The organism is Rathayibacter sp. AY1F8 (assembly GCF_002932165.1).
GTDB lineage: Bacteria > Actinomycetota > Actinomycetes > Actinomycetales > Microbacteriaceae > Rathayibacter.
Genome location: NZ_PSVB01000003.1, coordinates 167,677 through 269,095, shown reverse-complemented (window position 1 = coordinate 269,095; position 101,419 = coordinate 167,677). Strand labels below are relative to the sequence as shown.

Below are 101,419 nucleotides of genomic sequence, written 5' to 3'. Positions count from 1 at the left end.
CGTTCGACTTGCATGTGTTAAGCACGCCGCCAGCGTTCGTCCTGAGCCAGGATCAAACTCTCCGTAAAAAAATTACGACCCCCAACCCCGAAGAGAAGGAGAGTCAAGTTTGACCTCTAGCAAATAAGACATCTTTCCGACCCGAAAGCCGGAAGCTGACATCAATTTCCAAAGGAATCCCAACCCGATCCGAAGATCAAGGCCGGGGTATAAAATTGGCATTGAACATAGTGCACGCTGTTGAGTTCTCAAGAATCGGACACATCCCGCCTCCACACCAGAACGGTGCTTCACAACGGAAGTGATCGAAGATGTTGTTGCTTGCGTCATACGCGTCTTCTCGGTAGACTGGGAGAAGTTTCTTTCTCACTGTCGCCGTGGCAACTTGTATAACTTAGCACATCCGCAGGCCGTGTCAAATCCGGCTTCTTCGCGATGCCGTCACGCTCATAGGCGCTCCGACGTTGCTCGGTTCAGGACCTGAGTCCTGCGCCGGGCGGCGAAGTTGCTGGATCCGAGGAATCCTGCGAAGGCTTTACATCCGTGCGGCAGACCTGCTCCGAAAAGCTGTCTTGCCGAGTGGATGGTCCCGATTGAGGCCGGGACGTAGGAGCTGCTGCTCTTTCCGTTTCCCTGCGGCCTTTGTGGCGACTCGGAATAAGTTACGCAGCGATCGCGGTGCTGTCAAACGACGGGCCGAAATCGCGCATCCCGGGCGTGTCGGGATCAGGGGTCCTCCCCGTCGGCGCCCGGTTCCGCGGGCGGATCCGGGGTCCGAGCCGGCTGCATCGGACCGAGGCGGGCACCCGCGCGGGGATCCGACTCCACCGAGTGGAAGGACCCTCCCCGGAAACGACGAGGAGCGCGCGGCCCGGATCGCTCCGGTACCGCGCGCTCCTCGAGGGGATGCCGGGACTACGCCCCGATGCCGACCGCCTCGGGGGAGACGTCCGCACCGGGAGCCGAGGGCTCGAGCGCCTCGGCGACGCGCTGCGAGAGCGACGAGTCGACGTTCGCCCAGTACTGGAGCACGCGCTGCCGCAGCTCCGGACGGGTGACCTTCGACACGTGGCCGGCGATGTTCGCGACCAGGCGGGCGCGCGCGTCGTCGTCGAGGACCTCGCGGTAGAGCGTCCCCGCCTGACCGAAGTCGTCGTCCTCCGGGTGGAGGGTCGCCGCGGCGCGCGTCAGCTCGCCGTCGGTCTCCCAGCCGGCCGACTCCGCCGCCCGGGCGGGATCGGCGTGGGCGCCGCCCATCGTGTTCGGCGCGTAGACGGGCACCTCGGACTTCTGGAAGTCGAACCGCATGGGGCCGTCCTTCGAGTACGAGTGCACCGGCGACTTCGGCGCATTCACCGGCAGCTGCGCGTGGTTGGTCCCCACGCGGTAGCGGTGCGCGTCGGCGTAGCTGAAGATGCGCGCGAGGAGCATCTTGTCGGGGCTGGCCGCGATCCCGGGCACGAAGTTCGAGGGGGCGAACGCCGCCTGCTCGATCTGCGCGAAGTAGTTCTCGGGGTTCCTGTCGAGCGTCATGGTGCCGACCTGGATCAGCGGGTAGTCCGCGTGGGGCCAGACCTTGGTGAGGTCGAACGGGTTGAACCGATAGCTCTTCGCGTCCTCGTAAGGCATGACCTGCACGGACAGCGTCCACGAGGGGAAGTCGCCGCGGTCGATGGCGGAGGACAGGTCGCGGATGTGGAAGTCCGCGTCCTCACCGGCGATCTGGTCGGCCTGCTCCTGGCTCAGGATCTCGACGCCCTGATCGGTCTTGAAGTGGTACTTGACCCAGAAGCGCTCGCCGGCGGCGTTGATCCACTGGTAGGTGTGCGAGCCGAAGCCGTCCATGTGCCGCCACGAGGAGGGGAGGCCGCGGTCGCCCATGAGCCATGTGACCTGGTGGGCCGACTCGGGCGAGAGGGTCCAGAAGTCCCACTGCATGTCGTGGTCGCGCAGGTGGCTGCCGGGCAGGCGCTTCTGCGAGCGGATGAAGTCGGGGAACTTGATGCCGTCGCGGATGAAGAAGACGGGGGTGTTGTTGCCGACGAGGTCGTAGTTGCCCTCGCTCGTGTAGAACTTCAGCGCGAAGCCGCGGGGGTCGCGCCAGGTGTCGGGCGAGCCCTGCTCGCCGGCGACAGTGGAGAACCGCGCGAGCATCTCGGTCTCGACTCCGGGCTGGAAGAGCGCGGCACGCGTGTAGGCGCTGACGTCGGCGGTGGTGGTGAAGCGTCCGAAGGCTCCGCCGCCCTTGGCGTGGACGACCCGCTCCGGGATGCGCTCGCGGTTGAACTGGGCCAGCTTCTCGACGAGGTAGTGGTCGTGGAGCGCGAGGGGTCCGTCGGCTCCGACGCTCAGCGAGTGGTCGTCACTCGCGACCGGTGCTCCGGAGTTCGTGGTGGTGAATCGTTCCTCGGTCATGTTCCTCCTGTCGGCGAGGGGCACGGGGCCCGCCGCTGCGGTGTAGCGGATGTCGGTCAGTGGGCGAGGGCCAGGCAGTCGGGGCAGGTGCCCCAGAACGTGACGTCGGCGGTGTCCACGGCGAAGCCGCTCGCGGTCTGCGGATGCAGGCACGGCGCCTCCCCGACGACGCAGTCGACGTCGGCCACGGCCCCGCAGCGCCGGCACACCACGTGGTGGTGGTTGTCGCCGACCCGCAGCTCGAACCGGCGGGGGTGGCCCTCCGGCTCGATGCGGCGGACGATCCCGGCGTCGGTGAACGCCGAGAGCACTCCGTAGACGGCCTGCGCCGAGGCCTCGGGGAGGCCCTCGCGCACTCGGGCCAGGACCGCGTCGACCCCGGAGTGCGGGTGCTCCTCGAGAGCGAGGAGCACCGCGCGCCGGGTGGCGGTGACCTTGAGCCCGGAGGCTCGGAGCCGCTCGTCCACTGTCGTCATGCCGAGGACACTACCCGAGTTGTCTTGAGCGGATCAAAACAACGGGCGGCGTGGCGCGCTCGCCCGGGTGAACGGCCGGGAACGCTCCGGCGGCCACGCGGAGGCTCCGATCAGGCGACCGGACCCTCGACCAGCACGACCTGGGCGGAGCGGGCGGCGCCCGCGGAGTCGGTCCACGAGATCGTCACCGACTCCCCGGGCTCGCGCTGCGCGAGCGAGGCGGACAGCTGATCGGCCGAGGCGACGGCGACCCCGTCGACCGCGGTGACGACGTCCCCCGCCTCGAGGCCCGCCTGCGCGGCCGGCCCGCCCTCGACGACTCCGCCGATCACGGCGCCGGACGCGGTGGTCGCGAGCGCGCGCGAAGTCGGCGACGCGGTGCCGGAGGAGAGGGAGACGCCGAGGAAGGCCGGATAGCCGATCTCGACGGTGGCCGTGTCGGCGCCCGCCTCGATGGTGGCCACGATGTCCAGGGCCTTCGAGATCGGGATCGCGAAGCCGGTGATGTCGGCCGTCCCGCTGGAGGCGGCGGTGTCCATCCCCACGACGCGGCCGGCGGAGTCGACGAGCGGGCCGCCGGAGTCGCCGGAGACGATGTCGGCGTCGGTCTGGATCAGCCCGGTCAGCGTCTCGGCGGAGATCCCCGACTCGGAGCGGGTGGTGATCTGCTGATCGAGACCCGTGACCGTGCCGGTGGCGGCGACCAGGTCGCCCGTCCCTCCCGCGTTGCCGACGGCGGTCACGGTGTCGCCCACAGCGACCCCGTCCGTGTCGAGCGAGGCGGGGGTGAGGCCGGAGGCGTCCTCCAGCTGCAGGACGGCGACGTCGTTCGTCGCGTCGGTGCCGACGACGCGGGCGGTGTAGCTGCGGCCCGTCGACTCCACCGTGACCGAGATCGCGGTGGCGCCCTCGACGACGTGGTTGTTGGTGAGGATCATGCCGTCGGAGGTGAGGATCATGCCGGTGCCGGCCGAGCGGGCGCCCTGGTAGGTGAGCTCGGAGGTGATCGTGACGACGCCGGCGGTCTGCGCGGTGCTCGCGGCCACGGCGTCGGTCGCGCCGGTGGCCGGCTCGGAGGCGGAGGAGCCGCCCTGCGTCGAGCCGTACGGGGAGGAGCCGCCCTGCGTCGATCCGCCCCAGGAGGGGACGATCACGTACCCGCCGCCGAAGGATCCGCGCGAGCCGCCGGGGTAGACGATCGTGGTGGCGCCGGCCGAGGCCGAGGAGGCCGCCTCGGTGCGGCCGGCGGTGGCGACTCCGCCTGCTGTCACTCCGATCAGCACGGCGAGGCCGAGGCCGCCGGCGATCAGCGCCCGACGACGACGACGGCGGTCGTCCGCGCGCAGCGCGCGCACCTCGTCGGCGCCCGTCGCCTCGGTGGTGGCGGGCTGGTCGGTGAGCTCTCGCTCGTCGGATTCGTGTCGCTCGTTCATGGTGTCGTCCTCGTGCCGGGGCCGCCCCTGACGGCGACCGGTTCCCATTCCACGCCCGGCCTCCCGGCGCCGCCTGGATGCCGCTTATGCGGTTCCTATGAGCGCCCACCTCCCCGAATGGTTGTAGCGTCAACCAAAAGCGGGTAGCGTCTCCGCGTGACCACCTCCTCCCCCGACCTGCTCGCTCCCGACACCGCGATGGGCGCGGTGACCCTCCGCGTCGCCGACCTCGACGGGATGATCGCCTACTACCGCGACGCCGTGACGCTCGAGCTGCTCTCGCACGACGGACCGGTCGCGGTGCTCGGCCGCGGCGGAGTGCCGGCCGTGATCCTCCAGCACGCGCCCGAGCTGGTGCACGCCTCGCCGCGCAGCGCCGGCCTCTTCCACACGGCGATCCTCTTCGAATCGGAGGCGGCGCTCGCCGCGGCCGTGTACAGCGTCGCGACCCGGCACCCCGGCTCCTTCACCGGCAGCTCCGACCACCTGGTCAGCAAGGCCTTCTACTTCGACGACCCCGAGCACAACGGCGTCGAGCTCTACTGGGACCGCGACCGCACGCAGTGGTCGTGGACGCACGGGCGGATCGAGATGAGCACGCTCTTCCTCGACCCGAACGCGTTCCTGCAGGAGCACCTCACCGAGGAGTCGATCGCGCAGCCGCGCCTCGGCGGCGCCTCCGTCGGCCACGTGCACCTGAGCGTGGGCGACGTCGCCACGGCGAAGGAGTTCTACGTCGACCGGCTCGGCTTCGAGACGACGATCGCGTACGGCGGGCAGGCGCTCTTCGTCTCGGCGGGCGGCTACCACCACCACATGGCGATGAACACCTGGAACTCGGCGGGCGCCGGACGCCGGCAGCAGGCCCTCGGCCTCGGACAGGTGGAGATCGTGGTGCCCGGCGCCGACGATCTCGGCGCGCTCGGCGAGCGGCTGGCCCGCTCCGGAGTCGCCACCCGCGACGACGGCCGCACCCTCGCCTTCGAGGACCCCTGGGCGAACGCGATCCGCGTGACGACCTCCTGAGCGCCGCCGATCGAGGGGACCCCCGCGGGTACGATGGTCGCGCGGAAGACCGCACTCCCCCGAGACTCCGGAGAACACGGTGCCCACGATCGTCGTTGAAGTCATGCCCAAGGCCGAGCTGCTCGACCCGCAGGGGAAGGCCGTCGCCGGCGCGCTCGCGCGACTGGGCCACTCCGCCCTCCACGGCGTGCGGGTGGGCAAGCGCTTCGAGATCACCGTCGACGAGGTGACCGACGAGGTGCGCGCCTCGGTGCAGCGCATCGCCGACGAGATGCTCTCGAACTCGGTGATCGAGGACGTCGTCGGGATCCACTACCCGGCGGAGGCCGCCCGATGAGGATCGGCGTCATCACCTTCCCCGGCTCGCTCGACGACCGCGACGCCCAGCGCGCCGTCCGGTTCGCGGGTGCGGAGCCGGTCGCGCTGTGGCACGGCGACCACGACCTCGACGGCGTCGACGCGATCGTCCTGCCGGGGGGCTTCTCCTACGGCGACTACCTGCGCTGCGGCGCCATCGCCTCCCACTCCCCGATCATGCGCGAGGTCGTCGACGCGGCGAACGCCGGGACCCCGGTCCTCGGCATCTGCAACGGCTTCCAGATGCTCACCGAGGCGCACCTGCTGCCCGGCGGCCTGATCGCGAACGACATCGGATCCTTCGTCTGCCGCGACCAGCGCCTGATGGTCGCGAGCACCGAGACCGCCTGGACGAACGGCTTCGAGCCCGGCCAGGAGATCACGATCCCGCTGAAGAACGGCGAGGGCGGCTACATCGCCTCGGCCGACACGCTGCTCGAGCTCGAGGCGGAGGGACGCGTCGTCGTCCGCTACCTCGGCCACAACCCGAACGGCTCCATGAACGACATCGCCGGCATCAGCAACCGCCGCGGCAATGTGGTGGGGCTCATGCCGCACCCGGAGCACGCCGTCGAGGAGGGCTTCGGGCCCGACACGGCCGCCGCGATGCGCTCGGGTGTGGACGGGCTGACCTTCTTCACGTCGGCGCTGAAGTCGCTGCTCGCCTCCGCCTGACGCATCCGGTCCGGCCGGCTCCGCCCGCCCGCGACGCACGAGACCCCCGGTTCCGGCCGGGGGTCTCGTGCGTGATGGGCGATGTTCGCGGGGCCGCTCAGGGACCGGTCAGGACCTCGGGCTCGGGGGTCATCGAGATGGTGGGGATCGAGGCGGTGATCACGGTGCCGTCGGAGCGGCGGGTGCCCTCGATGTCGGACGTGGTCGGCGCGCCGTGCAGGCGGCGGCCCTGGTGCGTGAGCGGGACGCGCACGGGGCTGCCGGCAGCGACGTGCACGCGCTCGTCGCGGACGGTGATCGCGGCGGAGTCGCCGGTCTCGACCGTCAACAGGACCTCGGTCTGCGTCACCTCGACGCGCACGCGCGTGCCGTGGAGGGTGATGCGGAAGGCGAGGCGGTCCCAGTCGTCGGGCAGGCGCGGGTCGAGCGTGATCCGCCCACCGTGGTCGCGCATCCCGCCGAAGCCGTAGACGAGGGCGCTCCAGACGCCGCCCGTGGAGGCGACGTGGATGCCGTCCGCGGTGTTGCGGTGCAGGTCGGCGAGGTCGACGAACAGCGCGGACAGGAAGTAGTGGCGGGCCAGGTCGCTGTAGCCGACCTCGGCGGCGATGATCGACTGCACGACGGCCGAGAGGGTCGAGTCGCCGGTGGTCAGCGCGTCGTAGTACTCGAAGTCGGCACGCTTCTGCTCGGCGGTGAACTCGTTGCCCTGCAGCAGCAGCGCGAGCACGACGTCGGCCTGCTTGAGCACCTGGAAGCGGTAGATCACCAGCGGGTGGAAGTGCAGCAGCAGCGGGCGCTTGCTCGCGGGGGTGTTCTCGAGGTCCCACAGCTCCTTCTCGAGGAAGGCCGCGTCCTGCGGGTGGATGCCCGCCCGCGCGTCGAAGGGGATGTGCATCTTCTCGGCGGCGCGCGCCCACTCGAGCACCTCGCCCTCGTCGAGAGCGAGGCGGTCGGCCATCCGCTCGTACGCGGCGGGCTCGACGGCCTTCAGCAGCTCGACGGCGCGGGCGGCCGAGCGGAGGTTCGCCCGGGCCATGACGTTCGTGTACAGGTTGTCGTTGACGACGGTCGTGTACTCGTCCGGCCCCGTCACTCCGTGGATGTGGAAGTGGTCGTCGCCGTTGCTGCGCCAGAAGCCCAGATCGGCCCACATCCGCGCGGTCTCGACGAGGATGTCGATCGCTCCGCGGGCGAGGAAGTCGTCGTCGCCCGTGGCACCCACGTACTGCATGAGCGCGTAGGAGATGTCGGCGTCGATGTGGTACTGAGCGGTGCCGGCGGCGTAGTACGCCGACGACTCCTGACCGTTGATGGTGCGCCAGGGGAAGAGCGCGCCGCGCTGGTTGAGCTCGGAGGCGCGCGCCCGGGCGGCCTCGAGCATGTTCTGCCGGAAGCGCAGGGCGTTCCGGGCGACGAGGGGCGCCGTGTAGCTGAGGAACGGGAGGACGTAGACCTCGGTGTCCCAGAAGTAGTGGCCGCCGTAGCCGGAGCCCGAGACGCCCTTGGCCGCGACTCCGCCGCCGTCGGTGCGGGCGGTGGACTGGGCGAGCTGGAAGAGGTTCCAGCGGGTGGCCTGCTGGATCGCGGGCTGGCCGTCCAGCTGCACGTCGGAGCGGGTCCAGAAGTCGTCCAGCCACTCGCGCTGCTTGACGAACTGCTCCTCGACCGGCGTCTCGCGGGCGCGGTCGAGCGTGCGGTCGCAGCGGTCGGCGAGCTCGCGCACGGGCACGCCGCGGGAGGTGTGGTAGGTCAGCGTCTTGACCAGGCGGACCGGCCGGCCGGCCTTGGCCTTCACGCGGTAGACGTGCTTGGCGAGGTCGTCGTCGATCTGGGAGGTCTGGTCCCACTCGTTCTCGGTCTCGAGCTGGTGCTCGGCGCCGCAGGCGACGGTCATCTGGGAGTTGGTGGTCCGGTAGCCGAGGAGGTAGCGGGTGCCGCTGACGCGCTTGAGGCGCGGCTGGAGCACGCGGTCCTCGAACGACTCCGCCTTGCGCGGGTCGAAGCCGGCGCCCTCGCTGCCGGAGGGGGCGTGGTACTCGTCCACGCCGTCCTGGCGGTTGAGGATCTGGCTCGAGATCAGCACGGACGCGTCGTGGTCGAGCATCTCGACCTCGTAGTCGAGGATCGCGAGGTGCCGGTCGGTGAACGAGACCAGGCGGCGCGAGCGGATCAGGACGCGCTTGCCGGAGGGGGTGCGCCACTCCAGCTCGCGGGTGAGCACGCCGTTCGCGAAGTCGAGGCGGCGCGAGTAGGCGAGGACGTCGGCCTCGCTCAGCACGAAGGGCTCGTCGTCGACGTAGAGACGGATGATCTTGGCATCCGGCACGTTGACGATGGTCTGGCCGACGCGGGCGAAGCCGAACGCCTCCTCCGCGTGGCGGATGGGCCAGGTCTCGTGGAACCCGTTGATGAAGGTGCCGTAGGCGTAGCCGTCGCGCCCCTCCTCCACGTTGCCGCGGAGGCCGAGGTAGCCGTTGCCGGTGGCGAAGAGCGTCTCGGTGCGGCCCTGCAGCTCGGAGGCGAACTCGGTCTCGACGAGGGCCCACTCGTCGATCGGGAAGCGGTTCCGGTCGAGCGGGTCGGAGGTGATGGGGTTCATGCGGCGTCCTCGGGGGCGGGAGCGGTGGGGAGGAAGGGGAGCAGCTCGGCCAGGTCGTCCACGACCAGGTCGGCGCCGTGCTCGAGCAGGGTGTCGGCCCCGACTCCGCGGTCGACGCCGACGACGAGGCCGAAGCCGCCCGCGCGGCCTGCCGCGACTCCGGAGTGCGCGTCCTCGAGGACGGCGCACTCGGCGGCCGGGAGGCCGAGGAGCTCGGCCGCGTAGAGGTAGGTGTCGGGCGCGGGCTTGCCGGCGATCGAGCGCTCGGCGGCGAGGAGCCCGTCCACGACGACCTCGAAGCGGTCGCGGAGGCCGGCCGCCTCGAGCACCGGCACGCCGTTGCGGGAGGAGGTGACGACGGCGACCTGCACGCCCGCGGCGATCGCGGCGTCGACGAAGCGGAGCGAGCCCGGGTAGGGAGCGACGCCGGTCTCGGCGAGGGTGCGGTTGAAGGCGTCGTTCTTGCGGTTGCCGAGCCCGCAGACGGTCTCGAGCGACGGGTCGTCCTCGGGCGCGCCCTCGGGGAGGGTGATGCCGCGCGAGGCGAGGAGCGCCCGGACGCCGTCGTACCGCGGGCGTCCGTCGATGTACCGGAAGTAGTCGGCGTCGGTGTAGCCCTCGGCGATCCCGCGCGAGGAGAGGTACTCCGTGAACAGCCGCGACCAGGCCTGCATGTGGACGTCGGCGGTCGGCGTGAGCACGCCGTCGAGGTCGAACAGGAGCGCGCGGACGCCGCGGAGGGCGGAGGCGTCGGGGCGCGTCGGGGATGCAGTCACGGCGGGGAGGACCTCTGATCGGGGGCAGGCGTTCGGCGGTTCCGCCGATGACGGTCGTCCGCCGCGGACTGCAGGTATCGTATACGCCCCCCGGCCGCCGTGTGGAACCGTTTACACGTCCGTCATCTGCGCGCCGCCGGGGGCGTCGATCCGCTCGGGGGCGAGGCGGTGCCGCCCGAGGGGGAGCATCAGCGGGGTGCCCGAGGTCGGGTCGGTGATGATGCGGCTGTCGAGGCCGAACACGGCGAGCACCGTCTCCTCGGTGAGCACCGCGGCCGGGGTGCCGGAGGCGTGCACCGCGCCGTGCGCGATGGCCACGAGGTGGTCGGCGTAGCGGGCGGCCAAGTTGAGGTCGTGCAGCACCATCACCACCGTCGTCCCGCGGGTGCGGTTGAGGTCGACGAGCAGGTCGAGCACCTCGATCTGGTGGCTGACGTCGAGGAAGGTGGTCGGCTCGTCCAGCAGCAGCACGTCGGTCTCCTGCGCGAGTGCCATCGCGATCCAGACGCGCTGGCGCTGCCCGCCGCTGAGCTCGTCGACGGAGCGATCGGCCAGGGCGGCGGTGTCGGTCGCGTCGAGCGCGGTCGCGACGGCCTCGTCGTCGTGCGCGCTCCAGCGGCTCAGCATCCCCTGGTGCGGATGGCGGCCTCGGCCGACGAGATCCGCGACGGTGATGCCCTCCGGGGCGATCGGCGACTGCGGGAGGAGGCCGAGCGTGCGGGCGAGCTGCTTCGCCGGCGTCCGGTGCACGGCCCTGCCGTCGAGCAGCACGGCGCCGGAGCGAGGCGCGAGCAGGCGCGACATCGAGCGCAGGAGCGTCGACTTGCCGCAGGCGTTCGCTCCGACGATCGCGGTGATGCGGCCGGGCGGGACGACGAGGTCGAGGCCGTCGACGACCGTCCGGCCGCCGTAGCCGAGGGTGACCCCCTCGGCCGTCAGGGTGTGCGCGGTGGTCACAGTGAGCCTCCCGCTCTGTTGCTGCGGACGATGAGGTAGACGAGGTACGGCGCCCCGAGGACGCCGGTGACCACTCCGACCGGGTAGCGCAGGCCCAGCCCGAACTGCCCGACGAAGTCGGCGACGAGCACGAGCAGCGCGCCGACGAGGGCCGAGGGGATGAGGAGCGACGCGCCGGGCCCGATCAGGCGGGCGGCGATCGGGCCCGAGAGGAAGGCCACGAACGCGATCGGGCCGGCGGCGGCGGTCGCGAAGGCGATCAGCCCGACCGCCGCGACGATCACGACGAGGCGGGTGGCGTTCACGCGGATGCCGAGCGCGGAGGCGGTGTCGTCGCCGAGCTGCGTGGCGGAGAGGTCGCGCGAGCGCGAGAGCAGGACGGGGGTGAGGACGACGACCGCGGCGAGGACCGGCACGACCTCGCTCCAGCTCGCGCCGTTGAGGCTCCCGGTGAGCCAGCGGGACGCCTCCTGCAGGTCCCACGCCGCGGCCTGCGAGAGCACGTAGGCGGTGAGGGAGTCGAGCATCGCGGCGACCCCGATGCCGATCAGGATCAGCCGGGTGCCGGCGACTCCGCTGCGGTAGGACAGGGCGTAGACGAGCAGGGCGACCACGAGTCCCGCGACGATCGCGAGGGCCGAGACCTGCGCGGCTCCGAGCGAGAGCGTCACGATCGCGAAGGCCGCGGCGGCGCTCGCCCCGGCGCTGATCCCGATGATGTCGGGGCTGGCGAGCGGGTTGCGGAGCATGGTCTGGAAGCTCACTCCGCCGAGCCCGAAGCACAGGCCCACCAGCAGGGCGAGGACGGCGCGCGGGAGGCGGAGGCGCCCGACGGTGAAGCTCGCGCCCGGCACCTGCTCGCCGAGGATCACGCGCAGCACCTCGTCGGGCGAGTAGACGGTCTGGCCGACCAGCAGGGAGACGGCGAGGACGGCCGCGATCAGGACAGCGAGCACGGCGACGACGACCCGGCGGCGGGCCCCGCGGCGGCGGCGGCCGGCCGCGACGGCGCGGGCGGTGGCGGAGGGCGCCTCGAGCAGCGCGGTCACAGCTCGCGCACCTTCTGGCGGCGGACGATCGCGATGAACACCGGGGCGCCGACCAGCGCGGTGACGATGCCCACGTCGATCTCGCTCGGGCGCGCGACGACGCGGCCGACGATGTCCGCCGCGATCAGGAGCACGGCGCCGGTCACCGCCGAGAACGGCAGCAGCCAGCGGTGGTCCACGCCGACGAGGAGGCGGCAGGCGTGCGGGACGACCAGGCCGACGAAGCCGATGGGCCCGGTGACCGCGGTCGTCGCTCCGCAGAGCACGACCGCGCCCAGGGCGGCCCCGCCGCGCGCGAGGGCGACCCGCTCCCCCAGGCCCGCGGCGAGCTCGTCGCCGAGCGCGAGGGTGTTGAGGCTCTTGGCCGAGAGAACGCAGAGGACGAGGCCGGCCAGGAGGAAGGGGAGCACCTGCGCGATGCTCGCGGACGTGGCGCCGCCCACTCCGCCGATCTGCCAGGAGCGGATGCCGCCCGCGATGTCGGCGCGCGGCAGGACGATCGCGCTGATGACCGAGACGAGCGCGGCCGAGGTGGCGGCGCCGGCCAGGGCGAGCTTGAGCGGAGTCGCGCCGCCGCGCCCGAGCGAACCGACCGTGTAGACGAAGACCGCGGCGACCGCGGCCCCGCCGATCGCGACCCAGACGTAGGCGGCGGAGCTCGTCAGCCCGAAGAAGACGATGCCCGTCACGACCGCGAGCGAGGCTCCGGTGTTCACCCCGAGGATGCCGGGGTCGGCCAGCGGATTGCGGGTCACCCCCTGCATCAGCACGCCGGCGACGCCGAGGGCCGCGCCCGCGATCGCGGCGAGCACGGTGCGCGGGATGCGCTTGGCGACCGCGGCCTGCGCGAATCCGTCCGTGGACCCGCCGAACGCGGCGACCACGTCGCTCCACGCCACCTCCCGCGACCCCACCAGCACCGAGACCACGGCGGCGGCGAGCAGCACGGCCACGGCCGCGACCAGCCAGAGGGCGCGCAGCCGCCTCGGGCGGCGCACGGCGGCGACGCCCGAGGCGGCGGGAGGAGCGGCGAGGGTCACGCGGGTCGGGTCCCGGCTCAGGCGGCCGGAGTGCTCTGCGCGGCCTTGGCGGCGGCCTCGTCGAGCAGGTCCAGGTAGTCGTCGAGGACCCACGAGATCGAGAGCGGCGTCGGGTTGGCGGCGGTGCCGAGCGGGGTGGAGGGCAGGCGCACGATGGCGTCGTCGGCGACCGCGGGGATCTGCGAGAGCAGCGGGTCGGCCTTGAGGGTGCTCACGAGCTCGTCGTCGCCGTAGGTGACGATCACGTCGACGTCGCTGAAGGCGTCGGCCTGCTCGGCGCTCTGCGTGAGCGAGAACTTGTCGGTCGCGGCGGAGGCGGTGGCGATGCTGCCCGGGGTGGCCATGCCGAGATCCTCGAAGAACGCGGGGCGGGTGTCGTGCGAGGTGTAGAAGCTGACCTGGCTGAGGTCCGTCGGGTCGACGTGGGTGAGGAACATCGCCGAGGTGCCGGCCAGCTGCGGGTGCGCGGCGACCTTCTCCTCGATCTCGCCCTCGAGCTCGGTGATCAGGGCGGCGCCCTCGTCGGCCCTGCCCATCGCCTCGCTGTTCAGCGTGATCATGTCGCGCCAGGAGGTGCCCCAGGCGGTCTCGGGGTAGGCGACGACGGGGGCGATCTCGCTCAGGGTGTCGTAGTCCTCCTGCGTGAGGCCGGAGTAGGCGGCGAGGATGACGTCCGGGTCGGTGTCCGAGACGGCCTCGAAGTCGATGCCGTCGGTCTCATCGAAGAGGACGGGGGTCTCGGCGCCGAGCTCGTCGAGCTTCTCGCTCACCCAGGGGAGGAGCCCGTCGCCGTCGTCGTCGCCGAAGTTGGCGGCGGCCATGCCCACGGGGACCACGCCCAGCGCGAGCGGGACCTCGTGGTTGGCCCAGTTGACGGTCGCCACGCGCTCGGGCGCCGACTCGATGGTGGTGGTGCCGAGAGCGTGCTCGATCGTGATCGGCGTGAAGCCGCTGTCTGCGGCGGCGTCGTCTCCGGCGGCCGAGCCGCTGCAGCCGGCGAGGCCGATCGTCAGCGCGGTGGCGGCGAGCAGGGCGAGGGGCGTGGTGGCGCGGAGCATGGGTCCCTTTCGAGAGGCTGTGCGGGAGGCGGCGCAGGGTCCGAGTGGACCGGCACTAAGGACAGCCTAACCAAAGAATGTGCGTGCTCTCAGCCCCGATTCCTCGCCTCCCGAGGTCGGAGGCGCCCCGAGGTGCCGCTCGCGGAGCCCGGAGGCGGCCCCGCCACGGCCGCGGACGTCACGCCGTCGCGAGCCTCTCGACGGTGCGCAGGTTCCGGGTCGTCGTGGTGGAGCGGTAGGCGGATCGGGCGAGGATCCGTGCGACCGGCGTGTCCGTCGAGGAGCCGCGCGGGCAGCGCCAGTAGAGGACACCGGCGCCCCGGGCGACGAGCTCGACCGCCGGATCCGGCTCGCCGATCGCGGCCTGCGCGGCGTCGAGCGCCTCCTCGTCCGAGCCGAAGACGACGTACGGATGCGCCTCCTCGTCGATCCGCGGGAACGGGTAGGCGGCGAGCACCGCGGCGAGCGCCTCCTGCGTCACGAGCACGATCCAGGCGTCGTAGCCGAACCGCTCGGCGAGCGCCGCCTCGAGCGCGGGCATCAGCTCGGCGGCCGGGCGGTCGGAGTCGAAGGCCGCGTTGCCGCTCGCGAGGACCGTCCGCACCCGGTCCACGCCGATCCCGGCGACCGTCTCGGCGAGCTCGGCGCTGCGGACGGTGCGGCCGTTGACGTTCACTCCGCGGAGGAGGGCGAGGAACCGGGTCATGCGGCCGACGGTAGCGTGACGGCATGGCGCGCGGAAGCGGACGACGACGACCCCGGCGGACCCTCGAGGAGGAGATCCTGCGGGCGAGCGGGCGCGGACCCGGGGCGAGGACGCGGGCGGAGACCGTCCCTCCCTCCGGACGCCGGCTGGTGGCGCCGCCCGCCTCGGGCACCCTTCTCCACGTCGACGTGGACGCGCTGGTGGCGCTCGCCGCGCGGGAGGACCTGCTGATCGCGCTGGAGCGGCGGATCGGCGAGCACGCGGTGGCCGCGACTCCGGTGCTCTCGTGGTGGTCGGCGACTCCGTCGGTCCCGGGCGAGGAGGAGGAGCGCCGGCTCGACGCGCTCGTGCTGCGGACGGTGGAGCTCGGGGCGGGGCCGGCCGAGGACGTGGACTCGCGGCTGCGGGAGCTGGCGCACGAGGGCGGTCTGGACGAGCTGGGCGCCGCGCTGGCGCTGCTCGCCCGGATCCCGGATCCGCCGGCGGCGTTCCAGGATCCGGACGGGTTCCTGCGCGTGACGGTCCCGGAGTCGCCGTTCGAGCGGCGGCTCGAGGTCCTCGCGGAGGCGCAGGGCCGGGCGGGCGAGCTGCTGGTTCTGCTGCGCGACTGCGCGTTCACCGCGACCCTGCCGCGGCGGCGCTCGGCGATCGCGGCGATGAGCGGGCGGATCAGGGCGGCCGCGGACCCGGGGCGCCTCGACTCCCGGCGGCTGGACGAGCTCGCGGAGGCGGTGGACGCGGCGCTCGAGAAGCGGTGGACCGTGCTCTGACGGCGGTCCGCGTTACGGGCGCGCCCGTCGCGGTGACCGTTCGCGCACCGGTTCAGCCCCCGCGCACCCCGGGTGAATAGGCTGGACGGATGCCTCTCACCGGTCTCGACCTCCGCCGCTTCCCCGCCGCCCTGAACGACGAGGGCGGTCCCGATGCCGCCACCACCGCGTGGGCCACCGCGATCAACGCGGGCTTCCACGAGAAGGAGTTCACGCCGGAGAAGCTGCGCGACTGGGCCGAGCACATGGTCGCCGACCAGCGCGTGCTCACCGCGGTCGTCGACTCCTCCGCCCCCGAGGGGCTCGACGGCGCGGGCGTGCCGGTCGGCACCTACGCGGCGTTCCCCGGGGCCCTGCAGGTCGGCGGCGGACGCGAGCTGCCGGCGCACCTCGTCTCGCAGGTGACCGTGCGGCCCACGCACCGGCGCCGCGGCATCCTGCGCGCGATGATCACCGAGGACCTGCGCCTGGCGAAGGAGGCCGGCACCCCGGTCGCCGCGCTCACGGCGAGCGAGGCCTCCATCTACCGCCGGTTCGGCTTCGGCCGCTCGGCCTTCACCCGCTCGATCCGCGTCGACACCGGGCCGCGCTTCGGCCTGCAGACCGAGCCCGCCGGCCGCGTCGAGGTGGTCGCGACGAGCTGGCTGCAGCCGCGCATCCCCGCGGTGTTCGCCGCGTTCCAGGCGTCGACCCCCGGCTCGCTGACCCGCCAGTCGCGCTACGAGGCGAACTCCGTCGGCACCGCGTCCGGCGAGACCACGCCCGGCCTCGACGTCCGCTCGGCCGTCCACCTCGACGAGGAGGGGACGCTCGACGGCTTCGTGACCTACCGCGCGGTCGGGCCCGAGGACGACAAGACCCTCGAGATCGTCGACCTCGTCGCCCCCGGCGCCGACGCCTATCTCGCGCTCTGGGGCTACCTCGGCGCGGTCGACCTCGCCTCCGCGGTGACCTGGGACATGGCGCCGGTGGACGATCCGCTGACCTGGGCGCTCCGCGACGCGCGCGTGGTGCAGGTGAGCCACGTGGGCGACCTGATCTGGTTGCGGATCCTCGACGTCGCCGCCGCGTTCTCGGCCCGGCCGTGGACCGCTGACGGCTCGGTCGTGGTCGAGGTGGCCGACGGGCTCGGGCTCGCCGACGGCCGCTACCGCCTCACCGCCTCGGGCGGCTCCGCCACCGTGGAGCGCACCGGGGACGAGGCCGAGCTCGCGCTGGACGTGGCCGACCTGGGCTCGCTGCTGCTGGGCTCGGTGCGGCCGTCGATCCTGGCGAAGGCCGGGCTGGCGCGCGTCACGGGCGAGGCGGGGCGGATGGACCGCCTGTTCGCGCCGATCGCGACGCCGTACTGCATCTCGTTCTTCTAGGGGGCACCGCCCGCTCGGCTGCAGCGCCCGCCCGGAGGCGTCCGGCTCCCGCGCCGCCGCCGTCCCGCGCACCTCAGCCGCCGCGGACTGCCAGCCGCCTCCGGGCGTCCGCGCATCCCGCGTCGGTCATGCTGGAGGACCCGTCCCCGACACCGGCAGGAGTTCCGCGTGGGTGTATCCGTGATCGTCGACGTCATCGTCGTGCTGAGCCTCATCGGCGCGCTCGTCGACGGTCTGCGGCGCGGCCTGCTCCGGACCCTCGGCGGTCTCGCCGGGATCGTCGCGGGCGCGATCGGCGCCTCGTTCGCCGTGCCCGCCGTCTCGTCGTGGACGGCCGGCAGCGAGTGGCGCCTGCTCGCCGTGATCGGCACCGCCGTGCTGCTGCTGGGCGTCGGCTACGCGATCGGAGCGACGCTCGGCGCGGTCATCGGCCGCGGAGCCGACCGCGTGAAGCTCGGCCTGCTCGACCGGCTCGCGGGCGGCGTCGCCGGCGTCGCGATCTCCGGCCTGGTCTGGATCGCCGTCACCTCGGCCGTCTCCCTCCTCGGCGTCCCCCTCGTCACGACCTCGGTCGCCGGATCGACGGTCATCCGCACGATCGACGACCTCACCCCCTCCCCCGTCCGCGCCTTCCTCGCCCACCTGCAGTCGACCGTGGTCGACGAGGGCACGTCGTGGGTCGTCGAGGCGCTCGACGCTCCCACCCAGGCGCCCGCGATCCCGGAAGTCTCGACCGACGACCCGGAGGTCGCCGCCGCCACCCGCTCGGTCGTGCGCGTCTCCGGCACGGCCTGGGCCTGTGACGTCGGAGTGACGGGCAGCGGCTTCGTCGTCTCGGACGACCGCGTGATCACCAACGCGCACGTGGTCGGCGGAGTCTCGCAGCCGGTCGTCGAGGCGCCGGGCGAGGCCCCGCGCACCGGCCGCGTCGTCTACCTGGACCCGGCCGCCGACCTCGCCGTGATCGCCGTCGACGGGCTCGACGCCTCCCCGCTCCCGCTCGACGACGCCGTCGCCGCCGGGGACGACGCCGTGGTCGCGGGCTACCCCTTCGGCGGCCCGCTGACCCTCGGCTCGGCCGAGATCTCCTCCGACGCCACGGTCTCGCTGATGGTCGACGGAGCACCGACCTCACGGGAGGTGCTGACCCTCGCCGCCGTCGTCAACCAGGGCAACTCTGGCGGCCCGCTGCTCTCTCTCGAGGGCACCGTGTCGGGCGTCGTCTTCGGCAAGGCCGCCTCCGTCGACAACGTCGGCTACGCCATCCCGCTCTCGGTCCTCACTCCCGTGGTCGAGCAGGCCGCCTCGCTGACGGATGCCGTCGATCCGGGGGCCTGCCGCTCGAAGTGAGCGGTCACGGCAGCGGTCCGTCGACCAGCACGAGGGTGAGGTCGTCGAGCCGCACCGTCTCGGGCCGCGCCGACTCGAGGTAGGCGGACACGCGCGGATCGACGGGGAAGCGCGCCGACCGCTCGATCGCGATGGCGACGATCCCTGCGGACGACGGATCGGTCGTCACCCGGTCGCCGATGTAGGGCACGTAGACGCCCGAGGACATGCCCTGCGCGAGGACCAGGCCGCCGTCGAGGCCGCGCTTGCGCAGCGCGTCGGCCACCCGCGCGATCCCGGTCGGCCGCTCCTGGGCGATCCCCGCCGAGGTGGCGATCGCGATCACGAGGGAGGCGGCCAGCAGCACCGCGCCGGCGCCGCGGGCGAGGGGCGCGGGCAGCACGATCCCGCCGCGCAGCGCCTCCGCGATGCCGATGCCCGCCAGCGCGCAGAGGAGCCACGCCCACGCCGCGTAGTAGTGCGGCAGCGCGACCGAGCTGATCGCCAGGTGGAACACGAGGAGGAGCAGCGTCGCGGCGCCCAGGTAGAGCACCAGCGCGCGGCGCCGCGGAGCGAGCAGGGCCAGCAGGGTCCCGAGGAGCAGCACGGCGAGCGCCGCCGGCCCGATGCCGACGACCATGAACCAGAGGTTCGCCCACCACGGAGGGAAGACGTACGCGGTCCCGGCGACCTCGATCAGGTGGCCGTCGGCGTTGTGCTCGGACTGGAACTCGAGCAGATACCGGACCGCCTCGACCGGGTGCACCGGCAGGTAGGCGAGCACCCCGGTGACGACGAACGCGACGGAGAGGGCGAGGCCGCCCCGCAGAGCCCGGGCCCTGCTCCCCGACCACAGCAGCGGCAGCAGGAGCACGGGCGCGAGGACCGCGGTGGTCAGCTTCGAGGTGACCGACAGCGCCAGCAGCGCACCGGCCAGTGCGATCAGCCAGCCGCTCCGCCTGCCCGGGGAGGCGCGCGACCAGGTCCACGCCGCCGCCATCGCCGCGACGGCGAAGAGCACCATGAACGGCTCCAGGAGCGCGAGGCGGTCGATCCGGGTGCCGGCTCCCACGGCGGTGCGCGGGAGGAGGAGGAACAGGCCGGCCGGGACGAGCGCGAGCGTCGGGCCGAGCTCGCGCCGGAACCAGAGCCAGAGCACCAGCCCGGTGAGGAACGCGGCCGCGCCGGCGGCGATCCTGCCCGCGAGCAGCCCCTCGCCGAGCAGCACCTGCGCGAGCCCGATCAGGTACTTCGCCGTCGGCGGATGCTCGAGGTTCGCGCTCACGTCGCCGTGCAGGTAGTCCCACCCCGCGGCGAGGTACACGGGCTCGTCCGACGAGATGTTCGCCGCTCCGAGGTTCCCGAAGCACTGGTAGAGCCCCCACAGCACGGTCCCGATCAGAGCCGCCCGCTTCACCCGCCCGATCCTAGGCGCCGCTGCCCGCACCGCTCCACCGGAGGGCCCGGGCCCCGGCGACCGCGGCGGGTAGGATCGACGCGCATCCCGTCCCCCTCCCCTGGAGCCTCCAGCACATGGCAGACAGCCGCACCGCCGTTCCCGACACCACTGCGAACGCGGAGGCGACGCCCGAGCGGGAGCAGCCCTACGCGGCCCTCGGACTCAAGCCCGACGAGTACGCGAGCATCCGCGAGATCCTCGGCCGCCGCCCCACGAGCGGCGAGCTCGCGATGTACTCGGTGATGTGGAGCGAGCACTGCTCCTACAAGTCGTCGAAGATGTACCTCCGCCAGTTCGGGCAGAAGGTCTCCCCCGCCATGAAGAAGAACCTCATGGTCGGCATGGGCGAGAACGCCGGAGTGGTCGACGTCGGCGAGGGCTGGGCCGTCACCTTCAAGATCGAGAGCCACAACCACCCGAGCTACATCGAGCCCTTCCAGGGTGCGGCGACGGGGGTCGGCGGCATCGTCCGCGACATCATCTCGATGGGCGCCCGGCCGGTCGCGGTCATGGACGCGCTGCGCTTCGGGGCGATCGACGACCCCGACACCGCGCGCGTGGTGCACGGCGTCGTGGCCGGCATCTCCTTCTACGGCAACTGCCTCGGCCTGCCGAACATCGGCGGTGAGACCTACTTCGACTCCGTCTACCAGGGCAACCCGCTCGTCAACGCGCTGGCCGTCGGCGTCCTCCGCCACGAGGACCTGCACCTCGCGAACGCCCGCGGCGTCGGCAACAAGGTCGTGCTCTTCGGGGCGCGCACCGGAGGCGACGGCATCGGCGGCGCGTCGATCCTCGCCTCCGACACCTTCGCCGACGGCGGACCGACCAAGCGCCCCGCGGTGCAGGTCGGCGACCCGTTCGCCGAGAAGGTGCTCATCGAGTGCTGCCTCGAGCTGTTCCGCAAGGACCTCGTCGAGGGCATCCAGGACCTGGGCGCCGCGGGCATCTCGTGCGCCACCTCGGAGCTGGCATCCAACGGCGACGGCGGCATGTTCATCGAGCTCGACTCGGTGCTGCTGCGCGACCCCTCGCTCACGGCGGAGGAGATCCTCATGTCGGAGTCGCAGGAGCGGATGATGGCCGTCGTCACGCCCGAGAAGCTCGACGCGTTCCTCGAGGTCGTCGGCAAGTGGGACGTCGAGACCAGCGTGCTCGGCGAGGTCACCGACTCCGGCCGCCTCATCATCAACTGGCACGGCGAGGAGATCGTCAACGTCGACCCGCGCACCGTCGCGGTCGACGGCCCGGTCTACGAGCGCCCGATCGAGTACCCCTCCTGGCTCGACGCGCTGCAGGCCGACTCCTCCTCCCGACTGCCCCGCTCGACCGGCGGCGACGCGCTGCGCGCCGAGACCCTGGCGCTCCTGGGCTCGGCGAACCTCGCCGACAAGAGCTGGATCACCTCGCAGTACGACCGCTACGTGCTCGGCAACACCGCGCTCAGCTACCCCGACGACGGCGGCATGGTCCGCGTCGACGAGGAGTCGGGCCTCGGCTTCGCGGTCGCGACCGACGCGAACGGGCGCTGGTGCCAGCTCGACCCGGCGCAGGGCGCCCGCCTGGCGCTGGCGGAGGCGTTCCGCAATGTCGCCGTCACCGGAGCGACCCCGGTCGCCGTCTCGGACTGCCTCAACTTCGGCAGCCCCGAGAACCCCGAGGTGATGTGGCAGTTCCGCGAGGCCGTGGGCGCGCTCGCCGACGCCTGCCTCGAGCTCGAAATCCCCGTCACCGGCGGCAACGTCTCGTTCTACAACCAGACCGGCGACGTGCCGATCTTCCCGACCCCGGTCGTCGGCGTCCTCGGCGTGATCGACGACGTCGCGCGCCGCATCCCCTCCGGCTGGCAGGACGAGGGCGACAACCTCTACCTCCTCGGCACCACCCGCGACGAGCTCGACGGCTCCGCGTGGGCCGGCACCATCCACGACCACCTCGGCGGGCTGCCCCCGCAGCTCGACCTGGCCGCCGAGCGCGCGCTGGCCGAGCTGATCTCGGCGGGCGCGAAGGAGTCGCTCATCGCCTCCGCTCACGACCTCGCCGACGGCGGGCTCGTGGTGGCGCTGGCCGAGTCGGCGCTGCGCTTCGGCGTCGGGGCGCGCATCTGGCTCGACGAGCTGATGGAGCGCGACGGCGTCGACGCGACGGCCGCGCTGTTCTCGGAGTCGACCGGCCGCGTGCTCGTGTCGGTGCCGCGCGAGGACGACGTGAAGTTCCGCGGGCTCTGCGAGGGCCGGGGCTACCCGGTGCTGCGCATCGGCGTGACCGACGCGGCGACCCCCGCGGTCGAGGTGCAGGGCCTCTTCACGCTGCCGCTCGACGAGCTGCGCTCGGTGAACGGCGCCGTGCTGCCGCGCCACTTCGGCTGAGCCTCCGGGCGATCCGAGTCCGCAGGAGTCGCGGTGGTCGAGCTGGACCACCGCGACTTCTGCGGTACCGGCTCCGCTCCGGAGTTACGTGATTACGGAATGTTTGCAATAGTGGAGGCATGACCTCCTCCCGAGACCTCGCCGGCGAGGTCGACGAGCTCCGAGCGCGGCTCGACCGCCTCGAGCGCGCCGACACCCCCGCCGCGCCCGCCGCCGACGATCCGCTCTGGGCCCTGACCGCTCTCCGCGAGCGCCTGCCTTCTCCCGGCGGAGTCGTCTTCGCCGGCTCGGTCGCCACTCCGGCCGGCCCCGTCGAGTGGCAGTACGGCCTCAGCACCGACGCGTTCTTCGAGCGCGACTGGGGAGCGAGCCCCGGGCCGACCGCGCTCGCCGCGCTGGGCAGCCCCGTGCGTCTGCGGTTCCTGCAGGCGGTGGCCGGCGGAGTCGAGACCGTCGCGCAGCTCGCCGAGAGCGAGGGCGCGGGCACCACCGGGCAGATCTACCACCACGTCAACCAGCTGGTCGCCGCTGGCTGGCTGGAGGCGCGCGGCCGCGGTCGCTACGGCGTCCCGCCGGAGCGCCTCGTCCCCCTGCTCGTGATCCTGCTCGCCTCCGGAGGACCCCGATGACCCGCCGCCGCCTCGCCCTCGCCGCCGCCTCCGCCGCGGCCGTCGTCCTGCTCGGCGGAGTGCTGCTCCGCCCCTCCGCTCCCACCCTCTCGACCGAGGCGACCGGCGACGCCGAGATCGCCGGGTGGCTCCGGACCGACGTCGGAGACGGCGCGCGGAACCACCTCGTCGCCGCCGTGATCACGTCCGACGGCGTGCGCTACGGCGGACTCGGAGCCGACGAGCGGACCGAGGTCGAGATCGGATCGGTCACGAAGACGATGACCGCGCTCCTCCTCGCCCGGAGCGCCGCTGACGGGACGGTCGGGCTCGAGGACCCCGCCGCGGAGCACGCCGACGTCGGCGGCTTCACCGGGACGCTCGAGGAGCTGGCGACCCACCGCTCCGGCCTGCCGCGACTCCCCACCGGTGTCGGCGACCTCGCCTCGACGCTCGTCGCCCAGCTGCGCGGCACGGACCCCTACGCGGGCTGGTCGGCCGACGACGTCCTCCGGCAGGCAGCCGAGGCGGACCAGGGCGAGCACGTGCACGCCTACTCGAACCTCGGTGCCGCGGTACTGGGCCAGACGCTCGCCCGCGCGGAGGGCCGCGACTACGCCGGCCTCCTCCGCGAGCGCGTCCTCGATCCGCTCGGGATGACCGCGACCTCCGTCCCGGAGACCGCGGACGCCCTCCCCGCCGACGCGCCGACCGGCTTCTCGGCGAGCGGGCGGTCCGTCGACGCGTGGACGATGGCGGGCTACGCGCCGGCGGGCGGCGTCCGCTCCACGGCGGCTGACATGGCCCGCTACGCGCAGGCCCTCCTCACCGACAATCCCGCACTGGGGGTGCCCGCGGCGAGCGTCCTGGATCCCCGGTTCGACGCCGACGGGGCGCGGATCGGCCTCGGCTGGTTCACCTCGGAGTCGGAGGACGGCGGATCCGTCACCTGGCACAACGGAGGGACCTCCGGCTACTCGACGATGCTCGCGATGGACCGGGAGCGCGGCGTGGCCGTGTTCGTCAACGGGGACACGGCGAGCTCGGTCGACGAGCTCGGTTTGCGCCTGCTGCAGCGCGCCGGGGAGGAGTCGTGATGATCGCCTCGATCCTCGTCCTGCTCGTCGTCGCGTTCACCGTCGGCCGCTTCGCCCTGGGGAGCATCCCCCGGCGCCGGGCGGCCGGGTTCCTCGACCGCGACCGCGTCCGGACGCTCGCCCGCGGCGTCGAGGCCGTCGCCGTGCTGCTGCTCGGGCGGGCGCTCGTCGACTGGTCGGCGCTGACGCTGCTCCCCTGGGCCGTGCTGGTGGCTCTCACCGCGGCCGGGGCGGCCGGCGCCGTGCTGCGCTGGGACGGGCTGCCGTGGTTCGAGGACCCGGCGCGCCGCCGCTCGCGGACGACCGGGCTCGCGGCGACCGTCGCCGTGTCGGCGGTCCTGATCGGCGTCCTGGGCTGAGCGCCGCGCACGTGCCGTCGGGTCCGCGCCTTCCGCGGTGGTCGCGTGCTGCTGCGAGGCGGGAGGAGTGGCGGCCGGCGCGGGCGGGAGCGGCGTCAGCCGGTCTGCGCGGGGAGGTCGTCGGGCTCGGCGTTGTCGAGGACGCGGCCGTTCTGGTCGCCGACGCTCAGGACGGTCGTCGGGCGGAGGTTGAGGATGTCGCCGCCGTAGAGGCTGTCGATGTCGACGCCGTCGCGGCGCACCGAGTTCAGCGCGGAGAGGTAGTCGGAGCTGATGCAGAACCGGTCCGCGATCCGCTCGCTGATGTCGCCCGCTGCCACCAGGTAGGAGGCCGGGGCGCCGTCGGAGGCGGTGCTCGCCGTCCCGGTCGCGCCGACGCGGGTGCCGCGGTCGCGCACGCGCTCGAGGTCGACGCCGTCGAGCGTCCCCTCGTCGAGCGCCTGGACGACGCACTCGCCCGAGACGTCCTCGACGGGTGCGGGAGTGGTCGAGACGCTCGGCACCGGCCGCGGCGTGGACTCGGCTCCGGCGGCGGGCGGTGCGGTCGAGGCGGTCGAGGCGGTCGGCTCGGCGGGTGCGGCGGCGGGGCTCGTCGCCTCCGCCGTGCAGCCGGCGAGCAGGACCACGGCGGAGAGGGCGATCACGAGGCGCTGCGTCGTCCGGACCATTCCGCGACTCTAACCCGGCACCCGGGCGGCCGGGCGCCACCGCGCCCAGCGGGCTGTGGGCGATCCGGTCGAGGCCGCTGGACCCGGCCGACGCGCAGGCCCGACCGAGGCGGGGCTCGGGCGGCCCCTGGACGGCGCGCCCCCGATTGACCTCCCCCGTCGATCGCACCCATGCCGAGCGCCTGTTGGACACGCGGCCCGAACCGGAGTCGACTGGGACCATGCAGTACACGCACCTCGGTCGCACCGGCCTGTCCGTCTCCCGCACCGTCCTCGGCACCATGAACTTCGGCATGCAGACCGAGGAGAACGACTCGTTCGCGATCATGGACCGCGCGCACGAGCTCGGCGTCAACTTCTTCGACACCGCCAACGTGTACGGAGGCGAGGCCGGCCGCGGCGCCACCGAGGAGATCGTGGGCCGCTGGTTCGCGCAGGGCGGCGAGCGCCGCGAGCGCACCGTCCTCGCGACCAAGGTCTTCGGCGACATGGGCGAGTTCGCCGCTCCCGGAGCCGAGCGCGGCCGCGACTCCTGGCCCAACGGCGGCCGCCTCTCGGCGCTCACCCTGCGCCGCGCGCTCGACGAGAGCCTCCGCCGCCTGCAGACGGACCACATCGACCTCTACCAGTTCCACCACGTCGACCGGACGACGCCCTGGGACGAGATCTGGCAGGCGATGGAGGTCGCCGTCCAGCAGGGCAAGGTCCTCTACGTCGGCTCCAGCAACTTCGCCGGCTGGCACCTCGCCCAGGCGCAGGAGGCGGCGCGCGCCCGCCACTTCACCGGCCTCGCCTCCGAGCAGTCGATCTACAACCTGCTCGTCCGCGACGTCGAGCGCGAGGTCCTGCCCGCCGCGCTGCACTACGGGCTCGGCGTCATCCCCTGGTCGCCGCTGCAGGGCGGACTGCTGGGCGGCGTGCTCGAGAAGACCGCGGAGGGCGGGCGCCGCTCCTCCGAGCGCACCCTCGCCGCGATCGAGGAGCACCGCCCCGCCCTGGAGCAGTGGGAGGCGTTCGCCCGCGAGCGCGGCGAGGCGCCCGGCGAGCTGGCGCTGGCGTGGCTCCTCCACCAGCCCGCCGTCACCGGTCCGATCACCGGGCCGCGGACGCTCGAGCAGCTCGAGAGCGCCGTCGCCGCCGTCGACATCACCCTCGACTCGGAGGCCCTCGCGCGCCTCGACGAGATCTTCCCCGGCCACCGGACAGCCCCCGAGGACTACGCCTGGTGACCACCCACCCCACTGCGAAGGAGCATTCATGAAGCAGCGCACTCTCGGCGACCTCCAGGTCGGCGCGATCGGACTCGGCGGCATGCCGATGTCGATCGAGGGCCGCCCGGACCGCGAGCGCTCGATCGCCACGATCCACGCCGCCCTCGACGCCGGCGTGACCCTGATCGACACGGCCGACGCCTACCACCTCGCCACCCAGGACGACCTCGGCCACAACGAGCTGCTGATCGCGGAGGCGCTGCGCAGCTACGGCGGCGACACCTCCGCCGTGCTCGTCGCCACCAAGGGCGGCCACCTGCGGCGCGAGCCCGGCCCTTGGGACCAGGACGGCCGCCCCGAGTACCTCAAGGAGGCGGCCCGCGCGTCCGCGAAGCGCCTCGGCGTCGACGCGATCGGCCTCTACCAGTACCACCGGCCCGACCCGGCGGTCCCCTACGCAGACTCGATCGGAGCGCTGGCCGAGCTGCTCGACGAGGGCGTCCTCCTCCGCGCGGGCATCTCGAACGCCGAGCCGGACCAGATCCGCGAGGCGCACGGCATCCTCGGCGAGCGCCTGGTCTCGGTGCAGAACCAGTTCTCGCCGTCGTTCCGCTCCAGCGAGCCGGAGCTCGAGCTCTGCGCCGAGCTCGGACTGGCGTTCCTGCCGTGGAGCCCGCTCGGCGGCATCTCCTCGGCGGGCGAGCTCGGCTCGCGCTACTCCGCGTTCGCGGCGGTCGCCGAGGCCCGCGGCGTGACGCCGCAGGTCGTCTGCCTCGCCTGGGAGCTGGCGAAGGCCCCGGTCGTGCTGCCGATCCCGGGCGCCTCCCGCCCCGAGAGCATCCGCGACTCCGCCACGGCGGCCGACCTGGAGCTCACGCCCGAGGAGCTGGCCTCGCTCGACTGAGCCCGTTCAGGACGGAGGAGGGATCCGGTCGAGGCACCGGTCCGACGCGGATCGCGGGATCTCGGCGCTGGTCCCTCCTCCGTTGCGAGCGCGTTCCGACTCAGACCGCGTCCTGCAGCGGCTGCGGGAGGGCCGAGACGAACGCGCGGGCCGCGGCGCTCGGACGTTCCGGCACCGCCACCATCGTCCGCCACACCAGGAGCGGATCGGCGAGCGCCACCGCCCGCAGCCCGGCCGGGCGCTTCTCGGCGAAGTGCGCCGGCACGACCGCGATCCCCATGCCGTACTCGACCAGGTCGAGCAGCGTGTGCACGTCGTTCACCTCGAGCTCGACCTCGAACGCGAGGCCGTGCGCCGCGAACGCCCGCGCCGCGAGGTGACTCGCCGCCCAGTGCTCCTGCAGCCCCACGATCGTCTCGCCCGCCAGGTCCGGGATGCGGCAGCCGACGCGGCTCGCGAGCGGGTGACCCGGGCGCACGAGCACCGCGAAGCCCTCGCTCGCCAGCGGCATCGTCCGCACGCCGCCCGGCACGGCTCCGATGTCGGCGACCAGCGCCAGGTCGAGGCGGCCGGCGGCGACGGAGTCGAGCAGCGTGCCGGACCCCTCGTGGATCAGCCGGAGCGCGACTCCCGGGTGCTGCTCGCGGAAGGTCGCGAGCTCGCGCGGCAGGTGCACGCCGCCGAGGCACTCCTCCGTGCCGACCGCGAGGCTCCCGCGGAGCACCCCCTGCACGGCGAGAACCGCGTCGCGGGCGGCGAGCGCGCTGGTGACCGAGCGCTCCGACTCCGCGAGCATCGCCCGGCCGGCCGGCGTCAGCTCGACCCGGCGCGTGCTGCGGGTGAAGAGGGGGCTGCCCAGCTCGCTCTCGAGCGCGCGGATCGACGCCGAGAGGCCCGACTGCGAGATCTGCAGGGCGCTCGCGGCGCGGGTGAAGTGCTGCTCCTTCGCGACGGCGAGGAAGTGTTCGAGCTGACGCAGTTCCATGGGTCCATCCTCGTCGCGCGGGCGGAGGAGAAGGGACCGGACCCGGCACTCCCCAGCGGCCGCTCGGCCGCCGGGTGCGGACTCGGCCGTCGGGTACGGCGGCCGCCGTCGCGAGAGCCGGCCCGGCTCAGGCGTCGGCGGACGAGATCGCGAGGACGATCGCCGTCAGCGTCGCCCGGAGGCGCTCGAGCGACTCGGGCTCCGACTCGTCCTCGAGGATCGACTGCTTCACCGCGTCGTCGTAGCCCGCCACCAGCAGGCGCACGGCGGTCGTCGGCTCGAGGGAGAACTCGCGGCGCACCTGGCGCAGCGCCCCGTGCACGATCTGCACGAGCGAGGCGTCGAAGCCGGCGCGGAAGTCGCGGTACTGCGGAGCGATCCGCGGGTCGCGCAGCGCGAGCAGCTCGAACTCCGACTCGACCACGCACCAGCGGCGGTTGTCGGTGGCAGGACCCTGGAGGAAGTCGAGGATCACCACGGCCAGCGTCTCGGCCGTCAGCGGCTCGTCGGCCGAGACGACGCGCGGGATCGTACGGTCCATCTGCTCGACGAGGGCGGTCACCCGGGCGCCGTTCTCCCGCTCCATGAGCGCGAAGAACAGCTCCTCCTTGGTGGAGAAGTTGGAGTAGAAGGCGCCGCGCGAGAACCCGGCGCGCTCGCAGATCTGCTCGACGGACGCGCTGTGCACGCCGGTCTCGGCGAAGACGTCGTAGGCCGCGTCGAGCAGGCGCTCGCGGGTGCGGCCTCGGCGGGAGGTCTCGGGAGGGGTGGAGTCGATCGCCGTCATCACCAGCCTCCTGCCTGCCCTGTCAACACCTTCGACGCCGTTCACCCTATCCGATACATTCACGTATCGAATACGGTCCTGTATCGGATACGCTCGTGTATCGGAGCCCGGCTCCGCCCTGGTACAGAGACGTATCGCCATCCTCCCCACCCATCGTCAGGAGACCGCGTGTCGTCGCTGCTCTACCGTCTCGGTCGTCGCGTGTACCGCGCCCACCGCCTCGTCGCCGTCCTGTGGCTGCTGATCGTGGTGGCGGGCGGAGGAGGAGCGCTGCTGCTCAACCAGGGCACCGACAACACCTTCTCCATCCCGGGCACGCAGTCGCAGACCGCCCTCGACCAGCTCGAGCGCACCTTCCCCCAGGTCAGCGGCACGTCCGCGCGGTACGTGGTCGTCGCGCCCGACGGAGGCAGCGTCCAGGACGCCGACGTGAAGGGCCCCGTCAGCGACGCGGTCGCCGCGCTCGGCGACGTCGACGAAGTCGCGGCCGTCACGGACCCCTACTCCGACAGCGTGTCCGGCACGATCTCCGACGCCGGGAACGCCCTCGTCATCACCGCGCAGATGGACGGCTCCGCCACCACCACGAGCCCCGAGAGCCGCGACGCGCTGAAGGCCGAGGCGACGACCCTCCAGGACGCGCTGCCCGCCGGCTCCGTGGTCTCGCTCGGCGGCGACCTCTTCGCCCAGAACCTCCCCGGCGTGACCATCACGGAGGCGATCGGCCTCGTGGTCGCCCTCGTCGTCCTCGTGCTCACCTTCGGCTCGTTCCTGGCCGCCGGCATGCCGCTGGTCACCGCACTGCTCGGCGTCGCCCTCTCGATGTCGGCCATCTTCATCGCCACCCGCTTCGCCTCGATCTCCTCGACCACCCCGCTCCTGGCGCTGATGCTGGGCCTGGCGGTCGGGATCGACTACGCCCTCTTCATCATCAGCCGCCACCAGGACCAGCTGAAGCAGGGCATGGACCCGGAGGAGTCGACCGCGCGGGCGACTGCGACCGCGGGCTCCGCCGTCGTCTTCGCGGGCCTGACCGTGATCATCGCGCTCGTCGGCCTCTCGGTCGCGGGCATCCCGTTCCTCACCACGATGGGCGTCGCAGCGGCGGGCGGAGTCGCGATCGCCGTGGTCATCGCGCTCACCCTGACCCCCGCCCTCCTCGGCTTCGCCGGCGCGCGGCTGCGCCCGAAGGAGCGCCGCGCGAAGAAGAAGGCCGCGAAGGCCGCCGCCGCCGCGGGCACCCACGTCGACACCGAGGCGCACGAGGAGGCGGCGACCGCCTCCCCCGGCGGCCACGTGCACGCCGAGGTCCCACGCGGGTTCTTCCGCGGCTGGGTCCGGGTCGTCACGCGCTTCCCGATCGTGACGATCATCGCGGTGATCGGCGTGCTCGGCGTCGCGAGCATCCCGGCGCTCAGCCTCCGCCTCGCCCTGCCGGACGCCGGCTACCAGGCCGAGGGCACTCCCGCGCGCACCACCTACGACCTGCTCGCCGAGAACTTCGGCGCCGGCTACAACGGCCCGCTCATCGTCACCGGCACGATCATCGGCTCGACCGATCCGCTCGGCCTGATGGACGACCTCAAGGGCGAGATCGAGAAGCTCGACGGAGTCGCCTCGGTGCCGCTCGCGACGCCCAACGAGACCGCCGACACCGGGATCATCCAGGTGATCCCCGAGGGCGGCCCCGACTCCGAGGCCACCAAGGCGCTGGTCGCCGAGATCCGCGACAAGCACGACTACTTCCAGCAGGAGTACGGCGTCGACCTCGCGGTGACCGGCCAGACCGCGGTCGGGATCGACATCTCGGACACTCTCGCCAAGGCCCTGCTGCCGTTCGGCCTGCTCGTCGTGGGCCTGTCGCTGGTGCTGCTGACGATGGTGTTCCGCTCGCTCTGGGTGCCGATCAAGGCGACGCTGGGCTACCTGCTGTCGGTCGGTGCGTCCTTCGGCGCCGTGGCGGCGGTGTTCGAATGGGGATGGTTCTCGGACGCTCTGCACGTCGACAAGACGGGCCCGATCATCAGCTTCATGCCGATCATCCTGATGGGCGTGCTCTTCGGCCTCGCGATGGACTACGAGGTGTTCCTGGTCTCGCGGATGCGCGAGGACTACGTGCACGGGAGGCCGGCGCGCGCCGCCGTCGAGTCGGGCTTCGTCGGCTCGGCCAAGGTGGTCACGGCCGCCGCGGTCATCATGTTCTCGGTCTTCGCCGCCTTCGTGCCGGAGGGGGACACCAACATCAAGCCGATCGCGCTCGGGCTCGCCGTGGGCGTCTTCGTCGACGCGTTCATCGTGCGGATGACGCTGGTGCCCGCCGTGCTGCACCTGCTCGGCGACCGCGCCTGGCACATGCCGCGCTGGCTCGACCGCATCCTCCCGTCCTTCGACGTCGAGGGCGAGGGCCTCACGAAGGAGCTCGCGCTGGCCGACTGGCCGGAGCCCGGATCCACGGACGTGATAGCGGCCGAGGACCTCCGCCTCGACGGACCCGACGGTCCCGTCTACAGCGGCGTCTCGCTGCGGGTCGCTCCCGGCTCCTCCCTCGTGGTCCACGGGCCGCACCGCTCCGGCCGCACCGCGCTGCTGCTGAGCATCGCCGGTCGGCTCGCCCCCGACTCCGGGCGCCTGAAGGTCGCGGGCCTGGTCGTGCCGATCCGCTCCGCCGCCGTGCGCGGCCGGGTCGGGCTGGTGCGCCTCGCCGGAGCCGCCGACCCCGTCGCCGACGTCCGGTCGGCCCTGGAGTCGGCTCCGCCGATCCTGGTGCTCGACGACCTCGACACGGTCACCGACCCGCAGCTGCGCGGCGCGATCCGGGCCGAGCTCGACGCCGCCCGCGCCGCCGACGACGCGTTCACCGTGGTCGCCTCCTCCGTCGACGCCGAGGCGCTCGACGACCTCCTCCCCTCCGACCGCGGCGTGCTCGCGGTCTCGCCCGCGGCCGAGCGCCGCGCGATCGCAAAGGTCCTCTGACAGATGGCTCTCCTCTCCCTCGAACGCCCCCGCGGCGTCAAGAAGGTGTCCTGGCTGACCCTTCTCGGGATCGTCCTGGTCCCCCTCGTCATCGGCGGCCTCCTGGTGTGGGCGCTGTGGAACCCGACCGAGCGCCTCGACACGATCACGGCCGCCGTGGTCAACGAGGACACCCCGGTCGAGATCAACGGGCAGACCGTGCCGCTCGGGCGCCAGCTCGCGGCCGGCCTGGTGACGGGCGGCACCGACTCCGCGAGCTCGGACGCCCCCTCCTCCACCCCCTCGGCGAGCGCGACGCCGTCCGCGAGCACGACCCCGGTGCCCAACGTCTCCGGCTCGGACTCGACGGGCAACTTCACCTGGGTCCTCACGGACAAGGACGACGCCGCCAAGGGCCTCGCCGACGGCAGCTACGCGACCGTCGTGACGATCCCCTCGTCCTTCTCCGCCGCCGCCACCTCGTACTCCGGCGACGCCGCGGAGGCGACGAAGGCGACCATCGACATCGCCACCAGCGAGAAGGCCAAGCTCGTCGACGACGCCATCTCGGCCACCGTGACCAGCACCGCCACGTCGCTGCTCAACACGCAGCTGACCACGGCCTACCTCGAGAACGTCTACGTCGGCTTCAACACCCTCAACGAGCAGATCGGCCAGGCGGCCGAGGGCGCGGGCACGCTCGCCGACGGCGCCGACCAGCTCGGCACCGGCGCCTCCACCCTCGCCGACGGCACCAGCAGCCTCGCCGACGGGATCGACGAGCTCGCCACCGGCGCCTCCTCGCTCTCGGACGGCGTCGGGCAGATCGGCACCGGAGCCTCGTCCCTCGCCGACGGCGTGGGGCAGCTGGGCACCGGAGCCTCCGACCTCTCCGGCGGAGTCGCGCAGCTGGCCACCGGTGCGCGCGGCCTCTCCGGCGGAGTGGGACAGCTCGCGACGGGCGCCCGCGACTCGGCGACCAAGACGACCGCGCTGCAGGGCGGCGCCTCCGACCTGGCCGACGGGCTCGACCAGCTGAGGGAGGGAGTGGTGAGGACCGGCGACGGGACCCAGCAGGTCGCCGCCCTCAGCGCCGGCGCCGCCGCCGCCACTGCGGGGACCTTCGAGGCGCTCAGCGCCGCGCTCGAGGGCTGCGAGACGACGCAGTGCCTCGCCGCGCGCGCCGTCATCGCCTCGGCGGGCGGACCCACCGGCGCGACCACCCTCGCCACGACGACCGCGGGAGCCGTCGCCGGGATCGACGCGGGCATCCGCCTCGGCGGCGACGGGCAGCCCTCGCTGATCGACGCGGTCGGGCAGTCCGCCACCGGCGCGCGCACTCTCTCGGGGGGCATCGGACAGCTGTCCGGCGGCCTGACGCAGCTCGCGGACGGCGCGGACGACGCCGCGGACGGAGCGTCCCAGCTCGCCGACGGCCTCGACACCACGGCGGCCGGGTCCGCGCAGCTCGCGACCGGCGCCACCACCGCCGCGGCCGGCGCCCGCGACCTCGCGACCGGCGCGACCACCGCCGCGGGCGGTGCCGCCGACCTCGCCGCGGGAGCCTCCTCCGCCGCCGACGGAGCCGACCAGCTCGCCGACGGCGCGAGCGGGGTCTCGGACGGCGCCGTGCAGCTCGCCGACGGCACCCGCACGCTCGCGACCGGCCTCGACGCCGCGGTCGCGCAGCTCCCGACCTACACCGAGTCGGAGTCGACGAACCTCGCCGACGTCGTCTCGGACCCGGTCGAGAACGCGAGCAGCGCGACCGACCTGTTCGGAGCCTCCAGCGTCCCGTTCTTCGCGACGATCGCCCTCTGGCTCGGCGCCCTCGCGACGTTCCTGGTGCTCGCGGCGTTCTCGCACCGTGCACTCTCCTCGACCCGCTCCTCCGCGGCGCTCGCCCTCTCCTCCTACGTGCCGGCGCTCGTGATCGGCGTGGTGCAGGGACTCGCGGTCGCGATCGTGATGAGCGGCGTCGCGGGCCTGGAGCCGGGCCGCTGGGTCGGCTTCGCCCTCCTGGCGATGCTCACCGGCGCCTCGTTCGCCGCGGTGAACCAGGGGCTGGTCGCCCTGCTCGGAGGGATCGGCCGCTTCCTCGCGATGGTCGCGGCGGTGATCGCGCTCGGCGCGGGCATCATCTCGACGGTCCCCGGGCTGTTCGACGACGTGCTCGGGTTCCTGCCGCTCTCGGCGGCGCAGAACGCGCTGTCCGGAGTGGTCGAGGGCACCGACGGCACGGCCGGCGCCGTCGTCGGCCTGGTGATCTGGCTGCTGTTCGGGCTGCTGCTCACCGTCGCCGCGATCGCCCGTCGCCGGGTCGTCTCGGTCCGCGCCCTGCACCGCACCGCGGAGGCGTAGGCCGCGCCTCGCGCCACTCCTCCCCCGAACCGGGGACGGGTGGCGCGAGGATCGCGCCACCGACGCGCCTCTCCGGGCGACCGGTCCCGGCCGGGGCTAGCCTGACGCGATGGAGTCGGAACCGATGGCGATCCGGACGCGACGGGTGTACGGCCCGTCGGTCCTGCGACGCCTCCGCGCCCTCCTCCTGCGGCTCCTCGGCGCCGGCCTCGCGGCCGTGCTCATCCCGTTCGCCGTCCTCGCGGACCGCCGCGGCGTCCTCGACGAGTCGGTGCTCGCGCTCGGGCTCCTCGCCCTCACCGTCGTCATCGGACTGGCCTCGGCGGTCTCGCTCTTCGTCGTCTCCCCCACCCGCGTGATGACGACCGAGACGCAGGTCGTGCTGATGCGCGGCCGCCGCCGCCGCGAGCAGTGGCCCCGCCGGTCGGTCCGCTTCCTCGAGTCCGCCGACGGCGACGGCTTCGTCGCCTGGTGCCGCGGAGACGGAGTCGAGGTCCGCTGCGGCCACTTCCGCCCGGAGGACCTCGCCGCCCTGCTCGCCGACCTCGGCGCCGCCGCCCGCGTCCGCGACGCCCTGCCGCCCGCTCTGGCCGGGCCCGCCTCGGCCGTCCGCTTCCGGCCGCACCGCGCTCCGCTCCAGCGCCGGGCGGTCGCCCTGGTCGTCGTCGCCACGGAGGCGTTCGCCGCCGGCGTCCTGGCCGTCGCCCTCGCGGGATCCCCGTCGGGCGACCGCGCGCAGATCGCGCTGGGGGCGGTCGTCGTGGCGCTCTCCCTCCCGCTCGGGCTGGTCGCCGCGCGGCTGGCGCTGCGGCCCGGGCTGCCGGGCTCGATCGTGGTGTCGGAGTCGGCCATCCAGATCGACGGGCTGATCTTCCCGCTCGAGGCTCTGCGCTCGGTCGTCGCCTCGAGCCCGACGGGGAGCCGGAGCCTCCGCCTGACCCTCACCGAGACGAACGGCCGCATCACGGAGGTCCCCCTCGGGCTGCGGGTGCCGACGCTGCGGCGCGACCAGCTCTTCCCCGACTACCCGCTGCTGCTCGGCGTGCTGCGCGAGCGCACGGCGGGGCTGCTGCGGATCGAGGGCTGAGGCTCAGTCCTCGGCGCCGTCGGCGATGCGCTGGTGGTGGTGGATGACCTCGGCGACGATGAACCCGAGGAACTTCTCGGCGAACGCCGGGTCGAGGTGCGACTCCTCGGCGAGCGCCCGCAGCCGCGCGATCTGGCGCGCCTCGCGCTCGAGGTCCGCGGCGGGCAGCCCGTGCGCGGCCTTCAGCCGGCCGACCTTCTGCGTGAACTTGAAGCGCTCGGCGAGCAGGTGGATCAGCGCCGCGTCGATGTTGTCGATGCTCTGACGGATCTGCACGAGCTCGGCCCGCGCCAGGGACTCCTCGTGCGACGGCTCCTCGTGCGACAGCTCCTCGGTCATGCCCCGACCCTAACGGACCGCCCCCGGACACGACGACGGCCCCTGCCCGGAGTCCGGGAGGGGCCGTCGAGAGGGCCCGGTCAGTCGACCAGGTTGATCTGCACGGGGATGTTGCCGCGGGTGGCGTTGGAGTACGGGCAGAGCTGGTGCGCCGCATCGGCCACCTTCTGCGCGTCCTCGGAGCTCGCCTTCGGCACGTAGACGTCGAGCTCGACCGAGAGGCCGAAGCCGTCGGAGTCGTTCTTCCCGATCGAGACGCTGGCCGAGACGGCCGCGTCGGTCGTGTCGATCTTCAGCTGGCGACCGGCTCCGTGCAGGGCGCTGAGGAAGCAGGCGGAGTAGCCGGCCGCGAACAGCTGCTCGGGGTTGGTCCCCTCGCCGGAGCCGCCGAGCTCCTGCGGGGCGCGGGTGTCGAGGTCGAGACGGTCGTCCTCGGTGCGGACGTGGCCGTCGCGTCCTCCACCGGAGGCGTGGGCGATGGCGGTGTAGAGAGCATCCATCCCCCCATCCCACCACTCGGCCGCCGTGAGTCGGGTGAACGCGGGATGCACGTCCGTGCGTTCTCCCGGGAATCCCCCTCGGGAACGCTCCGGGGAGCGTCAAGCCCCTCCCCCTCGGCGCCCTCCGGGTGTGCGGTGGAGGGACACCGACCCCGACCGGCGCGAGCCGGAGAACGGACACGAGCATGCGAGCACTCACCTGGCAGGGCATCGAGAAGGTCTCGGTCGAGACCGTCCCCGACCCCCGCATCCAGCAGCCGACCGACGCGATCGTCCGGATCACCTCGACCGCGATCTGCGGCTCCGACCTGCACCTCTACCGCCTCCTCGGGCCCTACATCGACCGCGGGGACGTGCTCGGCCACGAGCCCATGGGCGTCGTCGAGGAGGTGGGCTCCGGAGTCACCACCCTGAAGCCCGGCGACCGGGTCGTCGTGCCCTTCACCATCGCCTGCGGCGAGTGCTTCATGTGCCGCCGAGGGCTGCAGTCGCAGTGCGAGACGACGCAGGTCACCGAGTACGGCTCGGGAGCGGCGCTCTTCGGCTACACGAAGATGTACGGCCAGGTCCCCGGCGGGCAGGCCGAGCTGCTCCGCGTGCCGCTGGCCGACTACAACACGATCGTCGTCGGCACGGACCTGCCGGACGAGCGCTACCTCTTCCTCAGCGACATCGTGCCCACCGCCTGGCAGGGCGTGGAGTACGCGCAGGTGCCCGACGGCGGGACCCTGGTCGTCTTCGGACTCGGCCCGGTCGGCCAGTTCGCGGCGCGGATCGGCGCCCACCGCGGCTACCGCGTCCTCGCCGTGGAGCCCGTCGCCGAGCGGCGCGCGATGGCCGAGCGGTACGGCGTGGAGACGTTCGACCTGTCCGATGACATCGCCGCGCATCTGCGCGACCTCACGGACGGGCGCGGCCCCGACTCCGTCGTCGACGCGGTCGGCATGGAGGCGCACGGCTCGCCGGTCGGCTCGTTCGCGCAGTCGATGGCGGGGCTCCTGCCCGACCCGATCGCCCGCAAGGCGATGGACACGGTCGGCGTCGACCGCCTCGCCGCGGTGCACGCCTCCCTCGACCTGGTGCGCCGCGGCGGCACCGTCTCGCTGAGCGGGGTCTACGGCGGAGAGGCCGACCCGATGCCGCTGAAGTCGATGTTCGACAAGCAGGTGACGGTGCGGATGGGCCAGTGCAACGTGAAGCGCTGGATCGACGATCTGCTGCCGCTGGTGGAGGACTCCTCCGATCCGCTCGGCGTGATGGACCTCGTGACCCACTGGGCGCCGCTCGAGGACGCTCCGGCCCTCTACGAGACCTTCCAGAAGAAGGAGGACGGCTGCATCAAGGTCGTCTTGCACCCCTAGCCGGGGAACAGCGAAGGCGGCGCCCCCCGAGGGGAGCGCCGCCTTCGCGGTACTGCCGAGACCTACTTGAAGACGTCCTTGACGTCCTCGCCGGCCTTCTTGGCCGAGGCCGCGGCCTGGTCCTTCTGGCCTTCGGCCTTCAGGCTGTCGTCGTTCTTGTGGTCGCCCAGGGCTTCCTTCGCCTTGCCTGCGATGTCCTGAGCGGCGTTCTTGATCTTGTCATCGAGCCCCATGGTGGTGCCTCCTTCGCTGATCGTTGGCACGACCGTAGGACCGGGAACTGCCCGCTTCCTGGGAGCGGGAAGGGGCTTGCCCGGGTGCCCGCTGGACTGCGATGATTCGCGCCCTCGACCGGGGCCGGCCGGCCGAGGGCGCGGGATCAGGTCGCCGGGGTGGCGGACTCGGACGGAGCGGACTGCGAGGGCGCGTTCGTGGGCGTCTGCGACGATCCGTCGTCGGCGCTGGTGGGCACCGCGCTCCCCGACTGGTACGGCGTCTGGGCGTCGCCGGTGCAGCCGGCCAGCAGGCCGATCGTCAGAGCGGAGGCGCCGAGCGCCCCGAGGACCCGTGCGGCGCTCACTTGCCCGTCACCGCGTCCTTGACGGCCCCCACTGCCTTCTCGACGATGTTCGGCTTCGGGTCGGTGCCGTAGAGGCGCTCGTCCGGCTGCGTGGGCGGGGGCATCGGGACGTTGCCGCCGGGCTCCGCGACACGGTAGCTGAACTCTCCCTTGCCGTCCGGGGTCGGGCCCGAGGCCCAGCTGCCCTCGGAGGCCGCTGCTCCGTCCGAGAAGTTGATGTACTCGTACGACACGGAGCGCTCCTCCTTCGAGATCGGGAAGTTCGAGGGCACGGGCAGGTCCTCCCGGCCCTCCGCGCGCAGCTCGGCGGCCGCCGCGATCCACTGGTTCTGGTGCATGGTGTCGCGGGCCAGGAGGAACGACAGGAGGTCGCGCACGCCGTGGTCGTCGGTCATGTGGTAGAGCCGGGCGACCTGGAGCCGGCCCTGCATCTCCGCGTTCGCGTTGGCGGTGAAGTCGGCCAGCAGGTTGCCGCTGGCGGTGATGTAGGAGCCCTGCCACGGGTTGCCCATGCTGTCGACGGGGCGCGCGCCGGCGCCGGCCACGATGGCGTGCTGCACGTCGGAGCCGCCGATGACCGCCGCGAGCACGGGGTCCTTCTTCATCGCGTCCTCGGACTGCTCGACCGGGGCCTTCTCGAGCAGCTGGGCGATCATCACGGCGATCATCTCGACGTGGCCGAACTCCTCGGCGCCGATGCCGAAGAGCAGGTCCCGGTACTTGCCCGGGTCGTGGGCGTTCCAGGCCTGGAAGCCGTACTGCATCGCCACGGTGATCTCGCCGTACTGGCCGCCGAGCACCTCCTGGAAGCGGCGGGCGAAGACCGCGTCGGGCTTCGAGGGCGTGGACGTGAACTGGAGTTCCTGACGGTGGAAGAACATGACTGGTTGCCTTTCCGGGGTAGCCGGGCGGATCCGGGTGCGGACGTCCGATGTCTGTCCTCTCGACGGTAGGGAGCCCTTTTCGCGGGTCAGAAGGGGCTTGACGCGGTGGCGGAGCAGTCGATCCCCGGGCTCTCGGGCCCCGCCCTCGTGGGCGCGGGATGGTAGCCCCATCGGGGGGTCAGCCGCTATGCCCTTCCCGGTACTCGAGGGCCCGAACAGACTGGCGACGCCGGCACGCATTCATTCCCCACTCGATCCTGGAAGGGACAGACGATGTCGAACATCGATCCCGCTTCACCTCCGTTCGGAGACGGCGCCGCGAACTTCGGCGCGACCGAGACCCCCATCGACAGCGGGGCGCACGTCGCCTCCACGGACACCTCCTCCGGCTCCTCCTCGGGCGGCACGGCCGACTCCGCGAAGGAGAAGGCGAGCGCCGCCGCGGGCACCGCCAAGGACCAGGCCGGCGCCGTCGCCGGCGACGCCAAGCAGGCCGCGAGCGAAGTGCTCTCGACCGGCAAGGACGAGGCCGCCAACGTGGTCCAGGAGGCCAAGGTCCAGGTCAAGGACCTCTTCGACCAGAGCCGCACCCAGCTCACCGAGCAGGCCCACGCCCAGAAGGAGAACGCCGCCAAGGGCGCCCGCGCCTTCAGCGACGACCTGACCGCGCTGGCCAACGGCGAGGGCGGCAGCGACAACGCCGCGGCGAAGCTCGTCTCCCAGGCGGCCACCCGCGTGCAGGGTGTGGCCTCGTGGCTCGAGAACCGCGACCCGTCCGAGCTCCTCGACGACGTCCGCGCGTTCGCCCGCCGCCGCCCGGGTGCCTTCATCCTCATCGCCGCGGCGACGGGACTCGTCGGCGGGCGCCTCATCCGGGCCCTGACCGCCGAGGCGAAGGACGAGAAGGAGGCGACGAGCACCCGCACCGACGGGCCCGAGTTCGACGCCCCCGCCTCGACCACCGCGTACTCCGACGCCTCCGCGTACGACGCGCCCGTCGCGTCCGCCTACGGCACCGTCGGCTCGAGCTCCCTCGAGCGCGACTACGCGCCGACCGAGCCCGTCGCCGACCCGCTCGACGGCGGCTTCCCGAACGGCGGCCGGCTGTGACCGACCCGACGGGCGTCCACCGCTCGACGGAGACGCCCGACCAGCGGGCCGGGTCGACGTCTCTGGGCGATCTGCTCGGCGAGGTCTCGCGCGACCTCTCCACGCTGATCCGCCAGGAGATGGCCCTCGCCAAGGCCGAGCTCAAGGAGTCCGCCGGCAAGGCGGGCAAGGGAGCGGGCCTCCTCGGCGGGGCGGGCTACGCCGCGCTGATGGCCGTGCTCTTCCTCTCGATCGCCCTCTGGTGGGGCCTGGGCACTCTGATCGGCAACGGCTGGTCCGGAGTGGTCGTGGCCGTCATCTGGGCGATCGTGGCCGCGATCCTCTACGCGGTGGGCCGCAAGAGCCTGAAGCAGGTCGACGGCGCTCCCGAGACGGTCGACTCCCTCAAGAAGATTCCCGACACCCTCAAGCCGAACGGGGCAGGACGATGACGTACGACGCAGGACAGAACAAGACACCCGAGGAGATCCGGGCGGACATCGAGCGCACGCGCCTCGAGCTGGGCGGGGACGTCGACGCGCTGGCCGAGAAGGTCAGCCCGTCCGCCATCGCGCAGCGTCAGACCGACAAGGTCAAGTCGGCCGTGGGCTCCGTCCGCGACCGCGTGATGGGCTCGGCGCACGACGCCTCCGACTCGCTCTCGAGCGGTGCGGGCTCGGCGAAGGCCAAGGCCGAGGGCAACCCGTTCGCCGTGGGGCTCATCGCCCTCGGCGCCGGACTCCTCGTCGCCTCGCTCATCCCCGCCTCCAGCAAGGAGAAGGAGGCGGCGAGCCGCGTCAAGGAGCAGGCCCAGCTGGTCGTCGACAAGGTGACCGACGCGGCCAAGGAGGCGGCGAGCGAGCTCCGCGAGCCCGCGCAGCAGGCCTTCGCCTCCGTCAAGGAGACCGCGACCGACGCCGCGCAGAACGTCAAGGAGGCGGGCACCTCCGCCACCGACGACGTGAAGGACTCGGCCCGCGAGGCCAAGCACGCCGTCCAGGAGGACGTGCAGCACTGATCCGTCGGCGCTGACAGGGCGGTGGGCCTCCGGGCCCGCCGCCCTTCGTCGTGCCGCCGGGAATACACCGCCGCCCGCGCTCCTTGCCCTCCGTATGCGATCGATCGTCTACTCCCGCACCGGTGACTCCTCCGTCCTCTCCCTCGTCGACCGGGAGGAGCGGGCGCCGGGCGCCGGCGAGGTCCGCGTCCGCGTCCTGGCGTCGGGCGTGAATCCGACCGACTGGAAGGCGCGCGCCGACGGCGACCTCGCGTTCGACGAGGTCGTCCCGGACCAGGACGGCGCCGGTGTCGTCGAGGCGGTCGGCGAGGGCGTCGAGGGCCTGGCCGTCGGTGACCGGGTCTGGATGTACCTCTCCGCGCACCGCCGCCCCACCGGCACCGCGCAGGAGTCGGCGGTGCTCGCCGCCGAGCACGTCGTGCGCCTGCCCGAGGGCGTCGGCATCGACGTCGCCGCGAGCCTCGGCGTCCCCGCGATGACCGCCCACCGCGCCCTCACCGTGCACGAGCACGGCCCCTCCCGTCTCGCGCCCGGCGCCCTCGCCGGCCGCACCGTCCTGGTCCAGGGCGGCGCCGGAGCCGTCGGGCACGCCGCGATCCAGCTCGCGGTCTGGGCCGGGGCGACCGTCATCGCGACGGTGAGCAGCGACTCCAAGGAGCGGCTCGCCCGTGCGGCCGGCGCGCAGCACGTGCTGCAGTACCCGGACGACGCGCTCGCCGATCGGATCCGCGGGCTCGCCCCCGAGGGCGTCCAGCACGTGGTCGAGGTCGCACCGGCTCAGAACGCCGCGCTCGACGTCGAGGTGCTCGCCAACCACGGCAGCATCGGGTACTACGCGAACAACAACGGCGACGAGTTCACCGTGCCGATCGTCGCGAGCTTCGCGAAGAACGCCCGGTGGCAGGGCCTGCTGCTCTACACGGTGGGCGAGGAGGCGCTGCAGGCCGCGGCCGAGGACATCACCGCGGCGCTCGCCGACGGCGCGCTCCCGGTGGGCGAGGAGGCGGGCCTCCCGCTGACCTGGTTCCCGCTCGAGGAGACCGCGGCCGCCCACGACGCGGTCGAGCAGGGCGCGACGGGAAAGGTGCTCATCCGCGTCGCCGACTGACCGCGAGGGCTCGCCTCTGATCGGCTCCCGGCCGGATCAGCCCCGGAGCGGGGGCGAGCCCGGGACGGTCGAGCGGTCGGCCAGGCCGACCACGAGCTCGGCGAGCGCCTCCTCCGCCGTGCGGGTCGGCGCCCAGCCGAGCTCGGCGCGGGCGCGCTCGGTCGACATCACCGGGACGTTGCCCGCGATGTCGAGCCAGCCCGCGTCGGTGCGCTGCAGGCGCAGGTGCCAGGTCGCGGTGACGACGGAGCGGAGCAGCCCGAACGGCACCGTGACCAGGCGGGCGCCGAAGGCGTGCGCCAGCCGCTCCGGAGTGAGGACCGGCTCGGCCGCGATGTTGAAGGCCCCGCCGGCGCGCCGGTCGAGCGCGCGCCAGAAGGCGTCGGCCACGTCGTCGGCGTGCACGCCCTGGAAGACGATGCTCCGCGGCAGCGGCAGGACCGGGATCCGGACCGCCTTCAGCCACCGCGTCGGGTAGTGGGGACCGGCGAAGAGCCCGGCGATCTCGGTCGCCGCTCCGCGCTGGAAGACGAGCCCCGGGCGCAGGCGTGTGACGACGATCTCGGGGTGCCGCTCCTCGAAGGCGTCGAGCTGCCGCTCGTTCGCGGCCTTGTGGCGGCTGTAGGTCGAGGTGTGCAGGCCGCCCGTGGGCCAGTCCTCGGTCACCCGGATCGACTTCGGCGCGGCGCTGTAGGCGCCCACGGACGAGGCGACGGCGACCTGGCCGACTCCCGCGGCGGCGACCGCCTCGAGCACGGCCGCAGTGCCTCCGACGTCGACCAGCCGCTGGAACGGCTCGTCGTGGCTGGGCTGCAGCGCCCAGGCGAGGTGGACGACGGCGTCGACGCCGGCGAAGGCCTCGCGGAGCCGCCGCGGGGCGACGCTCGACGCGAGGTCGATCTCGACCCAGCGCACGTCGCGGTACTCCTCCGAGCGGAGCCGAGGGGCCCGGCGGGCGATGCCCACGATCTCTTCCACCCCGGCCTCGCCGTGCAGGCGCCGCAGCAGCGCCGTCCCCAGGTTGCCGGTCGCCCCGACGATCGCGATCCGCATGGCGTCATCCCTCCGGGAGCGGCGCACGCCGGCCCCCTCCTCCGAGGCTAGGCAGGGGCGCCGCCGCGGAGGAGCCGCTTGACAGCGGGGACGACGAGACGCTCGGCGGGGACCGCCGGCCGCCGGCGGGGTGAACGCTCCTCCCCAGGGCGGACGCGGCCTAGACCACGGCGGGAGCGGGCGCATCCCCCCGCGCGGCCGGCCGACGATCCCTAGCCTGGGACGATGCTGCCGATACCGCCCCGCCGCGTCCTCCCCGTGCGACACGAGGTCGAGGGCGTCACGCTGCGGACGGTCGACACCGGTCAGGCCGGGGCGGGCGCGGTGTTCGTCCTGATCCACGGGATCGGGATGTCGCACCACACCTTCTCGCCGCTCGCCGCCCGCCTGAAGCGGCACGGCCGGGTGATCGGCGTCGACCTCGCCGGCTTCGGCGCGAACGCGCGCCCGCGGCGGAGGGTCGGCCTCGAGGACCACGCGCGACAGGTCGAGCAGGTCCTCCGCGGACTGGGCGTCTCGCGCGCGGTCGTCGTCGGGCACTCGATGGGGTCGCAGGTGGCGGTCGAGCTGGGGCTGCGCGCGCCCGGCCTGGTCGACGGCGCGGTGCTCATCGGGCCGGTGGTGGATCCGCAGCGGCCCGGAGCGGTCCGCCAGGGGCTCGCGCTGCTGCGGGACTGCCTCGGCGAGCCGGTGGGCGTCGACGCGATCCTGCTGGCCGACTACCTGCGCGGCGGCCTGCGCTGGTACCTGCGCCAGCTGCCCGAGATGCTGAGGCATCCGGTGCAGGAGCGCGTCGCCCGGCTGGAGGTGCCGGTCCTCGTCGCCCGCGGCCGCGACGATCCGATCGCCACCCGTGACTGGTGCGAGCGGCTCACGGCCCACGCGCGCGAGGGGCGGCTCGTCGAGTTCGCCGGCTCGCGCCACGTCGTCCCCCGCACCGAGCCCGGAGCGCTCGCCCGCGAGATCCTCTGCTTCGCCGCTGCGCTCGGCGAGAGGCCCGCCGCCCCGCTCCCCCTCCGGTCGGAGCCGGCCGCATGAGCCGGCTCCGACGCCTGGTCCGCGACGCCGTCTGGTGGATCCGCGACTACGCCTACGCCGTCGCCTGGCAGGTGCGCGGCGTCCTCTCGCGCCGTGCCCCGGACGACTACCTCGACGGCGACCGGCGGCCCGTCGTGGTCCTGCCGGGGATCTGGGAGACCTGGTCCTTCCTCCGCCCGATCATCGATCCGCTGCACGAGCGCGGGCACCCTCTCCACGTGCTGACGAGCCTCGGCCGCAACGGCCGCCCGGTCGCCCGGACGGCCGAGGACGTGGCCGCCTACCTCGCCGAGCACGGGCTCCGCGACGTGGTGATCGTCGCCCACAGCAAGGGCGGACTGATCGGCAAGTACGTGATGACCGAGCTCGACCCGGACGGCCGGGTCGACCGGATGGTCGCCGTGGCGACCCCGTTCGGCGGCTCCCGCTACGCGCCCTACCTGGTCCTCCGGAGCCTGCGCGCCTTCTCGCCGCGCGACGCCACGACCCTGCTGCTGTCGAGCCGCTCCGGAGCGAACGCGCGGATCACGTCCGTGTTCGGCCTCTTCGATCCGCACATCCCCGAGGGCAGCATGCTCGAGGGCGCGGTCAACGTCCGGATCGAGACCGGCGGGCACTTCCGCATCCTGAGCGACCCCGAGACGCTCACCGCGGTCGTCACGGCGGTCTCTGCGGAGGAGCGCGCCGACGGAGAGGCGCCCTGACGGCGGCGGAACCCCTGACGACGGCGGAACCCCTGACGACTCCGTAGCAACCCGCGTCGCCGCGGCGGAACCCCCTGGCGCCTCCGGCCCGCGAGGCGGAGCGTGGAGTCATGCCCGCCTCCTCCACCGGCCCGACCGAGCTCCTCCTCGTCCGCCACGGCGAGAGCCTCGCCAACATCGCGGCGAGCGCCGCCGAGGCCTCGGGGGCGCACGAGATCGCCGTCGACCGCCGCGACCCCGACGTCGAGCTCTCCCCCGCCGGCGAGGAGCAGGCGCGCGCGCTCGGCCGCTGGCTGGCCGAGGAGGCGCGGCCCGCCTCCGCCTGGACGTCGCCCTACCGCCGCGCCTCCGCGACCGCGCGCCTCGCCCTCGGCGAGGCCGGCATCGACCTGCGGCTGCGCCCCGACGAGCGCCTGCGCGACCGCGACCTCGGCGTCACCGACCGCCTCACCTCCGCCGGCGTGCGGGCCCGGATGCCCGAGGAGGCGGCGCGGCGCGAGTGGCTCGGCAAGTTCTACTACCGGCCGCCGGGAGGCGAGGCCTGGACGGACCTCGCGCTCCGCGTCCGCGCCTTCGTCGACCACCTCGCCGTCGCCGCGCCTCCCGGGCCGGCGATCCTCTTCTGCCACGACGCGGTCGTCCTCGTCGTCCGCTACGTCCTCGAGGGCCTCTCCGAGCACGAGCTGCTCGACATCGGCGCTTCGACGCCCGTCGCCAACGGCTCCGTCACCCGTCTCGTCCGCGACGGCGACGCGTGGCGCCTCGAGCTCTTCAACCGCACGTCCCACCTCGAGCGCTCCGGCGCACCCGTCACCCGGCACGACGACCGCGCAGCCGGAGAAGGAGACCCTCATGAGTGACCTCGTCTCCCGCGCCCTGCTCGAGCAGCGCTGGCCCCTCCCGGAGCCCGGAGGCTCGAAGCACTCCCGCGGCGACGTGGTCGTCGTCGGCGGCGCCCGCAAGACGCCCGGCGCCGCGATCCTCGCGGGGATCGCCGCGCTGCGGACCGGCGCGGGTCGCATCACGCTCTGCGTCGCCGAGTCGGTCGCGTCGGCCACCGCGGTCGCGCTGCCCGAGTGCGGAGTGGTCCCGCTCGCGGAGACGCGGACCGGCTCCGTCTCGGGCCGCGGGCTCGACGACCTCGCCGGCGAGCTCTCCTCCGCCGACGTCGCCCTGATCGGACCCGGCCTGGACGACCCGCGCGCGACCGCCGCGACCCTCCGTGCCCTCGCTCCGCTCCTCGACGACGTGCCGGCTGTGCACCTCGACGCCTTCCCGCTCGGGGTCCTGCCCGGGCAGCGCGGTATCGCGCGGAGGCTCGCGGGCCGGCTCCTGCTGACCCCGAACTCGGAGGAGGCGTCCCGCCTCCTCGGCGAGGAGGTCGACGACGTCGAGCGGGCCGCCCTCGCTGTCGCCGAGCGCTACGGCGCGGTGGTGAGCCTGTTCAACACGATCGCCTCGCCCGACGGCGACGCGGTGCGGATCGAGGGCGAGCACCCCGGGCTGGCCACCGCGGGCAGCGGCGACGTGCTCGCCGGAGCGACGGCGGGCCTGCGCGGGCGCGGCGTCGCTCCGATGGGCGCGGCCGCGTGGGGCGCGTTCCTGCACACGGAGGCTGACACGCGCCTCTCCGCACGGATCGGCCCGGCCGGGTACCTCGCGAGCGAGATCCCGGGGGAGTTCCCGCGCGTGCTGGCGGGCTGAGCGGGGCGGGTGCGCTGAGGACGGCAGTCGTTCCGAGGCGGGCCGGCGGTGCGAGCGCCCCGGACCGAGCCGGCGGCGTGAGAGGCGGCGGTCACCGTGACCGCGGCGTCGACCTCAGTGCGCGACGTCGGCGACCGAGAACGCCACGCCCGGCGTGATCAGGATCGAGGTCTCGCGGGGCTCGCCCTCGCCCTGGTTCACCGTGATCCAGCGCGACGCGGAGCCGTCCAGGGCGCGGTCGATGCTCTCGCGCACCTCCGCGGCCGACGTCTCGCTCAGGCTGAACGGCGCTCCGCCGTAGATGATCTCGACGCGCTTCACAGCATGCTCTCCTCGCTCTGACGGGCGGTCCCGTGGGGCTCCTCGCTGATCCGCAGCCCGTGCGCCGTGTGCGAGTCGGCGAGCAGCTGGCGGATCCAGTCCGGGTTGATGTTCGGGGCACGGCCGCCGTGGTACTTGAAGCGCAGCGGGATGGCGGGGTGCAGCCAGATCGAGGTGCGTCCGTCGCCGACCGCCTGCGAGTCCTTCCACGAGAAGTAGAAGGACTCGTTGCGCGCGAGCTTCGAGCCGATCACGATCTGCAGGTGCGCCAGCAGACGGTCGTCGAAGTCGGCCTCGAGGGTCGAGTCGTAGATCAGTCGCCCCATCAGGCGGTTCTCCGTTCGGGAAGTCGCCCGTCCGCGAAGGGTCGGGCGGAGTCGTGAGTGTCGATCCTACCGGCGCCCCGGATGCTCACCAGGAGTCGTCCTCGCCGTGGAAGTGCGGGATCTCGGTGTCGACGGCGGAGAGGGGCCCGGCGCCGCCGTCCTCCTCGGCCACGGGGTGTGAGACGCCCAGGCGGGCCGTCTCGCGGGTGAAGCGCTCGACGAGCTCCTCGTCGAGCAGCTCCTCGGCTCCGTCGTCCTCGGACTCCGAGAACAGCTGGCTCGCCGGTCCGATCAGCAGCGCCGCCCGTCCGGGCCGGCCGGACTCCTGGCGGATCGGGATGTCGACCGTGATCGACCCCTTGGTGAGCGCCAGCGCCTCCGCGTAGGCCAGCAGCGACCGCGCGATGGCGGTACCCGTCAGCACGGAGCTGCCGGCGTAGTGGATGCGTTCCATGCCTCCTTCCTACTCCTCGGGCGGCCGCCCGGTCAGCGGTTGCGCGGTCGAGGGAGGGAGCGCTAGCGCCGCGTCGATCCGGCGGTCGAGCGCGTCGCGGACGGCCGGCCACTCGGCCGCGAGGATCGAGTGGACGGCCGTGTCGCGCCACGAGCCGTCGGCCCGCCGCTGGTCGTGGCGGAGCACCCCCTCGAACACGGCGCCGAGGCGGAGGATCGCGGCCCGCGAGCGCGCGTTCACCGCATCCGCCTGGAGCTTCACCCGCTCGTAGCCGCTGTCGAAGGCGAGCCCGAGCACCAGCCGCTTCGCCTCCGGGTTCACGACGGTGCCCCACGTCTCGGGCGCGTAGGCCGTCCAGCCGAGGTGGGCCGCCTCGCGCGTCTCGTCGAAGTCGGCCAGCGAGGTCGTGCCGACGACGCGCCCCTCCTGCAGCACAGCGAACGGCAGGCCCGTGCCCCAGGGGTAGTAGCGGTCGACGAAGGCGCGGAACTCCTCCGGGGTGCCGGGGAGGCCGGCGGGTCCTCCTCCGTAGCCGCCGGCGAACACTTCCGGACGCCCGATCGCCCGCCCGAGCGGCTCGACGTGCTCGGCGGCGAGCGGCTCGAGGACGATCGAGCGGCCGACGAGCGTGACGGGACCGGGGCGGCGGGGACTGCTCATGCGATCAGTGTGGGGCACCGTGCCAGCATGGCTCCATGAGCACCGCCGCGCTGTTCGAGTCCGCCGCCGCCGCCCTCATCGGCCTGCTCGCGCAGGTGCGGGAGGACCAGTGGGAGCAGCCGGGGCTCGGTGTCTGGGACGTCCGCGGCCTCGCGGGCCATGCGTCGCGAGCGGTGCTGACGGTCGAGGCGTACCTCCTCGCTCCGGAGCCGCCCGAGCCGACCATCGAGGACGCGCTCGACTACTACGCCGCGCTGGCCGGGAACGTCGCCGACCCCGCGGCGGTGGCGCGACGCGGGGTCGAGGCGGGGCTGCTGCTCGGCGACAGGCCGGCTCAGGCGCTGGCGGAGGCGGCGGGCCGCGCGGTCGAGCTGGTCGCCGCCCAGCGTCCCGGCCGCCTCGTCGCCGTGGGCGGCCACGCGATCGAGCTGGACGAGTACCTCCGGACCCGGCTGCTCGAGCTGGTCGTGCACACGCTCGACCTCTCGCGGGCCACCGGGATCCCGCACGTGCTGCCCGCCGAGGCCGTCGAGGCGTGCATCGCGCTGACCGGTGGGCTGGCCGCTCGAGCCGGACGCGGCGAGGAGCTCCTGCTCGCGCTGAGCGGGCGGGAGCCCCTCGCCGCGGGGTTCTCGGTGGTGTGAGGGCGCCGATCCTCAGGCCGCGGGTTCGGCGTGGTGCCGGCTCTCAGGCCACGGCGAGAGCGGCGACCGGTGACACCTTCGTGGCGCGGCGGGCGGGCAGCACGGCCGAGACGACCGTGATCACGACACCGACCACGAGCACCGCCACCAGGATCGGCACCGGGACGGTCGGCGGGATCAGTCCGATGCCCGGCAGCGAGCCGAACACCGAGATCGCGCCGCACCAGCCGTAGACGATCCCGAGCACGATGCCGAGCACCGCGGCAGCGATGATCATCTGCGCCGCCTCGAGCACCACCATCGACCGCACCTGCGAGCCGGTGAAGCCGAGCGCGCGGAGCAGGCCCAGCTCGCGCCGGCGCTGCAGCACGCTGAGCGACAGCGTGTTGACCATGCCGACGGCGGCCAGCACGACCGAGAAGCCGAGCAGGACGCTCATCACCGCGGTGCTCACCTGGATGAACTGCTCGAACGCCGCGATCACCTCGGGATTCGTCTCACCCGAGCGCTCCATGATCGTGCCGAAGGTGGCGGCGGCGACCGCGAACATCGTGACCAGCGACACTCCGATGACCAGTCCGATCACAGCCCGAGCGCTGCGTGCCGGATTGCGGACGGCGTTGGCGGACGCCAGGCGGGCGACGGGGCCCCGGCCGAAGGCGCGGCCCACGAGGGCCGTGAGCGGAGGGAGCAGGACGGGCGCCCCGAGGATCACGCCGGTGAAGGACGCCATGCCTCCGACGAGCCCGAGGAGGACGCCGCCGGGGTTGGCGAGTCCGAGGACGACACCGGCGGCGAGCAGCAGCGCGCCGACCACGACGAAGACGATCGCCGTGACGTTGCGGGCGGTGCGGCCGCGCAGCTCCTCGTAGCGGGGCTCGGCGGAGGATCCGGCGGCCTGCGACGGCGCGACCGCGAGCACGCGGCGCGATCCGGACCACGAGGCGATGACCGTCGAGGCGACCACGGCGATCAGCGGCAGCACGAGGCCGGGCGAGACGAGCGGGTAGTCGAAGCGGGGCAGTGTGCCGCTCCGGATGGCGAGCTCCGCGGCGAGCGCCACGAGAGCGACGCCGGCGACCAGGCCGATCGCCGCTCCGAGGAGCCCCTGCAGGAGGCCCGTGCGGACGATCCCGCTGCGCAGCGACCGGCCGGAGGCGCCGAGCAGGCGGAGCAGGGCGATCTCGCGGGTGCGCCCGGCGATGACGGTCGAGACCGCATTGGCCGTGACGATCCCGCCCACGAACACCGCGATGCCGAAGAAGACGGCGCCGACCATCCCGAGCATGAGGGCGACCTGGCCGATGCCGTCGATCCCCGCTGCCGCGAAGGCCGCGACCATGTCGGCGATGACCTGCACCAGCACGGCGCCGAACGCCGCGGCGAGTGCGGCGACGGTGACGATGGCGCCCCCGCCCTGGCTCGAGCCCGTGCGCACGCCGCTCACGCCGCGCCCTCCATCGTGAGCATCGCGCGCGAGATCTCCTCGGCGCTCATCCCGCGGCGGTCGTCGACGACGGCCCCGTCGCGGAGGAAGACGATGCGGTCGGCGTAGGCCGCCGCGATCGGGTCGTGGGTGACCATGGCGATCGACTGGCCGTACTCGCGGGTGGAGGCCCGGAGCAGGCTGAGGACCTCGCGGCCGGTGCGCGAGTCCAGGTTGCCGGTGGGCTCGTCGGCGAAGATCAGCTGCGGCCGGGTGGCGAGGGCGCGGGCGATCGCCACACGCTGCTGCTGCCCGCCCGAGAGCTCGTGGGGCCGGTGCGTGAGGCGCTCGCGGAGCCCGAGGGACTCGATCAGCCGGGCGATCCACTGCTCCTCGTCGCCGGTCACGGAGCGGCCGTCGAGCTCGAACGGGAGGCGGATGTTGCCGCGCACGTCGAGCGTGGGGACGAGGTTGAAGGCCTGGAAGACGAAGCCGACGCTGCGGCGGCGGAGCACGGTCAGCTCGGCGTCGCTCATCGAGGTGATCTCGGCGTCCCCGAGGAACACGCGGCCGGAGGAGGCGGTGTCGAGGCCGGCGAGGACGTGCATGAGCGTCGACTTGCCGGATCCGCTGGGGCCCATCACCGCGGTGAACTCGCCCCGCTCGATCGAGAGCGTGACGTCGTCGAGGGCGACGACGGGCGGCGTGCTGCCGTAGAGCTTGCGCACGCCCTCGACGCGCGCCACGACGGAGGAGGTCTGGTTCTGCATGTCCTCGACGCTACGGAGGCACCCGTGTCGCCGGCGTCGTCCGCAGTGGCTCGCGGCATCATCCCTCCGGCGGACCCGCGATGGTCCTGCGGGGTCAGCGGGGCCGGAGTCCCGCCCGGCGGAGGGCGAGGGCCGCCAGCGCGGCGGTGACGGCGGGGTCGCCGGTCCGCCAGCCCGCGGCGGCGTCCGGGTGCGCGGCGAGGATGTCGCGGGGGGACGCCTGGGTGAGCGCGCGCAGGGCCAGCAGCTCGGTGCCGCCGCCGGTCGAGCCGAGGGCGCGCAGCTCGGCGGTCCGGCGGGCGAAGCGGAGCCGGGGCCGGAGCCAGAGCACGGCCAGGAGCAGGAGCGGGAGGCCCCCGACGGCGAGCCCGGCGACCACGGCCAGGGCGCTCGCGAGCTGCTGCTGGTCGCGTCCGGCGGCGGCCAGCACGGAGCCGGCCCCGCTCGCCTCGTCGAACGGCGCGCGCACGGCGTCGCCGAGCAGGGGGATGCCGCCGAGGGTGGTCCCGGCGTCGCTCATGGTCGAGCCGAAGCCGCTGCCGGCGCTCTCGAGCCGCCGGCCGATCTCGGCCAGGCCGGCGATCAGCGAGCCGACCGCGATCCCCGCGGCGATCGCCACGACGGCCACGCCGAGAGCGAGGGCGTCGGCCAGGATCTGCCGCGCGCGGACGGCCGGGAGGTCGGCGTAGATCTGCATGCGCCGATTATCCGGCGCGCTCGGCGGCGGTCGTGTCCACACCGGAGGAAGGATTCGTCGAGAGGGCCCGGGATCCGCGTCACTCCGCGAGGTCCCCGACGTTCTTCCTCCGTTGTGACCACGTCGGCCGCCTCCGAGAGGTCTGCCCGACCCGGCTCCTCGCCGCTTCTAGTCGAGCAGGTCGTGCAGCACGACGACCTGCTCGCGCTCCGGCCCGACGCCGATCGCCGAGAACCGGGCGCCGCTCATCGCCTCGAGCGCGCGCACGTAGTCCTGCGCGGTCTGCGGCAGGTCCGAGAACTCGCGGCAGCCGGAGATGTCCTCCTGCCAGCCGGGGAACTCCTCGTAGATCGGCTTCGCGTGGTGGAAGTCGCTCTGCGAGACCGGGACCTCGTCGTGGCGCACGCCGTCGACGTCGTAGGCGACGCAGACGGGGATGGTCTCGAGGCCCGAGAGCACGTCGAGCTTGGTGAGGACGAAGTCGGTGACCCCGTTGATCCGCGCCGAGTAGCGGGCGATCGGGGCGTCGTACCAGCCGCAGCGGCGCGGGCGGCCTGTCGTGGTGCCGAATTCGAAGCCCTGCCGGCGGAGGTACTCGCCCCACTCGTCGAAGAGCTCGGTCGGGAACGGGCCGGCGCCGACGCGGGTCGTGTACGCCTTGATGACCGCGATGACGCGGTCGATGCGGTTCGGTGCGACTCCGGAGCCGGTGGCCGCTCCTCCCGAGGTCGCGTTGGAGGAGGTGACGAACGGGTAGGTGCCGTGGTCGACGTCGAGCATCGTGGCCTGGCCGGCCTCGAACAGCACCGTTTTGCCCGCGTCGAGCGCCTGCGAGAGGACGAGCGACGTGTCGGCGACCATCGGGCGGAGGCGCTCGGTGTACTGCAGCAGGTCCTCCAGCACCTGCTCGACCAGGATCGCGCGGCGGTTGTAGACCTTCACCAGCAGGTGGTTCTTCTGGTCGAGGGCGCCCTCGACCTTCTGGCGGAGGATGTTCTCGTCGAAGAGGTCCTGGATGCGGATGCCGACGCGGTTGATCTTGTCGGCGTACGCCGGGCCGATGCCGCGGCCGGTGGTGCCGATCTGGCGCTTGCCGAGGAAGCGCTCCGTCACCTTGTCGAGGGTGCGGTGGTAGCTGGTGATGACGTGCGCGTTGGCGCTGACGAGCAGCTTCGACACGTCGACGCCGCGCGCGCTCAGCGCCTCGAGCTCGTGGAACAGCACCTCGATGTCGACGACGACGCCGTTCGCGATGACCGGGACGACGCCCGGGGTGAGGATGCCGGAGGGGAGCAGGTGCAGGGCGTACTTCTCGTCGCCCACCACGACGGTGTGCCCGGCGTTGTTGCCGCCGTTGAACTTCACGACGTAGTCGACGCGGCTGCCGAGGAGGTCGGTGGCGCGTCCCTTGCCCTCGTCGCCCCACTGGGCGCCGGTGATGACGATTGCTGGCATGGCGTGTCCTTCTCGACGGGAGGGGCGGGGGTGGGCCGGTGCGGCGCGGCAGTCGTGCCGCCTCCGCGCGACCAGCCGCTCGATTCTAGCGGAGGGGCCGGAGGACGGCTCCAGCGCTCGGGGTCGGCCCCGCGGACTCGACCGGCTCCGGGCCGGCACCGCGGACGCATCGCCGAGCAATGCTCTCGATCCCGTCATGCGCAGTTCACACGCGGCGCATAGATTCGAGGACGTTCACACTCCACTCATCACGCGAACAGGACCACGATGCGCAGACTCCGCGCCGCAAGCCTCCTCGCCGTCGTCGCACTCGGAGCCGCCACCGCCGCTCCGATCGCCTCGGCCGCCCCTCTCGACGACGGCGTCGAGCTCACCCTGGTGTCGACGACCGACACGCACGGGCACGTCTACGACTGGGACTACTTCGCGAACGCGCCGTACCCGGCCGACGGTGCGCTCGGCCTCACCCGCGTCGCGACCGAGGTCGACCGCCTCCGCGCCGAGAAGGGCGAGGAGTCCGTGCTCGTCATGGACAACGGCGACGCGATCCAGGGCACGCCGCTCACCTACTACTACGGCCTCGGCGACGGCGCCGCGGGCGTCCTCTCCGGCGAGACGACGCACCCGATGGCCACCGCGTTCAACACCATCGGCTACGACGCGCAGGTCGTCGGCAACCACGAGTACAACTACGGGCTCGACATGCTCAGCGCGTACGAGGGCGACCTGAACGCCCCGCTGCTGGGCGCGAACGTCGTCGACGTCGCCACCGGCAAGCCGTACCACGACCCCTACACGCTGATCGAGCGCGAGATCGACGGGAAGACGGTCACCGTCGGCGTCCTCGGCCTCGTCACCCCCGGCGTCCGCGTCTGGGACAAGCAGTACGTCGACGGCGTCCTCGAGTTCCAGGACATGGTCGCCGCCGCGAAGCAGTGGGTCCCGATCTTGCAGGAGCAGGCGGACGTGGTCGTCGTCCTCGCGCACACCGGCCAGGGCACGGTGCCGGACGCCGAGTACGACCCGGCCGACCTCAACGAGGACGTCGTCAACAACATCGCGACGCAGGTCCCCGGCATCGACGTGGTCGTCGCCGGCCACAGCCACAAGGACCTGCCGCAGACGCTGTTCACCAACGTCGCCGGCGAGCAGGTGCTGGTCACCCAGCCCGAGTTCTGGGCGCAGGGCCTCACCGAGGTCACCCTGAACCTGGTGCCGGACGCCGCGGGCGGCCTCGAGGTCGACTGGTCGGCCGGGAACGCACCCGTCACGCAGCCCGTCTACGCGAAGGACATCGCCGAGGAGTCGCCCGCACTGGTCGACGCCCTCGCCGAGCAGCGCGCCGCCACGATCGAGTACGTGAACACCCCCGTCGCCGACTCGGTCGAGGAGCTCTCGGCCGCGACCTCGCGCTACGAGGACACCCCGATCATCGACTTCATCAACACCGTCCAGGCCGAGACCGTCGAGTCGGCGCTCGAGGGCACCGAGTGGGCCGACCTGCCGGTGATCTCGCAGGCGTCGCCGTTCTCGCGCACCGCCGTCTTCCCGAAGGGGCAGGTCAGCATCCGCGACATCGCGGGCCTGTACATCTACGAGAACACCCTCCGCGGAGTGGAGCTGACCGGAGCCGAGGTGCGCGACTACCTCGAGTTCTCGGCCCGCTACTTCGTGCAGACCGCCGAGGGCGCCGTGTTCGACCCCGAGACCGGCACCAACGCGACGACCGAGGACCGCCCCGACGGCATCCCGGACTACAACTACGACGCGATCTCGGGCCTGGACTACGTGATCGACGTCTCCCAGCCCGCCGGCTCGCGGATCCGCGGTCTCGCCCACGCCGACGGCACCCCGGTCGCCGACGACGATCGCTTCGTGATGGCGGTCAACAACTACCGCCAGAGCGGCGGAGGCGCCTACCCGGCCGTCGCGCAGGCACCGCTCGTCTACGACGAGCGTCTCGAGATCCGCCAGCTCCTCATCGACTGGTCGACCGCCCGCGGCGTGATCGACCAGGCCGACTTCTACGACCCCAACTGGTCGCTGACGACGGAGCCCGCCGCCGAGGTCCCGGTCACCCCGGCGCCGACCGAGCCCGGCACCCCGACGGAGCAGCCCACCACAGCTCCGTCGCCGCACCCCACCACCACGGCGGCCCCCGTCGCGGGAGGCTCCGGCCCGGGCTCGCTCGCGAACACCGGCGCCGACGCGGCCGGCCTGATCGGCGGAGCCCTCGTGCTGCTGCTGTCGGGTCTCGCGCTGGTCGTCGCGCGACGCCGCCTCGCGGCCTAGCCGAGCAGGGCACGGGCGGCGGTCGGCGGGGTCTCCCGCCGGCCGCCGTTCGCCGTTCCGGAGGATCGCGGGACGATCGGGCCGCGGACCGGCGGCTCAGTCCCCGCGGCGTCGCGACCGGCGGGCCCGCCAGGCCGAGAACGCCCCGGTCGACCAGAGCGCCCAGACCACCAGCAGGGGCTGGAAGACGAGCCGCACCGCGCGCGCCGCGTCCGTCTCGAGGCCGAACGCCGGCGTCCGCGTCACCAGCTGCGAGATGTTCCCCGGGAAGACCGCGACGAAGAACGCGGCCACCACGACTCCCACGATCACGCGCCACCGCACGAGCACGACGAGCGCGAGCCCGAGCGCGATCTCGACGACGCCCGACGCGACGACCACCAGGTCCGGGTCGGCCGGCAGCCACGGCGGGACCTGCGCCTGGAAGGCCTGACGCGCGACGGTCAGGTGCGCCGTGCCGGCCGTGACGAGCAGCAGGCCCAGGAGGATGCGGGCGAGAGTGCGCAGAACGGAGCGGCGTCCTCCGTCGGGCGCTGTGGCGGCGGTCATGCCCCCCAGTCTGCGCTCGGAGCCCGCTCGCGCCGACCGCGCGCGCGTTCCGGCGGCGCCCCGTATCCTCGTTACCGCCCCGTCCGCAGACCGTGAAACGAGTTCCATGAGCACCCTGCCCCGCCTGATGGCCTTCGACCTCGACGACACCCTCGCCGCCTCGAAGTCCCCCGTCGACCCGGCGATGGCCGACCTCTTCGTGAAGCTGCTCCAGGCCACCGAGGTGTGCATCATCTCGGGCGGCCAGATCGGCCAGTTCCGGATGCAGGTGCTCGACCGCCTCGAGGGCGCCGACCCCGAGGTGCTCGCGAAGCTGCACCTCATGCCCACCTGCGGCACGCAGTACTACCGGTACGAGAACGGCGACTGGGCGCAGATCTACGCCGAGAACCTCACCGAGGACGAGAAGTCGCGCGCGCTCGCCGCCGTCGAGGAGAAGGCGAAGGAGCTCGGCTACTGGGAGTCCGAGACCTGGGGCCCGATCCTCGAGGACCGCGACTCGCAGATCACCTTCTCGGCCCTCGGCCAGTCCGCGCCCGTCGAGGTCAAGCAGGCCTGGGACCCGGACGGCGAGAAGAAGAACACCCTCCGTGAGAACGTGCAGGCCGTGCTCCCCGACCTCGAGGTCCGCTCCGGCGGCTCGACGTCGGTCGACATCACCCGGAAGGGCATCGACAAGGCGTACGGGATGAACAAGCTCACCGAGCTGACGGGCATCCCTCTCGACGACATGATCTTCGTCGGCGACCGCCTCGACCCGGACGGCAACGACTACCCCGTCAAGGCGATGGGCGTCGAGTGCTTCGCCGTCGAGGGCTGGCACGACACCGCCGCGTACCTCCGCTCCTACGGCCTGTAGGCCGCGCCCCGCGAGCCTCTGCCGCGGCGGGGGCGCTGCGGCAGGGCGGCGCCGGGCGGGCGGCGTTCAGCGGTCCTCGTTCAGCGAGCCGGCGGCGGTGCCGCCGAGGGCGAGCCGGAGCCGCTTGGGCAGTCCGGCGACGACGATCGCGTGGGACTCCTCGATCAGCTCCAGCACCAGCCCGGACTCCACCGCCCCGCCCGCATCGACGGTCACCCAGTGCTTCTTGTTCAGGTGGTACCCGGGCTCGATGCCCTCGACCCCCGCGACGAGGTGCACCACGTTCTCGGGCAGCGCCTTGACGCTCACGACGGGGCGCTCGAAGCGCTCCGACTCGAGCGCGAAGACCTTCCCGGCGACCTTCCACACCCGCGTGCCCGGGCCGAACGGGAAGCTCGCCTCCGCCCCCGCGAGCCCCTCGAGGAGCCGCCGTACCGCCGTGTCGTCCATCCGATCATCCTCCCGCACCCGACTGCGCCGGAGGCGGAACGCGCCCGCTCACCGGACCCGACCCGAGTCCCATCGGAGCGGCGCCCGTCGCCGCCGCTCCGGCGCCGAGGTCGGACGACGCGACGGCAGCGTCGGAGGAGCCGGAACGGAGCGGACGTCCTGATGGGTCGATGAGCGACTGCGGATGCGCCGGCGATCCTCCTCTCGCCGCCGGGGATCCGCGAACGAGCCCGCGCCCGGCCGAGGTGAGGCCGATCAGTCGGATCACGACGAGGCCGTGCAGCCGACGGAGACGCTGCACCTGAACGAGGAGGACGCCCTCGGGAGGCGGTCCTGCCCGTGCGCGCCTGGTGACGGAATCACGAAGGCCGTAGAGGCCATCCTCCGATCGGCCTTGTAGGGGTTCCTCGGGCGGGAAAGCGAGCGGGGAGACGCATCCGGGCAGCCGACACCGGAGCGCCTCATCCGGCCGGACTCACGGCCCGATCGATCCGCCAGGAGAGAGAAGGAACACAAGCGGGAGACGGCTCTGCGCCTCACCTGTCGATCGATCATCTCTCTTGCGGCAGAACAGGGCGACCTCGGAGTGAGGCGGATAGTCGTTCCGCCGCCGTTTCGGAGCCTCTCTCATCTGTCTCGAGATCGTCGAACCCCGTTGCGTGGAATTACTTGGTGTGCAGTAGTCTCAGGCCTGCCGCGGGAAGGACAGCCCTCTCGCGAAATCAATCGTCGCGGAAAAACTCTCGGGACGCTGCGACATGAGCAGTGGATCTTCCGAGGGAACGTCTGCCGTCTACGGCTCAGGTCGTTCGTTGAAGATCCGCAGGCCATTCGTCCAACCAGAGAGGCATATTATGTCGAACACGTCCCCTTCTGATTCGCCCGTTCCGGCTCGCAATGCGGTTCCCGGCCGCCGGACCGTCCTGCAGGCGGCCGCATGGACCACTCCCGTCGTCGTCGCGGCGATCGGTGCGCCGCTCGCCGCCGCATCGGCCCCGGTGACCGTGCGCACGGTCGCTTTCGTCGACCAGGAGGGTGGCGATGCCACTACTTCCTACACGACGAGCAGCTGCAACCCGTTCAACGCCTACCTCCAGGTGAGCGATTCCGGAGTTCCGGCCGCCGCAGGCATCGCGGTGACGGTGACTCTGCCGACCGCGCTGCGCTGGTACGACGGCACGGCCACACCTCGCACGCTGTTCACGGGTGCCGGCGGAAGCCTCCTCCTGGAGGGCTTCAACGGTCTGCGTTTCGCCACCGCCGGAGTCAGCCAGACGGGCACCATCACGGCCACGACAGCAGGCGTGGTGAATCCGGCCCAGCCGACCGTTCCCGTGGCCGATGCGACCACCGCAGCGATCGTGAACGGCACCAGCGGCACCCGCACCTCGACCTTCCGCGGACGTCGCAACAATGTCGAGTCCGAGATGCCGGAAGCTGTCACCACTGTGGTCGATTTCGCAGTCGCGTGGACCGGCGTCGGTGACACGGCTGCGTCTGCGACCTACCTGAGCTACGTCGTCTCCCAGGACGGCGACGTCTACTCGCACACCGCCCCCTCCGGCGGCTTCTACGAGTGGGACACGACGACCCCCATCCGCATCGGCATGACCAGCATCGCGGCGGATGACGGTCTGATCATCGCCGGCGGCGACCGCGGAGCCCGCCTGTTCTCGGCCAGCGGCAGCACGGTGTACGACTGGGACGGCGTCGCGCTCGCGGCCGCGCCCGGAGGCCGCACTGTCCTCGACATCGCCGTGTCGTTCAGCGACGACAGCCTGTGGCGGGTGTCGCTCGTCGCGACCGACGGGACGGCATGGGAGGCGACGAAGACCATCGAGGCCGGAGCGTCTTGGTCGCCGTGGACGCAGGTCCTCGCCACAGTCACCGGGCTGCGTCAGGTCGCCGCCGACACCCAGGTCTTCGGCGCGACGCGTCGCATCTTCGCGACGACGGCCGCTGTGTTCGACCAGGACGGCACCCAGCTCACCGCACTTCCGGCCGGACGCACGGCGAAGGACCTCGGAGTCGAGATCGGCGGCAACTGGATCAACGTGATCGGCGACAACAACCAGTACTACCGCACCCCGTTGAGCAACCCCGGGACATGGGACAGCAACAGCACCGGCAGCCCCGTCGTCACGATCACGAACGTCACCAGCGTGGCGTCGGCCTCGACGCCGAACATCGGCATCCGCGCGTTCTACGTGGCAGGCGCGGCACTCTGCGGCTGAGCTGATCACCAGGGGGCGCCCTGACGACGGCGCGCCCCCCGAGCAGGACTCGCGGGTCCGGTGACGTCCTCCCCTCGATCACCGAGGGAGGACGTCACCGGACCCGCTCGTGCGAGCGGATGCCTCGCTCACAGGACGACCGGCTCGGGCGGACGGGGACAGGGCCTCGATCCCCGGTCGCGCTCACCGGCCCGAACCCGACACGACCCGAGCGATCCGCGACGTCCTGAACGGAGAGCGGAAGCGCCCCGGGAAGCCGTGACACGGCTCGTCATCGGCTCCGAGCAGCTCCCCGTCGAGGCAGGATCGTCCGCCGGCGTGGCACTCGCCCCCGGAGCGCCCGACCACGGGCGCCTGGCCGCGGCCGTGGCCGGAGCCGATGACCGCAGACGCATGCGCCGATCTCGGCTCCACGCCCAGGAGCACTCCGGCGCAGCACCTGTCCGTCTCGATGAGCACGAGTGTGCCGTCGTCGTTTCCGGCAGCGGAAGCGTCCTGCTCGTCCCTGCCGGCGACGACGTGCCCGCCGTCGGTGCCCGACGATCGTCCGCCGGTCTCCCCTCGCGAGCTCTCGCGGCGCCTCTCCCGAGTCTTCTCCTGCCGTTGCGCGTCACGCCCCATCGACAGCGGCGGGACGCCGCGACACCGCATCAGCACCGGACGCACGAGCGCCGACCGCGCGAGCCGAGAGACCTGAGCCGCCCGACGGATCCGACCCGCCGAACCACCTCGACTCCCCGTGCTCGGGACGTCTCCGCCGCCGACGTCCGAGCGGTCGTCGACGGCGCACAACGGAGGTCCGAGCGCGTCCTCATCGTCGGGGAATAGTCGGAATAGCCGAGAGCATCCCCTAGGAGGGGCCTTTGCGCGGAGCTTCGCTCAGGACGGAGGAGCACGACGCCCGACCACTACGCTGAGGGCAGGTCGCTTATGCGAGAGAACAGCGGTCAGTCGCAGACAGGGCTCACACGGTGAAACTGCAAACACCCACTTCCACGAAGAGCTCTTCCTCCGAGAAGGGCCGGAGCTCCTGGTCCCGAGCAGTGGCCAGAAAACTCGTCATCACCGATGTCCTCGTCATCGTGTTCTCGGTCTTCAGCAGTCAGTTCTTCTGGTTCGGAGTGGAGAGCCGAGAATTGTTCGTGGCCGGCCATCAGCCGGAGATCGCGGGCCTGCTCGCGAACTACTGGATCGTCTCCTCGATGATCGTGGTGCTGTGGGCCGCCCTGTTGAAGTTCTACGCCACACGCGAAGACCGTGTCCTCGGCGGAGAGGTGACGGAGTACAAGCGCATCCTCGATGCGACGCTCCTGCTGTTCGCCGTGATCACGTGCGTCGCCTACCTCGGCCAGATCGGCTTCGCCCGCGGGTACATCATCACCGCGCTCCCGCTCGGCCTCGTCCTGCTCTGGCTCGGACGCGGAGCCTGGAGGGTGTGGCTGCGGCAGCAGCGGAGCGCGGGCCGGTACTCCTCCTCCGTCGTCCTCGTCGGCTCGCCACGGAGCGTCGAGCACATCTACCGCGAGCTCGTCCGCGCCCCCGGGGCCGGGTATCTCGTTGTCGGCGTGTGCATCCCCGAGGATCTGGCCAGCGATCGGGTGAGCGGGTGGGGGGTGCCTGTCTTCGAGAACATCACGGTGGATGCGGTGCCGGGCATCCTGAACCGGACCGGCGCCGATACCGTCATCATCACGAGCAGCGACCACCTGCCACCCGAGCAGATCCGACAGTTGAGCTGGAGTCTCGAGCCGAGGCGCCAGCACCTGGTCATGGCGCCGAGCCTCACCGACATCAGCGGACCGAGGATCCACATGCGCCCGGTGGCGGGCCTTCCTCTCGTGCACATCGAGACACCTCGATTCGAGGGCAGCAAGCAGGCGCGCAAGCGTGCCCTCGACATCGTCGGATCGCTGAGCCTCATCGCCGTGCTGATGCCTCTCATCGCCTCGGTCGCACTGGCCGTCAAGCTGACGAGCTCGGGGCCCCTGTTCTATCGCCAGACGCGGATCGGCATCAACGGCAAGCCCTTCGGCATGATCAAGTTCCGCTCGATGGTGGTGAACGCTCATGATCAGCTCGCCGAGCTGCTCGCCGCTCAGGGAACGTCCGGAACACCACTGTTCAAGATCACCGACGACCCTCGCATCACACCGATCGGACGCTTCATGCGCAAGTACTCGATCGACGAGGTCCCTCAGCTCTTCAACGTGCTGAGAGGCGACATGTCGCTCGTCGGGCCGCGGCCGCAGGTGGCGGGAGAAGTCGAGCTCTACGACGAGGCCGCGCGCCGGCGCCTCAACGTCAAGCCGGGCATGACCGGGCTCTGGCAGGTCAGCGGGCGGTCGACGCTCTCCTGGGAGGACGCCATCCGACTGGATCTCTACTACGTGGAGAACTGGTCGTTCACCGGGGACCTCGCGCTGCTCGCGAGAACCGTGCAGGCCGTCGTCGCCCCCGGAGGCGGCGCCCACTGACGCATCGGGCCACCGCGCGAGCGGCCGGTCCTCACATCTCGGTGACGACCGCGTCGTCGATGCCGACCGTTCCCGCGGCGGGGTCGTTCAGGCCGACGGTCACGCGGAAATGCGACGCCCAGGACGGCGCCTGGCGATCCACGCCGGTCGCGGGTCTTACCCGGAACGGGAGTGCCGCGGCCATCGCCGCCATCGACTGCGTCGTCGAGGAGACGGGCTCCGAGCGGACGGTGACAGGGATGCCGCGGGCGTCACGACCGGAGACGGTGACGAAGGACTCCGAGACGATCATCGACCCGTTCGCAGCGGCCTGTCCGATGACGAGGTCGGCGGCGTAGACCTGCCCGGGTCTGCTGAGCACATCGAACGAGAGACTCGTCTGTCCGGTGCCTGTCTTCCGGACCAGGAGCCGCCCTGACGCGACGGCGAGCGTGGCCGACGGGCTCGCACTCCGAGAGGTGGCGTCCGGAGTGTCCAGGTACGCGTCCGCGACCGTGCCCAGATCGAAGGCTCCATCGACGAGCCGGTTCGCGGCGCGGTGGACGAGAACCGAGGTCGGCACGACGGAGGGCTCGTCCAGGATCGAGACGTCCGCCAACCGGACGAGGCCGGTCCCTCCGACGAGGTAGCCCGATGCCGGAGCGACGTTGCGGAAGGAGGTGCTCGTCACGACGATCCCGCCTCCCCAGCTCCTGTGAGCCGTCTCGAAGACTGTGGCCGCCGCCAGCGGGGCGGCGGCGGAGACCGTGCCGCCGTTGATGCTGATCCTGGCCGTCGTCGTCGCAGCGGTGGAGAACGCGCTGACCGTGCTCGCCGGGGTCAGGCGGACGGTCGCAGCGTGCAGCGTGACGGCACCCCCTGAAGCCTCGACCGCGCGATCGCATCCGCTGATGGCCAGCGACGTCGTGTGCAGTTCGCCACTGGTCGACGCGGAGGACAGTCCCGTCGTGCACGAGCGCACAGAACCGCCGACCATCGCGAGATTCGACCCTGGGGCAGTGCCGGCGACCAGGACGCCCGTGCCGCACTCCTCCACGGCCACGTGGAAGAGGCGCAGATGCTCGGCGCCGGGACCGAACCGGACACCCGTCTCGAATCCGATGATCTCCACTCCGTACAGTCCTGCGCCTCGGACGCCTGTCGCCGAGGACAGCTCGAGGCCGACGGATCCAGGAGCCGCTCGGCCGGGACCCGTGAGGCGCAGTCCGCGCAGGCTCACGCGCGTGTGCGGCGCATCGTCGGAGGCCTCGGAGGCGGTGAGGACGAGCGCAGATCCCGACACCGCCGTCGCATCGACATCGCCTCCGGCGAACTCCATCGACACACGCGAGAGGTCGATCGTCAAGGGTGCTGTCAGCACGACGGGCTCGGAGACGACGAGGAAGGACTCGGTCGTGAGGGCGTGAGCCGCGTCGAGAGCGGCCCGGAGCCGCTGCTCAGCAGTCGCTCCCGGGAACTCGGTCGAGTCCCGGAAGCCGTCCAGCCGTGCGTCCGGGAAGGCGTTGGCCGCTGTCGCCGGGGGGGCCGTCGCCACCGCCGTCACGGCGCCCGCGCCCGCTGCCGCCGTCAGGCTCAGTAGCGCCCGTCGTCCTCGATCCCGCGATGATGCTCCCATTCCCGAACAGTACGGAGGAAAGGCCGCCGTCACGACCGCCGTTCACACCCCCCGCACGGCGCACACTGCTGCACGATGTCTCACCTTCAGCGCGAGGGCAGCCTGTGGACCACGTCTGCTGTGCTCAGCTCCAGGAGGAAACTGAGCACGTCCTCCTCGAGGACCTCTCGGGGGACGCCGAACTCGTCGGCGAGCCCCGCGAGGATCTCGACGGTCGTGGACGGATGCTCGAGCCTTCTCCAGATCGCGTGCGCCGTGCCCTTCAGCACGAGGGGCACGGGAAACGGCGACAACAGGTTCAGCAGCACCGCCTGCGCGTCGTCCTCGACGAAGGCCAGCTGATCGGATCGCGCCCACACGGCGTGATCCAGAGCTCCCGGATCGACGGTGGTCACGAGTGGGTCGCATTCTCTCGGCGACGGCGTCGACGGTCGGCGGCGAGCGAGCGCACGAGCCCGAGGAACGCCCGCAGATCTGACAACGACGGCCGATCGAAGCGGACCATCCCCGTCTCCGCAGCCCTCCGGCGCGCCCGGCGTGTGAGACCGATCACGGTCGTCAGCGCGGACACGATCAGCACGATGCGCCGCTTCCCTGTGGCCTCGACGAAGGCGAGCGCCCAGTGATAGCTGGACCGCCCCGTTCCGGCCACCCGCAGATCCCACAACCGGCGCTCGTGCACGGCCAGGTCGTCCGGCACGTCCAGCCCGAGGGCGTGGAGCACCGGGCGGAGGGGGTAGGCGCTGCGGGTGCTCTCGACGAGCAGGAGCAGCGCCTCCCGGTCCGATTCGCTCGCGCCCCTGAGGAACCCGATGACCGACTCGAGCTCGGACGTGCTCCGAGCCAGGAGGGGATCCTTCAGCGCGTGGAGCGCGACGACGACCGCGCCCGCGACCGGGGAGGGCACAGCGACCCTCCTGTGCGCGATCGTCACGGTCCGGTGCGACGTCCACAGCACGTCGAGGACCTCCTCCGGCTCTGCGAAGAATCCGGGGTAGCGGTCGTGCACGTCGATGTCGCAGGTCCACTGCGGATGGAACAGGGTCACGGAGTGCACCGGGTACGCGCGCGGGGCCGGGCGGTCGGGCCGGGGGATCCATCCGCGCTCGGCCAGCAGGTCGACGAGGCGCTGGACGTCCGCCGGGTGGACGAGCACGTCGACATCGCTGGACACGCGTCTCGTGCGGATGCCCTGTGCATGGGCGGTGGGCCCCTTGATGAACAGGGTGCGGAGCCCGTGCGTGGAGGAGAGGTGCGCGGTGAGGGCGTGTGCGAGGTGTACCGCATCATCGAGGGAGAGCTCGGTCGTCGCGGGTGCGGAGCTCACCGTCGATCCGACAACTGCCGGTGCCGACCGGTGGACGGCGCCGGACGCACCGCCATGGATCGCGACACCGCCGCTGCCCGTCGCTCCGAGTCGAGGCCGGACCGGGCGATCGAGGTCGTCGCCGGCAGCGGCTCGGAGGCGAGCGATGCGGCGTACGCCAGCGCGATCCACACGGTCAAGGCGGTCCACGCGGGGGCGGAGGCCAGAGCGACGGCGAGGAAGACCCCCAGACCCAGTGCCGTCCCGTTGCGCCGATATCCCCGCACGATCAGCATCACGAGGAGGACGGCGAAGAGGGCCAGGGCGATCACTCCGGTCTCGGCAGCGAGCTGGGCGTAGACGTTGTTCGCGAGACCGCGAGAGGCGCCGTTCGAGGTGAGCCCCACCACCGCCTGGGAGTAGTCGGTCCTCCACACGCCGAACCGGCCGGGTCCGACTCCGAACAGCGGATTGTCCGCGGCCATGGTGAAGCCCGTGCTCGACGACTGGGATCGGACGTTCAGCGAGCGGGTGCCGACGTCGACGGCGCCTGTGCCCAGTCCGAGCTTCGAGAGCTGCGCGAGGACGAAGCGCTGCAGGGCGGGAACGAGCAGGACGATCACCGCGCCCAGCGCGCCGACGCTGAAGATCTGCACTCCCACTCCCCGCTGGGGGCGGAGCGTCGCCGTGAGGACCGCCGCAGAGACGGTCGCGATCAGTGCCGACGTCGACTGCGAGTAGACGAGGCAGGCGACGGCGGCGGCGATTCCGATGCGGTCGCGACGGCGCAGGCAGGCGAACAGCGCGATCCCGGCGAAGAAACCGAGGTAGTTCCCCTCGAGGAACGGGCCGTTCCTCGGCAGGCTGACGCCGAAGGTCGCCCCCATCTGAATCGTCGAGTTGAGGAGAGCGGGCAGCGGGACCCCGGCGAGGTGGAGGGCCAGCTGGATCGCGCAGAAGACGAAAGCGAGGCGGACGGCGATCGAGAGAGCCCGCTCCATGTCCTGGAATCCCAGTCGGTGGCCGACGTACCACCAGACCACGAGGGCCAGCAGAGCGTATCCGCAGTAGAGGATCATGTCGTTGGTGAAGCCCAGGTCATAGCCGTAGGCGGCTGGAACCTCGGGTTGCTTGAACAGGAATGCCCAGATCGTCGCCAGAACGACCAGCGCACCGAGCCCCAGCACGATCTCCCGTCCCACCGGCGTGTACCGGTCCTTCTGGACGGTGATCACGGAGAAGCCGATGGCCAGGATGACGGCGATCTCGGTGATCTTCAGCGGAGAGCCGACCTGAATGGTGAGCGCCTGCTGGAACGGCATGAAGACGATTGCGAGGAACAGAAGCCGCTGGACGACATCCAGACGCGCCGCGCCCTCTCGCGTCGTCGCGGTCGCAGCGCCCCCTCGAGCCATCGCGCGCCTCATCTCCGACGTGATCGATCATCGATCGTCTCCTGCAGCAGCTCCGTTCAGCTCTGTAGGACTACAGACTAACCACGGTCCCGGTCCCCCGGATGTGGTCCCCTTTCGACCTCATACCGTCGGCCGGGAGCACATAGGATCGCTCACGGAGTCATGCCGACGGACCGCGTGGTCGGTGAGGGATCCTGTCCGATGGTCATCGACAGGGACCGGAGCCTTCCACGGCTCGGCCAAGCCGGAAGGGCGCGAACGGTTGACAAGCGGATCCACACTCGCTGAGGACTGGCGCGAAGGCGAGCGCACGATCGTGCACGTGACGGAGAGCTTCGGCGCAGGTACCGCGTCGGCGATCAGCGACTACGTAGCGGCCACGCCCGCCTTCCAGCACAGGCTCGTGTATTCACCGCGGGAGGACTCTCCGGTACCGGAGAGCGCCTTCGCGTCGTTCGCAGGTGTGACGGCGCTGCCGACAGGGCACGTCGCCCGAGTCCGCGCTCTGCGAACGGTTCTGGCCGGAATGCCGGGCGCTGTCGTGCACGCGCACTCCAGCTTCGGCGGAGCGTACGCGCGCCTCGCGGTCCGGGCGGGCCGGCGACGTCCGATCGTCTACACGCCGCACTGCTACGGCTTCGAGCGCCGAGACCTCCCGCTGCCCGCCCGGGCGGCGTTCCGGGTCTTCGAGGGCGTCCTCGCCTTCAACACCACCGTGTTCGCCGCCTGCTCAGCTCGCGAGGCCCGTCTGAGCCGGTGGCCGTTCAGCCGGGCGGAGGTCGTGCACGTCCCCAACTCGGTGCCCGCCTCGCTCCCGCCCGCCACTCGCCCCGGCGGGCCGAGGCCTCTCCGCCTCGTCGGCGCCGGTCGGCTCTCGACGCACAAGGATCCCCGATTCTTCGCCGAGGCCGTGGAGGCCGTGCGCGCCGCCGGCCATTCCGTCGACGCGACGTGGATCGGCGGAGGCGAGGGGCGTCACCGCACCGCCCTCGACCAGGCCGGCGTCCACGTCACCGGCTGGCTCAGCCGCGACGAGGCGCTCCGCCGACTGGGCGATGCCGACGTGTACCTGCACAGCGCGCAGTGGGAGGGGATGCCGATGGCCGTTCTGGAGGCGCACGGCATGGGGCTGGCCCTCGTCGTGCGGGACATCCCCGCCTTCGATCGCCTCGGCCTGCCCCTGGTCGCGCACTCCCCCCACGACGTGGCGTCGTACTGGGGCGATCTGGAGGACCCGGCGGCCCGTTCCCGTCTCGTCGCCGCCGCCGAGCACGCCCTCGCCCTGAACACCGTGCAGCACCAGTCGCAGATGCTCGAGCGGCTCTACCTCGGCCTGCTGCCGACCGCCCCTCGGAGGAGGAAGCCATGACGACAGTGCTCGTCTCCGCCCGTGTCCTCGACAGACAGGTCGGCGGCAACACCCGCTACGCCCGCACCGTCTACAGCGGGCTCGCCGGACACGGCGTGCAGCACGTGCTGTCCCGACCTCCGATCGAGGGGGGCCGAGCCCGCAGCGCCGTCTACGGCGCCTATGAGGGACTCGTACTGCCGAGGCTCCGCCCCTCCGGGATCGACGTCCTCCACTTCCCCGCGGACACGGGGCCGCTGGTTCCGAGCCGCCTCCCGATCGTCGGCACGATCCACGGGCTGGCGACACTCCACGTGGACGATGTGCGCAGCCGGAGCTCCGACCGGTTGTGGCGCCTGCGCGTCGCGCGTCTCGCAGCACTCTCGACCACGATCATCACGGTCTCCGATTCCTCCGCCCGGGACATCGCGACTGTCGCACCCGACGCCGCCGGGAAGATCGTCACCATCCCGCACGGGATCGACCACGACACGTTCAACACCCGCTCCACCGACCAGGACTCCGTCGCGCTCGACGAGCTGGGGATCGACGGCCCGTACTTCCTCTACGCGGGCAACCTCGACCCCCGCAAGAACATCATCGAGCTGTGCCGAGCCGCCTCGAAGGTCTTCGACGAGACGGGGGTGCCGCTCCTGGTGTCCGGCGCTCCGGCGTGGGAGAGCGACGCGATCCTCGAGGCGGTCCGCGGAACCCGCGGCGTGCGCCACCTCGGCCGCGTACCGGATGAGGCGCTCGTCCCGCTGCTCCGGGGAGCGCTCGCCTTCTGCTTCCCCTCCACCTACGAGGGCTTCGGCTTCCCGGTCGTCGAGGCCATGGCGTGCGGCGTTCCCGTCATCTGCAGCGATCGCGGGTCGCTCGCCGAGGTGGCGGGCGGCGCGGCGCTGACGCTCACCGACATCGGCGCGACGGCGATCGCCGATCACATGCGCGAGATCGTCGCCGATCCGTCCCTCCGCAACGACCTGCGGAGCCGGGGTCTGATCAACGCTCGACGATTCCACTGGTCGGACTCCATCGCAGCGCATGCTCGCGTCTTCGAGGAGGCCGCGCGGTGAGGGTCACGATCGTCCACGCCTACAGCACCACCAACTCCGGCGACGGCCTGCTCGTCGAGGAGGCGCGGGAGCTGGTCCTCTCGGCCCTGCCGACGGCGGAGATCACGCTCGTCGCCCTCGATCCCGCGAGCTTCGACGAGGAGCTCTACGAGAGTGTCCTGCACCCCCTCACCGGCCGTGCCGGCAGCATCGGCAGCCTCGAGACGCTGCGACGCGGTGGGGTCGCGCTGCTCTCCGGCCGCCGGAGCGCCGGCTACGCCCGGGCGATCGCCGGGTCCGACCTCGTCGTCGGCGTGGGGGGCGGCTACCTCCGCACCAAGAATCCCGTCGAAGTCGTCAAGATGATGTGCACCAACTTCGTCCAGATGCCCCGGCGCGGCGACCGCGTTCCGTTCGTCTACCTTCCGCAGAGCATCGGGCCGCTCAATCTCGGGACCCGCCGTGTGATCGCGGCGCGACTGGCCCGCGCCGTCGGGGTCTTCGCCCGGGACGACCGCTCCGTCGAGGAGCTGTCCGGCCTCGCGAACGTGCACCGCGCTCCCGACATGGCCCTTCTGGGCCTCCCCGACGAGTTCGATCCGAGGACCGTCGTGCGGGCCGGAGCTCCCGGGCCCGTCGGGATCGTCGCCCGCGCGCTGTCCTCGAGCCGGTCGCGACGTGCCGCCTACGAGTCGCGGATCGACGCCCTCGCGCGCGATCCGGAGTCGGAGCTGCTCGCTCAAGCCACCGCTCGCGGCAACAACGATCCGCAGTTCTACGAGCGGCTCGGCCACGAAGGGCCTTTCCGCCTGCTCCGCGACGCGGTCGGCAGCGGAGTCGCGGATCGGCCGGCGGTCGTGGTCTCGGTCCGGCTGCACGGCAGCATCCAGACCATCCGCAGCGGCGTTCCGAGTGTCCATCTGAGCTACGAGCGGAAGGGCTGGGGTGCCTACGACGACCTCGGGATCGACCGGTTCGTGCACAACGCCTTCGACGCCGATCTCTCGCTCATCCGCGACCAGATCGCTGAACTGCGGGAGGACCCGTCCGACTACTGGAGGCGCGTCGGAGACTCCGTGTCGGCGCTGCGGATGCAGCGAGGACGACTCGTCGACCTCCTCGTCGACGCCTCCGGACCGGTCGGGCGCCCGTGAAGATCGTCTTCGCGAGCCACACCGCCGAGGTCGGGGTCTTCCGAGTGGGGAGCCACCACCTGGCTCGCGAGCTCTCGCGCCTCGGGAACACGGTGACGCACGTCTCGACGCCGTCCTCGCTCCTGCACGCGGGGCGCCTGCGGGACGCCACCGTGCGGGCCCGCTTCGGTCTTGCGCTGCGAGGTCCACGCACGGACGCGGCGGGCGTCGTGCACGCCGAACCGCTCACCGTCGCCCCACTGGGATCGCTCCCGGCGCGGATGCGGACGCCGTCTCTGCGGGTGCCGCTGCGGCCCTGGCGGGCGCCCAGTGGGGCGATGCGTCCTGATGTCCTCATCGTCGACCAGCCCCTGATGGGCGTGCCGCTCCTCGAGCTCCTGCAGCCGAAGCGTGTCGTCTACCGGCCCACGGACGCTCATTTCGAACCGGGGATGCGGGCGGCGGAGATCGAGCTCCTCGAGCGGGCGGACGCTCTCGTCGCCACGTCGGAGCCGGTGCTGCGCGCGGTCTCCGAGGGAGTGGCCGCGCCGGAGCGCACGCTGGTCCTCGAGAACGGAGTCGAGTACGAGCGGTTCCACGGTCTCGGTGCCGAGCGTGCGGGAGTCGTCTACCTCGGGGCGCTCGACCGCCGCTTCGACTGGGGAGGAGTCCGGATGCTCGCCTCGGCGTTCCCTGACGTCCCCTTCCGACTCGCCGGTCCGCTCCCGAAGAACGTGGAGACGCTGCCCGCGAACGTGGAGCTGCTCGGCGCCGTGCCCTACTCCCGGGCGCCCGCGCTGCTGAAGAGCGCCCGCGTCGGGCTGCTCCCGCTCTCGGACGACCCGGGCAACGCGGGTCGCAGCCCGATGAAGTACTTCGAGTACCTCGCCGCCGGCCTCAGGATCGTCTCGTCCGCCTCCCCTGCACTGCGAGCCCGCTCCGCCCCCGGCGTCTGGCTCTACGACGACCCTGCGGGCGCAGAGAACGGGCTGCGGTCCGCGCTGGAGGCTGCGGCGTCGGGACCCAACCGGGAGGGCTCGGTCTACGCGGAGCAGTACGGCTGGCACCGTCGCGCCGCCGACCTCGCACAGCTGCTCGACGCGGTGCTGGCGGCACCGCGCCGAGTGCGGCGCTGACGGCCCGTCCTCAGCGCCGCCAGCGGTCGATCGGGAAGGCGTCCAGCAGGGGCGCCGGATCCCACGCAGCCAGCGGGCGTCTAGGAGTGCAGCCGGATCCGCGTCGCGTGAGCCACGGCGGAGTCGAGATCATCGAAGAGGGTGTACTCCGACCCGGTCCGTCCTGTCCCCTCGAAGTAGTCCTGGTACGTGAACGGCGGCTCGGCGCTGAACGCCTCATTCGACTCCCTGCGGCTCGTTCATCGATTCAGCTCGGAATGCCGGAGGAAGCGGGGGTCTGCGCGGAGGCGAGCGAGCGTCGCCGCTCTCCTCCCCTTCCCGCCTCGTCCTCGACCTCGGCCTGCAGCGACGAGCGCCTCGTACACGGCGCCGTGCAGCGCTCCCACGAGGGAACGCTCGCGCTTGGACAGGTCGGGTCGCTCCCTCTCTCCGTGCCGGCGCGCTCGCTCGAGGCCCGCCTCCAACGCCGCCGGCGACACGAGGCCGTCGAACAGCTCCACCCAGCCGCTCCCGACCTCCGCGGCGAGGGCCCGCGTCGATCCGGTCGCCGGGACCAGGATCGTCTTCCGTGCGCCGAGGGCGAGCAGCGCGGCTCCGGAGTTGTAGAGGTACTTGTACGGCAGGGTGACGAGGTCCGCGCCTGCCAGGAGCTCGTCCAGCTCGGCGTCGTCGATGTGGCCGAGCCGCAGGTGGACGCGACCGTCGGCTCCGACCGCTCTGCGCACCTCGTCGGCGTACTCGGGGACAGCGGCCGCGCCGGCGATGACGAGTTCGCCGTCGGTGAGTGCGCTGAAGGCCGCGATCAGCTCCTCGAGTCCCTTGTAGGGCCGGATCTGCCCGAAGAACAGGATGCGCCGACCCGCTTCACGGGGGCCCGGGACAGAGGCCGACTCCGGATAGGCGCCGTGCAGGACGACGACTCCCCGGTCCAGGTCGTTCTCGTCGGACTCGTTCAGATAGATGCGGACGTCCGTGAGCCGGTCCAGCCAGCGCGCGAGGAGAGTCTCGACGGCACTGCCCGATTCGTGCGGTCGGAGGTTGTGCATCGTCACGACGACCGGCGTCCCCGACGCGAGCAGCCGGGCGATGAGCCCGAAGGCGAGGGCGGACTTCAGCCAGCGGCGCGGACCGCGCGGGGCACGGAAGAGGTACTCCGGCCAGTGCACGTGGAAGACGTCGTAGCGCCCGAGAAGGGCACGTCGCCAGGTGAACGCGACCGGTTCCACCGACGCCGGGAACGAACCGACGAGCAGCTCGATGTAGGGGTTGCTCGAGCCGGAGAAGTCCTTCACGGAGAAGAGCGCCCGGATCATTCGCGTGCTTCTCCTTCGTTCGTCTCTTCGGCGGACCGCCCCGGGCACCACGAGACGACCTGGGAGAGGGCACCACGGCCTGTGATCGGACCGCGACACGCCCGCTTCGGCGACGGAGCGGACGACCTCGGCCGGCGAGGGATGGTCTGACGCTACCAGTCGGGTTTCTCGAGGTCCGTCACCCGCCGCCCCCGTCAGAGTTCGGTGATGACGATCTCCGAGAAGCGAGTCACTCCTGCTGTCACCGATCCGAAGGTGAACCGCAGCCGGAAGTGCGTCGCCCACGCAGGAGCGACCCGGTTCCAGGTCGTCTGCTGATAGGTCTTTCGGAAGGGAGCCTGCGCGTTCGCGCCGGCGAGGTCGAGATTCGACACCGGGCGAGCGCTGCTCCGAGCGACGATCGGGATCCCCGACGAGGACACGCCGGTCACGGCGACGAAGGATTCGGACACGTACATCGTGCCCGTCGACGTGGATCCCGCGATGGTGAAGTCGACGCCGTACAGCAGCCCCGCTGTGACGGGGACGTCGATGGAGACCGCCGGACCGGGACCGCCGGCCACTCGGGTCATCAGCAGCTGGTTGCCGCTGGTGGTCAGCGTCATGGACGGGCTGGTGGTGCGGCTCGTCGCGTCGGCGCCGTTGAGGAACGCGTCGACGGGCGCTGCGAGAGAGAAGTTCCCGTCGACGAGCTTGTTCGCCGCCTTCGAATGCAGAATCGACCCCTGCCCCGAACCGCTGCCGTTCCCGTCCGAGGTGACGTGCTGGCTGATACGGACCTTCGCAGTGCCACCGGCGAGATATCCCGATTTCATCTGCGTATTGAACATCGACAGTTGATGGACCTGGATTCCGCCGCCCCACCCTCCTGCAGTGGTCTCGAAGAGGTAGTTGGCCACCGGGACCTGATGGAAGAAGAGGTGTCCGCCTGAGATCGAGATCTGCGCAGCTGTACTCGACCCGGTGACGAACTGCGAGAGCGTGGAGTTCGCGCCGCTCTCGTTGATCTCGATATGCGGCTGGTGCAGGATCACCCGACCCGCGTCGACCTTCACGGCCTGCACGCAGAAGTCGATCGACGTCGAGACGAAGTGCAGCTCGCCGTTCGGGTTGGCGTTGTAGACGCCGAGGGTGCTGGTGCCGATACCACCGCCGATGAACTTGATGTTCTCGCCGTAGTTGACTCTGCCTGCGGGCATGGAAACGGCCGTCCTGCAGCGGAAGATGTGGAAGTTGTAGAAGCTGATCAGGAACGCATCGTTCTCGAAGGACACGCCGGTCCCGAAGCCCGAGATCTCCAGGCCCCAGAGTCCGAGCCCGCGCGTGGTGGCGGCAGTCGTGCTGTCGGTGTTGAACAGGATTCCGGTGCTGGCCGTCGCGGACGCTCCCGGCCCCAGCAGACGGAGTCCGGTGATCGCCGCCCTGTTGTTGGGGTAGCCGGACGTGGCACTGCCGATCACCGTGAGAGCAGGACCGCTGGTGATGGCGGTCGCATTCAGCGGACCGCAGGTGAACTCGAGCGAGATGTACGAGGAGTCGATCACGAGGGTGCGCGTGATCTTGAAGCTCTTCGAGATCGTCAACGTGACCTCTTGGCGAGCGGCGACGAAATAGTCGATCGCGGCGCGGAGCTTGTCCTCGTCAGTGGTCCCGGCGAATTCGAGGTAGTTGTGGATTCCGTTGACGCGGGTCGCAGGTATAGTCTCGTCCGCGGCTTCCGCGGCGGGTGCGGCGACGACGGCGGCCGCGGCCGCGGCCCCTCCGTAGCGGAGGAACGTGCGGCGGGATCCGGGTCCTGTTTCGAGAGTCGTCGTCATCTCCTCATGCTCGGATCATCCCGCCATCGGCTGTCGACGGCCGCACCCCCCGACCGCGGAGGGAAGCAGAGGAGACTCTGTCGTTTTCCTGGAACGACGACGCGGATCCATGGTTCCGCCCCTAGAAGGGGGGCCCAAGGGGCGGATCCTTCTTCACGAGCGGCCGCTCTCACAGGATTGCAGGATCAGCAGCTTGCCGAACGCCAGCACCTGATAGACCACCGCCAGAGTCCACTCGCTCACCCGCCGCGGCTCGTCGACCGAGCCGACCGAGAACGGTGTGCGCAGGCAGCGAGACGCGATCGTGCGGACCCGGGTCACATGCGGAGTGGAGGTCATCAGTGCCACCGAGGTCCAGTCGTACTCCGAGGAGAGCGTGTTCAGCTCGGAGATCTCACCGCCCGTAGTGAACGGGGAGGGAGTGAAGCAGACGACTCTGACCTCCTCGCCGGCATCGCATTCGGCTCGGGCGAACGAACCGTTCTCCAGGCGCGGAGTCGAGAGCACGAGGGTGACATCCCGGTGCTCCTCGAGCAGAGCGAGCGCACGGCCGACCCTGCGATCAGTAGCAGGACCCAGCACCACGAGCGCATCGGCTCCCCCCACGGGATCGAGAACGGGGCGGACGAAGAGGGGCACCGCCACCGCGGCGAGCAGTGCGACGGCGAGGAGGACGGCGAGCCACGTGCGCCAGAGGATCCGCAGTGAGCGTGCGGCGGATCGATTCGGGACGACTCGTCGGAGGATCGTGCCGACCAGCGCCCCGACCGCCGTGCCCGCGAGAACCGAGAGGAGGCCGTACAGCACGCCACCGACCGACGGCGGAGTGACGATCATCTCGACGGTCGACGCCCCCTCGAGCAGCGCGAGCACTCCGAGTGCGGGGACGAAGGGTCGACGGCTGCTCGCCGCCACCAGCGCGGCTGCCGCCGCTGCAGCCGGTGAGGCGAGAGCGCAGACTGCGATCCCTTCTCCACCCAGGGCGTGGACGAGACCAGTCGGATCATGGGAGCGGGCGATCCGGACGAACTGCCGCGAGGAGTCCGATCCGAAGGGATCGGCGCAGACGAGCAGGAGCAGAAAGGCGAGGACCGCCGTGGTCCCGGCGACCCGCAGGCGCCACCGGCTCACCGGAGCCTCCCCGGCCGACCGTGTCACGCCCAGCAGCCCGCCTCCGCGGACGCGAGGCGATCGCGCTCGCGTGCGCGCCTGAGGACGGGAAGGACGGGGAGGTCCGAGAAGAGCGTCACAGGAGCGAACACTACCCAGGGGAAGGGACGAGGAGGACCTGAGCGGTCGGGCTTCCGCCGGATCCTCGCCGGCGGGTGGCACGCCGACAGGAGACGATGCGCAGGACTGCGGGTGGACGGGATCGCGACTCCGCCTCAAGCCCTCCGGGTCGGCCTCCGAGCCCGACGCCCCCGGGACCGCGTCCCCGGCGCCGCCTAGTCGTTGCCGAGGATGACGATGGCGGCAGTGGGGGGAAGCGCGTCCTCGTGATAGCGCTCGATCTCGTCGATGGCGATCGGGTCGGCCTGCTGGAGGAACTGGGTGAGGCGGGTGACCTCCTCGGTCTCGCCGATGGAGTCGGCGGCGCGGCGGAGGGCGTAGAGGGCGAGGAGGAAACCGCGGTTGGGTCCGTGGCGCCAGGGGATGGGGCCCTGGCCGCGCCAGCCGGCGGATCGCAGGAGGTCCAGACCGCGGTGGTAGCCGACGCGGGCGTAGGCGTAGGAGGGGAGGGCCGCGTCGATGCCCCAGACGCTGTCGGCGAGCAGTGCCCAGGCCAGCGGGGAGCGCGGGTGGGCGGCGGCGAGGGCGGCGAATTCGACGGCTCCCGGGTTCGCGTGCTTCGCGAGGGCCGCGGTGACCGCGGGCTCGTCGGGGAGGAGGGTCGGTTCGGGGCCCAGCAGGTTCTCGCCACTCATGCCTCCCAGGCTATCCCGCTCGGGGCTGTGCGGGTCCGGGGTCCGGCCGTCCGGCGCACGACGGTCGTCCCTCCACAGGGGCGTCAGCGGAGGGAGCCGGGCGGTTCGCCGGTCGTCGCCGTCGTGCGCGGGGGTGCCGCCGATAGCATCGACCCATGGCGACGAACCGCAGTGAAGTCGAGGCCTGGCTCACGGACATGGACGGCGTGCTGGTGCACGAGAACAAGGCGCTCCCCGGCGCGCCCGAGCTGATCCAGGAGTGGACCGATTCGGGCACGCCGTTCCTGGTGCTGACGAACAACTCGATCTTCACGCCGCGGGATCTGGCGGCGCGGCTGCGCGGGTCGGGGCTGCACGTGCCGGAGGAGCGGATCTGGACGAGCGCTCTGGCGACGGCGGACTTCTGCGCGTCGCAGAAGCCGGGCGGGAGCGCGTTCGTGATCGGCGAGGCGGGGATCACCACCGCGCTGCACGAGGCGGGCTTCATCATGACGGAGACGGCGCCGGACTACGTGGTCGTGGGCGAGACCCGCAATTACAGCTTCGAGGCGATCACGAAGGCGATCCGCCTGATCGTCGCGGGTGCGCGCTTCATCGTCACCAATCCCGATGCGACGGGGCCGAGCGCCGAGGGCGTGCTCCCGGCGACGGGGGCTATCGCGGCGCTCATCACGAAGGCGACGGGCAAGGATCCGTACGTCGTCGGCAAGCCGAACCCGATGATGTTCCGCTCGGCGATGAACAAGATCGGCGCGCACAGCGAGAACACCGGGATGATCGGCGACCGGATGGACACCGACATCGTCGCGGGCATCGAGGCGGGCCTGCACACCGTGCTGGTGCTGACGGGGATCAGCGACGAGGCCGAGATCGAGCGCTACCCGTTCCGCCCGGACGAGGTGCTGAGCGGGGTGCACGAGCTCCTGTCGTCGGAGCCGCTGGAGTCGGAGTTCCCGCCGGATTCGGCGGTCTGAGTCCCGGCGGCCCGGCAGCGGGCCGGGCGCCGGTTCCTGACACGGCACCGCGGCTCGCGGGGGTCAGAAGCGGACGTGCTGCAGCACCCAGGCGTGCATCGCGACGGCTGCCGCCGCCGAGGCGTTGATCGACCGGGTCGAGCCGAACTGCGTGATCTCGAGCACGGCCTCCGAGGCGGCGATCGCCTCCTCCGAGAGGCCGGGTCCCTCCTGCCCGAACAGCAGGAGGCAGCGCTCGGGGAGCCGGTAGGTCTCGAGCGGCACGCAGCCGGGGACGTTGTCGACGGCGAGGAGGGGCACGTCCGCCTCCGCGGCCCACTGCGCGAGGTCGGCCACCGTCTCGTGGTGCTGGACGTGCTGGTAGCGGTCGGTGACCATCGCGCCGCGCTTGTTCCAGCGCCGCCGGCCGACGATGTGGACGCCCTCCGCGCCGAACGCGTTGGCGCTGCGGACGATCGAGCCGATGTTCATGTCGTGCTGCCAGTTCTCGATCGCGACGTGGAACGGGTGCCGCGTGCGGTCGAGCTCCGCGACGATCGCGTCCATCCGCCAGTAGCGGAAGCGGTCGACCACGTTGCGCGCGTCGCCGCGCTCCAGCAGCTCCGGGTCGAGGCGGTCGTCCTCGGGCCGCTCCCCCTGCCAGGGGCCGACGCCGTTCGTGGTGAGCTCCACGGAGGCGGTGGGTCCGGTCGCGGGGGTCGCCTCGTTCTCCTGCACGACGAGCGATCCTACTGGGCGCTCCGCGGCTCGGCCGGGTGCACCGGGCCGGTGCCCGGCGGCATCCTCCGAGGCCCGAGGGACGGCGCGCGTCAGGCCGCGGGGGTGCCGGCGATGGAGCCGGTCAGCTCGCCGCCGCCCGCCCGGTCGACGAAGCAGTAGTAGCTGCGCTCGCCCGCGTCCCACTGCTCCTGGGTGACGGGGAACGCACCGGCGACCTGCACGTCGCCGTAGGTCTCGGCCGCGGCGACGTCCACGACGCCCTGCGCCTGGCAGAGCGAGGAGACGGTGACGGCCAGGGCGTCCTGGCCGGGGAACACCGCGTCGGTCAGCTCCGCGGTGGAGACGAGCTGGGCGGAGTGGGCCCCCGCGCAGTCCACGACGGTGAACTCCTCCGCCCAGACGGAGTCGAAGGGCTCGACGCACTCGCCGCCGAGGAGCGCGCTCCAGGCCCAGGTGCCGACGGGCAGCGGTCCGACGGTCGGGAGGGTCGCGGTCGGCGTGGGCGAGGGGGTCGGCTCCGCCGTGGGCGTCTCGCTGACGACCGGGACGGCCTGCGGCTCTGCTCGGCCGCCGGCGCTCCCGACGGCGATGCCGATCGCGAAGAGCCCGGCGAGGAGGATCACCGCACCCGCCGCGATCAGGCCGATCAGGAGCCGGCGTCGGCTGAGCGTGCGCCACGCGGGCGCTGCGGCGGGCGCCGAGTCGCGCTCGCGGCTCTCGGGTCGGGACCGGGCGGAGCGGCGCTTCCGCGGCGGAGCGGCGTTGACGTGGGCGGCCGCGGGAGCGGTGCGGAAGGGCGCGGGCTCGGCGCGGTCGGCGGGCTCGGCGGCCGGCTCGAGGTTCCACGAGTAGGCGCCGGCGGTCTCGCGCCACAGCTCCTCGTCGCCGCCGTCCTCGTCGGGCTCGTCCTGCGGAGCGACGACCTGCTCCCACACGGGCGGCTGGTCCCAGTCCCCTCGCGGGTCGGGCCACTCGTAGACGGCGGGCGGAGTCGGCTCGCGCGGAGTCGGCGGGGTCGCGCCGACCGGGCGTCCGTCGGCGGGGGAGGCGACGCCGGAGCGGCCCGCCGGGTCGACGTCGGTCGAGGATCCGGCATCGGGCTCGTCGTCCGGCCGGTGGGCGCTGCGCAGCCCGGCGGGGGCGGTCGGAAGGTCGGCGGGAGGGTCGGTGTGCGGCAGGACCGGGCGCACGGAGTCCGCCCCGCGGCGGTGCACCTCGGTGCGGCCGGCATCGGCGGAGGCGCCGGAGCCGGAGCCGTCGGCATCGTCGTCGAGGAGGGGAGCGAAGAACGCGTCGAAGGCGTCCTCGTCGGACACGTCCGCGTCGGAGGCACTCGTGTCGCGGGCAGTCGTCCCACCGGCACCCGCCTCGCGGACACCCGTCTCGCGGGCACCCGCCTCGTGCACTCCCATGGCGCGGGCTCCCGTGTCGGAGACTCCCGTGTCGTCGCCCGGAGAGCTCCGTCCCTCGGCGGAGACGCCGTCGCGGTCGGAGGAGCGCTCCGGCTCCACGACCGTTCCGCGGTCGGCGTCGGCGTCCTGCTCCTCCACCCGAGCGGAGTCGTCCGCGGGTTTCGGGAGGTCGCCGTCGGCCTCCTCGGCGGCGGGCGTCGCGCTCAGCACGGGCTCCCCCGGCCACAGGCCGACCGGAGCGGCAGGGGCACGGCGCGGCGCAGTGTCGGAGTTGCTGTCGCTGTCGCTGTCGCTCGACGACGGTCCGGCCGCGTCGGCGGAGGAGGCCGAGTCGCTCGCAACGCTCCGCTCCTCCGCTGACGCGTGGGCCTCGTCGGCTGCGGACTCAGCAGGACCGGACGTCCGCTCCGCGCGCGACTCCTCCACGGGAGGGACGGGGCGGGGCGAGTCGAAGATGCTCTTCAGGCGGCCGCCGCTGAGCTGCTGGAGCAGCCACTCGCTGCTGCCGACGGGACGCTCCGGCTCGGGTCGCTCCGGCTCGGCACGCTCCGGCTCGGCACGCTCCGGCTCGGCACGCTCCGGCTCGGCACGCTCCGGCTCGGAGGTCTCCGATCCGGCAAGCTCGGGCTCGCGGCCCTCGGACCCGCGGCGCTCCGGCTCCGGGTGCTCGCCGACTCCCGGGCCCCCGCCGCGTCCCCCCTCGTCGACCATCAGCTCAGGCCGAGGTCGGCCAGACCGATCGCGGCGAAGTACGGGTAGCCGGCGTCCTCGATGATCTCGCGGGCCCCGGTCGCGCGGTCGACGACGACGGCGACTCCTGCGATCTCGGCGCCGACCTTCAGCAGGGCCTCGATCGCCTTCAGCGGCGAGCCGCCGGTGGTGGACGTGTCCTCGACGACGACGACGCGCTTGCCCTCGAGGTCGGGGCCCTCGACCTGCCTGCCGCGGCCGTGGTCCTTGGGCTCCTTGCGCACGACGAACGCGTCGTAGGCGAGACCGCGGGCGGCGCCCTGGTGGAGGATCGCGGCGGCGATCGGGTCGGCGCCCATGGTGAGGCCGCCGACGGCGTCGACGCGCTCGATCGGCGCGATGAGGTCGAGCATGACCTGCCCGATCAGCGGCGCGACGCGGTGGTCGAGGCTCACGCGGCGCAGGTCGACGTAGTACGACGCCTTCTTGCCGCTCGTGAGGGTGAAGTCCCCATGGAAGACGGCATCGGAGCCGATGTACTCGATGAGCTGCTGGCGTGCGTCGGTCACGCGCCTACTCTACGGGGCGGCCCCTCCCCCGCTCGGGAGCGCGCCCGCTGCGGCGTGCTCGCCCGCCTCGTCGCCTCCTCCGCGGAACTGCGTCATGTAGAGCTCGTAGTAGGCACCGCGCTGCTTCAGTAGCGCCTCGTGCGCGCCCTGCTCGACGATCCGGCCCGACTCCATCACCAGGATGGTGTCGGCGTCGCGGATCGTGGAGAGCCGGTGCGCGATGACGAACGAGGTCCGGTCGGTGCGCAGCGCGTTCATCGCGTGCTGCACGAGCAGCTCCGTGCGGGTGTCGACCGAGGAGGTGGCCTCGTCGAGGATCAGCAGCGACGGGTTCGCGAGGAACGCGCGCGCGATCGTGATCAGCTGCCTCTCGCCCGCCGAGACGCTGCCGCCGTCGGCGTCCAGCACCGTGTCGTAGCCGTCGGGCAGCTGGCGCACGAAGCGGTCGACCATGGTGGCCTTCGCCGCGTCGACGATCTCCTCGTCGGTCGCGTCCAGGCGCCCGTAGCGGATGTTCTCGCGGATGGTGCCCTGGAAGAGCCACGCGTCCTGCAGCACCATGCCCACGCGCGAGCGCAGATCGCCGCGCGCGAGGCTCGTGATGTCGACGCCGTCGAGCAGGATGCGCCCTCCGGTGAGCTCGTAGAAGCGCATGACCAGGTTGACCAGCGTGGTCTTGCCGGCGCCGGTCGGACCGACGATGGCGACCGTCTGCCCGGGCTGCGCCGAGAAGGTCAGGTCCTCGATCAGCGGCTGCTCCGGGTCGTACGAGAACGAGACGCCCTCGAACTCCACGTGGCCGTCGGTGCGCTGCGGGAGCGACGCGGTCGCCGTCTCCGGCTCCTGCTCCTCGGCGTCGAGCAGCTCGAACGTGCGCTCGGCCGAGGCGACGCCGGACTGCAGCATGTTCGCCATGCTCGCCAGCTGGGTCACCGGCTGCGTGAACTCGCGCGAGTACTGGATGAACGCGGTCGCGTCGCCGAGCGTCAGCTGACCGGAGGCGACCCGCAGGCCGCCGACCACGGCGATGAGCACGTAGGAGAGGTAGGAGACGAAGGTCATCGCGGGCATGATCATGCCCGAGACGAACTGGGCGCCGAACGAGGCGGTGTAGAGGCTGTCGTTGCGGCGGTCGAACTCCTCGAGCATCTCGCGGTCGCGGCCGAAGGCGCGGACGATCTCGAGCCCGGAGAAGGTCTCCTCGATGTGGCCGTTGAGCGCGCCCGTGTTCTTCCACTGGGCGGCGAAGAGCTTCTGGGAGCGGGCGCCGATCACGCCCGCGATCACGCCCGAGAGCGGGATCGAGATCAGCGCGATCAGCGCGAGCTGCCACGAGACGATGAACATCATCGCGGCGATGCCGATGATGGTGAGCACCGACTGCACCAGCTGCGAGAAGGCCTGCTGCAGCGCGGTCTGGATGTTGTCGACGTCGTTCGTGACGCGCGACATCACGTCGCCGCGCTGCCGGGTGTCGAAGAAGCGCAGCGGGAGGCGGTTGAGCTTCGCCTCGATGTCCTGGCGGAGGCCGAAGACCACCCGCATCACGAGGCCGTTGAGGATGTAGCCCTGCGCCCACATGAGCACCGACGCGACGACGTACATCAGCAGCACGATGATGATCAGGCGGCCGAGGACCACGAAGTCGATGCCCGCGCCGGGCACGATGTCGGTCTTGGCCAGCATGTCGGCGAAGGTGCCGTTGCCCGAGGCGCGCTGCTGCTCGATGATCTGCTCGAGCGGGACGCCGGCGGGGAGCTGGGAGCCGATCACGCCGTTGAAGATCGTGTCCATCGCCTGCCCGAGGATCTTGGGCGCGATGACGGTGAGGACGACCGACAGCGAGACCAGGGCGACCACGAGGACCATCCGGGCGCGCTCGGGGCCGAGCAGCGAGAAGAGGCGCTTGGCCGAGGGCCAGAAGTTCTGCGCCTTGCGGGCGGGCGGCCCGTCCCCGAACATGCCGCCGTCGCCCTCGCCGGGCTCGAACTCGGGCTCGGGGGACGTCGTCTCCTCGGGGGCGGTGGTGTCGCGTGTGCGCGCCATCTCAGGACACTCCTTCGACGCTCAGCTGGGATTCGACGATCTCGCGGTAGGTCGCGTTCGTCTCGAGGAGCTCGTCGTGCGTGCCGCGGCCGACGACGCGGCCCGCGTCGAGCACGACGATCTGGTCGGCGTGGCGGATGGTCGACACCCGCTGGGCCACGATGATCACGGTCGCGTCGGTGGTGGCGTCGGCCAGCGACTCCCGCAGCCGCGCATCGGTCGCGACGTCGAGCGCCGAGAACGAGTCGTCGAACAGGTAGACCCGCGGCTTCGCGACGAGGGCGCGCGCGATGCAGAGCCGCTGGCGCTGCCCGCCGGAGACGTTGGTGCCGCCCTGCGAGACCGGCTCGTCGAGCCCGTGCTCCTTGCTCCGCACGAAGTCCTCGCCCTGGGCGATGCGCAGCGCCTCCCACAGCTCGGCGTCCGTCGCGTCGGGGCGGCCGAAGCGCAGGTTCGAGGCGATCGTCCCCGAGAAGAGGTAGGGGCGCTGGGGCACGAGCCCGATCACCTCGGCGAGCTGCGCCCGGTCGAGGGAGGAGACGGGCACGCCGTCGATCGTGACGGTGCCCTCCTGCGGGTCGAACAGGCGCGGCACGAGGCCGAGCAGGGTCGTCTTGCCGGCGCCGGTGGAGCCGACGACGGCCGTGGTGCGGCCCGGCTCCGCGACGATGTCGATGCCCGAGAGCACGGGGCGCTCGGCGCCCGGGTAGCCGAAGACGACCCCGGAGAACTCGACGCGGCCGCGCGCGGGCGTCGGGACTCCGCCCTCGGGCGTGGTGAGGCTGGTGCGGGCGTCGAGCACCTGCTGGATCCGCTCGGCGCAGACGACCGCGCGGGGGATCATCATCACCATGAAGACGCCCATCATCACGGCGGTGAGGATCTGGAGGAGGTACTGCAGGAACGCGGTGAGCGAGCCCACCTGCATCTGACCTGCGTCGACCCGCTGCCCGCCGAACCACAGCACGGCCGCGGTGGCCAGGTGCAGGATCATCATGATCGCGGGGAACATCAGCACGAAGATGTTGCCGACCTTGATCGACACCTCGGTGATCGCCGCGTTGGCCTTGCGGTACCGCTCGGACTCGAACGGCTCGCGCACGAAGGCGCGCACCACGCGGATGCCCGTGATCTGCTCGCGGAGCACGCTGTTGATCCCGTCGATCCGGTCCTGCATGAGGCGGAACAGCGGCAGCAGCAGGAACACCAGGAAGCCGACCACGACGAACAGCAGCGGCACCGACACCCAGACCAGCCAGGAGAGGCCGGCGTCCTCGCGCAGGGCGAAGACGATGCCGCCGACGCACATGATCGGCGCGGAGACCATGAAGTTGAGTGTCATCAGCACGAGCATCTGCACCTGCTGCACGTCGTTCGTGCCGCGGGTGATCAGGGTGGCCGTGCCGAAGCCGCCGACCTCGAGCCCGCTGAGCGAGTCGACGCGGCGGTAGACGTCGCGGCGCAGGTCGCGGCCGACGGACATGGCGGTGCGGGCGCCGAAGTAGACGGCTCCGATCGCCGCGGCGACCTGCACGACGCAGACGCCGAGCATGGTCATGCCGGTGCCCCAGATGAAGTCGGTGTCGCCGCGGCCGATGCCCTGGTCGATGATCTCGGCGTTGAGGCTCGGCAGGTAGAGCGCGGCGAGCGTCGCGACGAGCTGCAGCACGACGACGGCGGCCACCCAGCGCGCGTAGGGCTTCGCGTAGGCGGAGGCGAGGCGGAGCAGGATCATGGGTCCTCCGGAGGGGCGGAGCAGGAGCGGGAGGGGAGGGGACCGGGCTGGGGAGCGCGGAGCGCCGGAGAGCCCGTCGGGCCCGCACGGCGCGGGCGGCGGCGGCGTCCGGACGGCACGACGAACGGCCGGTCGGGACGGCGCTAGACAACCATCGACCACCGACACCGGTTCCGCAATCCGCCGAGGGGATGACTCCCCCGGCCCGCGGCCGCCGGGACGCGCGGAGGACGCGCAGGAGACGTGTCGGCGGCGGCTCCTACACTTCCAGGATGCGCATCGCCACCTGGAACGTGAACTCCATCCGGGCCCGCACCGGCCGCGTCGTCGACTGGCTCCTGCGCGAGGACGTGGACGTCCTCGCCATGCAGGAGCTCAAGTGCAAGCCCGAGCAGTTCCCGCACGAGGCCTTCGCCGACGCCGGGTACCACGTCGAGATGGTCGGGCTCAGCCAGTGGAACGGCGTCGGCATCGCCTCGCGCCTGCCGATGGAGGACGTGCAGATCGGCTTCCCGGGCATGCCCGGCTTCGCGAAGGAGGCGGCGGCCGACGGCTCCTACCCGCTCGAGGCCCGCGCGATCGGCGCCACGGTCGACGGCGTGCGCGTCTGGAGCCTCTACGTCCCGAACGGCCGCGCGGTCGACGACCCGCACTACCTCTACAAGCTCGAGTGGCTCGCGGCCCTCGAGGCGAGCACCCGCGAGTGGCTGGCCGCCGAGCCCGACCTGCCGCTCGCCCTGGTCGGCGACTGGAACGTCGCGCCGCTCGACAGCGACGTGGGCGACCCGAGCCTCGGCCCCGGATCCACGCACGTCTCGATCCCCGAGCGCGCCGCCTTCGCCGCCTTCGAGGACGCGGGCCTGCGCGACGTCGTCCGCCCGCTCGTGCCCGAGGGCTACACCTACTGGGACTACAAGCAGCTCCGCTTCCCGCGCAACGAGGGGCTGCGGATCGACTTCGTGCTCGGCTCCCCCGCGTTCGGCGAGCTCGTCACCGGCGCCTCGATCCACCGCGACGAGCGCAAGGGCGACGCCCCGAGCGACCACGTCCCGGTGGTGGTCGACCTCGACCTCGAGACGACCCTCGACGACGACCGCCCGATGATCTTCTGAGCATGGCCTCGTCGAAGAAGAAGCGCGCGCGGGCCCAGGCCGCCTCGGCCGGCGCCGCTGGGACCTCGTGCTCTCGATCCTCGGCTGCCTCGCCCTCGGCCTGCTCACGATCGTGCTCGGCTACCTCGCCGCGATCCTCTCGGTCTTCCCCGCGCAGTGCGAGGGCCAGAACTTCGCCTGCGACTTCGACCGGATCGACTGGGGCGTCTCGATCGCGCTGATCGGGCCGCCCGCGCTGACGCTGATCGCCGTGGCCGTGACGGTCGTGCGCTACCTCGTGGGCCGACGCGCGTTCCTCGTGCCGGTCATCGGGTTCGTGCTCTGCATCGCCACCGCGTTCCTCGCCTCCTCGCTCGTGACGAGCTCGATCCCCGGGTCGGCGCTGGTCTAGCACCGACCCGGGGGGCGCGTCAGCGGTCGGAGCGGTCGGCGCTGGTCCAGCACGGACCCGGAGGCGCGTCAGCGGTCGGCGTGCTCGGGGCTGGTCCAGCACCGACCCGGAGGCGCGCGAAGGCGAGGTCAGCCGCAGGCGGGCTCGTCGTTCAGCGTGACCGCGGTGGGGTTGATCATCGGGGTCACCCGCACGGTCTGGTCGCCGAAGCCGGAGGCGTCGCCGGCGCTGAACTGCACGTCGAACGTCTCGGACTGGCCGGGCGAGAGCTGCACGGCGACCTTCGAGACGGGACGGCCGAGGTCGTCGAGGCTCTCGGGTCCGTAGCCGGTGCCGTCGGCCCAGGCCGCGCTCGACACCGTGGTCCCGGGAGGGCCGTAGACGTAGATGTTGGTGACGAAGTCGCCCAGGGGGTACGCACCGCGCCCGCCGGCCGCGGCGACGTAGCCGGGCAGCGTCCGAGCGACCGCCTTCGAGATCGTGTTGGTCACGGTGACGGAGGTGGTGAAGACCGCGCCCGAGGCGGCGCACCGGCCCGCGCTCGACTGCGTGACCGCCGTGCTCAGGTAGTAGTCCATCTTCGAGCCGCCCGAGGCGTCCTGGAAGAACACTCCGGTGGTCGTGCCGTCGGTCGTCGTCTGCGGCAGGACCCCCGCGATCGGCGTGGGCGCGAGGAGCGCCTGCTCGTCGGCGTCGGAGCTGTAGGCGAGGATGCGGCTCTCGTCGACCGCCTTCACGATCGCCGGGAGCATCTTCGTCGGCTCCATCTCCCCGCCGAGGATCTTGCCCAGGACCGTCGCGCTCGCCTCCGAGAAGAACTCGTCGGTGCGCTCGGCCACGACCGACTCCGGGTAGCGGAAGTAGACCTCGTTGAGCAGGGTCGAGACGGTGTTCTCGCTCGTGAGGACCGTGCCGTCGGTGAGGGTCACCGGCCCGGTCGAGCCGAGGAGGTAGGAGAGGGCGACGGGGTCGATCGCGAGGACGCCGTCGATCCTCTGCTCGGGGAACTTCTGCGCCCAGAACTGTGAGGCGATCGAGGCGGCCGTCGGGAAGTCGGGGCGGCTGGTCGAGACGTTGAAGGTCGTCGCCATGTTCTCGCCGATGGTGTCGAGCGCGCTCTGGTCGACGGTGACGGGCGCCAGACCGCGGAAGTCGCCGCTGCCCAGCTGACGGCCGATCGAGATCGCGCCGCCGTCGACGTCGAGCTGCATCACCGACGACGCGCCGCCGCCCAGAGCCTGCGACTCCGCCAGGTTCTGGAACATCACCAGGTAGTGGCGCGGGCCGGAGGCTCCGAGGGAGTCGGGGAGGATCGCGGTGAGCGGCTCGACCTGCTCCATCGCCGCGGTGGCGGTGGCCAGCTGCGGAGTGAAGGAGTCGAGCGCGGAGGCGACCTGCGGCACCAGCGCACCGCGGTCGATGCCCTCGACGCGGGTCTGCGCCGCGTCGACGACCTCCTTGGCGACGGTGATCTTCTGCGAGAGCTCGGTGATCGCCGCGAGGTCGACCCTGCCGTCGACGGGCTTGAGGATGTCGAGCGAGGTCGTGGAGAGCGGCGTGACGATCCGGCCGGAGACGTCGTCGGCGATCTCGGTCGCGGCGCGGACCGCGGACAGGTTCGGCCCGAGGACGGGCACCACCTCCATCACCCGCCACACCGGGTCCTCGGTCTCGTCGCGCGCCTCGCCGGTGAGGGTCGCGATCCGGCCCGCGGTCTCCTCCGCACCGGAGGTGTCGAACGTCGTCAGCCTGTCCGTCACCTGCGACACCAGTGGGATCGCCTCGGTCAGCTTGTCGCGGACGGTCATCGCCTTGTCGTAGGTGCGCACGCCGAGGAGCACCGCGACGACGGCGCCGATCAGCAGGACCAGGAGGACGATCAGCGTGATCCAGAGGCCGCGACGGCGGCGCGGCCTGCCGCGGGTGGAGCGGTCGGCGGACGTGGTGGTGCTCATTCGAGAGAGCCTAAGCGACGGTCGGCGGAGTGCGACCGGGCCCGCGCCACCGGCCCCGTCCCAGGACGAGGGACACGCGACGCGGATGCGCGGGCCGTCCGGCGCCTCCGCCGGGCCCGAGCGGGAGCCGGGGATGCTGCTCCGCTCAGCCCAGCAGGAGGGACACCCCGATGAGCACGGGCACCGCGGCGACCGTGGTCACGAGGGCCGTGTCGCGGGCGACGGCGACGCCCCGGTCGTAGCGCGAGGCGAAGGTGAAGATGTTCTGCGCGGTCGGCAGCGCGGCGGTCACCGTCACCACGAAGAGGTGCTCGGAGTCGAGGTGGAACGCGAAGCGCCCCAGCAGCAGCGCGACCGCCGGCATCACCAGCGACTTGAGCACGGAGGCGACGACCACCTCGACCCGCGCCGGCCCCGCCTCCAGCGGCCGCTGCCCGCGCAGCGACATCCCGAAGGCGATCAGCACCAGCGGGATCGACGCGTTGCCGATGATCGAGAACGGCTGCAGCACGGGCGCGGGCAGCTCGACGCCGGTGAGGGCGACGACGAGGCCGAGGGCGGAGGCGATGATCATCGGATTCCGCAGCGGCTGCGTGAGGATCGCGCCGACCGAGGTCCGCCCGCTCGTCGAGACGTCGAGCAGCGTCAGGATCGTCGGCGCGAGGACGATCAGCTGCAGAAGGAGTGTCGGGGCCACCCACTGCGGATCGCCCAGCACGTAGATGGCGACCGGCAGCCCGATGTTGTTGGCGTTGACGTAGGAGGAGGCCGCGGTCCCGATCACCGTCTCCGGCAGCGGGCGGGGGAAGAGCAGCCGCGAGGCCAGCACGTAGAGCAGGGCGACGGTCAGCACCGTCAGGAGCGAGACGAGGAGGAACGAGGAGAAGAGGACGGAGACGTCGGCCCGCGACAGCACGGTGAACAGCAGCGCCGGCGTCGTGACGAAGAAGGCGATCCGCGACAGGATCAGTCGGCTCTCAGGCGGGACGATCCGGAACCGCGCGATCAGGTAGCCGACCGCGATGACGACCCCGATGATCGAGAAGCCGGTGAGCACGCCCTCCACGCCGCCGCCTCCCCGCCGCGGCCCGTCCGCTGTCGCGCCTCCACCCTAGGCAGTGGCCGGGGCGTTGCAGCGCCGGCGCGACGCGCCTACGGTGTGCGGCATGCCGCATCTCGAGGTCCCCGGCGCGAGCCTCCACTGGGAGGCGGACGGCCACGCCTCCGCGCCCGCCCTGCTGCTCGTGCACGCGGGCATCGCCGACCTGCGGATGTGGGACCCGCTCGTCCCCGACCTCTCGCGCGACCGGCTGGTGGTCCGCTACGACGTCCGCGGCGCGGGCGGAACGAGCACGGAGGACGTGGAGTACGACCCGCGCCGGGACGCCCTGGACGTGCTCGACCACCTCGGGGTCGAGCGCGCGGTGGTCGTCGGCTGCTCGCGGGGCGGGACGCTCGCGCTCGACCTGGCGCTCGAGCATCCGGAGCGGGTGACCGGCCTGGTCGTGATCGCCCCGGGCCTGGCAGGCTTCGACTACCCCGCGCTGACGGCGGAGGAGGAGCGCCGCTTCGGGGAGGTCGAGGCGCTGGAGCTCGCGGGCGAGCGGGAGGCCGCGGCGATCGTCGAGGCGGAGCTCTGGGCCGTGGGTCCCGACCACTCCGCGGACGACGTCGCTCCGGAGTTCCTCGCGCGGGTCCGGGAGCTCGCGCTCACGGGCGTCGGCCACGAGGAGGAGGCCCCCCGCCCGATCGAGCCCTCCGGGCCGGCGGGCGAGCGGCTCGGGGAGATCGCCGTGCCGACACTCGTCGTGGCGGGCGCGCACGACCTCTCGGAGTCGCTGCCGGTCTGCGAGCACCTCGCCGCCGAGGTGAGCGGTGCCGAGCTGCACGTGCTCGAGGACGCGGCGCACCTGCCCGGCCTCGAGCACCCGGAGGAGTTCCTCGCGGTGCTGCGGCCGTGGCTGGAGCGCCACGGGATCTGATCAGGCCACGGCGGCCAGGTCGAACGCCCAGTCCACGTAGAGCTCCGGCGGCTCGCCCTGCTCGACGAGGTCGATCCGGTCGAAGCCGGCCTCGACGCAGGTCGCGCCGGCGTCCAGGTCGCTCTCCGCCACGAAGGCGTGCACGAAGCGGGGCACGGGGAACGCCGCCGCCTCCTCGAGCAGCATCCGCACGGAGGCCGCGGTGATGCCGCGGGCGTGCGGAGCGATGCTCCACGCCGCCTCGTAGGCGACGACGCCGCGCGAGCAGCCGTACCAATAGCCGATGGAGCCGACGGAGAGTCCGTCCAGCTCGACCACGTAGAAGAACGCGTCGCCGTCCGCCCAACCGCGCAGGTAGCGGTCGTGGCGCACGAGGATCTCGCTCTCGCTCTCGAGTCCGCCGCCCGCGTGCGCGAGGATGTCGCGCAGGACGGAGGCGTCCGCCTGCGGCCAGGGGAGCAGGCGGAGGTTCTCGGGGTGGTGGTCGATGCTGGCTGTTCTCTGGTCGCTTCCGGGTTCGGGTCCCGTCACGCGCTCCGATCCTCTCTCTCAGGATGGCTCGCCGATCGAGCGCGCCGCCAGGGTGTTCGGCGCGCCTGTCCGATCGGATGTCTCCGCACTCGGGATGCGGACACGGTGTCGCCCCATTTTCGACCCGATCAGGGGAGGGAAACGGAAGCGGTGAGGAATCTAGCCCCGGACGGGGGGTGGCACCTGCACAACACCTGGGCAGCCGCTGACCGCGGGGCCTCCGAGGGGCGGCGGAGACGTGCGCCCGCCCCCGCGAGATCGCCGCTTCGCTCCGCTGAGACGCAAGAAAAGCGCGCGCACGAGCCCATACGCTCGGAGTCGGAGCGCGTTCCGCTCCTGCAGCCCCGTATCACCAGCGTGAGGAGGATCACCATGTCGCAAGCCGTGCAGAGCACCGTCGTCGGAGAACCCGAGGTCGTCGAGGACCGCGTGGAGGAGTCCGCCGCCTGGCTCGACCTGAAGGCGGCCGCCGCCGCGCTGCAGCCGCTCCAGTCCCAGGACGGCTCGCTCGCCGGGCCCGAGAGGCTCGAGGAGGCGCGCACCCTCGTCGAGCGGATCGTCGCCGGCGTCCGCACCCTCGCCCCCGCGTTCCCGCACGACGGCGCGTACCTCGACGCGCTGGTCGTCGACCTCGAGCGCTGGAGCGCCGACGGCCTCGGCCTGCCGGACTTCCTCGACTCGCTCACCGCGTTCCAGCCGCAGCTCGAGCGCGTCGACGGCCGCCGCCACCTCGTCGTCTTCCCCATGTACACCCAGAACGGCAGCCGCGACCGCCACGTCGAGGCCGTCCTCGTCGAGGTCGTCTGGCCGCGGTTCGTCGCCGAGCTGGAGGCGGGGGACTACTCCAACGCCCTCTTCGTGCCCGTGCGCTTCGTCGACTTCACCGCCGGCTACGACACCGACAGCGCCGTGCTGTTCCCCGAGACGGTCGCGATGCGCTCCGTCCCGTCCTTCACCTGGGGCGCGATCTTCGCCGACCGCGAGGCGGCCCGGTTCCGCCGCGTCGTCACGGAGGCGGCCCGGATCACCCGTCTCGAGCTCCCGGAGGACGCGCAGCGCCTGCTGGCCGACCAGCGCCTGGCGGAGGAGTCCTTCGTGATGTGGGACCTCATCCACGACCGCACCCACATGCGCGGCGACCTGCCGTTCGACCCGTTCATGATCAAGCAGCGGATGCCCTTCTTCCTCTACTCGCTGGAGGAGCTGCGGTGCGACCTCACCGCCTTCCGCGAGGCCGTCGCCATCGAGCGCCGCCTCGGCGCGCTCGACCGCCGCGACGACGAGGAGGAGGCGCTGGCCGAGCGCTCGCGCTTCGTGCAGTACGCGATCCTGTTCGACCGGCTCTTCCGCTTCCCGCTCACCGGGTCGCGGGTGCGCAACTACGACGGCCTCGGCGGCCAGCTGCTCTTCGCCTGGCTGCACCAGCACGGCGTCCTGCACTGGACCGACACCCGGCTGGCGTTCGAGTGGGACGGCGTCGCCGACGTGGTCGTCGCCCTCTCGGACGCGATCGACGAGCTCTACTGGCGCTCGATCGACCGGCCGAAGACGGCGCACTGGCTGGCCGCGCACGAGCTGATCGCGGCCACTCTCACTCCGCACCCCGCCTCCGCCTGGGCCCGCGGGCTCCCGGACGAGGTGCTGCTCGGCGCCCCGCGCGGCCTCACCGACGCGGTGCTGGACGACGAGTTCCCGCTGTCGATGTTCTACGAGGCCCTCGGGAGGAAGATGGGCGACGTCATCGCCTCGACCCGGGGCATCACCGGCCGGGACTGACGTCGCGCCCGGGAGGCGGCGCGGTGCGCTCCTCCGCCTCCCGGGGCCCCGTCCGACCGGCGTCGGTTAGCGTGGGGCGCATGCCCTCAGGTGACGGAGCCGCGGACCCGCTCGACGCGGGCTGGATCCGGCGAGCGCCGAGCCGGGCCGGATACGTGCGCGACGCGGTCACCGCGGGGATCCTGCTGGTGGCGACGATCGTCTCCGTCGCGCTGTACTCCTCGGCGGGCTTCCCGGACGCGGCGCACCCCGTCGTCAGCGCCCACTGGGCCGTCCTGATGACCCTGCCCCTCGCGCTGCGCCGCCGGTTCCCCGCGAGCGTGGCGGCCGGGCTCTCCGTCGTCTACGCGCTCGGGATCGTGCTCCAGGTGCCGGAGTCGCTCTTCGGCCAGATCTGCCTGTTCCTCGCGCTCTACACGGTCGGCGCGTGGGGCCGGAACCGGCGCACGGCGCTCGTCGTCCGAGTGGCGATCGCGGTCGGGATGCTGGGCTGGCTGCTCACCACCCTCGCCACGGGCGAGTACTTCGGCAGCTCCGTGCCGGTCGACGACTCCCCGGGCCTGCTCTCGCCCTACGCGGCGGAGTCGGCCCTCGCGGTCGTGTCGAACCTGCTCTACTTCGGCAGCGCCTACGTCTTCGGCGAGGCGTCGTGGCAGTCGGCCCGCCGGCTGGAGGCGCTCGAGACGCGCACGGCCGAGCTCGACGACGAGCGGGAGCGCTCCTCGCGGCAGGCCGTGTCCTCCGAGCGGCTGCGGATCGCGCGCGAGCTGCACGACGTGGTCGCGCACCACGTCAGCGTGATGGGCGTGCAGGCGGGAGCGGCGCGGCGGGTGCTGGCGCGGGATCCGGAGCGGGCGGCGGCCTCGCTCAGCGCCATCGAGGGCGACGCGCGCTCGGCGATCGAGGAGCTGCACCGCATCCTGGTCGCGCTGCGCGCCGAGGACGCGGTGCCGAATCCGCTCACCGACGCCGCGTCCACCCGTGGGGTGGCCCAGCTCGAGGAGCTGGTCGCGGCGTCCAGCGGGTCGGGCCTGCCCACCGTCTTCCTCACCCTCGGCACGCCCCGCGAGATCCCCGCGACGGTGGGGCTCAGCCTCTACCGCATCGCGCAGGAGTCGCTCACGAACGTCCGCAAGCACGCGGGGCGCGGCGCGCACGCCGAGGTGCGCCTCCGCTACGCCCCCGACGCGGTCGAGCTCGAGATCGCCGACGACGGCGGGTCCGGCCCGCACCCGAGCGCTCCCGCCTCCTGCGGACTGGGGCACACCGGCATGAGCGAGCGCGCGGCCGCGGTCGGCGGCTGGATCGAGATGGGGCCGAGGGGCGGAGGGTACCTCGTGCACGCCCGGGTGCCGCTGTCCCCCGTCCGGGCGAGCGTGCCGGACGCCGACGACCCGGTACCGTCGTCGGAGACGTCGCGGGGGCGTCAGGAGCGAGCGAGCGGGGGCCGCCCATGACCGAGCACGTGCGCGTGCTGCTCGTCGACGACCAGGAGCTCGTCCGCGTGGGCTTCCGCATCATCCTCGAGTCGGAGCCGGGGATCGAGGTGGTCGGCGAGGCCCGCACCGGGTTCGAGGCCCTGCAGCGCGCCTCCGAGCTGCGCCCCGACGTGATCTGCATGGACGTGCAGATGCCCGGCCTCGACGGCCTGGCCGCGACCCGCGAGATCGTGGCCGACCCGCGCCTGTGCTCGCGGGTGCTCATCCTCACCACCTTCGACCGCGACGACTACCTCTTCGAGGCGCTCTCGGCCGGCGCCAGCGGGTTCCTGCTCAAGAACGCGTCGCCGGAGGAGCTGGTCGAGGCCGTGCAGGTGGTCGCCCGCGGCGACGCGATGCTCGCCCCCGACGTCACCCGGCGCGTGATCGAGCGGTTCGCGTCCGTGCCCGAGCGCACGCCGGCCGCCGCCGACCACTCCGGAGTGGCCGATCTGACGGACCGCGAGCGGGAGGTGCTCGTGCACCTGGCGCGGGGCTGGTCGAACGCCGAGATCGCGGCCGAGCTGTTCGTGGGCGAGGCGACCGTGAAGACGCACGTCTCGAAGATCCTGATGAAGCTCGGCGTGCGCGACCGGATCCAGGCGGTCGTGTTCGCCTACGAGCACGGGATCGCGGTACCGGGGCGCCCCTGAGCGGTCGGCCGGGCGGTCAGCGCCGGGACTGGCTCGAGGCCGGGCGCGGCGGGGTGCGGCGGACGAACTCCATCCGGATCTCCGGCACGATCTTCCGGTCGAGCACGACCGTCATGTAGCGGCCGTCGACGCGGGCGCCGATCGCGACCACGTCCGGATCGGTGTCCACGCGGTAGCCGCGCAGCGCCTCCCCGTCCACGATCACCGGGACGCCCCGCACGACGTCCTCGTCGCGGAGGGCGGCGGCGACCACCGGCATCCCGCCGCGGCGGCTGCGCACGCGGCCCGGGAAGGTGTTGCGGAGCACGTCGCCCATGTGGGCCGCGAGGCGGGACTCCAGGGGCCGGCTGCGCTCGGCGGGGATCGGCACGGAGGTGCGGACCGCCTCCCAGAGCACCGGGTACCGCATCCGCGTCACCTGGTCGACCATCCACGGCGGCAGGTGGTCGTTCTCGGCGCGCTCGATCGCGCGCTTCTGCTCGGGGGTCAGCGGGACGTGGTTGACGGGGTCGGCGCGGTTGCGCGGGTTCTTGTAGAACGAGTACGAGAGCGAGATCTCGACGAAGCGGCCGAGCGCCATCGTCTGCGCCGCGGCGAACTCCTCCAGCCTCGGCTGGGGCGCGAACGCGAGGACGGGATCGCCGAAGCGAGCCGCGATCTCGTCCACCCCGGGAGGGGCGGGCATGTCGCGGACAGCTCCCGTCGTGTCCATGCGCATACGTCAAGAGTGGCCTGCCTCCCAGCCGATACCAACTTCTTGACGGAGATCGGCTTTCGGGTCGTCGTCCTTTCACCTGCCCGAAACATGCGGGAGGCAGGAGGGGTGTCTCGGCGGGCGCCTCCGGGGCTCCTCCGGGCGGCGGGCTGCGAAGATGGAGGGATGAGCGCTCTGCACGATCCCGACGTCCGCGGCTTCGCCTCCGACAACTACTCCGGAGTGCACGACGAGGTCCTCGCCGCGATCGCCGCGGCCAACGGAGCGCACCAGATCGCCTACGGCGAGGACGTCTACACCGAGCGCCTGCAGGAGGCGTTCCGCCGCGAGTTCGGCGAGCAGGCCCAGGCCTTCCCCGTCTTCAACGGCACGGGCGCCAACGTCACCGGCCTGCAGTCGATGCTGCCGCGGTGGGGCGCCGTCGTCTCGGCGGGCACCGCGCACATCACCTCCGACGAGGGCGGAGCGCCGGAGAAGGTCGGCGGGATCAAGATCCTCACGGTCCCCACGCCCGACGGCAAGCTGACCCCGGCGCTGGTCGACCAGGAGGCGTGGGGCTTCGGCGACGAGCACCGCGCCCAGCCGCTCGTGGTCTCGATCACCCAGTCCTCCGAGCTCGGCACCGTCTACACCCCGGAGGAGGTGCGCGCGCTCGCCGACCACGCGCACGGCCTCGGCATGCGGCTGCACATGGACGGGGCGCGCATCGCGAACGCCGCGGCCGCCCTCGGCCTGCCCCTGCGCTCCTTCACGACCGACGCGGGCGTCGACGTGCTCTCGTTCGGCGGCACCAAGAACGGCATCCTGCTCGGCGAGGCGATCGTCGTGCTCGACCCCGCGGCCTCGACCGGGCTGACCTTCCTCCGCAAGACCAACATGCAGCTCTCCTCCAAGATGCGCTTCATCTCGGCGCAGCTGCTCGCCCTGCTCGGCGACGGCGGCGAGGAGGAGCCCCTGTGGCTCCGCTCGGCCCGGCACGCGAACGCCATGGCGGCGCGCCTGCGCTCGGGGCTCGAGGAGGCGATCGCCGCCGGCCGGATCACCGGGCTCGAGTTCACGCAGCAGACCCAGGCCAACGCGGTGTTCGCGACGCTGCCGCCCGGAGTCGCGGACCGGCTCCGCGCCGCCTACCGCTTCTACGACTGGAACCCGGCGACCGGCGAGGTCCGCTGGGTCTGCTCCTTCGACACGACGGAGGACGACATCGACGCGTTCACGGCCGCGATCGAGCGCGAGCTGGCCGCGTGAGGGCCCGCCTCCCGCGCCTGGCGACGGTCGGCGCCGCGCTCGCCGTTCTCGTCGCGCTGACGGGCTGCACGTCGGCCGAACGCTCGGACGTCGCGGCCACCCCGTCGGCGTCCGAGACCGTCGCTCCGACTCCCTCCGCGACTCCGACGCCCTCGCCCACGCCCACGGCCTCGACCCGCCTGGGCTGCGACTCCCTCCTCCCCGCCACGCGGGCGGCCTCGGCGCTGGGGGTCTCCCGCAGCGCTCTCGAGGGCAGCCGCGAGGTGACGACGCGCTCCTCGGGCGAGCTGATCCGCGAGGCCGCGGAGGAGAACGGCGGAGTGCTCCGCTGCGCCTGGTACGACGAGGACGCCTCGATCACCGCGGCCGCGGTCGACGACGCCGCCGAGGCCTTCGCCGGCCGTCCGGGCCCGCGCCTCGAGACCGCCGTCGAGGCCTACGGCTCCTGCACCGACGGCAGCTGCGACCTGGACCTGCTCGCCGGCGCCACCTGGGTGACGCTGCAGCTGCGCGGCGCCCCCGCGGCCGTCGACCTCGCCGCGCTGGCGACCGGCACCGCCTCCGCCGCGCTCGGCACCCTCGACGAGCCGGTCACCGCGACGGCGCCCGTCTGCACCGAGGTCCTGACGGCCGAGCAGCTGTCCGGTGCCGCCGGTCTCGCGCAGGCGACCGCGGGGACGGGGACCGGGACGCCGACCACCGCGTCGGCCGCTGCCGCCGCCCGGGCCGGGTACGCCTCCTGCAGCTGGAGCGACGCCTCCAGCGCCGCCTACTCGGGCGTGACGGTCGACGCGCTCCCGAACGGCGACGACGGCTGGCGGAACCTCTCGCTGACCTCGGGCCTGGCGATCCCGCTCGAGCCGCTCGACGGCTTCGGCGAGAAGGCCCTCACCGGCTGCGCGGCGGGCGTCTGCGAGATCGACGCGCTCGCCGACGACGTGTGGTGGCGCGTGACCGTCACCGGCGACGCGGCGAAGGCCGAGGCCGTCGCCCGCGCCGTGCTCGCGAACGCCTGACCCGGGCACCCCGCTCCTCCTCCGCGAGCGGGTCAGCGCCAGTACTCGTACCAGGACGACTCGCGGCAACCGAGGGACGCGTAGAGGCGGCGGGCGCCGGCGTTCTCGGCGAGCACCTGGAGCCAGAAGCGCGCGACGCCCCGGCCGGACGCGTCCTCGAGGAGGGCGCGGATCACGGCGGAGGCGAGCCCGCGGCGCCGGGCGTCCGGCCGGGTCGCCAGCGCGAAGAGGCCGCCCCAGAGCTCGCCGTCCGGCGCCGTGACGAGCGCGAGGCGGCCGGTCGCGGCCGGGCCGTCCCCGTCGACGGCGAGAGCGTAGGAGGAGGGGCAGCCCGCGAGGATGCGCTCGGCGACTGCGCGCTCCTCCGCTCCCCCGCGACCGTCCACCGACCACCAGAGGGCGAGCCAGTCCTCGTCGGGAGCCGGGGAGAGGCGGACGCCTGGCCGCGGCGCGGACCTCGGCGGCACTGGCCTCGACGGCGCGGACCCCGACGTCGTGGACAGGGCGGCGAGCGCCTCCTGCACCGAACCCGTCAGCACGAGCGTCCGGTCGATCGGCGCGGCGCCCCGCTCGGCGAGCAGCCCGGTCAGACCGGCGGGGCTCGGCGGCCCGATCTGCACGAGGGGCGCGATCCCGTGCTCGCGGGCGAACGCCTCCGCCGCGTCGAGCGCCGCCTCCTGGTCGACGACGTCGCCGGACGCGAGCACCGAGTTCGCGCGCTTGGTGACTCCTGCGGAGGCGCGCAGCTCCCACGCGCCGAGGGGGCGCCGCACGAGCGCGGGCCAGGCGTCGGCGGCGAGGCGGTCGAGCAGGCGCGGATCCATCGGGCCACGGTAGCGGGAGCGGCGCCGGAGCCCTGTGGACGCCCCCGGAAACGGCTCCGGCCCGCAGGATCCGCCGCGGACGAGCCGAGCGGGATCCTGCGGGCCGGAGGCCGTGGAGGGACGAGCCCTACATGTTGATCATGTGCCCCTTGAGGCCGTGGAAGCCCTCCTGCAGCGCCTCTGACAGCGTCGGGTGGGTGTGCACGTTCCGGGCCAGCTCGGTCGCGGTGAGGTCCCACTTCTGGGCGAGCGTGAGCTCGGGGAGCAGCTCCGAGACGTCCGGGCCGATCATGTGGGCGCCGAGGAGCTCGCCGTACTTCTTGCTCGCGATGAGCTTCACGAAGCCGGTGGGCTCGCCGAGGCCGTGGGCCTTGCCGTTCGCCATGAAGGGGAAGGTCGAGACGGTGATCTCGTGTCCCTCGTCCTTCGCCTGCTTCTCGGTGAGGCCGAAGGAGGCGATCTGCGGCTGGCAGAACGTCGCGCGCGGCATCATCCGGTAGTCGCCCAGGGTCTGGGTCTCGGCACCGGCGAGGGTCTCGGCGGCGACGACGCCCTGCGCCTCCGCGACGTGCGCGAGCTGGAGCTTCGCGGTGACGTCGCCGATGGCGTAGATGTGCGGCACGTTGGTGCGCATGTGGTCGTCGATCGCGATCGCGCCGCGCTCGGTGAGCTCGACGCCCGTCTTCTCGAGGCCGAAGCCCTCGGTGCGGGGGACCCAGCCGATCGACATGAGCACCTTGTCGACCTCGAGGGTCGACTGCGTGCCGTCCTTCGCGGTGTAGGTGACCGTGACGTAGCCGTCCTTGTCGACGACCGACTCGACCTTGGTCGAGGTCAGGATCTCGACGCCGAGCTTCTTGTACTGCTTCTGGATCTCCTTGGAGACGTCCGGGTCCTCGTTGGGGAGGGCGCGGTCCATGAACTCGATGATCGTCACGTCGACGCCGTAGTTCTTGAGGACGTAGGCGAACTCCATGCCGATCGCGCCCGCGCCCACGATGGCCATCGTGTCGGGGAGCTCGCGGGTCATGATCTGGGTCTCGTAGGTGACGACGTTCTCGGAGAGCTCGACGCCGGGCAGGAGGCGGACGCTCGCGCCGGTCGCGATGATCGCGTCGTCGAAGGTCAGCGACTCCGTGCCGCCCTTGCTCAGCTGCACGTCGAGGCCCTGCGGGCCGGTGAAGGAGCCGACGCCGTCGAACTCGGCGATCTTGTTCTTCTTCATCAGGAAGTGGACGCCCTTGGTGCGGCCGTCCGCGACCGAGCGGCTGCGGTCGAACGCCGCGCCGAAGTCGAACGAGACGTCGCCCGAGATGCCGAACTGCTTCGCCTGGGTGTGGAAGAGGTGGGCGAGCTCCGCGTTGCGCAGCAGCGCCTTGGACGGGATGCAGCCGACGTTGAGGCAGACACCGCCCCAGTACTGCTTCTCGACGACGGCGACGGACTTGCCGAGCTGGGCGGCGCGGATCGCGGCCACGTATCCGCCGGGGCCTGCCCCCAGGACGACGACGTCGAAGTGCTGGGCCATGGATGATCCTCCAGAGTCGTGGATGGTGGTGCGCGGGGTGACCACGCCGTCTCCCACCGTACCGTTCCGGGGCTCGGAGGCGGCCCGCTCCTCCGTGGGCGAACGCGCGCGCGGGCGCCTGCCGTGCACGCGCGGGAATGCCCGCGGGGCGGGGACGGTTGGGCTCCACGGGCGACGGAGCCCCTCCCCCAGTCCCCCGCACGGAAGAAGCCCCGCGATGTCCGCCACCGCCTCCCGCACCGCCAGCACCAGCGCCCCGATCCTCGACGTCCTCGCGGAGCGCTGGAGCCCCCGCTCCTACGACGCGTCCGCGACCGTCTCCGACGAGACCCTCGCGTCCCTCCTCGAGGCCGCGCGCTGGTCCCCGTCCGCCAGCAACTCGCAGCCGTGGCGCTTCATCGTCGCCCGCCGCGGAACCGACGGGTTCGACCGCATCGTCTCGACGCTCGCCGGCTTCAACGGCGCCTGGGCCGGCTCCGCCGCCGTCCTGGTCGTCGCGCTGGCCGAGACCGTCGACTCCGAGGGGAAGCCGCGCCCCTGGGCCGTCTACGACCTCGGCCAGTCGATCGCCCACCTCAGCGTCCAGGCGCACCACGAGGGCCTGCACGTGCACCAGATGGCCGGCTTCGACAAGGACGCCGTCCGCGCCGCGTTCAGCGTCGACGAGCGCTTCGACCCGGTGACGATCGCCGCGGTGGGAGTCGCGGCCGAAGCCGACGCGCTGGCGAACGAGACCCTCCGCGAGCGCGAGACCGCGCCGCGCACCCGCCTGCCCCTCGAGGAGCTCGTGCTCGTCCAGGCCTAGCCCTCCGGCGGAAGGCCTCCCCCGTCCGCGGACCGGGGAGGCCTTCCGCGTCCCACCCCCTGTGTTACTCCCCGTGTCGGTCCCCGCTGTGCCGCCGGGAGCCTCTCCGTACGATCGGACGATCCGCCCGCCCGTCCCGCTGCCCGGAGAGACATGCCCGCCACCCCCGCCGCCCGCACGAGCCTGGCCTTCGACGCCGAGCTCGGCCAGTCGGCGTTCCCCGTGCGCTTCGAGGGGGTCGGCCGCACCTTCGCGCCCGGGTCCCCCGTGCTGACGGACGTGACGCTCGAGGCCGCCGCGGGCGAGGTCATCGCGATCCTCGGCCCGAGCGGCTGCGGCAAGTCGACGCTGCTGCGCATCGCGGCGGGCCTGGACACCGCCTCCGAGGGGTCCGTCCTCATCGACGGCGCCCCCGTCTCCGGCATCGACCCGCGCTGCGCGGTGGCGTTCCAGGAGCCGCGGCTGCTGCCCTGGCGGAGCATCGCCGACAACGTCGCGCTCGGCCTGCCGCGCGGCACCCCGCGCCCGGCCGCCCGCGCCGCCGTCGACGAGCTGCTCTCGCTGGTCGGCCTCACCGCGCACGCCCGCTCGCGGCCCCGCGAGGTGTCCGGAGGCATGGCCCAGCGCGCCTCCCTCGCCCGCGCCCTCGCCCGGAACCCCGGGGTGCTCCTCCTGGACGAGCCCTTCGGGGCGCTCGACGCGCTGACCCGCCTGCGGATGCAGGACCTGCTGCTCGACGTGCACGCGGCGGCTCCGGCGACGATCCTGCTCGTCACCCACGACGTCGACGAGGCCCTCCAGCTGGCCGACCGCATCGTGCTCCTCGGGCGCGACGAGCCCGGAGGCGTCTCGCGCATCCAGCGGATCGTCACCGTCCCCGGCGCGCGGCCCCGCGACCGCGGCTCGGCGGAGCTCGCCGAGCACCGGGCCGAGCTCCTCGCGGGGCTGGGCATCGAGCGGCACTGACCCCGGGCGGATCGACCCGCGTCCCTCCACCCGGGGCGGCACGGTCCGGGCGGCACGACCTCCCTCCCCAGCCGCCTCCTCCTCCCGCTCTCCACCGCACGAGCACCTCCCCGCACCGCCCCTCCCCCGCAGCGTCCACACTCGCTGTCACCGCATCCCCGAAGCCGAGGCCCCCATGTCGTTCACCAGCTCCCCGCTCACCCGCCGCACCGCTCTCGCCGGTCTGCTCACCGCCGCCGCCGTCCCGCTCCTCGCGGGCTGCGTGCAGGGCGAGGGCGGAGGAGGAGCGGCGGCCGCGACCGCCGACGCCGCCTCCGGAGGAACTCAGGGCGGCACGCTCACGCTCGACTTCGCGACG

General features: G+C 72.5%; 94 protein-coding genes and 1 rRNA gene (1 of these 95 cut by a window edge). 45 read left to right on the top strand and 50 right to left on the bottom strand.

Translation table 11 applies throughout. The annotated features are described in order from the left end of the window. The 4 genes from C5C35_RS04505 to C5C35_RS04490 form a co-directional block, all read right to left on the bottom strand. Positions 1 to 68 (bottom strand): 16S ribosomal RNA (locus C5C35_RS04505); the annotation flags it as partial. An 847-nt stretch (positions 69 to 915) separates the two neighbouring features. Then, positions 916 to 2,415, bottom strand: a complete 1,500-nt coding sequence (locus C5C35_RS04500) for a catalase (protein WP_104222734.1) — start codon at positions 2,413 to 2,415, stop codon at positions 916 to 918. A gap of 56 nt (positions 2,416 to 2,471) precedes the next feature. Continuing rightward, positions 2,472 to 2,891, bottom strand: coding sequence for a Fur family transcriptional regulator (locus tag C5C35_RS04495; protein WP_104222735.1), 420 nt, complete (start codon positions 2,889 to 2,891; stop codon positions 2,472 to 2,474). Positions 2,892 to 3,001: 110 nt separating this feature from the next. Continuing rightward, positions 3,002 to 4,324 carry a S1C family serine protease gene (locus C5C35_RS04490; RefSeq protein ID WP_104262645.1) on the bottom strand — a complete coding sequence of 441 codons (1,323 nt, stop codon included), beginning with the start codon at positions 4,322 to 4,324 and terminating at the stop codon, positions 3,002 to 3,004. A 198-nt stretch (positions 4,325 to 4,522) separates the two neighbouring features. Here C5C35_RS04490 and C5C35_RS04485 point away from each other — a divergent pair, with 198 nt between their 5' ends. The 3 genes from C5C35_RS04485 (at position 4,523) to purQ (ending at position 6,382) form a co-directional block, all read left to right on the top strand. Next, on the top strand, positions 4,523 to 5,350 hold the full coding sequence (locus C5C35_RS04485) for a VOC family protein (RefSeq protein WP_104239376.1): 828 nt from the start codon (positions 4,523 to 4,525) through the stop codon (positions 5,348 to 5,350). A gap of 79 nt (positions 5,351 to 5,429) precedes the next feature. Further along, the gene (gene purS, locus C5C35_RS04480) at positions 5,430 to 5,687 is read left to right on the top strand and encodes a phosphoribosylformylglycinamidine synthase subunit PurS (protein WP_104222736.1); all 258 of its coding nucleotides are present in this window, start codon (positions 5,430 to 5,432) and stop codon (positions 5,685 to 5,687) included. Next, the gene (gene purQ, locus C5C35_RS04475) at positions 5,684 to 6,382 is read left to right on the top strand and encodes a phosphoribosylformylglycinamidine synthase subunit PurQ (protein WP_104222737.1); all 699 of its coding nucleotides are present in this window, start codon (positions 5,684 to 5,686) and stop codon (positions 6,380 to 6,382) included. The genes purS and purQ overlap by 4 nt, the downstream gene beginning before the upstream one ends. A gap of 97 nt (positions 6,383 to 6,479) precedes the next feature. Here purQ and C5C35_RS04470 read toward each other — a convergent pair whose 3' ends face one another. The 7 genes from C5C35_RS04470 to C5C35_RS04440 form a co-directional block, all read right to left on the bottom strand. Beyond that, a complete protein-coding gene (locus tag C5C35_RS04470) occupies positions 6,480 to 8,984 on the bottom strand; it encodes a glycoside hydrolase family 65 protein (protein ID WP_104222738.1) in 2,505 nt (834 codons plus the stop codon). After that, entirely contained in the window at positions 8,981 to 9,760 is a 780-nt protein-coding gene (locus tag C5C35_RS04465; protein WP_104222739.1) for an HAD family phosphatase, read from the bottom strand. Before C5C35_RS04465 ends, C5C35_RS04470 begins: the two co-directional genes overlap by 4 nt. Positions 9,761 to 9,871: 111 nt before the next feature. Further along, positions 9,872 to 10,717: an ABC transporter ATP-binding protein gene (locus tag C5C35_RS04460; RefSeq protein WP_104262644.1), complete on the bottom strand. Its 846-nt coding sequence runs from the start codon at positions 10,715 to 10,717 to the stop codon at positions 9,872 to 9,874. After that, complete coding sequence (locus C5C35_RS04455) at positions 10,714 to 11,766, bottom strand: iron chelate uptake ABC transporter family permease subunit (RefSeq protein ID WP_258063477.1); 1,053 nt, start codon at positions 11,764 to 11,766, stop codon at positions 10,714 to 10,716. Before C5C35_RS04455 ends, C5C35_RS04460 begins: the two co-directional genes overlap by 4 nt. Continuing rightward, positions 11,763 to 12,806 (bottom strand): iron ABC transporter permease, encoded by a 1,044-nt coding sequence (locus C5C35_RS04450; RefSeq protein WP_104234258.1) that lies wholly within the window; start codon positions 12,804 to 12,806, stop codon positions 11,763 to 11,765. The genes C5C35_RS04455 and C5C35_RS04450 overlap by 4 nt, the downstream gene beginning before the upstream one ends. Positions 12,807 to 12,823: 17 nt before the next feature. Continuing rightward, positions 12,824 to 13,864, bottom strand: a complete 1,041-nt coding sequence (locus C5C35_RS04445) for an iron-siderophore ABC transporter substrate-binding protein (RefSeq protein WP_104262643.1) — start codon at positions 13,862 to 13,864, stop codon at positions 12,824 to 12,826. A 178-nt stretch (positions 13,865 to 14,042) separates the two neighbouring features. Continuing rightward, positions 14,043 to 14,570, bottom strand: coding sequence for a DUF1697 domain-containing protein (locus C5C35_RS04440; RefSeq protein WP_104262642.1), 528 nt, complete (start codon positions 14,568 to 14,570; stop codon positions 14,043 to 14,045). A gap of 23 nt (positions 14,571 to 14,593) precedes the next feature. Here C5C35_RS04440 and C5C35_RS04435 point away from each other — a divergent pair, with 23 nt between their 5' ends. The 3 genes from C5C35_RS04435 to C5C35_RS04425 all read left to right on the top strand — a co-directional run bounded on the left by C5C35_RS04435 (position 14,594) and on the right by C5C35_RS04425 (position 18,057). Next, positions 14,594 to 15,340, top strand: coding sequence for a DUF2254 family protein (locus C5C35_RS04435; protein ID WP_104262641.1), 747 nt, complete (start codon positions 14,594 to 14,596; stop codon positions 15,338 to 15,340). A gap of 89 nt (positions 15,341 to 15,429) precedes the next feature. Continuing rightward, positions 15,430 to 16,707, top strand: coding sequence for a GNAT family N-acetyltransferase (locus C5C35_RS04430; RefSeq protein ID WP_104262640.1), 1,278 nt, complete (start codon positions 15,430 to 15,432; stop codon positions 16,705 to 16,707). A gap of 168 nt (positions 16,708 to 16,875) precedes the next feature. Beyond that, positions 16,876 to 18,057, top strand: coding sequence for a MarP family serine protease (locus tag C5C35_RS04425; protein ID WP_104262639.1), 1,182 nt, complete (start codon positions 16,876 to 16,878; stop codon positions 18,055 to 18,057). A gap of 4 nt (positions 18,058 to 18,061) precedes the next feature. Here C5C35_RS04425 and C5C35_RS04420 read toward each other — a convergent pair whose 3' ends face one another. Beyond that, a complete protein-coding gene (locus C5C35_RS04420) occupies positions 18,062 to 19,453 on the bottom strand; it encodes a glycosyltransferase family 39 protein (protein ID WP_181134109.1) in 1,392 nt (463 codons plus the stop codon). Positions 19,454 to 19,569: 116 nt separating this feature from the next. Between C5C35_RS04420 and purL the strand changes: the two genes are divergently transcribed. From purL to C5C35_RS04400, 4 genes are all read left to right on the top strand, one after another. Continuing rightward, on the top strand, positions 19,570 to 21,864 hold the full coding sequence (gene purL / locus C5C35_RS04415) for a phosphoribosylformylglycinamidine synthase subunit PurL (protein ID WP_104234263.1): 2,295 nt from the start codon (positions 19,570 to 19,572) through the stop codon (positions 21,862 to 21,864). Positions 21,865 to 21,983: 119 nt separating this feature from the next. After that, entirely contained in the window at positions 21,984 to 22,493 is a 510-nt protein-coding gene (locus tag C5C35_RS04410; RefSeq protein ID WP_104222749.1) for a helix-turn-helix transcriptional regulator, read from the top strand. Next, positions 22,490 to 23,569, top strand: a complete 1,080-nt coding sequence (locus tag C5C35_RS04405) for a serine hydrolase (protein WP_104262637.1) — start codon at positions 22,490 to 22,492, stop codon at positions 23,567 to 23,569. Before C5C35_RS04410 ends, C5C35_RS04405 begins: the two co-directional genes overlap by 4 nt. Beyond that, positions 23,569 to 23,928, top strand: coding sequence for a hypothetical protein (locus tag C5C35_RS04400; RefSeq protein ID WP_104234265.1), 360 nt, complete (start codon positions 23,569 to 23,571; stop codon positions 23,926 to 23,928). Before C5C35_RS04405 ends, C5C35_RS04400 begins: the two co-directional genes overlap by 1 nt. Before the next feature lie 95 nt (positions 23,929 to 24,023). Here the strand turns inward: C5C35_RS04400 and C5C35_RS04395 are convergent, their stop codons facing one another. Beyond that, positions 24,024 to 24,596: a hypothetical protein gene (locus C5C35_RS04395; RefSeq protein WP_104262636.1), complete on the bottom strand. Its 573-nt coding sequence runs from the start codon at positions 24,594 to 24,596 to the stop codon at positions 24,024 to 24,026. A 221-nt stretch (positions 24,597 to 24,817) separates the two neighbouring features. On the opposite strand from C5C35_RS04395, the gene C5C35_RS04390 reads away from it, so the two are divergent. Together C5C35_RS04390 and C5C35_RS04385 are read left to right on the top strand one after the other, a co-directional pair. Then, positions 24,818 to 25,825 carry an aldo/keto reductase gene (locus C5C35_RS04390; RefSeq protein WP_104262635.1) on the top strand — a complete coding sequence of 336 codons (1,008 nt, stop codon included), beginning with the start codon at positions 24,818 to 24,820 and terminating at the stop codon, positions 25,823 to 25,825. 28 nt (positions 25,826 to 25,853) lie between these two features. Further along, the gene (locus tag C5C35_RS04385; RefSeq protein ID WP_104262634.1) at positions 25,854 to 26,711 is read left to right on the top strand and encodes an aldo/keto reductase; all 858 of its coding nucleotides are present in this window, start codon (positions 25,854 to 25,856) and stop codon (positions 26,709 to 26,711) included. 100 nt (positions 26,712 to 26,811) lie between these two features. On the opposite strand, the gene C5C35_RS04380 is transcribed toward C5C35_RS04385, so the two are convergent. After that, positions 26,812 to 27,696 carry a LysR family transcriptional regulator gene (locus C5C35_RS04380; RefSeq protein ID WP_104262633.1) on the bottom strand — a complete coding sequence of 295 codons (885 nt, stop codon included), beginning with the start codon at positions 27,694 to 27,696 and terminating at the stop codon, positions 26,812 to 26,814. Between the two features lie 127 nt (positions 27,697 to 27,823). Continuing rightward, positions 27,824 to 28,483: a TetR/AcrR family transcriptional regulator gene (locus C5C35_RS04375; protein ID WP_104225692.1), complete on the bottom strand. Its 660-nt coding sequence runs from the start codon at positions 28,481 to 28,483 to the stop codon at positions 27,824 to 27,826. A gap of 168 nt (positions 28,484 to 28,651) precedes the next feature. On the opposite strand from C5C35_RS04375, the gene C5C35_RS04370 reads away from it, so the two are divergent. From C5C35_RS04370 to C5C35_RS04360, 3 genes are all read left to right on the top strand, one after another. Further along, on the top strand, positions 28,652 to 31,456 hold the full coding sequence (locus tag C5C35_RS04370; protein WP_104250664.1) for an MMPL family transporter: 2,805 nt from the start codon (positions 28,652 to 28,654) through the stop codon (positions 31,454 to 31,456). 3 nt (positions 31,457 to 31,459) lie between these two features. Next, positions 31,460 to 33,796 (top strand): YhgE/Pip domain-containing protein, encoded by a 2,337-nt coding sequence (locus tag C5C35_RS04365; RefSeq protein WP_104222758.1) that lies wholly within the window; start codon positions 31,460 to 31,462, stop codon positions 33,794 to 33,796. Positions 33,797 to 33,905: 109 nt separating this feature from the next. After that, positions 33,906 to 34,883: a hypothetical protein gene (locus C5C35_RS04360; protein WP_146076942.1), complete on the top strand. Its 978-nt coding sequence runs from the start codon at positions 33,906 to 33,908 to the stop codon at positions 34,881 to 34,883. Between the two features lie 3 nt (positions 34,884 to 34,886). Here C5C35_RS04360 and C5C35_RS04355 read toward each other — a convergent pair whose 3' ends face one another. Together C5C35_RS04355 and C5C35_RS04350 are read right to left on the bottom strand one after the other, a co-directional pair. Further along, complete coding sequence (locus C5C35_RS04355; RefSeq protein WP_104222760.1) at positions 34,887 to 35,222, bottom strand: chorismate mutase; 336 nt, start codon at positions 35,220 to 35,222, stop codon at positions 34,887 to 34,889. A gap of 80 nt (positions 35,223 to 35,302) precedes the next feature. Next, positions 35,303 to 35,722 (bottom strand): organic hydroperoxide resistance protein, encoded by a 420-nt coding sequence (locus C5C35_RS04350; protein ID WP_104222761.1) that lies wholly within the window; start codon positions 35,720 to 35,722, stop codon positions 35,303 to 35,305. Between the two features lie 185 nt (positions 35,723 to 35,907). Between C5C35_RS04350 and C5C35_RS04345 the strand changes: the two genes are divergently transcribed. Continuing rightward, a complete protein-coding gene (locus C5C35_RS04345; protein ID WP_104262631.1) occupies positions 35,908 to 37,083 on the top strand; it encodes a zinc-dependent alcohol dehydrogenase in 1,176 nt (391 codons plus the stop codon). A gap of 62 nt (positions 37,084 to 37,145) precedes the next feature. On the opposite strand, the gene C5C35_RS04340 is transcribed toward C5C35_RS04345, so the two are convergent. From C5C35_RS04340 to C5C35_RS04330, 3 genes are all read right to left on the bottom strand, one after another. Continuing rightward, positions 37,146 to 37,316, bottom strand: coding sequence for a CsbD family protein (locus tag C5C35_RS04340; RefSeq protein ID WP_104222763.1), 171 nt, complete (start codon positions 37,314 to 37,316; stop codon positions 37,146 to 37,148). Between the two features lie 146 nt (positions 37,317 to 37,462). Beyond that, positions 37,463 to 37,663 (bottom strand): hypothetical protein, encoded by a 201-nt coding sequence (locus C5C35_RS04335; RefSeq protein WP_104222764.1) that lies wholly within the window; start codon positions 37,661 to 37,663, stop codon positions 37,463 to 37,465. Then, positions 37,660 to 38,544 (bottom strand): manganese catalase family protein, encoded by an 885-nt coding sequence (locus tag C5C35_RS04330; RefSeq protein WP_104222765.1) that lies wholly within the window; start codon positions 38,542 to 38,544, stop codon positions 37,660 to 37,662. The genes C5C35_RS04335 and C5C35_RS04330 overlap by 4 nt, the downstream gene beginning before the upstream one ends. 276 nt (positions 38,545 to 38,820) lie before the next feature. Here C5C35_RS04330 and C5C35_RS17185 point away from each other — a divergent pair, with 276 nt between their 5' ends. The 4 genes from C5C35_RS17185 to C5C35_RS04310 all read left to right on the top strand — a co-directional run bounded on the left by C5C35_RS17185 (position 38,821) and on the right by C5C35_RS04310 (position 41,762). Continuing rightward, complete coding sequence (locus C5C35_RS17185; RefSeq protein WP_104262630.1) at positions 38,821 to 39,657, top strand: hypothetical protein; 837 nt, start codon at positions 38,821 to 38,823, stop codon at positions 39,655 to 39,657. Beyond that, the gene (locus C5C35_RS17180; RefSeq protein ID WP_104222767.1) at positions 39,654 to 40,088 is read left to right on the top strand and encodes a phage holin family protein; all 435 of its coding nucleotides are present in this window, start codon (positions 39,654 to 39,656) and stop codon (positions 40,086 to 40,088) included. The genes C5C35_RS17185 and C5C35_RS17180 overlap by 4 nt, the downstream gene beginning before the upstream one ends. Then, the gene (locus C5C35_RS04315; protein WP_104262629.1) at positions 40,085 to 40,654 is read left to right on the top strand and encodes a DUF3618 domain-containing protein; all 570 of its coding nucleotides are present in this window, start codon (positions 40,085 to 40,087) and stop codon (positions 40,652 to 40,654) included. Before C5C35_RS17180 ends, C5C35_RS04315 begins: the two co-directional genes overlap by 4 nt. A gap of 94 nt (positions 40,655 to 40,748) precedes the next feature. Then, the gene (locus C5C35_RS04310; RefSeq protein WP_104262628.1) at positions 40,749 to 41,762 is read left to right on the top strand and encodes an NADPH:quinone reductase; all 1,014 of its coding nucleotides are present in this window, start codon (positions 40,749 to 40,751) and stop codon (positions 41,760 to 41,762) included. 36 nt (positions 41,763 to 41,798) lie between these two features. On the opposite strand, the gene C5C35_RS04305 is transcribed toward C5C35_RS04310, so the two are convergent. Beyond that, positions 41,799 to 42,815: an NAD-dependent epimerase/dehydratase family protein gene (locus C5C35_RS04305; RefSeq protein WP_104262627.1), complete on the bottom strand. Its 1,017-nt coding sequence runs from the start codon at positions 42,813 to 42,815 to the stop codon at positions 41,799 to 41,801. Positions 42,816 to 43,040: 225 nt separating this feature from the next. On the opposite strand from C5C35_RS04305, the gene C5C35_RS04300 reads away from it, so the two are divergent. The 4 genes from C5C35_RS04300 to C5C35_RS04285 all read left to right on the top strand — a co-directional run bounded on the left by C5C35_RS04300 (position 43,041) and on the right by C5C35_RS04285 (position 46,261). Further along, entirely contained in the window at positions 43,041 to 43,853 is an 813-nt protein-coding gene (locus C5C35_RS04300) for an alpha/beta fold hydrolase (protein WP_104262626.1), read from the top strand. Next, positions 43,850 to 44,557 (top strand): triacylglycerol lipase, encoded by a 708-nt coding sequence (locus C5C35_RS04295; protein WP_104239324.1) that lies wholly within the window; start codon positions 43,850 to 43,852, stop codon positions 44,555 to 44,557. The genes C5C35_RS04300 and C5C35_RS04295 overlap by 4 nt, the downstream gene beginning before the upstream one ends. A gap of 110 nt (positions 44,558 to 44,667) precedes the next feature. Further along, positions 44,668 to 45,417, top strand: coding sequence for a histidine phosphatase family protein (locus C5C35_RS04290; protein WP_104262625.1), 750 nt, complete (start codon positions 44,668 to 44,670; stop codon positions 45,415 to 45,417). Then, positions 45,410 to 46,261 carry an ADP/ATP-dependent (S)-NAD(P)H-hydrate dehydratase gene (locus C5C35_RS04285; protein ID WP_104262624.1) on the top strand — a complete coding sequence of 284 codons (852 nt, stop codon included), beginning with the start codon at positions 45,410 to 45,412 and terminating at the stop codon, positions 46,259 to 46,261. The genes C5C35_RS04290 and C5C35_RS04285 overlap by 8 nt, the downstream gene beginning before the upstream one ends. A gap of 114 nt (positions 46,262 to 46,375) precedes the next feature. Here the strand turns inward: C5C35_RS04285 and C5C35_RS04280 are convergent, their stop codons facing one another. From C5C35_RS04280 to C5C35_RS04265, 4 genes are all read right to left on the bottom strand, one after another. After that, positions 46,376 to 46,582, bottom strand: a complete 207-nt coding sequence (locus tag C5C35_RS04280; protein WP_104222775.1) for a hypothetical protein — start codon at positions 46,580 to 46,582, stop codon at positions 46,376 to 46,378. Next, complete coding sequence (locus C5C35_RS04275) at positions 46,579 to 46,908, bottom strand: ATP-dependent DNA ligase (protein ID WP_104222776.1); 330 nt, start codon at positions 46,906 to 46,908, stop codon at positions 46,579 to 46,581. Before C5C35_RS04275 ends, C5C35_RS04280 begins: the two co-directional genes overlap by 4 nt. An 85-nt stretch (positions 46,909 to 46,993) precedes the next feature. Continuing rightward, a complete protein-coding gene (locus tag C5C35_RS04270) occupies positions 46,994 to 47,362 on the bottom strand; it encodes a hypothetical protein (protein WP_104222777.1) in 369 nt (122 codons plus the stop codon). Between the two features lie 9 nt (positions 47,363 to 47,371). Then, complete coding sequence (locus C5C35_RS04265) at positions 47,372 to 48,022, bottom strand: GNAT family N-acetyltransferase (RefSeq protein WP_104258044.1); 651 nt, start codon at positions 48,020 to 48,022, stop codon at positions 47,372 to 47,374. Between the two features lie 35 nt (positions 48,023 to 48,057). Here C5C35_RS04265 and C5C35_RS04260 point away from each other — a divergent pair, with 35 nt between their 5' ends. Next, entirely contained in the window at positions 48,058 to 48,666 is a 609-nt protein-coding gene (locus C5C35_RS04260; protein WP_104261168.1) for a maleylpyruvate isomerase N-terminal domain-containing protein, read from the top strand. A gap of 43 nt (positions 48,667 to 48,709) precedes the next feature. On the opposite strand, the gene C5C35_RS04255 is transcribed toward C5C35_RS04260, so the two are convergent. The 4 genes from C5C35_RS04255 to C5C35_RS04240 form a co-directional block, all read right to left on the bottom strand. Further along, positions 48,710 to 50,113 carry an FtsX-like permease family protein gene (locus tag C5C35_RS04255; RefSeq protein WP_258063296.1) on the bottom strand — a complete coding sequence of 468 codons (1,404 nt, stop codon included), beginning with the start codon at positions 50,111 to 50,113 and terminating at the stop codon, positions 48,710 to 48,712. Further along, entirely contained in the window at positions 50,110 to 50,862 is a 753-nt protein-coding gene (locus C5C35_RS04250; RefSeq protein ID WP_104222781.1) for an ABC transporter ATP-binding protein, read from the bottom strand. Before C5C35_RS04250 ends, C5C35_RS04255 begins: the two co-directional genes overlap by 4 nt. A gap of 94 nt (positions 50,863 to 50,956) precedes the next feature. Continuing rightward, positions 50,957 to 51,559, bottom strand: a complete 603-nt coding sequence (locus tag C5C35_RS04245; RefSeq protein ID WP_104234281.1) for a hypothetical protein — start codon at positions 51,557 to 51,559, stop codon at positions 50,957 to 50,959. Positions 51,560 to 51,727: 168 nt separating this feature from the next. Next, complete coding sequence (locus C5C35_RS04240; protein WP_104250676.1) at positions 51,728 to 53,014, bottom strand: adenylosuccinate synthase; 1,287 nt, start codon at positions 53,012 to 53,014, stop codon at positions 51,728 to 51,730. Positions 53,015 to 53,281: 267 nt separating this feature from the next. On the opposite strand from C5C35_RS04240, the gene C5C35_RS04235 reads away from it, so the two are divergent. After that, the gene (locus C5C35_RS04235) at positions 53,282 to 55,306 is read left to right on the top strand and encodes a bifunctional UDP-sugar hydrolase/5'-nucleotidase (protein ID WP_104262623.1); all 2,025 of its coding nucleotides are present in this window, start codon (positions 53,282 to 53,284) and stop codon (positions 55,304 to 55,306) included. 96 nt (positions 55,307 to 55,402) lie between these two features. Here the strand turns inward: C5C35_RS04235 and C5C35_RS04230 are convergent, their stop codons facing one another. After that, on the bottom strand, positions 55,403 to 55,855 hold the full coding sequence (locus tag C5C35_RS04230) for a DoxX family membrane protein (protein WP_104225710.1): 453 nt from the start codon (positions 55,853 to 55,855) through the stop codon (positions 55,403 to 55,405). A gap of 106 nt (positions 55,856 to 55,961) precedes the next feature. On the opposite strand from C5C35_RS04230, the gene C5C35_RS04225 reads away from it, so the two are divergent. Further along, a complete protein-coding gene (locus C5C35_RS04225) occupies positions 55,962 to 56,714 on the top strand; it encodes an HAD-IIB family hydrolase (protein WP_104225711.1) in 753 nt (250 codons plus the stop codon). Positions 56,715 to 56,780: 66 nt separating this feature from the next. On the opposite strand, the gene C5C35_RS04220 is transcribed toward C5C35_RS04225, so the two are convergent. Next, complete coding sequence (locus C5C35_RS04220; RefSeq protein ID WP_104222787.1) at positions 56,781 to 57,164, bottom strand: MmcQ/YjbR family DNA-binding protein; 384 nt, start codon at positions 57,162 to 57,164, stop codon at positions 56,781 to 56,783. Positions 57,165 to 58,018: 854 nt separating this feature from the next. Here C5C35_RS04220 and C5C35_RS04215 point away from each other — a divergent pair. Together C5C35_RS04215 and C5C35_RS04205 are read left to right on the top strand one after the other, a co-directional pair. After that, entirely contained in the window at positions 58,019 to 59,398 is a 1,380-nt protein-coding gene (locus C5C35_RS04215) for a hypothetical protein (protein ID WP_146078822.1), read from the top strand. Between the two features lie 1,043 nt (positions 59,399 to 60,441). Beyond that, the gene (locus tag C5C35_RS04205; protein ID WP_258059309.1) at positions 60,442 to 61,872 is read left to right on the top strand and encodes a sugar transferase; all 1,431 of its coding nucleotides are present in this window, start codon (positions 60,442 to 60,444) and stop codon (positions 61,870 to 61,872) included. A gap of 31 nt (positions 61,873 to 61,903) precedes the next feature. On the opposite strand, the gene C5C35_RS04200 is transcribed toward C5C35_RS04205, so the two are convergent. The 4 genes from C5C35_RS04200 to C5C35_RS04185 form a co-directional block, all read right to left on the bottom strand. After that, on the bottom strand, positions 61,904 to 63,406 hold the full coding sequence (locus C5C35_RS04200; RefSeq protein WP_146078929.1) for a hypothetical protein: 1,503 nt from the start codon (positions 63,404 to 63,406) through the stop codon (positions 61,904 to 61,906). A gap of 167 nt (positions 63,407 to 63,573) precedes the next feature. Further along, a complete protein-coding gene (locus tag C5C35_RS16900) occupies positions 63,574 to 63,882 on the bottom strand; it encodes a PqqD family protein (RefSeq protein ID WP_181027179.1) in 309 nt (102 codons plus the stop codon). After that, positions 63,879 to 64,814 (bottom strand): nucleotidyltransferase family protein, encoded by a 936-nt coding sequence (locus C5C35_RS16895; RefSeq protein WP_181127690.1) that lies wholly within the window; start codon positions 64,812 to 64,814, stop codon positions 63,879 to 63,881. Before C5C35_RS16895 ends, C5C35_RS16900 begins: the two co-directional genes overlap by 4 nt. Beyond that, positions 64,811 to 66,115: an O-antigen ligase gene (locus C5C35_RS04185; RefSeq protein ID WP_181134110.1), complete on the bottom strand. Its 1,305-nt coding sequence runs from the start codon at positions 66,113 to 66,115 to the stop codon at positions 64,811 to 64,813. Before C5C35_RS04185 ends, C5C35_RS16895 begins: the two co-directional genes overlap by 4 nt. On the opposite strand from C5C35_RS04185, the gene C5C35_RS04180 reads away from it, so the two are divergent. From C5C35_RS04180 to C5C35_RS04165, 4 genes are read left to right on the top strand one after another with little or no spacing between them, the layout of a single operon-like run. Continuing rightward, a complete protein-coding gene (locus C5C35_RS04180) occupies positions 66,090 to 67,577 on the top strand; it encodes a glycosyltransferase family 4 protein (RefSeq protein WP_104262652.1) in 1,488 nt (495 codons plus the stop codon). The genes C5C35_RS04185 and C5C35_RS04180 overlap by 26 nt on opposite strands. Continuing rightward, on the top strand, positions 67,574 to 68,632 hold the full coding sequence (locus C5C35_RS04175) for a glycosyltransferase family 1 protein (protein WP_104262620.1): 1,059 nt from the start codon (positions 67,574 to 67,576) through the stop codon (positions 68,630 to 68,632). The genes C5C35_RS04180 and C5C35_RS04175 overlap by 4 nt, the downstream gene beginning before the upstream one ends. After that, entirely contained in the window at positions 68,629 to 69,765 is a 1,137-nt protein-coding gene (locus C5C35_RS04170) for a polysaccharide pyruvyl transferase family protein (RefSeq protein ID WP_181134111.1), read from the top strand. Before C5C35_RS04175 ends, C5C35_RS04170 begins: the two co-directional genes overlap by 4 nt. Continuing rightward, positions 69,762 to 70,880, top strand: coding sequence for a glycosyltransferase (locus C5C35_RS04165; RefSeq protein ID WP_104262618.1), 1,119 nt, complete (start codon positions 69,762 to 69,764; stop codon positions 70,878 to 70,880). Before C5C35_RS04170 ends, C5C35_RS04165 begins: the two co-directional genes overlap by 4 nt. A gap of 239 nt (positions 70,881 to 71,119) precedes the next feature. Here the strand turns inward: C5C35_RS04165 and C5C35_RS04160 are convergent, their stop codons facing one another. The 4 genes from C5C35_RS04160 to C5C35_RS04145 all read right to left on the bottom strand — a co-directional run bounded on the left by C5C35_RS04160 (position 71,120) and on the right by C5C35_RS04145 (position 75,935). Then, positions 71,120 to 72,193 (bottom strand): glycosyltransferase, encoded by a 1,074-nt coding sequence (locus C5C35_RS04160; RefSeq protein ID WP_104262617.1) that lies wholly within the window; start codon positions 72,191 to 72,193, stop codon positions 71,120 to 71,122. Positions 72,194 to 72,387: 194 nt separating this feature from the next. Further along, a complete protein-coding gene (locus C5C35_RS04155; RefSeq protein WP_104222798.1) occupies positions 72,388 to 74,010 on the bottom strand; it encodes a twin-arginine translocation signal domain-containing protein in 1,623 nt (540 codons plus the stop codon). Between the two features lie 153 nt (positions 74,011 to 74,163). After that, positions 74,164 to 75,141, bottom strand: a complete 978-nt coding sequence (locus C5C35_RS04150) for an ElyC/SanA/YdcF family protein (RefSeq protein WP_104222799.1) — start codon at positions 75,139 to 75,141, stop codon at positions 74,164 to 74,166. Positions 75,142 to 75,455: 314 nt separating this feature from the next. Then, a complete protein-coding gene (locus tag C5C35_RS04145; protein WP_104225720.1) occupies positions 75,456 to 75,935 on the bottom strand; it encodes a DUF3151 domain-containing protein in 480 nt (159 codons plus the stop codon). A 155-nt stretch (positions 75,936 to 76,090) separates the two neighbouring features. Here C5C35_RS04145 and C5C35_RS04140 point away from each other — a divergent pair, with 155 nt between their 5' ends. Continuing rightward, a complete protein-coding gene (locus tag C5C35_RS04140) occupies positions 76,091 to 76,909 on the top strand; it encodes an HAD-IIA family hydrolase (protein WP_104225721.1) in 819 nt (272 codons plus the stop codon). A 63-nt stretch (positions 76,910 to 76,972) separates the two neighbouring features. On the opposite strand, the gene C5C35_RS04135 is transcribed toward C5C35_RS04140, so the two are convergent. The 5 genes from C5C35_RS04135 to C5C35_RS04115 all read right to left on the bottom strand — a co-directional run bounded on the left by C5C35_RS04135 (position 76,973) and on the right by C5C35_RS04115 (position 84,081). Beyond that, positions 76,973 to 77,626, bottom strand: a complete 654-nt coding sequence (locus C5C35_RS04135; RefSeq protein ID WP_104222802.1) for a TrmH family RNA methyltransferase — start codon at positions 77,624 to 77,626, stop codon at positions 76,973 to 76,975. Positions 77,627 to 77,718: 92 nt separating this feature from the next. Then, on the bottom strand, positions 77,719 to 79,752 hold the full coding sequence (locus C5C35_RS04130; RefSeq protein ID WP_104262616.1) for a hypothetical protein: 2,034 nt from the start codon (positions 79,750 to 79,752) through the stop codon (positions 77,719 to 77,721). Beyond that, entirely contained in the window at positions 79,752 to 80,300 is a 549-nt protein-coding gene (gene pyrE / locus C5C35_RS04125) for an orotate phosphoribosyltransferase (RefSeq protein WP_104222804.1), read from the bottom strand. The genes C5C35_RS04130 and pyrE overlap by 1 nt, the downstream gene beginning before the upstream one ends. A gap of 9 nt (positions 80,301 to 80,309) precedes the next feature. Beyond that, positions 80,310 to 82,346, bottom strand: a complete 2,037-nt coding sequence (locus C5C35_RS04120; protein WP_104247971.1) for an ABC transporter ATP-binding protein — start codon at positions 82,344 to 82,346, stop codon at positions 80,310 to 80,312. Between the two features lies 1 nt (position 82,347). Continuing rightward, a complete protein-coding gene (locus C5C35_RS04115) occupies positions 82,348 to 84,081 on the bottom strand; it encodes an ABC transporter ATP-binding protein (RefSeq protein WP_104239193.1) in 1,734 nt (577 codons plus the stop codon). A 272-nt stretch (positions 84,082 to 84,353) separates the two neighbouring features. On the opposite strand from C5C35_RS04115, the gene C5C35_RS04110 reads away from it, so the two are divergent. Both C5C35_RS04110 and C5C35_RS04105 read left to right on the top strand, forming a co-directional pair. Further along, the gene (locus tag C5C35_RS04110) at positions 84,354 to 85,193 is read left to right on the top strand and encodes an exodeoxyribonuclease III (protein WP_104234384.1); all 840 of its coding nucleotides are present in this window, start codon (positions 84,354 to 84,356) and stop codon (positions 85,191 to 85,193) included. A 67-nt stretch (positions 85,194 to 85,260) separates the two neighbouring features. Further along, positions 85,261 to 85,584: a hypothetical protein gene (locus C5C35_RS04105; protein ID WP_104262615.1), complete on the top strand. Its 324-nt coding sequence runs from the start codon at positions 85,261 to 85,263 to the stop codon at positions 85,582 to 85,584. 128 nt (positions 85,585 to 85,712) lie between these two features. Here the strand turns inward: C5C35_RS04105 and C5C35_RS04100 are convergent, their stop codons facing one another. Together C5C35_RS04100 and C5C35_RS04095 are read right to left on the bottom strand one after the other, a co-directional pair. After that, complete coding sequence (locus tag C5C35_RS04100; protein WP_104262614.1) at positions 85,713 to 87,539, bottom strand: DUF4012 domain-containing protein; 1,827 nt, start codon at positions 87,537 to 87,539, stop codon at positions 85,713 to 85,715. 145 nt (positions 87,540 to 87,684) lie between these two features. After that, entirely contained in the window at positions 87,685 to 88,605 is a 921-nt protein-coding gene (locus C5C35_RS04095; RefSeq protein ID WP_104222809.1) for an AEC family transporter, read from the bottom strand. 100 nt (positions 88,606 to 88,705) lie between these two features. Here C5C35_RS04095 and C5C35_RS04090 point away from each other — a divergent pair, with 100 nt between their 5' ends. Then, a complete protein-coding gene (locus C5C35_RS04090) occupies positions 88,706 to 89,521 on the top strand; it encodes an alpha/beta fold hydrolase (RefSeq protein WP_104262613.1) in 816 nt (271 codons plus the stop codon). On the opposite strand, the gene C5C35_RS04085 is transcribed toward C5C35_RS04090, so the two are convergent. After that, complete coding sequence (locus tag C5C35_RS04085; protein ID WP_104262612.1) at positions 89,522 to 90,052, bottom strand: hypothetical protein; 531 nt, start codon at positions 90,050 to 90,052, stop codon at positions 89,522 to 89,524. It abuts the gene before it with no gap. Positions 90,053 to 90,424: 372 nt separating this feature from the next. Between C5C35_RS04085 and C5C35_RS04080 the strand changes: the two genes are divergently transcribed. The 3 genes from C5C35_RS04080 (at position 90,425) to C5C35_RS04070 (ending at position 93,959) form a co-directional block, all read left to right on the top strand. Continuing rightward, on the top strand, positions 90,425 to 91,828 hold the full coding sequence (locus C5C35_RS04080; RefSeq protein ID WP_104262611.1) for a DUF6421 family protein: 1,404 nt from the start codon (positions 90,425 to 90,427) through the stop codon (positions 91,826 to 91,828). An 80-nt stretch (positions 91,829 to 91,908) separates the two neighbouring features. Continuing rightward, on the top strand, positions 91,909 to 93,285 hold the full coding sequence (locus tag C5C35_RS04075; RefSeq protein ID WP_104260958.1) for a sensor histidine kinase: 1,377 nt from the start codon (positions 91,909 to 91,911) through the stop codon (positions 93,283 to 93,285). Continuing rightward, positions 93,282 to 93,959: a response regulator transcription factor gene (locus C5C35_RS04070; protein ID WP_104262610.1), complete on the top strand. Its 678-nt coding sequence runs from the start codon at positions 93,282 to 93,284 to the stop codon at positions 93,957 to 93,959. The genes C5C35_RS04075 and C5C35_RS04070 overlap by 4 nt, the downstream gene beginning before the upstream one ends. Before the next feature lie 16 nt (positions 93,960 to 93,975). On the opposite strand, the gene C5C35_RS04065 is transcribed toward C5C35_RS04070, so the two are convergent. Beyond that, entirely contained in the window at positions 93,976 to 94,671 is a 696-nt protein-coding gene (locus C5C35_RS04065; RefSeq protein ID WP_104225730.1) for a hypothetical protein, read from the bottom strand. Positions 94,672 to 94,839: 168 nt separating this feature from the next. Between C5C35_RS04065 and C5C35_RS04060 the strand changes: the two genes are divergently transcribed. Together C5C35_RS04060 and C5C35_RS04055 are read left to right on the top strand one after the other, a co-directional pair. Further along, entirely contained in the window at positions 94,840 to 95,922 is a 1,083-nt protein-coding gene (locus tag C5C35_RS04060; protein ID WP_104222816.1) for a low specificity L-threonine aldolase, read from the top strand. Beyond that, positions 95,919 to 96,938 (top strand): hypothetical protein, encoded by a 1,020-nt coding sequence (locus C5C35_RS04055; RefSeq protein ID WP_104262609.1) that lies wholly within the window; start codon positions 95,919 to 95,921, stop codon positions 96,936 to 96,938. Before C5C35_RS04060 ends, C5C35_RS04055 begins: the two co-directional genes overlap by 4 nt. Before the next feature lie 32 nt (positions 96,939 to 96,970). On the opposite strand, the gene C5C35_RS04050 is transcribed toward C5C35_RS04055, so the two are convergent. Next, positions 96,971 to 97,762 carry a GNAT family N-acetyltransferase gene (locus C5C35_RS04050; protein ID WP_104225732.1) on the bottom strand — a complete coding sequence of 264 codons (792 nt, stop codon included), beginning with the start codon at positions 97,760 to 97,762 and terminating at the stop codon, positions 96,971 to 96,973. A gap of 127 nt (positions 97,763 to 97,889) precedes the next feature. Further along, positions 97,890 to 99,290 carry a dihydrolipoyl dehydrogenase gene (lpdA, locus tag C5C35_RS04045; protein WP_104225733.1) on the bottom strand — a complete coding sequence of 467 codons (1,401 nt, stop codon included), beginning with the start codon at positions 99,288 to 99,290 and terminating at the stop codon, positions 97,890 to 97,892. Positions 99,291 to 99,507: 217 nt separating this feature from the next. Here lpdA and C5C35_RS04040 point away from each other — a divergent pair, with 217 nt between their 5' ends. The 3 genes from C5C35_RS04040 to C5C35_RS04030 form a co-directional block, all read left to right on the top strand. Next, positions 99,508 to 100,095 carry a nitroreductase family protein gene (locus C5C35_RS04040; RefSeq protein WP_104262608.1) on the top strand — a complete coding sequence of 196 codons (588 nt, stop codon included), beginning with the start codon at positions 99,508 to 99,510 and terminating at the stop codon, positions 100,093 to 100,095. Positions 100,096 to 100,248: 153 nt separating this feature from the next. Beyond that, positions 100,249 to 101,061, top strand: coding sequence for an ABC transporter ATP-binding protein (locus tag C5C35_RS04035; protein ID WP_104222820.1), 813 nt, complete (start codon positions 100,249 to 100,251; stop codon positions 101,059 to 101,061). Between the two features lie 175 nt (positions 101,062 to 101,236). After that, positions 101,237 to 101,419, top strand: the beginning of a protein-coding gene (locus tag C5C35_RS04030; protein WP_104225735.1) for an aliphatic sulfonate ABC transporter substrate-binding protein. The gene runs 879 nt beyond the window's last position; 183 of the gene's 1,062 nt are visible here — the first part of the coding sequence; the start codon lies at positions 101,237 to 101,239; its stop codon lies beyond the right edge, outside the window.

Coding starts and splice junctions, on each gene's coding strand:
- C5C35_RS04500 (WP_104222734.1), bottom strand. CDS start 2,415: ATGACCGAGGAACGATTCACCACCACGAACTCCGGAGCACCGGTCGCG.
- C5C35_RS04495 (WP_104222735.1), bottom strand. CDS start 2,891: ATGACGACAGTGGACGAGCGGCTCCGAGCCTCCGGGCTCAAGGTCACC.
- C5C35_RS04490 (WP_104262645.1), bottom strand. CDS start 4,324: ATGAACGAGCGACACGAATCCGACGAGCGAGAGCTCACCGACCAGCCC.
- C5C35_RS04485 (WP_104239376.1), top strand. CDS start 4,523: ATGGGCGCGGTGACCCTCCGCGTCGCCGACCTCGACGGGATGATCGCC.
- purQ (WP_104222737.1), top strand. CDS start 5,684: ATGAGGATCGGCGTCATCACCTTCCCCGGCTCGCTCGACGACCGCGAC.
- C5C35_RS04470 (WP_104222738.1), bottom strand. CDS start 8,984: ATGAACCCCATCACCTCCGACCCGCTCGACCGGAACCGCTTCCCGATC.
- C5C35_RS04445 (WP_104262643.1), bottom strand. CDS start 13,864: ATGCTCCGCGCCACCACGCCCCTCGCCCTGCTCGCCGCCACCGCGCTG.
- C5C35_RS04440 (WP_104262642.1), bottom strand. CDS start 14,570: ATGACCCGGTTCCTCGCCCTCCTCCGCGGAGTGAACGTCAACGGCCGC.
- C5C35_RS04435 (WP_104262641.1), top strand. CDS start 14,594: ATGGCGCGCGGAAGCGGACGACGACGACCCCGGCGGACCCTCGAGGAG.
- C5C35_RS04430 (WP_104262640.1), top strand. CDS start 15,430: ATGCCTCTCACCGGTCTCGACCTCCGCCGCTTCCCCGCCGCCCTGAAC.
- purL (WP_104234263.1), top strand. CDS start 19,570: ATGGCAGACAGCCGCACCGCCGTTCCCGACACCACTGCGAACGCGGAG.
- C5C35_RS04410 (WP_104222749.1), top strand. CDS start 21,984: ATGACCTCCTCCCGAGACCTCGCCGGCGAGGTCGACGAGCTCCGAGCG.
- C5C35_RS04405 (WP_104262637.1), top strand. CDS start 22,490: ATGACCCGCCGCCGCCTCGCCCTCGCCGCCGCCTCCGCCGCGGCCGTC.
- C5C35_RS04400 (WP_104234265.1), top strand. CDS start 23,569: ATGATCGCCTCGATCCTCGTCCTGCTCGTCGTCGCGTTCACCGTCGGC.
- C5C35_RS04395 (WP_104262636.1), bottom strand. CDS start 24,596: ATGGTCCGGACGACGCAGCGCCTCGTGATCGCCCTCTCCGCCGTGGTC.
- C5C35_RS04390 (WP_104262635.1), top strand. CDS start 24,818: ATGCAGTACACGCACCTCGGTCGCACCGGCCTGTCCGTCTCCCGCACC.
- C5C35_RS04385 (WP_104262634.1), top strand. CDS start 25,854: ATGAAGCAGCGCACTCTCGGCGACCTCCAGGTCGGCGCGATCGGACTC.
- C5C35_RS04380 (WP_104262633.1), bottom strand. CDS start 27,696: ATGGAACTGCGTCAGCTCGAACACTTCCTCGCCGTCGCGAAGGAGCAG.
- C5C35_RS04375 (WP_104225692.1), bottom strand. CDS start 28,483: ATGACGGCGATCGACTCCACCCCTCCCGAGACCTCCCGCCGAGGCCGC.
- C5C35_RS04365 (WP_104222758.1), top strand. CDS start 31,460: ATGGCTCTCCTCTCCCTCGAACGCCCCCGCGGCGTCAAGAAGGTGTCC.
- C5C35_RS04360 (WP_146076942.1), top strand. CDS start 33,906: ATGGAGTCGGAACCGATGGCGATCCGGACGCGACGGGTGTACGGCCCG.
- C5C35_RS04355 (WP_104222760.1), bottom strand. CDS start 35,222: ATGACCGAGGAGCTGTCGCACGAGGAGCCGTCGCACGAGGAGTCCCTG.
- C5C35_RS04350 (WP_104222761.1), bottom strand. CDS start 35,722: ATGGATGCTCTCTACACCGCCATCGCCCACGCCTCCGGTGGAGGACGC.
- C5C35_RS04345 (WP_104262631.1), top strand. CDS start 35,908: ATGCGAGCACTCACCTGGCAGGGCATCGAGAAGGTCTCGGTCGAGACC.
- C5C35_RS04340 (WP_104222763.1), bottom strand. CDS start 37,316: ATGGGGCTCGATGACAAGATCAAGAACGCCGCTCAGGACATCGCAGGC.
- C5C35_RS04330 (WP_104222765.1), bottom strand. CDS start 38,544: ATGTTCTTCCACCGTCAGGAACTCCAGTTCACGTCCACGCCCTCGAAG.
- C5C35_RS17185 (WP_104262630.1), top strand. CDS start 38,821: ATGTCGAACATCGATCCCGCTTCACCTCCGTTCGGAGACGGCGCCGCG.
- C5C35_RS04315 (WP_104262629.1), top strand. CDS start 40,085: ATGACGTACGACGCAGGACAGAACAAGACACCCGAGGAGATCCGGGCG.
- C5C35_RS04310 (WP_104262628.1), top strand. CDS start 40,749: ATGCGATCGATCGTCTACTCCCGCACCGGTGACTCCTCCGTCCTCTCC.
- C5C35_RS04305 (WP_104262627.1), bottom strand. CDS start 42,815: ATGCGGATCGCGATCGTCGGGGCGACCGGCAACCTGGGGACGGCGCTG.
- C5C35_RS04300 (WP_104262626.1), top strand. CDS start 43,041: ATGCTGCCGATACCGCCCCGCCGCGTCCTCCCCGTGCGACACGAGGTC.
- C5C35_RS04295 (WP_104239324.1), top strand. CDS start 43,850: ATGAGCCGGCTCCGACGCCTGGTCCGCGACGCCGTCTGGTGGATCCGC.
- C5C35_RS04290 (WP_104262625.1), top strand. CDS start 44,668: ATGCCCGCCTCCTCCACCGGCCCGACCGAGCTCCTCCTCGTCCGCCAC.
- C5C35_RS04285 (WP_104262624.1), top strand. CDS start 45,410: ATGAGTGACCTCGTCTCCCGCGCCCTGCTCGAGCAGCGCTGGCCCCTC.
- C5C35_RS04275 (WP_104222776.1), bottom strand. CDS start 46,908: ATGGGGCGACTGATCTACGACTCGACCCTCGAGGCCGACTTCGACGAC.
- C5C35_RS04270 (WP_104222777.1), bottom strand. CDS start 47,362: ATGGAACGCATCCACTACGCCGGCAGCTCCGTGCTGACGGGTACCGCC.
- C5C35_RS04265 (WP_104258044.1), bottom strand. CDS start 48,022: ATGAGCAGTCCCCGCCGCCCCGGTCCCGTCACGCTCGTCGGCCGCTCG.
- C5C35_RS04260 (WP_104261168.1), top strand. CDS start 48,058: ATGAGCACCGCCGCGCTGTTCGAGTCCGCCGCCGCCGCCCTCATCGGC.
- C5C35_RS04250 (WP_104222781.1), bottom strand. CDS start 50,862: ATGCAGAACCAGACCTCCTCCGTCGTGGCGCGCGTCGAGGGCGTGCGC.
- C5C35_RS04245 (WP_104234281.1), bottom strand. CDS start 51,559: ATGCAGATCTACGCCGACCTCCCGGCCGTCCGCGCGCGGCAGATCCTG.
- C5C35_RS04240 (WP_104250676.1), bottom strand. CDS start 53,014: ATGCCAGCAATCGTCATCACCGGCGCCCAGTGGGGCGACGAGGGCAAG.
- C5C35_RS04235 (WP_104262623.1), top strand. CDS start 53,282: ATGCGCAGACTCCGCGCCGCAAGCCTCCTCGCCGTCGTCGCACTCGGA.
- C5C35_RS04230 (WP_104225710.1), bottom strand. CDS start 55,855: ATGACCGCCGCCACAGCGCCCGACGGAGGACGCCGCTCCGTTCTGCGC.
- C5C35_RS04225 (WP_104225711.1), top strand. CDS start 55,962: ATGAGCACCCTGCCCCGCCTGATGGCCTTCGACCTCGACGACACCCTC.
- C5C35_RS04220 (WP_104222787.1), bottom strand. CDS start 57,164: ATGGACGACACGGCGGTACGGCGGCTCCTCGAGGGGCTCGCGGGGGCG.
- C5C35_RS04215 (WP_146078822.1), top strand. CDS start 58,019: ATGTCGAACACGTCCCCTTCTGATTCGCCCGTTCCGGCTCGCAATGCG.
- C5C35_RS04180 (WP_104262652.1), top strand. CDS start 66,090: ATGGTGAGCGCCTGCTGGAACGGCATGAAGACGATTGCGAGGAACAGA.
- C5C35_RS04185 (WP_181134110.1), bottom strand. CDS start 66,115: ATGCCGTTCCAGCAGGCGCTCACCATTCAGGTCGGCTCTCCGCTGAAG.
- C5C35_RS04175 (WP_104262620.1), top strand. CDS start 67,574: ATGACGACAGTGCTCGTCTCCGCCCGTGTCCTCGACAGACAGGTCGGC.
- C5C35_RS04160 (WP_104262617.1), bottom strand. CDS start 72,193: ATGATCCGGGCGCTCTTCTCCGTGAAGGACTTCTCCGGCTCGAGCAAC.
- C5C35_RS04155 (WP_104222798.1), bottom strand. CDS start 74,010: ATGACGACGACTCTCGAAACAGGACCCGGATCCCGCCGCACGTTCCTC.
- C5C35_RS04145 (WP_104225720.1), bottom strand. CDS start 75,935: ATGAGTGGCGAGAACCTGCTGGGCCCCGAACCGACCCTCCTCCCCGAC.
- C5C35_RS04140 (WP_104225721.1), top strand. CDS start 76,091: ATGGCGACGAACCGCAGTGAAGTCGAGGCCTGGCTCACGGACATGGAC.
- C5C35_RS04130 (WP_104262616.1), bottom strand. CDS start 79,752: ATGGTCGACGAGGGGGGACGCGGCGGGGGCCCGGGAGTCGGCGAGCAC.
- C5C35_RS04120 (WP_104247971.1), bottom strand. CDS start 82,346: ATGGCGCGCACACGCGACACCACCGCCCCCGAGGAGACGACGTCCCCC.
- C5C35_RS04115 (WP_104239193.1), bottom strand. CDS start 84,081: ATGATCCTGCTCCGCCTCGCCTCCGCCTACGCGAAGCCCTACGCGCGC.
- C5C35_RS04110 (WP_104234384.1), top strand. CDS start 84,354: ATGCGCATCGCCACCTGGAACGTGAACTCCATCCGGGCCCGCACCGGC.
- C5C35_RS04100 (WP_104262614.1), bottom strand. CDS start 87,539: ATGAGCACCACCACGTCCGCCGACCGCTCCACCCGCGGCAGGCCGCGC.
- C5C35_RS04090 (WP_104262613.1), top strand. CDS start 88,706: ATGCCGCATCTCGAGGTCCCCGGCGCGAGCCTCCACTGGGAGGCGGAC.
- C5C35_RS04080 (WP_104262611.1), top strand. CDS start 90,425: ATGTCGCAAGCCGTGCAGAGCACCGTCGTCGGAGAACCCGAGGTCGTC.
- C5C35_RS04075 (WP_104260958.1), top strand. CDS start 91,909: ATGCCCTCAGGTGACGGAGCCGCGGACCCGCTCGACGCGGGCTGGATC.
- C5C35_RS04070 (WP_104262610.1), top strand. CDS start 93,282: ATGACCGAGCACGTGCGCGTGCTGCTCGTCGACGACCAGGAGCTCGTC.
- C5C35_RS04065 (WP_104225730.1), bottom strand. CDS start 94,671: ATGGACACGACGGGAGCTGTCCGCGACATGCCCGCCCCTCCCGGGGTG.
- C5C35_RS04060 (WP_104222816.1), top strand. CDS start 94,840: ATGAGCGCTCTGCACGATCCCGACGTCCGCGGCTTCGCCTCCGACAAC.
- C5C35_RS04050 (WP_104225732.1), bottom strand. CDS start 97,762: ATGGATCCGCGCCTGCTCGACCGCCTCGCCGCCGACGCCTGGCCCGCG.
- lpdA (WP_104225733.1), bottom strand. CDS start 99,290: ATGGCCCAGCACTTCGACGTCGTCGTCCTGGGGGCAGGCCCCGGCGGA.
- C5C35_RS04040 (WP_104262608.1), top strand. CDS start 99,508: ATGTCCGCCACCGCCTCCCGCACCGCCAGCACCAGCGCCCCGATCCTC.
- C5C35_RS04035 (WP_104222820.1), top strand. CDS start 100,249: ATGCCCGCCACCCCCGCCGCCCGCACGAGCCTGGCCTTCGACGCCGAG.